Origin of the sequence: Enterococcus gilvus ATCC BAA-350 (assembly GCF_000407545.1) — a bacterium.
GTDB lineage: Bacteria > Bacillota > Bacilli > Lactobacillales > Enterococcaceae > Enterococcus_A > Enterococcus_A gilvus.
The window spans coordinates 1,351,565-1,466,907 of sequence record NZ_ASWH01000001.1 but is presented as its reverse complement, the minus strand read 5'-3'; the positions used below and the strand labels follow the sequence as shown (position 1 = coordinate 1,466,907).

118 protein-coding genes, 2 tRNA genes and 1 other annotated feature (1 of these 121 cut by a window edge) are annotated in these 115,343 nt (G+C 37.8%); of the genes, 24 read left to right on the top strand and 96 right to left on the bottom strand.

The annotated features are described in order from the left end of the window. Together I592_RS07290 and lepB (I592_RS07285) are read right to left on the bottom strand one after the other, a co-directional pair. A protein-coding gene (locus tag I592_RS07290) for a PD-(D/E)XK nuclease family protein (protein ID WP_010780850.1) crosses the window boundary here: on the bottom strand, nucleotides 1–2,520 show its 5' portion. It extends 963 nt beyond the left edge of the window; only the first 2,520 of its 3,483 coding nucleotides appear in the window; the start codon lies at nucleotides 2,518–2,520; its stop codon lies beyond the left edge, outside the window. Between the two features lie 115 nt (nucleotides 2,521–2,635). After that, entirely contained in the window at nucleotides 2,636–3,178 is a 543-nt protein-coding gene (gene lepB, locus I592_RS07285) for a signal peptidase I (RefSeq protein WP_010780851.1), read from the bottom strand. A 179-nt stretch (nucleotides 3,179–3,357) separates the two neighbouring features. On the opposite strand from lepB (I592_RS07285), the gene I592_RS07280 reads away from it, so the two are divergent. Continuing rightward, nucleotides 3,358–3,954 carry a nitroreductase family protein gene (locus I592_RS07280; RefSeq protein WP_010780852.1) on the top strand — a complete coding sequence of 199 codons (597 nt, stop codon included), beginning with the start codon at nucleotides 3,358–3,360 and terminating at the stop codon, nucleotides 3,952–3,954. A gap of 96 nt (nucleotides 3,955–4,050) precedes the next feature. Here I592_RS07280 and I592_RS07275 read toward each other — a convergent pair whose 3' ends face one another. Both I592_RS07275 and I592_RS07270 read right to left on the bottom strand, forming a co-directional pair. Next, the gene (locus tag I592_RS07275; protein WP_010780853.1) at nucleotides 4,051–4,545 is read right to left on the bottom strand and encodes a hypothetical protein; all 495 of its coding nucleotides are present in this window, start codon (nucleotides 4,543–4,545) and stop codon (nucleotides 4,051–4,053) included. Nucleotides 4,546–4,557: 12 nt separating this feature from the next. Continuing rightward, nucleotides 4,558–4,761: a hypothetical protein gene (locus tag I592_RS07270; protein ID WP_010780854.1), complete on the bottom strand. Its 204-nt coding sequence runs from the start codon at nucleotides 4,759–4,761 to the stop codon at nucleotides 4,558–4,560. 161 nt (nucleotides 4,762–4,922) lie between these two features. Here I592_RS07270 and I592_RS07265 point away from each other — a divergent pair, with 161 nt between their 5' ends. The 3 genes from I592_RS07265 (at nucleotide 4,923) to I592_RS07255 (ending at nucleotide 6,040) form a co-directional block, all read left to right on the top strand. After that, on the top strand, nucleotides 4,923–5,450 hold the full coding sequence (locus tag I592_RS07265) for an HdeD family acid-resistance protein (RefSeq protein WP_010780855.1): 528 nt from the start codon (nucleotides 4,923–4,925) through the stop codon (nucleotides 5,448–5,450). A 62-nt stretch (nucleotides 5,451–5,512) separates the two neighbouring features. Next, complete coding sequence (locus I592_RS07260; RefSeq protein ID WP_010780856.1) at nucleotides 5,513–5,908, top strand: hypothetical protein; 396 nt, start codon at nucleotides 5,513–5,515, stop codon at nucleotides 5,906–5,908. A 59-nt stretch (nucleotides 5,909–5,967) separates the two neighbouring features. Then, nucleotides 5,968–6,040, top strand: a tRNA-Gln gene (locus I592_RS07255). Nucleotides 6,041–6,097: 57 nt separating this feature from the next. On the opposite strand, the gene I592_RS07250 is transcribed toward I592_RS07255, so the two are convergent. After that, nucleotides 6,098–6,529: a universal stress protein gene (locus I592_RS07250; RefSeq protein WP_010780857.1), complete on the bottom strand. Its 432-nt coding sequence runs from the start codon at nucleotides 6,527–6,529 to the stop codon at nucleotides 6,098–6,100. 278 nt (nucleotides 6,530–6,807) lie between these two features. Between I592_RS07250 and I592_RS07245 the strand changes: the two genes are divergently transcribed. From I592_RS07245 to I592_RS07230, 4 genes are all read left to right on the top strand, one after another. Further along, on the top strand, nucleotides 6,808–7,518 hold the full coding sequence (locus I592_RS07245; RefSeq protein ID WP_010780858.1) for an AzlC family ABC transporter permease: 711 nt from the start codon (nucleotides 6,808–6,810) through the stop codon (nucleotides 7,516–7,518). Next, on the top strand, nucleotides 7,511–7,831 hold the full coding sequence (locus I592_RS07240; protein ID WP_044926139.1) for an AzlD domain-containing protein: 321 nt from the start codon (nucleotides 7,511–7,513) through the stop codon (nucleotides 7,829–7,831). The genes I592_RS07245 and I592_RS07240 overlap by 8 nt, the downstream gene beginning before the upstream one ends. Nucleotides 7,832–7,917: 86 nt before the next feature. Beyond that, on the top strand, nucleotides 7,918–8,139 hold the full coding sequence (locus I592_RS07235) for a hypothetical protein (RefSeq protein ID WP_010780860.1): 222 nt from the start codon (nucleotides 7,918–7,920) through the stop codon (nucleotides 8,137–8,139). A 284-nt stretch (nucleotides 8,140–8,423) separates the two neighbouring features. Then, nucleotides 8,424–9,500 carry a PQQ-dependent sugar dehydrogenase gene (locus tag I592_RS07230; protein WP_010780861.1) on the top strand — a complete coding sequence of 359 codons (1,077 nt, stop codon included), beginning with the start codon at nucleotides 8,424–8,426 and terminating at the stop codon, nucleotides 9,498–9,500. An 83-nt stretch (nucleotides 9,501–9,583) separates the two neighbouring features. Here I592_RS07230 and I592_RS07225 read toward each other — a convergent pair whose 3' ends face one another. Further along, nucleotides 9,584–10,858 (bottom strand): glycoside hydrolase family 73 protein, encoded by a 1,275-nt coding sequence (locus tag I592_RS07225; protein WP_010780862.1) that lies wholly within the window; start codon nucleotides 10,856–10,858, stop codon nucleotides 9,584–9,586. 332 nt (nucleotides 10,859–11,190) lie between these two features. On the opposite strand from I592_RS07225, the gene I592_RS07220 reads away from it, so the two are divergent. Both I592_RS07220 and I592_RS07215 read left to right on the top strand, forming a co-directional pair. Then, entirely contained in the window at nucleotides 11,191–11,460 is a 270-nt protein-coding gene (locus I592_RS07220; protein ID WP_010780863.1) for a hypothetical protein, read from the top strand. A 97-nt stretch (nucleotides 11,461–11,557) separates the two neighbouring features. Then, nucleotides 11,558–11,875, top strand: coding sequence for a hypothetical protein (locus tag I592_RS07215; RefSeq protein ID WP_010780864.1), 318 nt, complete (start codon nucleotides 11,558–11,560; stop codon nucleotides 11,873–11,875). A gap of 138 nt (nucleotides 11,876–12,013) precedes the next feature. Here the strand turns inward: I592_RS07215 and I592_RS07210 are convergent, their stop codons facing one another. From I592_RS07210 to I592_RS07125, 17 genes are all read right to left on the bottom strand, one after another. Then, complete coding sequence (locus I592_RS07210; protein ID WP_010780865.1) at nucleotides 12,014–12,778, bottom strand: ABC transporter permease; 765 nt, start codon at nucleotides 12,776–12,778, stop codon at nucleotides 12,014–12,016. Next, a complete protein-coding gene (locus I592_RS07205; protein WP_010780866.1) occupies nucleotides 12,775–13,710 on the bottom strand; it encodes an ABC transporter ATP-binding protein in 936 nt (311 codons plus the stop codon). Before I592_RS07205 ends, I592_RS07210 begins: the two co-directional genes overlap by 4 nt. After that, nucleotides 13,707–13,919 (bottom strand): PLD nuclease N-terminal domain-containing protein, encoded by a 213-nt coding sequence (locus I592_RS07200; protein WP_010780867.1) that lies wholly within the window; start codon nucleotides 13,917–13,919, stop codon nucleotides 13,707–13,709. The genes I592_RS07205 and I592_RS07200 overlap by 4 nt, the downstream gene beginning before the upstream one ends. Further along, on the bottom strand, nucleotides 13,912–15,036 hold the full coding sequence (locus I592_RS07195) for a helix-turn-helix domain-containing protein (RefSeq protein WP_044926136.1): 1,125 nt from the start codon (nucleotides 15,034–15,036) through the stop codon (nucleotides 13,912–13,914). Before I592_RS07195 ends, I592_RS07200 begins: the two co-directional genes overlap by 8 nt. A 135-nt stretch (nucleotides 15,037–15,171) precedes the next feature. Then, the gene (locus tag I592_RS07190) at nucleotides 15,172–15,846 is read right to left on the bottom strand and encodes a TVP38/TMEM64 family protein (protein WP_010780869.1); all 675 of its coding nucleotides are present in this window, start codon (nucleotides 15,844–15,846) and stop codon (nucleotides 15,172–15,174) included. A 56-nt stretch (nucleotides 15,847–15,902) separates the two neighbouring features. Beyond that, complete coding sequence (locus I592_RS07185) at nucleotides 15,903–16,757, bottom strand: nucleoside hydrolase (protein WP_010780870.1); 855 nt, start codon at nucleotides 16,755–16,757, stop codon at nucleotides 15,903–15,905. After that, complete coding sequence (locus I592_RS07180) at nucleotides 16,754–17,419, bottom strand: TIGR04282 family arsenosugar biosynthesis glycosyltransferase (RefSeq protein ID WP_010780871.1); 666 nt, start codon at nucleotides 17,417–17,419, stop codon at nucleotides 16,754–16,756. The genes I592_RS07185 and I592_RS07180 overlap by 4 nt, the downstream gene beginning before the upstream one ends. Then, nucleotides 17,412–18,407, bottom strand: coding sequence for an aminoglycoside phosphotransferase family protein (locus I592_RS07175; protein ID WP_010780872.1), 996 nt, complete (start codon nucleotides 18,405–18,407; stop codon nucleotides 17,412–17,414). Before I592_RS07175 ends, I592_RS07180 begins: the two co-directional genes overlap by 8 nt. A 12-nt stretch (nucleotides 18,408–18,419) precedes the next feature. Then, nucleotides 18,420–19,100 carry a TIGR04283 family arsenosugar biosynthesis glycosyltransferase gene (locus I592_RS07170; protein WP_010780873.1) on the bottom strand — a complete coding sequence of 227 codons (681 nt, stop codon included), beginning with the start codon at nucleotides 19,098–19,100 and terminating at the stop codon, nucleotides 18,420–18,422. Continuing rightward, on the bottom strand, nucleotides 19,097–20,092 hold the full coding sequence (locus I592_RS07165; RefSeq protein ID WP_010780874.1) for an ABC transporter ATP-binding protein: 996 nt from the start codon (nucleotides 20,090–20,092) through the stop codon (nucleotides 19,097–19,099). Before I592_RS07165 ends, I592_RS07170 begins: the two co-directional genes overlap by 4 nt. Beyond that, nucleotides 20,076–20,873 carry an ABC transporter permease subunit gene (locus I592_RS07160; protein WP_010780875.1) on the bottom strand — a complete coding sequence of 266 codons (798 nt, stop codon included), beginning with the start codon at nucleotides 20,871–20,873 and terminating at the stop codon, nucleotides 20,076–20,078. The genes I592_RS07165 and I592_RS07160 overlap by 17 nt, the downstream gene beginning before the upstream one ends. Next, nucleotides 20,867–21,721 (bottom strand): ABC transporter permease, encoded by an 855-nt coding sequence (locus I592_RS07155; RefSeq protein WP_010780876.1) that lies wholly within the window; start codon nucleotides 21,719–21,721, stop codon nucleotides 20,867–20,869. Before I592_RS07155 ends, I592_RS07160 begins: the two co-directional genes overlap by 7 nt. Then, the gene (locus I592_RS07150) at nucleotides 21,714–22,952 is read right to left on the bottom strand and encodes an ABC transporter substrate-binding protein (protein ID WP_010780877.1); all 1,239 of its coding nucleotides are present in this window, start codon (nucleotides 22,950–22,952) and stop codon (nucleotides 21,714–21,716) included. The genes I592_RS07155 and I592_RS07150 overlap by 8 nt, the downstream gene beginning before the upstream one ends. Before the next feature lie 9 nt (nucleotides 22,953–22,961). Beyond that, nucleotides 22,962–23,717, bottom strand: coding sequence for a heterodisulfide reductase-related iron-sulfur binding cluster (locus I592_RS07145; protein WP_010780878.1), 756 nt, complete (start codon nucleotides 23,715–23,717; stop codon nucleotides 22,962–22,964). Nucleotides 23,718–23,774: 57 nt separating this feature from the next. After that, nucleotides 23,775–24,146, bottom strand: a complete 372-nt coding sequence (locus tag I592_RS07140; RefSeq protein ID WP_010780879.1) for a 4Fe-4S dicluster domain-containing protein — start codon at nucleotides 24,144–24,146, stop codon at nucleotides 23,775–23,777. 375 nt (nucleotides 24,147–24,521) lie between these two features. Then, complete coding sequence (locus tag I592_RS07130) at nucleotides 24,522–25,553, bottom strand: sulfurtransferase (RefSeq protein ID WP_010780881.1); 1,032 nt, start codon at nucleotides 25,551–25,553, stop codon at nucleotides 24,522–24,524. A gap of 604 nt (nucleotides 25,554–26,157) precedes the next feature. Further along, nucleotides 26,158–26,646 (bottom strand): TIR domain-containing protein, encoded by a 489-nt coding sequence (locus I592_RS07125; protein ID WP_010780882.1) that lies wholly within the window; start codon nucleotides 26,644–26,646, stop codon nucleotides 26,158–26,160. Nucleotides 26,647–26,920: 274 nt separating this feature from the next. On the opposite strand from I592_RS07125, the gene I592_RS07120 reads away from it, so the two are divergent. Then, entirely contained in the window at nucleotides 26,921–27,460 is a 540-nt protein-coding gene (locus I592_RS07120) for a GNAT family N-acetyltransferase (RefSeq protein WP_010780883.1), read from the top strand. Nucleotides 27,461–27,538: 78 nt separating this feature from the next. On the opposite strand, the gene nox is transcribed toward I592_RS07120, so the two are convergent. Continuing rightward, complete coding sequence (nox, locus tag I592_RS07115; RefSeq protein WP_010780884.1) at nucleotides 27,539–28,870, bottom strand: H2O-forming NADH oxidase; 1,332 nt, start codon at nucleotides 28,868–28,870, stop codon at nucleotides 27,539–27,541. A gap of 272 nt (nucleotides 28,871–29,142) precedes the next feature. Between nox and I592_RS07110 the strand changes: the two genes are divergently transcribed. Further along, a complete protein-coding gene (locus I592_RS07110; protein WP_010780885.1) occupies nucleotides 29,143–29,817 on the top strand; it encodes a Crp/Fnr family transcriptional regulator in 675 nt (224 codons plus the stop codon). A 48-nt stretch (nucleotides 29,818–29,865) separates the two neighbouring features. On the opposite strand, the gene I592_RS21390 is transcribed toward I592_RS07110, so the two are convergent. From I592_RS21390 to I592_RS07085, 6 genes are all read right to left on the bottom strand, one after another. Continuing rightward, the gene (locus tag I592_RS21390; protein WP_010780886.1) at nucleotides 29,866–30,030 is read right to left on the bottom strand and encodes a hypothetical protein; all 165 of its coding nucleotides are present in this window, start codon (nucleotides 30,028–30,030) and stop codon (nucleotides 29,866–29,868) included. Nucleotides 30,031–30,195: 165 nt separating this feature from the next. Then, on the bottom strand, nucleotides 30,196–30,702 hold the full coding sequence (gene msrA, locus I592_RS07105) for a peptide-methionine (S)-S-oxide reductase MsrA (protein ID WP_010780887.1): 507 nt from the start codon (nucleotides 30,700–30,702) through the stop codon (nucleotides 30,196–30,198). 21 nt (nucleotides 30,703–30,723) lie between these two features. Next, complete coding sequence (locus I592_RS07100) at nucleotides 30,724–31,539, bottom strand: MetQ/NlpA family ABC transporter substrate-binding protein (RefSeq protein ID WP_010780888.1); 816 nt, start codon at nucleotides 31,537–31,539, stop codon at nucleotides 30,724–30,726. A gap of 72 nt (nucleotides 31,540–31,611) precedes the next feature. Then, nucleotides 31,612–31,843, bottom strand: a binding site (T-box leader). 137 nt (nucleotides 31,844–31,980) lie between these two features. Further along, on the bottom strand, nucleotides 31,981–32,496 hold the full coding sequence (locus I592_RS07095) for a flavodoxin domain-containing protein (RefSeq protein ID WP_010780889.1): 516 nt from the start codon (nucleotides 32,494–32,496) through the stop codon (nucleotides 31,981–31,983). 10 nt (nucleotides 32,497–32,506) lie between these two features. Next, a complete protein-coding gene (locus I592_RS07090) occupies nucleotides 32,507–32,986 on the bottom strand; it encodes a MarR family winged helix-turn-helix transcriptional regulator (RefSeq protein WP_010780890.1) in 480 nt (159 codons plus the stop codon). Nucleotides 32,987–33,317: 331 nt separating this feature from the next. Then, nucleotides 33,318–34,163, bottom strand: coding sequence for an oxamate carbamoyltransferase subunit AllH family protein (locus I592_RS07085; protein WP_010780891.1), 846 nt, complete (start codon nucleotides 34,161–34,163; stop codon nucleotides 33,318–33,320). Nucleotides 34,164–34,424: 261 nt separating this feature from the next. Here I592_RS07085 and I592_RS07080 point away from each other — a divergent pair, with 261 nt between their 5' ends. Continuing rightward, a complete protein-coding gene (locus I592_RS07080; protein ID WP_010780892.1) occupies nucleotides 34,425–34,697 on the top strand; it encodes a hypothetical protein in 273 nt (90 codons plus the stop codon). Nucleotides 34,698–34,846: 149 nt separating this feature from the next. Here the strand turns inward: I592_RS07080 and I592_RS07075 are convergent, their stop codons facing one another. From I592_RS07075 to lepA, 5 genes are all read right to left on the bottom strand, one after another. Beyond that, a complete protein-coding gene (locus I592_RS07075) occupies nucleotides 34,847–35,563 on the bottom strand; it encodes an SDR family oxidoreductase (RefSeq protein ID WP_010780893.1) in 717 nt (238 codons plus the stop codon). 437 nt (nucleotides 35,564–36,000) lie between these two features. Further along, complete coding sequence (locus I592_RS07070; protein ID WP_010780894.1) at nucleotides 36,001–36,885, bottom strand: phytoene/squalene synthase family protein; 885 nt, start codon at nucleotides 36,883–36,885, stop codon at nucleotides 36,001–36,003. Continuing rightward, complete coding sequence (locus I592_RS07065; protein ID WP_010780895.1) at nucleotides 36,875–38,362, bottom strand: phytoene desaturase family protein; 1,488 nt, start codon at nucleotides 38,360–38,362, stop codon at nucleotides 36,875–36,877. The genes I592_RS07070 and I592_RS07065 overlap by 11 nt, the downstream gene beginning before the upstream one ends. 185 nt (nucleotides 38,363–38,547) lie before the next feature. Next, a complete protein-coding gene (gene recQ / locus I592_RS07060) occupies nucleotides 38,548–40,299 on the bottom strand; it encodes a DNA helicase RecQ (RefSeq protein ID WP_010780896.1) in 1,752 nt (583 codons plus the stop codon). 204 nt (nucleotides 40,300–40,503) lie between these two features. Continuing rightward, nucleotides 40,504–42,342, bottom strand: coding sequence for a translation elongation factor 4 (gene lepA, locus I592_RS07055; RefSeq protein ID WP_010780897.1), 1,839 nt, complete (start codon nucleotides 42,340–42,342; stop codon nucleotides 40,504–40,506). A 152-nt stretch (nucleotides 42,343–42,494) separates the two neighbouring features. Here lepA and I592_RS07050 point away from each other — a divergent pair, with 152 nt between their 5' ends. The 3 genes from I592_RS07050 to I592_RS07040 are packed head-to-tail and all read left to right on the top strand — an operon-like array spanning nucleotide 42,495 to nucleotide 44,860. Continuing rightward, a complete protein-coding gene (locus tag I592_RS07050) occupies nucleotides 42,495–43,712 on the top strand; it encodes a GNAT family N-acetyltransferase (RefSeq protein WP_010780898.1) in 1,218 nt (405 codons plus the stop codon). Further along, a complete protein-coding gene (locus tag I592_RS07045) occupies nucleotides 43,699–44,208 on the top strand; it encodes a nucleoside 2-deoxyribosyltransferase (protein WP_010780899.1) in 510 nt (169 codons plus the stop codon). The genes I592_RS07050 and I592_RS07045 overlap by 14 nt, the downstream gene beginning before the upstream one ends. Next, entirely contained in the window at nucleotides 44,198–44,860 is a 663-nt protein-coding gene (locus I592_RS07040) for a DUF2238 domain-containing protein (protein WP_010780900.1), read from the top strand. Before I592_RS07045 ends, I592_RS07040 begins: the two co-directional genes overlap by 11 nt. Before the next feature lie 49 nt (nucleotides 44,861–44,909). On the opposite strand, the gene I592_RS07035 is transcribed toward I592_RS07040, so the two are convergent. After that, nucleotides 44,910–45,401 (bottom strand): pyridoxamine 5'-phosphate oxidase family protein, encoded by a 492-nt coding sequence (locus tag I592_RS07035; RefSeq protein WP_010780901.1) that lies wholly within the window; start codon nucleotides 45,399–45,401, stop codon nucleotides 44,910–44,912. A gap of 211 nt (nucleotides 45,402–45,612) precedes the next feature. Between I592_RS07035 and I592_RS07030 the strand changes: the two genes are divergently transcribed. Then, nucleotides 45,613–46,347, top strand: coding sequence for an HAD family hydrolase (locus I592_RS07030; protein ID WP_010780902.1), 735 nt, complete (start codon nucleotides 45,613–45,615; stop codon nucleotides 46,345–46,347). Nucleotides 46,348–46,422: 75 nt separating this feature from the next. On the opposite strand, the gene I592_RS07025 is transcribed toward I592_RS07030, so the two are convergent. Genes I592_RS07025 through I592_RS07010 form a run of 4 tightly spaced genes read right to left on the bottom strand, consistent with a single transcriptional unit; the run spans nucleotide 46,423 to nucleotide 49,104 of the window. After that, on the bottom strand, nucleotides 46,423–47,109 hold the full coding sequence (locus I592_RS07025; RefSeq protein ID WP_010780903.1) for a beta/alpha barrel domain-containing protein: 687 nt from the start codon (nucleotides 47,107–47,109) through the stop codon (nucleotides 46,423–46,425). A 38-nt stretch (nucleotides 47,110–47,147) separates the two neighbouring features. Further along, entirely contained in the window at nucleotides 47,148–47,762 is a 615-nt protein-coding gene (locus tag I592_RS07020; protein ID WP_010780904.1) for a glycoside hydrolase family 73 protein, read from the bottom strand. A gap of 9 nt (nucleotides 47,763–47,771) precedes the next feature. Then, nucleotides 47,772–48,554, bottom strand: a complete 783-nt coding sequence (locus I592_RS07015) for a M15 family metallopeptidase (RefSeq protein ID WP_010780905.1) — start codon at nucleotides 48,552–48,554, stop codon at nucleotides 47,772–47,774. 16 nt (nucleotides 48,555–48,570) lie between these two features. Then, nucleotides 48,571–49,104 (bottom strand): hypothetical protein, encoded by a 534-nt coding sequence (locus I592_RS07010; RefSeq protein ID WP_010780906.1) that lies wholly within the window; start codon nucleotides 49,102–49,104, stop codon nucleotides 48,571–48,573. A gap of 221 nt (nucleotides 49,105–49,325) precedes the next feature. Between I592_RS07010 and I592_RS07005 the strand changes: the two genes are divergently transcribed. Next, on the top strand, nucleotides 49,326–50,285 hold the full coding sequence (locus I592_RS07005; protein WP_010780907.1) for a Gfo/Idh/MocA family protein: 960 nt from the start codon (nucleotides 49,326–49,328) through the stop codon (nucleotides 50,283–50,285). Between the two features lie 97 nt (nucleotides 50,286–50,382). Continuing rightward, nucleotides 50,383–50,976: an FUSC family protein gene (locus I592_RS07000; protein ID WP_010780908.1), complete on the top strand. Its 594-nt coding sequence runs from the start codon at nucleotides 50,383–50,385 to the stop codon at nucleotides 50,974–50,976. 89 nt (nucleotides 50,977–51,065) lie between these two features. On the opposite strand, the gene I592_RS06995 is transcribed toward I592_RS07000, so the two are convergent. The 13 genes from I592_RS06995 to glgB form a co-directional block, all read right to left on the bottom strand. Next, on the bottom strand, nucleotides 51,066–51,767 hold the full coding sequence (locus tag I592_RS06995; protein WP_010780909.1) for an ABC transporter ATP-binding protein: 702 nt from the start codon (nucleotides 51,765–51,767) through the stop codon (nucleotides 51,066–51,068). A gap of 148 nt (nucleotides 51,768–51,915) precedes the next feature. After that, nucleotides 51,916–52,635 (bottom strand): gamma-glutamyl-gamma-aminobutyrate hydrolase family protein, encoded by a 720-nt coding sequence (locus tag I592_RS06990; protein WP_010780910.1) that lies wholly within the window; start codon nucleotides 52,633–52,635, stop codon nucleotides 51,916–51,918. A 120-nt stretch (nucleotides 52,636–52,755) separates the two neighbouring features. After that, the gene (nagA, locus tag I592_RS06985; RefSeq protein WP_010780911.1) at nucleotides 52,756–53,901 is read right to left on the bottom strand and encodes an N-acetylglucosamine-6-phosphate deacetylase; all 1,146 of its coding nucleotides are present in this window, start codon (nucleotides 53,899–53,901) and stop codon (nucleotides 52,756–52,758) included. A gap of 77 nt (nucleotides 53,902–53,978) precedes the next feature. Beyond that, nucleotides 53,979–54,803: a helix-turn-helix domain-containing protein gene (locus I592_RS06980; RefSeq protein WP_010780912.1), complete on the bottom strand. Its 825-nt coding sequence runs from the start codon at nucleotides 54,801–54,803 to the stop codon at nucleotides 53,979–53,981. A gap of 235 nt (nucleotides 54,804–55,038) precedes the next feature. Then, nucleotides 55,039–55,122, bottom strand: a tRNA-Leu gene (locus I592_RS06975). Between the two features lie 47 nt (nucleotides 55,123–55,169). Continuing rightward, nucleotides 55,170–55,355 (bottom strand): hypothetical protein, encoded by a 186-nt coding sequence (locus I592_RS06970; protein ID WP_010780913.1) that lies wholly within the window; start codon nucleotides 55,353–55,355, stop codon nucleotides 55,170–55,172. Between the two features lie 59 nt (nucleotides 55,356–55,414). Then, complete coding sequence (locus tag I592_RS06965) at nucleotides 55,415–56,020, bottom strand: hypothetical protein (protein ID WP_010780914.1); 606 nt, start codon at nucleotides 56,018–56,020, stop codon at nucleotides 55,415–55,417. Nucleotides 56,021–56,110: 90 nt separating this feature from the next. Beyond that, nucleotides 56,111–57,943, bottom strand: a complete 1,833-nt coding sequence (locus I592_RS06960; RefSeq protein WP_010780915.1) for a glycoside hydrolase family 13 protein — start codon at nucleotides 57,941–57,943, stop codon at nucleotides 56,111–56,113. Further along, nucleotides 57,924–60,362, bottom strand: coding sequence for a glycogen/starch/alpha-glucan phosphorylase (locus I592_RS06955; RefSeq protein ID WP_010780916.1), 2,439 nt, complete (start codon nucleotides 60,360–60,362; stop codon nucleotides 57,924–57,926). The genes I592_RS06960 and I592_RS06955 overlap by 20 nt, the downstream gene beginning before the upstream one ends. Before the next feature lie 134 nt (nucleotides 60,363–60,496). Then, nucleotides 60,497–61,924 (bottom strand): glycogen synthase GlgA, encoded by a 1,428-nt coding sequence (gene glgA / locus I592_RS06950; RefSeq protein ID WP_010780917.1) that lies wholly within the window; start codon nucleotides 61,922–61,924, stop codon nucleotides 60,497–60,499. Between the two features lie 2 nt (nucleotides 61,925–61,926). Beyond that, a complete protein-coding gene (gene glgD, locus I592_RS06945; protein ID WP_010780918.1) occupies nucleotides 61,927–63,075 on the bottom strand; it encodes a glucose-1-phosphate adenylyltransferase subunit GlgD in 1,149 nt (382 codons plus the stop codon). After that, a complete protein-coding gene (locus I592_RS06940; protein ID WP_044926495.1) occupies nucleotides 63,062–64,207 on the bottom strand; it encodes a glucose-1-phosphate adenylyltransferase in 1,146 nt (381 codons plus the stop codon). Before I592_RS06940 ends, glgD begins: the two co-directional genes overlap by 14 nt. A gap of 38 nt (nucleotides 64,208–64,245) precedes the next feature. Continuing rightward, complete coding sequence (gene glgB / locus I592_RS06935; RefSeq protein WP_044926130.1) at nucleotides 64,246–66,147, bottom strand: 1,4-alpha-glucan branching protein GlgB; 1,902 nt, start codon at nucleotides 66,145–66,147, stop codon at nucleotides 64,246–64,248. Between the two features lie 422 nt (nucleotides 66,148–66,569). Between glgB and I592_RS06930 the strand changes: the two genes are divergently transcribed. Continuing rightward, nucleotides 66,570–67,124 carry a DUF2179 domain-containing protein gene (locus tag I592_RS06930; RefSeq protein WP_010780921.1) on the top strand — a complete coding sequence of 185 codons (555 nt, stop codon included), beginning with the start codon at nucleotides 66,570–66,572 and terminating at the stop codon, nucleotides 67,122–67,124. A gap of 2 nt (nucleotides 67,125–67,126) precedes the next feature. On the opposite strand, the gene I592_RS06925 is transcribed toward I592_RS06930, so the two are convergent. The 8 genes from I592_RS06925 to I592_RS06890 form a co-directional block, all read right to left on the bottom strand. Continuing rightward, nucleotides 67,127–67,984, bottom strand: coding sequence for an alpha/beta hydrolase (locus tag I592_RS06925; RefSeq protein ID WP_010780922.1), 858 nt, complete (start codon nucleotides 67,982–67,984; stop codon nucleotides 67,127–67,129). Between the two features lie 3 nt (nucleotides 67,985–67,987). Continuing rightward, nucleotides 67,988–68,788, bottom strand: coding sequence for a DUF1803 domain-containing protein (locus tag I592_RS06920; protein WP_010780923.1), 801 nt, complete (start codon nucleotides 68,786–68,788; stop codon nucleotides 67,988–67,990). A gap of 101 nt (nucleotides 68,789–68,889) precedes the next feature. Next, nucleotides 68,890–69,819 carry a manganese-dependent inorganic pyrophosphatase gene (locus tag I592_RS06915; protein ID WP_010780924.1) on the bottom strand — a complete coding sequence of 310 codons (930 nt, stop codon included), beginning with the start codon at nucleotides 69,817–69,819 and terminating at the stop codon, nucleotides 68,890–68,892. 167 nt (nucleotides 69,820–69,986) lie between these two features. Beyond that, on the bottom strand, nucleotides 69,987–70,772 hold the full coding sequence (gene pflA / locus I592_RS06910) for a pyruvate formate-lyase-activating protein (protein WP_010780925.1): 786 nt from the start codon (nucleotides 70,770–70,772) through the stop codon (nucleotides 69,987–69,989). A 133-nt stretch (nucleotides 70,773–70,905) separates the two neighbouring features. After that, nucleotides 70,906–73,197, bottom strand: coding sequence for a formate C-acetyltransferase (gene pflB / locus I592_RS06905; protein WP_010780926.1), 2,292 nt, complete (start codon nucleotides 73,195–73,197; stop codon nucleotides 70,906–70,908). A gap of 285 nt (nucleotides 73,198–73,482) precedes the next feature. Next, nucleotides 73,483–75,930 carry a DNA topoisomerase IV subunit A gene (parC, locus tag I592_RS06900; RefSeq protein WP_010780927.1) on the bottom strand — a complete coding sequence of 816 codons (2,448 nt, stop codon included), beginning with the start codon at nucleotides 75,928–75,930 and terminating at the stop codon, nucleotides 73,483–73,485. A 14-nt stretch (nucleotides 75,931–75,944) separates the two neighbouring features. Further along, on the bottom strand, nucleotides 75,945–77,972 hold the full coding sequence (parE, locus tag I592_RS06895; protein ID WP_010780928.1) for a DNA topoisomerase IV subunit B: 2,028 nt from the start codon (nucleotides 77,970–77,972) through the stop codon (nucleotides 75,945–75,947). A 242-nt stretch (nucleotides 77,973–78,214) separates the two neighbouring features. Next, on the bottom strand, nucleotides 78,215–78,637 hold the full coding sequence (locus I592_RS06890) for a CoA-binding protein (protein ID WP_010780929.1): 423 nt from the start codon (nucleotides 78,635–78,637) through the stop codon (nucleotides 78,215–78,217). A 126-nt stretch (nucleotides 78,638–78,763) separates the two neighbouring features. Here I592_RS06890 and plsY point away from each other — a divergent pair, with 126 nt between their 5' ends. Beyond that, complete coding sequence (gene plsY, locus I592_RS06885) at nucleotides 78,764–79,393, top strand: glycerol-3-phosphate 1-O-acyltransferase PlsY (RefSeq protein WP_010780930.1); 630 nt, start codon at nucleotides 78,764–78,766, stop codon at nucleotides 79,391–79,393. Further along, nucleotides 79,394–80,008: an NUDIX hydrolase N-terminal domain-containing protein gene (locus I592_RS06880; RefSeq protein WP_010780931.1), complete on the top strand. Its 615-nt coding sequence runs from the start codon at nucleotides 79,394–79,396 to the stop codon at nucleotides 80,006–80,008. A gap of 104 nt (nucleotides 80,009–80,112) precedes the next feature. On the opposite strand, the gene I592_RS06875 is transcribed toward I592_RS06880, so the two are convergent. From I592_RS06875 to I592_RS06765, 23 genes are all read right to left on the bottom strand, one after another. Further along, entirely contained in the window at nucleotides 80,113–80,982 is an 870-nt protein-coding gene (locus I592_RS06875; protein WP_010780932.1) for an aldose 1-epimerase family protein, read from the bottom strand. A gap of 77 nt (nucleotides 80,983–81,059) precedes the next feature. Beyond that, nucleotides 81,060–81,848 carry a GTP-sensing pleiotropic transcriptional regulator CodY gene (gene codY, locus I592_RS06870; RefSeq protein WP_010780933.1) on the bottom strand — a complete coding sequence of 263 codons (789 nt, stop codon included), beginning with the start codon at nucleotides 81,846–81,848 and terminating at the stop codon, nucleotides 81,060–81,062. Nucleotides 81,849–81,863: 15 nt separating this feature from the next. Then, nucleotides 81,864–83,255 (bottom strand): ATP-dependent protease ATPase subunit HslU, encoded by a 1,392-nt coding sequence (gene hslU / locus I592_RS06865; protein ID WP_010780934.1) that lies wholly within the window; start codon nucleotides 83,253–83,255, stop codon nucleotides 81,864–81,866. A gap of 68 nt (nucleotides 83,256–83,323) precedes the next feature. Then, nucleotides 83,324–83,869, bottom strand: coding sequence for an ATP-dependent protease subunit HslV (gene hslV, locus I592_RS06860; protein ID WP_010780935.1), 546 nt, complete (start codon nucleotides 83,867–83,869; stop codon nucleotides 83,324–83,326). Nucleotides 83,870–83,898: 29 nt separating this feature from the next. After that, a complete protein-coding gene (gene xerC / locus I592_RS06855) occupies nucleotides 83,899–84,780 on the bottom strand; it encodes a tyrosine recombinase XerC (protein ID WP_071875846.1) in 882 nt (293 codons plus the stop codon). Between the two features lie 218 nt (nucleotides 84,781–84,998). Continuing rightward, nucleotides 84,999–86,297, bottom strand: a complete 1,299-nt coding sequence (gene trmFO / locus I592_RS06850; RefSeq protein WP_010780937.1) for an FADH(2)-oxidizing methylenetetrahydrofolate--tRNA-(uracil(54)-C(5))-methyltransferase TrmFO — start codon at nucleotides 86,295–86,297, stop codon at nucleotides 84,999–85,001. Nucleotides 86,298–86,316: 19 nt separating this feature from the next. Further along, entirely contained in the window at nucleotides 86,317–88,395 is a 2,079-nt protein-coding gene (topA, locus tag I592_RS06845; RefSeq protein ID WP_010780938.1) for a type I DNA topoisomerase, read from the bottom strand. 101 nt (nucleotides 88,396–88,496) lie between these two features. Then, a complete protein-coding gene (gene dprA / locus I592_RS06840) occupies nucleotides 88,497–89,351 on the bottom strand; it encodes a DNA-processing protein DprA (protein WP_010780939.1) in 855 nt (284 codons plus the stop codon). Between the two features lie 56 nt (nucleotides 89,352–89,407). Next, nucleotides 89,408–90,172 carry a ribonuclease HII gene (locus I592_RS06835; RefSeq protein WP_010780940.1) on the bottom strand — a complete coding sequence of 255 codons (765 nt, stop codon included), beginning with the start codon at nucleotides 90,170–90,172 and terminating at the stop codon, nucleotides 89,408–89,410. Continuing rightward, nucleotides 90,172–91,020: a ribosome biogenesis GTPase YlqF gene (ylqF, locus tag I592_RS06830; protein ID WP_010780941.1), complete on the bottom strand. Its 849-nt coding sequence runs from the start codon at nucleotides 91,018–91,020 to the stop codon at nucleotides 90,172–90,174. The genes I592_RS06835 and ylqF overlap by 1 nt, the downstream gene beginning before the upstream one ends. A 381-nt stretch (nucleotides 91,021–91,401) precedes the next feature. After that, entirely contained in the window at nucleotides 91,402–91,950 is a 549-nt protein-coding gene (gene lepB / locus I592_RS06825; RefSeq protein ID WP_010780942.1) for a signal peptidase I, read from the bottom strand. A 45-nt stretch (nucleotides 91,951–91,995) separates the two neighbouring features. Beyond that, the gene (locus I592_RS06820; protein WP_244265162.1) at nucleotides 91,996–93,444 is read right to left on the bottom strand and encodes a S41 family peptidase; all 1,449 of its coding nucleotides are present in this window, start codon (nucleotides 93,442–93,444) and stop codon (nucleotides 91,996–91,998) included. Between the two features lie 51 nt (nucleotides 93,445–93,495). Next, nucleotides 93,496–93,717 carry a YozE family protein gene (locus tag I592_RS06815; RefSeq protein WP_010780944.1) on the bottom strand — a complete coding sequence of 74 codons (222 nt, stop codon included), beginning with the start codon at nucleotides 93,715–93,717 and terminating at the stop codon, nucleotides 93,496–93,498. Nucleotides 93,718–93,751: 34 nt separating this feature from the next. Continuing rightward, nucleotides 93,752–94,366: a YpmS family protein gene (locus I592_RS06810; protein ID WP_010780945.1), complete on the bottom strand. Its 615-nt coding sequence runs from the start codon at nucleotides 94,364–94,366 to the stop codon at nucleotides 93,752–93,754. Continuing rightward, nucleotides 94,366–95,217 (bottom strand): SGNH/GDSL hydrolase family protein, encoded by an 852-nt coding sequence (locus I592_RS06805; protein WP_010780946.1) that lies wholly within the window; start codon nucleotides 95,215–95,217, stop codon nucleotides 94,366–94,368. The genes I592_RS06810 and I592_RS06805 overlap by 1 nt, the downstream gene beginning before the upstream one ends. Nucleotides 95,218–95,267: 50 nt before the next feature. Beyond that, nucleotides 95,268–96,107 carry a DegV family protein gene (locus I592_RS06800; RefSeq protein ID WP_010780947.1) on the bottom strand — a complete coding sequence of 280 codons (840 nt, stop codon included), beginning with the start codon at nucleotides 96,105–96,107 and terminating at the stop codon, nucleotides 95,268–95,270. Nucleotides 96,108–96,217: 110 nt separating this feature from the next. Next, nucleotides 96,218–96,712: a dihydrofolate reductase gene (locus I592_RS06795; RefSeq protein WP_010780948.1), complete on the bottom strand. Its 495-nt coding sequence runs from the start codon at nucleotides 96,710–96,712 to the stop codon at nucleotides 96,218–96,220. Nucleotides 96,713–96,810: 98 nt separating this feature from the next. Continuing rightward, nucleotides 96,811–98,685 carry an ABC-F family ATP-binding cassette domain-containing protein gene (locus tag I592_RS06790; RefSeq protein ID WP_010780949.1) on the bottom strand — a complete coding sequence of 625 codons (1,875 nt, stop codon included), beginning with the start codon at nucleotides 98,683–98,685 and terminating at the stop codon, nucleotides 96,811–96,813. Between the two features lie 80 nt (nucleotides 98,686–98,765). Continuing rightward, nucleotides 98,766–99,347: a MarR family winged helix-turn-helix transcriptional regulator gene (locus I592_RS06785; protein ID WP_010780950.1), complete on the bottom strand. Its 582-nt coding sequence runs from the start codon at nucleotides 99,345–99,347 to the stop codon at nucleotides 98,766–98,768. Nucleotides 99,348–99,546: 199 nt separating this feature from the next. Next, nucleotides 99,547–99,999, bottom strand: coding sequence for a hypothetical protein (locus I592_RS06780; RefSeq protein WP_010780951.1), 453 nt, complete (start codon nucleotides 99,997–99,999; stop codon nucleotides 99,547–99,549). 72 nt (nucleotides 100,000–100,071) lie between these two features. Beyond that, entirely contained in the window at nucleotides 100,072–100,434 is a 363-nt protein-coding gene (locus I592_RS06775) for a thioesterase family protein (protein WP_010780952.1), read from the bottom strand. Beyond that, on the bottom strand, nucleotides 100,431–101,648 hold the full coding sequence (locus I592_RS06770; RefSeq protein WP_010780953.1) for a CCA tRNA nucleotidyltransferase: 1,218 nt from the start codon (nucleotides 101,646–101,648) through the stop codon (nucleotides 100,431–100,433). Before I592_RS06770 ends, I592_RS06775 begins: the two co-directional genes overlap by 4 nt. Beyond that, complete coding sequence (locus tag I592_RS06765) at nucleotides 101,645–101,995, bottom strand: nucleotide pyrophosphohydrolase (protein WP_010780954.1); 351 nt, start codon at nucleotides 101,993–101,995, stop codon at nucleotides 101,645–101,647. Before I592_RS06765 ends, I592_RS06770 begins: the two co-directional genes overlap by 4 nt. A 163-nt stretch (nucleotides 101,996–102,158) precedes the next feature. On the opposite strand from I592_RS06765, the gene I592_RS06760 reads away from it, so the two are divergent. After that, the gene (locus I592_RS06760) at nucleotides 102,159–103,049 is read left to right on the top strand and encodes a YitT family protein (RefSeq protein ID WP_010780955.1); all 891 of its coding nucleotides are present in this window, start codon (nucleotides 102,159–102,161) and stop codon (nucleotides 103,047–103,049) included. 43 nt (nucleotides 103,050–103,092) lie between these two features. Here the strand turns inward: I592_RS06760 and I592_RS06755 are convergent, their stop codons facing one another. The 11 genes from I592_RS06755 to I592_RS06705 all read right to left on the bottom strand — a co-directional run bounded on the left by I592_RS06755 (nucleotide 103,093) and on the right by I592_RS06705 (nucleotide 114,340). Then, nucleotides 103,093–103,638 carry a YpiB family protein gene (locus I592_RS06755; RefSeq protein WP_010780956.1) on the bottom strand — a complete coding sequence of 182 codons (546 nt, stop codon included), beginning with the start codon at nucleotides 103,636–103,638 and terminating at the stop codon, nucleotides 103,093–103,095. A 13-nt stretch (nucleotides 103,639–103,651) separates the two neighbouring features. Then, entirely contained in the window at nucleotides 103,652–104,899 is a 1,248-nt protein-coding gene (locus I592_RS06750) for a tetratricopeptide repeat protein (RefSeq protein WP_010780957.1), read from the bottom strand. Beyond that, on the bottom strand, nucleotides 104,900–105,952 hold the full coding sequence (locus tag I592_RS06745) for a hypothetical protein (RefSeq protein WP_010780958.1): 1,053 nt from the start codon (nucleotides 105,950–105,952) through the stop codon (nucleotides 104,900–104,902). Nucleotides 105,953–106,109: 157 nt separating this feature from the next. After that, complete coding sequence (locus tag I592_RS06740) at nucleotides 106,110–106,643, bottom strand: hypothetical protein (protein ID WP_244265161.1); 534 nt, start codon at nucleotides 106,641–106,643, stop codon at nucleotides 106,110–106,112. A gap of 409 nt (nucleotides 106,644–107,052) precedes the next feature. Then, nucleotides 107,053–107,328 carry an HU family DNA-binding protein gene (locus I592_RS06735; protein ID WP_010780960.1) on the bottom strand — a complete coding sequence of 92 codons (276 nt, stop codon included), beginning with the start codon at nucleotides 107,326–107,328 and terminating at the stop codon, nucleotides 107,053–107,055. 228 nt (nucleotides 107,329–107,556) lie between these two features. After that, nucleotides 107,557–108,867, bottom strand: coding sequence for a ribosome biogenesis GTPase Der (der, locus tag I592_RS06730; protein ID WP_010780961.1), 1,311 nt, complete (start codon nucleotides 108,865–108,867; stop codon nucleotides 107,557–107,559). A 265-nt stretch (nucleotides 108,868–109,132) separates the two neighbouring features. Continuing rightward, on the bottom strand, nucleotides 109,133–110,356 hold the full coding sequence (rpsA, locus tag I592_RS06725) for a 30S ribosomal protein S1 (RefSeq protein ID WP_010780962.1): 1,224 nt from the start codon (nucleotides 110,354–110,356) through the stop codon (nucleotides 109,133–109,135). A gap of 146 nt (nucleotides 110,357–110,502) precedes the next feature. Continuing rightward, entirely contained in the window at nucleotides 110,503–111,174 is a 672-nt protein-coding gene (cmk, locus tag I592_RS06720) for a (d)CMP kinase (protein ID WP_010780963.1), read from the bottom strand. 60 nt (nucleotides 111,175–111,234) lie between these two features. Continuing rightward, nucleotides 111,235–111,900 carry a LysM peptidoglycan-binding domain-containing protein gene (locus tag I592_RS06715; RefSeq protein WP_010780964.1) on the bottom strand — a complete coding sequence of 222 codons (666 nt, stop codon included), beginning with the start codon at nucleotides 111,898–111,900 and terminating at the stop codon, nucleotides 111,235–111,237. Nucleotides 111,901–111,968: 68 nt separating this feature from the next. Then, the gene (locus I592_RS06710; RefSeq protein ID WP_010780965.1) at nucleotides 111,969–113,363 is read right to left on the bottom strand and encodes a RecQ family ATP-dependent DNA helicase; all 1,395 of its coding nucleotides are present in this window, start codon (nucleotides 113,361–113,363) and stop codon (nucleotides 111,969–111,971) included. Then, nucleotides 113,354–114,340, bottom strand: a complete 987-nt coding sequence (locus I592_RS06705) for a helix-turn-helix domain-containing protein (RefSeq protein WP_010780966.1) — start codon at nucleotides 114,338–114,340, stop codon at nucleotides 113,354–113,356. The genes I592_RS06710 and I592_RS06705 overlap by 10 nt, the downstream gene beginning before the upstream one ends. A 30-nt stretch (nucleotides 114,341–114,370) precedes the next feature. Here I592_RS06705 and I592_RS06700 point away from each other — a divergent pair, with 30 nt between their 5' ends. Continuing rightward, the gene (locus tag I592_RS06700; protein WP_010780967.1) at nucleotides 114,371–114,583 is read left to right on the top strand and encodes a ferredoxin; all 213 of its coding nucleotides are present in this window, start codon (nucleotides 114,371–114,373) and stop codon (nucleotides 114,581–114,583) included. Between the two features lie 57 nt (nucleotides 114,584–114,640). Here the strand turns inward: I592_RS06700 and I592_RS06695 are convergent, their stop codons facing one another. Then, nucleotides 114,641–115,234, bottom strand: a complete 594-nt coding sequence (locus I592_RS06695; RefSeq protein ID WP_010780968.1) for an ECF transporter S component — start codon at nucleotides 115,232–115,234, stop codon at nucleotides 114,641–114,643. Nucleotides 115,235–115,343: the final 109 nt, after the last annotated feature.

The window sequence follows — 115,343 nt, the reverse complement described above, 5'->3', positions numbered from 1 at the left end:
TCGAATTCCTTGTTCTTTTATCAAACGGAAAAAATGATCCAATGCTTCATGGTAGAAATCTCCCGCAGCTGCTGGAGTTAATCCGTATACTGTGCGCTCCTTTAAACCCAATCCAAAGTTCGCAAAATATTTATACTGACAGTTATAAAAGTTTTCAATCCGTGAAACTGAAACATAAAGATTCTTCCCATACAAGCGTTCGGCTGTTTCGGGAAGCAATGCACGCGGGACATTTAAATCTTGTAAGCTTTTAAAAACTCGTTGTGCCATTGGAGCGATGGTGCTATTTTGAATAAATTTTTGCAACTCTCTCCAAGCAGGCAGTAACGGACGATTTTCATCCTGTGCCATTCGATTGAGAGCAATAAGGTCAGAAAGCAGTGTTCGAATCGTTCCTAAATGGTTTTCAGGTAAACTCATCAATTGTAGGGATTCATTTTCTTTAATTGAAAGATGGAGGCCTTGGCTTAATTGCTTCAAAAAGGAAGAAACTTCTAACTTCTTCTCTCCGTCTACAGTAGTCGCTACACTCAAATAAAGCTTATCCGTTGCAGACAAAAAAACTGAATAGGCCAGAAAAGGTTCTCGATTTACTTTTGAGCTATTGCTTTCCGGTAAGAACTTTCCTTCAGGCAGGTTTTGATTAAAAGCAACACGTTCCTCAGCAGTCAAAAGACCCTTGTCATCAAAACGAGCTGGAAAATCATTGTTGTTTAAGCCAATAGCAAAAGTGACTTTCATCTGATCTACTCGCGCTAGTTCTAAATCGTTGACGCGAACTTGATCAATGGCGGTTGGAATCTTCCCATATGTCAGATTCATTAATCCTGCTAAAAAGATTTCCTGGAAAGTTTCCCACTCAAATGAATCGTGGCCGTAGATCAATACATACTCGTCCAAAAGATCTAGAAGCGCTTGCCATGTTTGCTCATGATTTCGAGCTTTATCAAGATTTCCTTTAGAAACTTCTTGGTCTCGCCAATACAACAATTGGCGTTTTACACCGCTGGCTTCCATGAAGTGATAAAAAATCGTGGCAGCTTCTACTCCGTTTTCAGCTTGTTTTATTTTCTTAAAAAAATCTGGGACGGTTTGTTGTACGGAACGGCGAACCTCATTTGTTGTTGACTCTAATTCCTTTGCATCCTTAAAAACCTCTGCTTCGAAATCGTAATCAACAAACTCCCAGTTTGCCTCTTTTGTCCACGCGCTGCCTCTAAAATTATAGGCCAAGCAAACATTTTCTGTTAAATCAATCATTTCCCTGTAGCGTTGTTGTTCAGCCAACCACGCGTCCTTCGCCCAATCGAATGGCGCGAACAGCTCTGTACGGAGCATTCGAAAAACATCGTTAATCCGATAATGGTAATTATCCATTAAAAAAAGAGCCTGTAAAAACTCGATTAACGGATGTGCCGCCATCTCTTGCGTCTCATCTAAATAAAACGGGACGTCCAATTTATTAAATACATCAGGCAAAACACTATTATAAAATTGCGGCTTGCGAAGCAAAATTTGAATATCGTTATAACGATACCCCTCTTCCCTGACTAATCGACGAATTTCTTCGCCAACTTTACGAATTTCATCGGCGATCGTGGCGTATTTAGTAATCTTTAGTTGATTCGTATGGGCTAAGTCGCTCGTTTTCTGATTTGCCCAAAACTCTCCTACTTGATTGAATACTGAAGTTTTTTTAAGACAAAATTGATCTGTACGAACGGGAATTTTTTGAATGTCTGCCTGACTCTTCAACTGATGATATGTTTTTCCAGGGTCCGCGAATAAATTCAAAGGATTCGGTTCTTCGTTAGGATATGGACGGTCAAGCTCTAACGAAACAAATAGCTCTCCACAAGTCATCAATGTAGTTAAAATAGTTAACTCTTGTGCATTAAATCGCGTAAACCCACTTACGATAAACAGGCAGTTTGACAAATTTTGACTCTCTAAATACGTATGCAGCAACTGTAGCGGGTCTTCGTTCGCTACATTGTATTCAAGCAATGCGTCCTCATACGCAGCAAATACTTTTTTCAGATCTTGTAATTTCAATACTTGATCTTGGTCGCTTCCACTTTCGGCTAAGTCCTCTACCGATAAATTTCCAATTTGCATCTCTTGATAAAAACTTGCCAATTGTTGAATAAATCCTGTTTTATTTACTTCTCCGCGAAAAATCGTTAATTCTTCTTGTTGTTCCTTCAGAATTTTTCGCAAAATCATTGCGTTTCCAGCTTCTGATAAAATATTTCCAGGAACCTGTCCATCTCGCTGTAAAAAATACCAAGCAAGTCGCTGGAAACTAAAAACTTGTGTGCGTATCGTACTGAATTCTGTTGTGTGGTTCCCCTTCTTCATAGCTGACAAGAGATGAATCTCTTGCTCAAATTTATTATAATTGGGGACTATGAAAAACACACGATTCTCTATATTTTGTTTTAACCAATCTTCCGCAGTTTGGACCATTCGTTCTACCGAATCGTTTTGACCAGCACCTAACAAAAATTGTAATGGCATCGTTATCGTTCCCCCTCTTTTCTTCAAGTGATGTTACTCGATTATTATAACAGTTCCGTCAAAAAGACGCATAATTGAAGATAAATAGTACGCAAAAAAAGACTAGCAAAAAATGCTAGTCTACAGTTCCAAATCGATTTAATGGCCAAAAAACAAACTTCACATCTGCCATGATGTTCTTCTCCTTGATCATTCCAATGATTCGGCTGTCTTTAGAGATGCGACGATTGTCTCCTAAAACGAATAATTCGCCTTCAGGAATTTTTTCGGAGCCATATAGGTCTTTTAAGTTAAAATCATAAGTCAGCGGTTGACTGTCTGTTAATTCACCTTTGTACTCATCCAAATAAGGTTCATCCGTTTTCTTTCCATTGATATAAAGCTGGTCATCCTTATATTCAATCGTATCGCCAGGCAAACCAATTACACGCTTAATATAATTTTTTCCTTCATCGTCAGGCGCTGGAAAAGTTACGATGTCAAAACGTTTGATCTCAGTGTTCTTTAGAGCAATCACGCGTTCGCCATCTGCTAATGTAGGGTCCATAGAATCCCCTTTAACAACGACAGGTGTAAAAACAAAATGTCGTAGTCCGATTAAAATCGCTGCTAAAATCAAAAAATAAATAATTGTCTTTACTGCCTCTTTTATATTCACTTACGAACCTCCATTCTAACGATCATAATAGTAGTTTATCATATTTGATTCATTTATCAGCAGTTATTCTTTAGCTAAAAAGTTTTTTATTTTTCTCAAGCATATTTCTTTCCTTACTTTTTGTAAGATGATAAAGTAATCATTGTTAACAAAGAAAAAAACAAAAAGGTGGAATTATTATGTCTCAATTTTTAGAATCATTAAAAGAACGTCGTTCACATTATGCATTAGGACGTGACGTTAAATTATCTGAAGAAGAAGTTACAGAAGTAATCAAAGATGCTATTAAAAACAGCCCAACGGCTTTTAACGCACAATCTCCTCGTGCAGTAATTCTTTTCGGTGATGCACATGAAAAATTGTGGAACATCGTTGAAGAAGCTTTGAAACCATTAACTCCTGCTGAAGTTTTCCCTAATACACAAGCAAAAATTGATGGCTTCAGAACAGCTTACGGTACCGTATTATTCTTTAAAGAAACAGATACTGTGAAGAATTTGCAAGAACAATTTGCACTATACGCTGATAACTTCCCAGATTGGGCAGAACAATCAAACGGGATTGCTACTGCAAATACATGGACTGCGTTAACTTCTGCAGGCCTTGGCGCAAACTTACAACATTACAATCCAGTTATCGATGACGCTGTTGCAGAAGAATGGGATATTCCTGCAAACTGGCAATTACGTTCACAATTGGTTTTCGGCTCTAAAGAAGGCGAAGCAAATGAAAAAGAATTTTTAGCTGATGACGAACGTTTCCGCGTTTTTCATTAATCTCTGAAATGAAGGTGTGATCATTTTTGATCATACCTTTTTTTATATTTAAACTGGCGAATAAAATGACAAAAAAAAGATGGCAACCGCCATCTTTTACTTTCCATTTTTATCTTGATCTTCTTTAGTCAATATCTCCAACGTACTGCCTTCACTAAGGTGTGTAGACAAGAAAACAACAAACTCTGTCAAAGAATAATCAAAAGTCAAAATCGGACCACGTCGATCCTTGCGAAAATAGTTAAGTTTTATCAATCCACTATCTTCTTGAAACAAAACGACACGCTCGATCTCATTCAATGGTATCCCACGATTATCTAAACTAAAAAGAAGTAACTGCTCTTCAGTAAACCCTCTTTTATCTAGCAGAAAACTCAGCATCACTAACGCGGCTAAGACAGTCTGAACACGACCATTAAAATCTTGCCAACTAGTAAAGCCAATCCACAAGATCAGCAGCGCTAAAAAAAGATAAAAAGGATATTGTCTACGTCGTTTAAAAACCGGAATAACGATATCTCTGCGAGCTATTAATAGGAATACATACAGAACGATCGTAAATATCCCCAGTAACACTGTAAATATATTCAAAAAAACCGCCTTCTAACTTGGAATGAAATTAGAATATTTTACCACGACCATGTTAGATTTGTCATCTCGCTGCTCTTGATCAATCTCTTCACACTGATTGATACGTACAACAGCACAATTTGTCATTTTAGAAATTACTTCGCCCTCAACACATTCTTCGAACCCAATTGGGTGGCAGCGATAACTTCTTCCTAGCTCAATTTCTTCTTCATTCATAAGTAAGCCCTCCAGTATCGACATTCATTTGTTCGTCTAGCTTTTGGATCAATGTTATTCGCAATTATACCGAACTATGGAATGGTTTACAATCGAAATCTTCGCTTCAGTCGCAAAAAAAACTTAAATCAGGTAAAATCATTTCAAGGGAGTGATCGTTCATGTTAAATTTTATCGATTCAATAAAAAAAGACGGCTATTTGAGAAGTGCTTTCTATCTAATACTTGGAATTGCTATATTGATTTCACCACGTAGTGTTTTCAGAGGGATCGTGTATATCATCTTTTTCTATCTACTAATTTTCGGTATCATGCAAATTATCCGTGGGGTAAAAGCGAAAAAATATACTGGAAATGTTGGGTTTGAAACTACTAGCGGAATTACGCGAATTATTATCGCATTTGTAATCCTTTGGTTTTCAAAAGGAATTATCAGTATTTTGCCGATGTTCTTAGGTTTTATTATTTTGATCTTTGCCATTGGTCAATTTCTTCAAAGCTGGTCTGCGAAAAGAAATGGTTTTCCAGTTATGGCCCAAGTCATATACAGCGCCTTGATGATTGTTGCGGGTTTCTTCTTATTGTTTAACCCTTTCAGCAGCTTGATGTTTCTTTTTCAAATTTTTGGCTTTTTATTGATAACTATGGCTATTTCAGAATTTATTAACACTCGTCGTTTTAGCCGATAAAAATGGTTTCTATAATAAGAAACAAGATTTATACTTAGTTTATCAAGAAAAGCGAGGTTTTTATGAATACAGCAAAAGAACTCTATCAATTTACCAAAAAGTATGGAATCAATTACAACACTACGGAAGAAAAGGGCGTCTTATTATTTACTAACTTCTTAGCAGAATTTCCAAAAACAAATTTTTCATTTTCTTTTATCGGTTTCCATAAGTACGAAAGTATAAAGAAGCAAGAAGGCCTAACTGCATACGGAATCTCAGGAAGTACACTTTATGCCCTGAGCAAGCAAAAGTCTTATAAATACAATCTATACCAGTGCAAAGAAATTAGTGGTAAGAAAAAGCTAAACGGGATTCGCTTAACCCTGCTTTTCAGCACCGAAGTGGTTAAGATCAATTTAGGTTTTGCTGACGGGAATATCATTTTAGCTGCCTTAAAACAAGCGGGTAAAAAATAATCGAGTCTTTTCATTTGAAGAATAGGAAAACTAGCGTTATACTTTTTTCTGTTCTTAATTGGGATATGGCCAAATTGGTAAGGCGCCTGACTCTGAATCAGGTAAGTGTAGGTTCGAGCCCTACTATCCCAATAAAAATAGGGTTTCTATTCATTGATTGAATAGAAACCCTTCTTTTTTTCTTTAAAATTATGGCTTTACAACCATGACATTACAACTTGCGTGATTTACTACATACGCTGTAGTAGATCCCACTATAGCTTGTTCCACTGCACCCTTGCCGGTTGATCCAACAATAATTAAGTCTACTTGCGTTTCAACTGCGTAATCGACAATCTTCCGTTTAGGATTTCCAGAATCAATTTTAGTTTCGTAGTCCAACTTACTGATATCTGAATTAGCAATGAGTTGCTCGAGCTCGATTTCAGCATTGTTAAGATGGAATTTTAATGCATCATTAATAAATGCTGGATCTCCTAAAGAAAATTTATAATCCACAACTGTAAGTATAAAAAGTTTTGCTCCATTACGTTCAGCTATGTTCAATGCTTCATTGAATGCATCAGTAGAAGCGGTAGAACCATCCACTGCTACAAGAATTTTTTTATAACTTTCTTTCATTGAGAACGCCTCCCTTAAAATCATTATACAACACTTATAACTTTCTAGAAAATCAAAATGCCACCAACTTCCAACAGCATTTTTAAATTAATCGTCTAAAAATAGTAATAATATTAGTTTTTAAGCTAATATTTCTGTGGTAAAATAAATTGAGCATTGATTCACCGCCAACTATTGCTAACGCTCGTTGGACTTATTGCTCTTTTTTTATTTTTTATCCTCTTGTTTTTTTATTAGTTTTGTTCTAATATGATTAAAACCAAATGAGAGGAAAAATTATGGATAATCGTATTGTTCAAAACCCCAGTTTTTTTGATGGTGTTAAAGCTTGTATCCCCACAATTATGGGGTATTTAGGAATTGGGATCGCGATGGGTATCGTCGGAAAATCCGCTCATCTTGCTATTTGGCAGATTTTTTTGATGTCTACTGTCGTTTATGCGGGAAGTGCGCAATTTATTTTATGCGGGTTGCTTTTACTAAGTGCGCCTATTTTATCGATCGTCTTTACTATTTTTCTTGTTAATTTACGGCATTTGCTTATGAGTCTTTCTGTTGCCCACTATTTTAAAGATGATTCACTCATAAATGGTATTGCTATTGGAACATTGTTGACTGATGAGTCCTACGGCGTACTGATGTCCACGCTTGCACAAGAAAAAAAGGTCAATAGTTCGTGGATGCACGGATTGAATCTTACAGCTTACCTTATTTGGATTCTTTCTACCGTTATCGGTGCACTGTTAGGAAATTTTATTCCTGATCCTACTATTTTTGGATTTGATTTTGCATTGACTGCGATGTTTCTTGGATTGTTTTTGTTCCAAGTGCAATTACCCTTAAAAAGGCAAAAAAATAAAACATGGACCATTTTGGCAGTAACAATCATCAGCCTCTTTCTTTTGATGCGTTTTGTTTCTGCTGAACTTTCTGTTATTTTGTCGACATTACTGGGCTGCTTATCGGGGGTATTGATACGTGATGAATAATAATTATTACTTACTAACTTTGTTAGGATGTGCGTTGGTCACTTGGGTACCACGTGTACTGCCCTTCGTTTTGACAAAAGCGCTCACATTACCGCCAACTTTCCAAAAATTTTTAAGTTATTTACCAATGACGATTTTGACAGCGCTATTGTTTCAAAGTTTACTGAATTTCCAAACAGGTCATTTCCCTACATTGCGTTTTCCAGAAATTTTTGCGTGTATCCCAGCATTGATCGTTGGTATTCGTACAAATGACCTCATGAAAATCGTATTAACAGGTGTTCTTGGAATCGCGCTTTTGCGGTTGCTTTAAATTACACCCGTTATAGAGCTTATTTCTGGTTTTACTAGAATAGCTGATGTAATATATAACAAATAATAGAAAAAGGAGTAATTCTCATGAAAAAGATCGCTGGATATTTCTTTCAAAAGCCCTTGGTGTTGGATGACAAAAAACCTTTCGAAATTCTGCTCCCAACGGATAGTTTGTATGACGGGAGTGACGTAGTTCTAGAGTCGAATCAGCAGGTGCTATGTGAAATTGGAAAAAAATATGATTATTCTACTGATAAACTTCATAGTTTTTTTGTTATTTCAGAAATTTCAGACGTTGAAAATTAGGGTACAGAAAACGAGTTTATGGTATGTTAAATTTTGGTGTTCACTAAAACAATAATGTTTATCATGAAAACATTGATGTTCTTTTTTATGATTTCATGGTAACTCTTAAGAGACAAAGTTATAGCTGCTTATGCGGGTAGAATACTTTGTCTTTTTTTGTGTGCTCAATCCCTTGCATGCTTTTATTTAAAGCATATTTTTTTACTTCCAGTCCAAAATAATGATAGGTTAAAATTAATAACTACGAGCCACTTAAGATTTTAATATTCTAGGAGGAAGAAGGAATGATAAAGAACCCGTTATTTTTAGGAATGCTATTTGTAGCTCTAAGCGGCTGCGGGAACGAAGACTCAGCGACTGTTTCAGAGTTGTCTGGCACAAAAGAATCTGATGGACAAGAAGCAGAAGTCATTGCAGAAAATTTAGCTATTCCTTGGTCGATTGAACGTCACAATGAAACTTTTTATATTAGTGAACGAGGAGGAACGATTGCAAAAATCTCTGATGGTGAGGTGGAACGTCAATCCGTTTCTTTGGAACGTCCCCTATCCTCTGCTTCTGAAGCGGGACTTTTGGGTTTTGTGCTCTATCCTGATTTCTCAGAATCACAAAAAGGCATTGCCTATTATACGTATGAAGACAACGGGAATCGACTGAACAGAATTGTAGAATTGACCTTAGCAAATGACGAATGGCAAGAAACAGCAGTTTTATTAGACGATATTCCTAGCGGGAGTACGCATCACGGCGGAAGAATTAAAATTGGCCCGGATAAAAAGATATACGCGACAACTGGTGATGCCTCTCAGCCCGACTTAGCGCAAGACAGAGATTCTTTAGCTGGAAAAATTCTACGTCTAAATTTCGATGGGTCTATTCCCGACGATAATCCCTTCTCTAATTCCTATGTTTATAGTTATGGCCATCGAAACGCACAAGGATTAACTTGGTCTTCTGATGAGACGATGTATGCAAGCGAGCATGGGGCAAGCGCGAATGATGAGATCAATAGAATCAGAGAAGGCAGGAATTATGGCTGGCCTGACATTGAAGGCTCAGAAGAGCGTGACGGAATGGAGTCCCCGCTTTTCACCTCTGGAAATAGTCAGACCTGGGCTCCTTCAGGAATGGCTTATAAGGATGAAGCCCTTTACGTAGCAGGGCTACGCGGAACTGCTATTTTACGTTTTGATTTAGACTCGGAGGAAGAAAAGCAAGTTGTCAAGGGATTTGGCCGCATAAGAGATGTCTTCATCGATGGAAATACCCTCTATTTTGTAACAAATAATCGTGATGGTCGCGGGTCTCCAGACAATCAAGACGATCGTCTGGTCAAGGTATCGGTGTCCTCACTTGATTAACATCATTAGATTAAGCAGGCAGTTTTCTCGCAAAAAAGATCTTGATGAAGCCTCTCATCAAGATCTTTTTTAGTATCATTATTTTATTGTCCGTACCAGCCAATTCCTTCATTGCGCCAGCCGTGTTTAATCAAATTATCTCGCTCGCTTTGAAGCAATGTGTAATGATGCGCGCCTGCTTTTGCATTTGGATTATACAGGCGATACAGTGGCTTACTGCCACCTGAATACCAGCTTACTCCTTCATAACGCCAACCGACTTTTACTAAATGATTCTTTTCGGAGACAATCGGTGTGTAATGATGGTCTCCTGCATTCGGGTTATAGAGACGATAAACAGGTGTACCGCTCTTTGGAGCCTGCCAACCGATTCCTTCGTAACGCCATCCTGCTTTTCTAACGTTGTCTCGTTCACCTGTACTGGCCGTATAAAAATGCTCCCCACTGTTTGGATTGTACAAACGATACATTGCATTGGTTTGTACAGGTGCTGGGGTTGAACCGCCACCATTGTTTCCACCAGAGTCATACTGGGTTAACTTATAGGTCTCAATGACACTATTTAGAGTAGAACCATAATTTGGCGCAGTTGCGTAGCGTCCCGTTAACCAGGCAGTCGCATCTTTGTACGATTTAGTATTACTTTTCCAAGCACCAGAATAATAATAATTGCCTGCTGAGAACGATGTAGTTTTTAAAATAGTTACATTATCGCCCAAAGACTCCTTGAATGAAGGGTATTTTCTAAATTTGGCGTTGATCTGATACCAGCCATTTTTTTCACTATATTCCCATGTTGGCATGGTTACTGATTGACCGTTGTACATTCCTTTTATACCGAAGAGATTGTGGTTAGGCGATCTGGAGAGGTCACTTCCTCCCCAGCCACTTTCAACGATTGCTTGCGCGATCATTACAGAAGCGTAGAGATTATTTGAATTTGCTAAAGACTTTGCTGAAGGCGCTACTTGGTTTATAAACGCCTGTTGTGTATTTACAGCTGAACGCGCTGCTCGAAAAGCGGGTGGCGCTAAAGTGAAATCTTCGAATCGAATAGGATGATGAAATTGTAAATTCCCTAATTCATCAAATTCCTGCTCATCCACCGATTCATTTTCTTCACTCGCCTGCGGCTGCTCACTCGAACTGGCTTCGGTTGTTTCTGAATCGATTGTTTCGTTCGTTTTTTCTGTTGAAGGTGTCTCCGTTGTTTCCTCTGAGACCTTCGATGATTCAACCATCGATGAACTTTCTGTTTTATTGGTTGAATCCGTCGTTTCTTCTCCGTAGGCCACACCTGTTGATAGGCCTATACTTCCTAATAACATCACACTACATAGTAGTTTTTTATAATCCATGTCATCCCCCTCTAGCAACTATTAAAAAACGGTTACAATTAATATCTTTCTTATTTCCCCTCTATATAAACTAACAAATATTAATCACAAAGTAAAATTTTTTAGTTGGATTCTAACGATTAAAAAACGTGATATTCCCGGCTTTTTTCAAATGTTTCCATTTTTTTTAAAATAAAGAAAGAATTATTAGGGATTAACAACGTGATTATTCTTATGTTCAGTATTTCTCGATGAGAAAGGATTTCCTCATTAATTAAAATTAGTAATTCTCATTTTTTTGTTATTTGTCGAGGGCGCTGATTTTGATATAATGGCCTTCAGGAGGGAAACTTATGGATATTGGCAATGCCGTTTCAGGGATCATTTATTTAATTTTTATTGTGATGACTATCATTTATTTTTATTTATTTAAAAAAGATCGCGTATTGATCCATTTATCCTTTTCCCTGATCCCGACTTTTTTATCTATCTACTTACTCATGAACTACCACCATTATCAACCTGTTGAGGGCGCATGGGCGCTTGCTCTTTTGATGCTAGTATCGCTTCTCGCTTTTATGCTCTATTGGATGATCTATTCTTTTTTGAATCACAAACACTGACAGGCTGGACGAACATTCACAATAATCCACTATTCTTTTAGTCGTTGTATGCTATAATAAATCTTGTTTATTCCAACCTATTCAAAGGAGCTTTGTTATGGCGCTTTTATTGACATTACTATTCGATCTTCTGATGATCGTCCTATTCTTATTCCGAATGGTTAGAGGAGATCAAATTACGTTTATCGTAAGCATCGTTTTGCAAGGATTGTTATTCATTGATTTGCTTGCAATCGTACTGTTACGTCCCGCGAAACAAGAAATTACAGATACTGTAGGCGTAGAAACAACTCGTCGACAATCTCGCAAGTCTACAAAACCCGCACGTGGTGGTTTTTTAACTAAACTTTCTTGCATTGTTGCTCTGTTGTTATTAGCCTATTATATCTATTCGGTTGTTTACTTATTTATTTAATAATCAGCCCTTCGACTTTTAGTGGTGCAAATCATTTTAAAAAGGTATGCCCTCAGATTGCGGCATACCTTTTTCTTTCTATTTATAAAACTAAACTTTGCAGATGAGACAAGATACTGAAATAAACCTGGGGCTTTCTTATAATTTTTTCTTATTTAAAACGAGCGTACTCAACAATAAAAATATCAGAGAAAGTAAAAATGCTAGTACCATTGCTGGTACATACTTCTCAAAAGCTGGACCCTGCTGTAAAAACAGAAGATTTTGCGTCACCAATGAGATTGGATTGTACTTTTTAAGATTGTCAAAGAGACTCAACAATAGGAGTAAAACGACCCCTCCACCCGTCACTAGCATGCCTTCATAGCTATTACGAGCAATGGTAGAAGAAAAAAGAATCAAACTCATTAGGAAAACTCCAAAAAGCCACACAGGAAAGACAGCCTGAAAAAGATGAGAACTTTTACTATCGTCAAAGTAATAGTTGGTATACCCCCAGGTCACCAGAAAGGCTACAAGAAAGCTAATGCTCCATTGAAATAGCAGATTCACTATTTTTCCACCAATGATCGCCCCTCTTCTGAGCCCCTTCGTAACAAGATTAATCAGCGTTCCTCTACTCACTTCATTACTGACTGTTCCGCTAAATATCAATGCCACTACAATCAAACCAATTTGATTAACATTCTTAAAAAATTGCGTCCAAGAATCAAGTGAAGTAGGTTCAGGAATTGTCTTAGCCATCGCCTCACCCACTGTCAGTTTAACAATCTCAGGAGTTAGTTTAGCCAATAAGGGATTCATTAGCCCAAAAATCAAAAAGATCAGAATTACGATCGCAGAACGATAAGTCCGCCAACTTTCAACAATTTCTTTTTTAGTAAAAAAGTATAAATTTTTCACTTTATCACCTCCAAAAAAATCGTTTCTAACGACGGATCTATTTTCTTGATTATTTTCGGGAAGACTTGCGCGTCTTCGAATTGTTTAAAAAGCAGCGGTGCGATTTTTTCGTAGGGCTGTATATATTCTAAAAGGTATTGGTTTTTTTGTGGGTTAAAAGAGTAGCCTTTCAATTGCTGCTGAATTTTCAATCGTTCGAGTTTTTCCGTAAAGTCTTGCAACTCTATATTTTGTTTGAATTCGATCTCAATTTGTTTTTTTGCGTATTGCTGCTTCAGTTCTGCTAAAGGCCCACTGAGCACCAACTGCCCTTGATCCAAGATTCCTACATGATCGCATATACGTTCGACATCATTCAGGATATGGGTAGAAAATACGATTGTTGTGTGCCCTTTTAATGTTGCTAACATCTCTAAAAAATCATTTCGTCCACCTGGATCCAAGGCTGAAGTAGGCTCGTCGCAAATTAATAGCTCTGGATCATTCAATAAAGCCTGTGCGATTCCTAAACGTTGTTTCATACCACGGGAGTATCCCTTAATTTTCTTTTTATCTTCTTTCAAACCTACCAAGGATAATAACTCGGAAACTTTCGTTAACAACTGTTCTTTTTTCATCCCAGTAAGTTGCCCGCAAAAAGTTAAATACTCTTTACCAGACATATAGTCGTAAAATTCTGGCACGTCAGGTAAGTAACCCGTATAACGATTCGTTTCATTGTCCCCAAAAGTAACCGGAGTTCCTTTAATAAGAATTTCGCCGCTGCTTTTTTCCTCTAAGCCGAGGATCATTCTCATAGTGGTTGTCTTTCCAGCGCCATTTTCTCCTACGAACCCAAAAATTGAACCCTTTGGAACATGGAGATCTAACTTATTTAAGACATATTTTGACCCATACTTTTTTGAGACTTGATGCAGTTCCAAAATATTCATAAATCATCCCCTCTTCCAAATACAAAATAGAAGACTGGACCAATAATCTGAAAAACGATCACGATCAATAACCACACTGCTTTGTTCCCGAATCGATAGTTAGGATGTTTTAGTACATGCCAAACTGCTGTGATCATTAAAAGTAATTCAAGAAGCACGAATGGCAATAGAATCGGTAAATTTTCTCTGAAAAAATCTAAATTATTCATTTTTTGAATGCTCCTTCTTTATGGCACGTAATTCACTATAAATATTCTGCAATTTCTCTTGCTCCTTGAATTGACTAAAGACGGGATTATCGATGATTGCATCACTCAAACTCTCTTGAACTTTCATAGAATCTCTGGGGAGTTGCGTCCCAATTTCTGATTGATCTAGCCATTCATTGATTTGATCAAAATAGGCATCCCCGTGCAAGACAACAGGGAATTCTGTCTCCTTCATGACCTCGAGAAAAGCCCCTAATAGTTGCAAAGCAGCTTCTTCATTTCCCATTTTCGCATAGCCGAAAACAGCAGATAATTGAAAATTCATCAATGAGACTGGATGCAGCGAGCTGAATCGAAAAATCTTTGCAAATTGACTTCCCCGTGAAACTGTTTCAGTAAATTTTTTAGGATCATCAGTCAGTAACTGCAAGTAATTCGTGAAAAAGCTCATGAACACTGCTGCATATTGATAAATTCCACTTTGCAACGTTTCAATTGCTTGACCTGACTCTCCCTTTTGTTGCTGAGCAGCCGCGATCAAGCTTTCCACCGGAAACAACATAGGCGCACGATCTCCAAGCATGGATAAAACTTTGTCGAATTCTTGTAGTACAAGCGCGGTATAGGCTTCATATTTTAAAGCTTGCGTAATTAATTCAGGATCTTTTGATTGTGTTCGAACATGAATGAATAATTTTTGAGCTTCTTTGGTGTATGTCGGAAGTTTTTCTTCACCTGGCAGCAAGTCTGCATGATTCAATAGAAACATGCCCATCTGTAAGACGAATGGATAGCACGAATAGTACCGTCGTATCAATCTATGAATGAGAAGTAACATCTCATCCGGTTCTTTAGTTTTTAATCCATCCTTTAATGTGGCATATATTCGCTGTATTTCATGATTCTCCAGTTGTGGCTGATAGGCTAAAAGCGAATCTATTGTCATGTCGAAATAGGCAGCTAAGAGCGGTAACAGTGAAATATCTGGATATGTTTGCCCCGTTTCCCACTTTGAAACAGAAGCTTTTGATACCCCTACAAAATTTGCCAATTCTTGCTGCGTTATCTTTTTTTCTTTGCGTTTTTCTGAGATGATCTTTCCTATACTCATTTCCATCCTACTCTCCCCTTTCATACCAATTTTAAAATGAGTACTAAAAGAAAACAATGGAGTTGTTGTTAACTTATACGCTAAAAAATCAACCAATGGGAAACAAAAAGACCAGAGCAGCCGCTCTGGTCTTTAGAATGCCTAATCATTTTTATACTCTGAACTCAGTCGATTCAATTTTTTACTGATTTTCTTTGGTAGATATGCGAGAAGCGCTAAAAGAATTCCTGCGATAGATAATTCTACCAGTAAAGTTCCAGATATTCCTTTTGAAGCAATCTCTGATGCCATAAAAGCATAAATAAAACTAGCAGGCATCATTGTCAAAAAAGAAATTATGCTGAATTTACGAATACTCATTGGTGTCATCGCATAGGCATAGCTTTGAATGGCAAAAGGAAAAACTGGGACTAGTCGGGTAAAAATCAAAAAGGCGATGCCATTTTCTTGAACGCCTTTTTCTATTTTTTGAAAAGTAGGATCTGTTCCAAAGCGTTGCAAAATGTATTCTCTTGCAACATATTTTCCTATAATAAATGAAATGCTTGCACCCAATGAAGCACCGATAATGGTCAAGCATCCACCTACAAAGCCACCATATGCTAGGCCCCCTACAATCGCTAAGAATTGTCCTGGCAAAAGAAATACTGCTACAAGAACTGACAGTAAGATAAAGAGCACATATCCCCACCAACCAAGGCTTTCCAGATACGCTCTAAGACTTTCAATATCTGTCAGCAAACTCACTAAACCAAACTGATAACCTAGAAAGGTCACAAAAAGAACCAATAAAATAAATAGGATTATTTTTTTCAACGGTGCTCCTTTCCACTCTAGCATTTTGAGAACGCCATTTATCATAAAATACTTGCTTATTTCAATAAGCCTGCAAGCATTCGTTGAATAACTATATGATTAAATTCCGTTAAGTCGAGAATGCTTTTCGGCATTTTTACTATATAGGAGGATTGTTCAGCTAATGAGATCCTTCCAATTGTAAGATCAGGTTGTGTCGCTGATAAGCAATATTTTTCATGACTAAACAACTCCGGGCATTCTAGATAAACGGCAGTGGTCATGTCCCAGTTACAAAATCCTGAGAAACCAAACATTTGCTCATTCCAATTGATCCATTTTTCTAATGTCTCGCTTATCCATTCTAAGGATTCTTGTTCTATCTGACTTTCTGCAGCTTTTATGAATATACTCAGATCCTTTTTTGAAAAAAAAGCTTGAGCAGTCATGTGCCCATTCATGATAGTGATCTTCGCCCGACTAAGTAGTACCTTCTTCGACGCTGCGGCATCACAAGAAAAATTCAGCTCCGAGACAGGACGTTGATTGACTACTAAAGGCTCCGTCGTCCCGCCCATCAAAACAATTTCTTGTACTTTCATAAAAAATTCAGGGTCGATCATGCTAGCGTCCAATATATTTGTCAATGCACCTGTTGCGAGGATTGTCACCTCGTGAGGGTATTTGTTGACCATCTCTACTAAAAAATCTGCTTGATTTTTTGAATGATAGTTAAAATGAATCCCCACTTTTTTTTGAAGTGCTTTCGTCATCTGGACGACCTCTCCCAGCGTTCCATTCCCATAGGTCAGAGTCACTCCAAGAAGATCCATTTCTGCTGCACCCAGTAAATAAAAGAGTGTCAACCCATCATCGACGTCGTGATTTTCTAAGCCAAAGGTATTGTCACAGTCAAAAATTATTTTTCTCAATCCAATACACCTCTATTATTCTCCAACCATTGACAGAAGTAAAAATTTTCATCGTTTAGGTCGTGTTGAATTTCTTTTAAATCATCTGGAAAGTCGATATCTTTGATAGCAGGCAGTAAAGTCACCTCGTAATCTGCTAAATTCTTCAATGTTTCACCTAGCACGTCCTTTTCCCCCCAAGGGATTTTCTTCTCGAAAATACGAGATAACTCGATATGTTTGTTACAACCAACCAAATAATACCCGCCGTCCGATGACGGACCAAAAGTGATATCTGTCATTTGCTCAAATGCAGATTTGATCGTATTACTATTCAGATTAGGAATGTCGCTACCAGTCAATACAACTTTCTCATACCCTTTAGTAAAAAGAGACGTCATTGCATGGTCCATTCGCTGTCCAATCGTTTTACCTTTTTGCCGGAAAGGATTAAATGACTTGGGTAAATCTACCAATAGTTGCGAAGGATCCCCCTCATCTGAATAAGCAAGGAATAGATCTATCCCTTGTTCTTTTAAATCTTCAAACTTCACAAAGCAATCTAGAAGAATAGCGTGCTGCATCTCACAGGCCTCTTCTCCACTAAGTACACTCTGCAGTCGAGTTTTAACTTTATTTGGAACCGGAACGCGAGTAAACAAAACATACGCATTTTTATTCAAACACTTGCTCCTTTAACGCATGACGTAGGAACTGCTCGTCAAGATAGCTGGATACTTTATCAAAAATTTCCTGATTTTTCAGTTTTTTAGTGTCCTTTTGATAACTATCATAAGCCATTGCTGACCAAGAGAGCGCACGGAGCATTAAGTATGGATGGTAAATTTTAAGCGCCTCCTCGAATTGTGTGCGGTTAAAGTCTGTTTCAACCAAATATCGCGTGAAAAATTCTTTCTTCTCCTCTTGCTTCAGGATTAAGTTGCTTCGCCATAGAGTCGTCGTTGATGCTAAGAATTGTGAAATATCTTGAACTGGATGGCTAATCACCGGCTTTTCCCAGTCAATGAGAAAACCCTTTTCGCCAGTAATAAAATTGTGGGAGTTTACCTCCGTATTATTGATACACCAATGATCCAAGTCGATGAAAAAGTCTTGTTGGTGAGTATTGTTTTCACACCAATTCAATGCTTTCACTAATTGCTTTTTGGCTGTTAATGGAACAACATCGCTTTTGAGGACTGGTTCCAATAATTTCTGACATTCTGTCACACGCGCGGATAGTATCGTTCCCTTTTCCTCTACAAAGATCTTTTCAGCATCCTCATCAATTGGTTGTTTATGAATATTCCCAAAAATACGTGCAGCTTCTTTTAAATCCTCGCGATAATTTAACGGCTTTCCATTTAAAAACTCCATAATCAGCAATCCTTGCGAAAAAAAATGACAGGTATCATCTACATAAAACACGTTTGGCGTTCTTCCAGATCTTTCAAGCCATTTTAATGCACGGTATTCATAACGGATCTGATTATCTAGTTGCAGTTGACTTCCATAATTCAAGCGAAAGACGTAACTACTTGTTCCATCAGAAATAAGAAAATTCTGATTGTATTCACCTTGTGCTAAAAACGCAACGGTGAATGCTGATTTCAGTTGAAGTTGCTCAACAAGACACGTTTCGTTTAAGTAGTCCTTAATTTTTTCTAACATCGCTGCTCCTTGCTATTTGTAGTATCGTTGCGCCAATTTTTCAGGTGACATTCCTAGCAAATAGAGTAATTTTATTTTATGCATTTTTAAATGCGTCCGAATTTTCCCTTTGCGAAATTTCCGACTAGAGGTAGTTAATTTAACAGGCAATGGATAAAAAAGCCCTATTTTTTTTAGGTTTCGACTCAATCGCCAATCCTCCATTAACGCGATTGATTCAAAACCGCCAGCTTTCTCATAGTTCTGTCTCGTGGTAAACAATCCCTGATCTCCAAAAATGAGTCCGAGATAACGAGCCCGTAAATTAGATGAAAAGGACAGATAGTGATAGAACCGCTCCTTTGAATCAAAAGCAAGTTTAAAAAAACCAGCACTGTATTGTTCATTGTTTAATGCTGCCTGTATTTGTTCTAAAATAGAGTAAGTCGTTTCCAACCTACTGTCACCGTGCAGAAACCATAAAATTTCTCCTCCGCTCTTCTCAGCACCCAATTTTAACTGCGCACCACGGTTCGCTTCTTTCAGCTGATAAACGGTTGCATAGCATTTGGCTACCTCACATGTCTGATCTTGACTGCCCCCGTCAACAACAATGATTTCATAAGAAATAGAACTCCTCAATTGTGTTAACTGTCGTAGCAAATGTGAAATATTCTTTTCTTCATTCAATGTCGGAATAATAATTGAAATCATAGCCGCATTACCGTTAACGTTTCAGAAAAAGTTAAATAAACTTCTTCTCCAGCAGTGACTTTTTCTGAAAGATTGGTCAATGTGCATTCTGTGTTTCCAATCTCAAGTAAAACTTGTTGACCGTTAGGAGTCCACTCACACCTTTTAACAAATGCTAGAGCCCCACTGTTTTGAATCGAAGTTTCCATTCCGATCGGAATAAAGAGTAACGATTCCCCTTGTATATTCCTTGGGTTGTGCACTCTTAACTCAACGTTTTCAGCTTGGAAAATATCCTTTTGGGCTACCCCTCGGATAAGATTGGTTTCTCCAATGGCTTCAGCTACAAGACGACCGGCCGGGTGGTAATAAATTTCTTTAGGCTCATCAATTTGATGGATTTCACCCTTCAATAGAATCACCATACGATCTGCCAGTTGAAAGGCCTCGTCACGATCATGAGTGACTAAAATAATACTAAACTGATACGTTTCTTGCAGTCTTCTTAAATATTCCCGCATAGTTATTTTCAACTGTTGATCTAAGTTGGCAAAGGGCTCATCCAATAACAACAGTTTAGGTTCAAGTACAACCGCCCGTGCCAATGCTACTCGCTGTTTTTGCCCACCTGATAGTTGATCAGGATACTGTTTTTCTAATCCTGTCAGGTCAAACACTTCAATGATTTTTTCGACCTTTTCTGCTATTTTATCTTTAGCGAATTTACGTACCTTCAACCCAAAAGAGATATTCTCTACGACTGTCATGTGAGGAAATAGCCAAAAATCTTGAAAAACTAATAACGTTTTATCTTGCGTGAAGTCTTCCGTAAACGCTATTTTTCCTTTTGAAACAGGTTGAATTCCTGCAATCATTTTGAGCAAACTAGTTTTCCCTGACCCTGACGGTCCAAAAAGCGCAACTATTTCCCCAGCCTTCACCTCGAAAGACACGTCACGTATTATTTCCTTTTTTCCGTAATTTAACTGTATATTTTTAACGCTCAGTCCCATACGTGACTCCTCCAATTGCCTTTTTTAAAATAAATACACCTAGCATCGTACATAACAAAAATACTACACTGTACATGGACGCTAATCCAAAACGGCCGTTATTCGCGTAAGGAAGAAGCAATAATGGCAGAGTGATGATTTTTCCTCCGCCAATAAAAAAAGTCGGTAAATATTGGCTAAAAGAAACAATAAATACTAAACTGGCAGCAGTCGTTAATCCAGGTCTCATTAACGGCCAGGTGATAGACCAAAAAATCGTCCAAGGTTTAGCACCTAAACTTTCCGCAGTCAATTGATACCCTTCCCCTAATTGACGATAACTCTCAAGCAAAATCTGCATTGCATAAGGCAAACAAAAATATGTATGAATCAAAATGATCCCAAAAAAAGTTCCTGTCAAATGGACTTGTAAAAATAATGTCTGGGTAGACGTGACAATCGCTATGGCGGGTAAAATCAAAGGCAAATAGATCATTACTTCTATCCAGCGCGGAGCCAGTAATTTTTGAAGTGAAAAGTATTTAGCGGCCGGCATAGCGATCAAAAGACTAATAAGCGTTGTTGCTATAGCGATGAAGAAGCTATTTACCACAGCTGGAAAGAAGCTAGGATCAAGTCTCATTTGATTAAGAGATTTCAATGCCACCTTCTCTGGAAAAAGTGACGGATACATCCATTGGTCGCTAAATGACCATAAAACTAGGAAAAGCATTGGTAATAATAGAACAAATGCGGTTAAGAGCAATAAATAATAACTAGTTTTTGAAGAGAGCTTTACCATATTTTTCTCCCTCCTGGTAGAAATCGGCTAATCGCCAAGCTAAGAAAGCTGACCGTCAAACATATCCCCGACATCACAAGATTCAATGCAAACGCCAACGGTCGAGTGGTTAAATCTGCTTGAGTAAACAACTCATAGGTTGTTATTGCGATCGTTTGATTACGAGGGTTCCCTAACAAATACGGGACCTCAAATGAAGCAAAAGTAAAACAAAATAATATTATAAACAAAGTAAATAGTGTTTTTTGAATCATAGGTAAAATTATTGAGAAAAATATTTTTATCGTTGAGGCGCCTAAATGTTTAGCCACCTCTATATACCCTAACTGTAACTGCTGCAAGATTGCCAAAGTCGTCACCGCAACAAAAGGAATTTCCTTGTATAGAAAAACCGCAAGGATGCCGAAACCTCCTGAATCATGAATTAGTAAAGGAAATTGATCCATTCCATTAATCCATCCTACCTGAAAAAAAATACGTGAAACGATTCCTGATTGACTAATTAATTGCATAATCATCAGCGCTACAATTATGTGAGGCAACGAAATAGGTAAGTTAATTATTTTATGTAACCAACAACTTGGAACTTTCATTAGCAGAAAGGCTAACGCCACACCACCTATCAAAGATAAAAAAGTCGCAGTCAGCGCTAAATAGCAGCTGTATAAAAGCGACTTTTGAAAGAAAGGCTCTGCTAATACTTGTTGGTAATTATTTAACGAAAAATCTTTCAAGCCCACTATGGGATAATACCCTAAGCTAATTTGCAGCCCTTTGAAAAGTGCTGCAAAAATTATAACGCTGTTTAACAGAATGAAAGGCAAAGCAAAGAACGTTTTTCTATTCATGAAGAACGTGCTCTTTCCATAATGTCTCAATTAAAGGGATTTTTTCTGCTTGAACCTCAGGAATTTGTTTTTCTTGCATTTCTTCAAGTGAAAGAAGCCCTTGATTTTTATAAAGATCTGACAATTTCTGATTGGTTTCTTTCGACAGTTTGTTAGAGTCAAAAGGTGGAATGCTATAGCCATACTCTGCTTCAGCTTTCTTCAATTGCGCGCTCTCACTAGTCATTTCGTTAATTAGTACCAATGCTGCAGGTTTGACTTTTGATGTTTCAGCTATGGCCAAGTAACTCTGGTTTGCGATTGTTCCTTTATCAAATAAGAAGGATTCGGTTGTCGGTTTAAACTCATTCTCTTTCCGCTTTTCTGCGACATGCATCTGAGAATAGCTGTAGCTCATATTGACCTGTCCAGCAGCAAACATCTGATCCAATTCAGCGGTCGTCGTTGGATAGGTTTTTCCTTCTTGCCATAGATAGGGTTTAAGCTGATTCAAATAATCCAAACCAGGCTTGATAACTTTATAAAGCGCGTCTTTGTCTGAACTGGCATTTTCCACCTTATCGTAACCGACGATATCACATATAACATTTCTTACAAAGGCGCTGCCTGTAAACTCCGGAGGTGCTGTATAAGTAAGTTTCCCTGGATTTGCCTTGGCATAATCAAGTAATTCTTTTGTACTTTTAGGAAATCCTTCTTTGAAGTTTTCGCTATCACCTGCAAAAACCAATTGTGCACTCCCATATGGAACCTCGTATCCATCAATTTTGACACCAAAATCATACGTTGAGTTGTGTCCGTCGACATCCATCCATTTTTCAAAGCTTTCAACTTTGTCCGTGATTGGTCCATAAAGAAGCTTTGCTTGTTTTGCTGTATAAAAGTTTTCACCATTGATCCACATTACATCGATGTCGCCTTCTTTGGCTCCTGCTTCTTTCTCAGTGGTCAACTTATTCAAAATCTGGTCAATGTCCATCGGAATACGCTTCACTGTAATGTCGTATTTTTCTTTCATTGCAGGAGTTACAACCTCGTCAACCCAAGCGTTTGCTTTTTCATCGCCACCGAAGCCATAAAAAGTGACAGTTTCTCCTTTAGCCTCAGTTACTGCTTGAGAAAAAGTAGTGATGGATTCTGCTTTTTGTTCTTCTTTCGTTTCATTTGTCTTGCAGCCAGTCAAAGAAAGCAACATCCCTGTTGCTAACAATCCTATTAACCATTTTTTCATACGTCTCTCCTATGCTCGTGTAACTATTTTTTTTGATTGGTACCGATTTTTCCAGGCCTTTACTGGATTGGATAGCGGATGCGATGAGGGCGTATCCTCATTATGGATAACCTCGCCAAAAATCAAATCTAGTAAATGCCATGATTTTCCTCCACCTAAAATCATTGCTGACGTACAGGTGGCACAGTAAGTCACGATGTGTTCTGTTTTGAAATCTTGAACACGTTTCTCTGCAAATTTTTTTGCTAAATTCGGATTAGTGACACCACACATTCCACCCATGCCGCAACATAATGTATCTTCACCCGATAGACGATTTTTTTGGACCTTGTATCCTAGCTGCTCCAGCAATGTGCGAACCGCTTTATGTATTTCCGTGACTTCTTTAGTCGGGCAAGAATCCTGTATGGAAAAAACAACATCACTAGTTTTCCCTTTGCCAAGTGCTTCTTTTGGCAGGCCTAGCTCAGCCATTTTCACCCATAAAGAGGTCGTAGGAAACTGTTCTTGAATGGTCATCGTTTTAATACACCCTTGACACGCTACGATCAAATTGTCGATCTTTGCTTGTTTGACTTGTTTAGTTAACTCGGCAAAACGCGTTTGAAATAATTCTTCTTTACCGATCATACGCGTCGGTTTCCCGCAACATCCCTGAATAATAGCCAGATCCGGATAGTAAGTCTTTAAATAATCGATGACTAATGCAACTTGATCTGGATTGCTAGAACTCAATGAGCATCCTGCCATGAAACCATGCTTCATAGTATATCTCCTTTTTATGCTCCTCATTTGGTAAGACACATTTTATTATTGAGTAAATTAATGCTCAGAATCCGAAAAGCTTCCTCGATTCACAGCACTAAAGAATTTACTCGTAGAAAGTCTTTGATGCATCTCTACACTTTTTAGCTGTTTTAGAGGATTTTTTTCTTTGACTAAATCTTGACGGATAGCTAAAAAAGCCTCATCTAGTTTTAACTGTAATGGACAAACTACCGTACATCGACCACATAACATACATGAAAAAGGAAAGATTGGCGCCAAATCTTTTTCTAAAAAGCGTTGAAACAATTCTTTAGGATTCTCACAGTATTGCTGTAAAAAAAGACAGTCTTTCATGCAGCGTTTGCAACTTGTGCAAGTTTCCGCGATTAACTGAGCCATTTCAATTGTTTTACTTGAGTAATCCATTAGACGAGCTCCTCATTAATAACACTACCGCTAGTTGTAATAAAACTCCTAAACATAAAATAGCACTTATTAAATAGTAGATTGGCGATGCTTCTAGCGTAAAAAATAGCTGCCAAACTAAGAAAAGTCCGCTAATCATCACCAGTAAAAATGACTCTATCGTTCTTTTTTTTAAGGTTAGTAAGAGTGCAATTACGACTAAAACTACCGGCAGTAAAAATAACTTACTGCCGACAGCACTATTATTGACCTTATGAGAATAAAATGACACATTCCGCATAAACCCTAAATGATTTTTATAGAGATCATTCATCAGATAGATGACATAAATCAGACCACTTTGTATTATATGCACAAAAATTCTAAAAAGTTTCATTATTTCAAGATTTTCACTTTATCTTTGTCTCTTGGGTCGCCGATTTGAACCGGATATTTACTTGGATCTTTTTGATGTGCTTTATCCCAATCAAACCATCCGCCGTCAAATAATCGTACATCCTTCCAGCCTTCTTGTTTTGTAATAAAGAATGCCGTTGCTGCACGCCAACCAGTCCCACAATAGAAAGCAACTTCTTTATCAGGCGTGATTCCCCATTTTTTCCATGCAGCAAAAATTTTTGTTGGTTCTTTGACAGTTCCATCGTTATTCATTAATTGAGCAACATCAGCACTCGTTTTACTTGATTTTGCGTATACAGCGCCTTCAGGTTCACCCGCATTTTCAATATAGTCATATCCGCTAGTTTTGCCTGTGAACTCTTTCCAACTACGAATACTTGCTAAAACTAACTCAGGATTCTTTTCTTTTGAAGCAACTAAATCAGCAGAAGTAGAAATTAAGTACTCAGGGCGTCCTGGAACGTTCGCACCGAAATCTTTTGCTGCTTTTCCTTCTTCTTCCCCTTTTTCTACTTTATAGTCCGCTTTTTCCCATGCCTTTAATCCGCCATCTAAAATCTTCACTTGGTCTACACCCAACCAATAGGCAACGAAGGCTACACGTGCTGCTGCATTGATATCACTAGAATAGACAATTATTGGCGTTGTTTTTGTCACGCCGCGTTTTAAAAATACTTCTTTACATGTTTCAGCATCGAAAATATTCCAATTGGTTTCTTCACTTTCAATTTCCATTGTGTCGATATGGAGGGCGCCTGGAATATGAGCCTTTTTATAGTCTTTACCTTCACCATAAGAAGCCTCGATAATCACTGTATCTTCGTTATTTTTCATTTGTTTTTTAGCCCATTTTGCATCGACAAAGAAATCATCCTCTTTGATATCTTTGCTTTTGACCAACCGCTGAACTTTGTTCGACTTATCCGCAGCATGAACCACTTCTGTTTTTGAATAGACAACTAATGCTGTTAACAACAAACAGCCAATTACTGTAATCATTTTTTTCATTTTAATTGCTCCTCTAAAAGTTTGTTTTTTCACTTAAACCGTTTTCACAAGTAGGAAATGCTCATTTTGCACACGACAAAAAAACATACTAAATCAAGTATGTTCCCTCCTGCACTGTCTCAATCCACGTGCTTAATCGTCACTTAATTCGATTAAAACTTTGACCCATCGGAGGAAAATCAGTTGTCCTACTTGCTTAGAAACTCTAAGTAATGACTGATTTCATAGTCACCGTTGATAATTTTTAAGCATAAGGACACCTCCTGCCTCCCATTTTAAAATCGGGGTCTTTTCCTTACCGAGTATATCGAAACGTTATCCGTTTAGCAAGAGTATTTAGCCTAAAAAAAACAAAAATTCTTTTTGTGAAAGAATGATTATTATTTTGAATTAATTCTATGTAAAGTCTTTTCGATAAAATAGTTAATTAGTGATTAAATCATGGAGATATTTTTATAAAATTACAATAAATTTGAATTTAAAAAAAGCGAGTGTTGAACGTTTTGTCCAGTCACTCGCCCTTTTTCTTTTTTTAAAGACCATCGCTCTCTTTATCCCCTTTTATTGTCATCGATTATATGGATAGTCCGATGCCGTTTCTTTATTACCCCTCTTTTACTTTATCAACGTTCTCTATCCATTTTTCTAAGTTCGTATACCCATCGTTTTTGATATAATCATATTCCTCATCCAAGATCTCATCAAACCATAATAATTTTCCTTCCTCATTTTTTCCTACTATCTTTACCACTGATTGACTGATTGATGTTTGCTGATTCAAATTTTTAACTTTTCCAATTTTGAGCGCTATGATTGTATTGCCACGCTCATAACTTTTCTTTATTCCATATTGAACATACGTTGAATCCAATGTTTCGCTTCCAATCAAAACCACTGTTACAGAGGTTCCCACCAATTGTTTGTCAATCCATCGTTCAATATTTGCACTGCCATCCCGTTTCATTCGTTCAAACTCTGCTTTGTTAATAAACCCAGACTCGTCATTTTCTTTAAGCGTCCAATTATTCTTAACAACGAATGCTCGAGACCAATCTTCTTCGTAAGAAAAGCTGAAGAACACCCTCTTTGCCATAAAAACACGACCTTCCTAAATTGTTAATAGATACTATCTTGCAGCGAATCGGTATTCACTACTAAAAAAATCTTGACAAACTGGAATATTTCTGTAATCCAATTTCTCTATTCATTATATAATAGCCATTGAAAACAAAGGCTCCAATTTTTTTATATTAGAAGTTTTATGATCAATGATCAGTAACATCGTTTCCTATATAAGTAAAAAACGAACTAGCTTTTGCATGCCCTACATGATACGATTTTATTGAGAAAAAAATGGAGGTCTTCTTATGTTGGATAAATCTGTACCATTCATTCCTTTTACGATGTTCCGTCCCTCAGATGCACCGCCCTTACCTAAAATTACTTTACCTGATGGTTATCGCTTCGCTTTTTATAAACCTGGCGATGAAAGAGATTGGTGTCGTATTGAAACAGCCGTCTTAGAATTTGATTCAGAGAAGGAAGCCGCCGAGTACTTTCAGCATTCTTTTATGCCTTACGAAAAAGAACTACGCCGTCGGATGCTTTTTATAGAGAACCCTGAAGGGAAAAAGGTCGCAACCTTCACGGCTTGGTGGACAGAAGATCGTTCCCCAAGACTGCATTGGTTAGGTGTGATTCCTGAGGAACAAAAAAAGGGCCTGGCCAAGGCTTTAGTCATTCGTGTTACTGAACTTCTTCATGAATACTACCCGAACCAGGATCTTTATTTAAGTACACAAACCTGGAGCCATCATGCGGTAAGGCTTTATGAAAAGATCAACTATCAAATTTTTCAAAATCAAAACTATCAGAAAATTTTAGACATTTTAAAAAGAACCAAATAAATTTTTCTTTATTATAAAACAATTCCCTCAACGTCAGAAAATTATCAAACGTTGAGGGAATTTTTTGTACTTGTTTACTTATTCTGCATCTAGGGCCGCCATAGTAATATAGTTATACGGTTGGTTAAAATGAGGCAGGAAGAAGATATCTAATAGCTTCAATTTATCAATCGTCACTTGTTCTTCAATCGCTAATGAGAACATGTGAATCACACCCGAAATATCTTCTGTTGAAGATAATTGTGCGCCGACTACTCGACGAGAACTTTCTTCATACACAATACGGATTTTAACTTTGGCATTCTTTTTCATAAAACCAGGACGCTGTAAATCTTCAAAATCTGTGTATTTTACGTCAATACCATTTTTAGCTGCTGCTTCAACGGATAATCCTGTCGATACCATATGCAGCCCAAAAATAGAAATACCATTAGATCCTTGTACCCCAGTAGATTCTAAGGAAACGCCACCTATGTTGTAACCTGCTACAATACCTGATCGTACTGCATTGGTTGCTAAAGCAATGTAGGTTGTATCTTGAAGTGCATTTGAATAAATCGTTGCGCAATCTCCGACTGCATATACATTTGGATCGCTCGTTTGTTGATAGCGATCAACTAAATAGGCACCATTTTTATACAAGTCCAGATGGCTTTTTCCCAATTCATTGTTTGGCAAAAATCCGATTGCATTAATGACAAGTTCAATAGGATACTCCCCTTTGTCAGTGACAATGGATTCCACCTTTCCATTGCCTTTATACTCTTTCGCAAGCTCCCCGAAATGCAGTTCAATTCCATGCTCGCTTAAAGTAGCATCCATGTCATCAGTAAACCATTTATCATAATAGCTTGGCAGTGAACGCTCCATTGCATCAAATAATAAAACATTTTTTCCGCGTCGTTTTGCTGCCTCAGCAATTTCTACACCAATATAGCCAGCACCGATTACCGCAACATTCTCGATACTATCTGAATTTAAAATTTCATCAACCGCTTGACCATCTTGAAAACGTTTCAAAAAATGAATATTTTCTAAATCTCGACCAGGAACATTCGGTGATATTGGCACTGACCCTGTCGCTAAAATTAGCTTGTCGTAGCTTTCAATGAATGATTCGCCATTATTAAGCAGACAATGAACTTCTTTTTTCCCATAATCAATGTGATCAACGGTTGTTTCCATGGAGATCTTAGCACCTTTGCTCTCAAAGTCTTCTTTTTTTGTATAAAATAAGCCTTCATAAGAGTCTATTTGACGTCCCACCCATAACGCCGTTCCACAACCCAAATAACTCAAATTATTGTTCCGATCGATCATTACTACTTCCTGATCATCGAATGTGTCTAATAACGTGTTCGCTGCGGCAATCCCTGCATGGTTTGTACCAACTATTACTGTTTTTGTCATTCACTTTACCTCCTAGTTATTGAAAGCGTTTGTATTGCAACTTCAATTGTAACATATTGCACAAATGAATTTTTAAAAAACCCCAAATTATTTATAGTAATTTCTAAAAAAGCACAAATATCATTTGGAGGGTCGAACGAGGGACTTTCTTACTTAGTTTGCATTTACCGAACTTGTTTAGGCGTTTATCGCGACAACTTAAACCCGAAAATAGTAAAATGACTAATAACCAATGCTTCCTATCAGTCATTAGGAGAAACGAGGGAGATCATATGACTTATCCGTTACAAGAACACCATTTTAAATTGTTAAAAAAATATGGATTATCCGATCATCACGCGCTATGTGAAATACGTCACTACGAGTCTGGAGATATCGTTTTTTCTCAGGGATTTGAATATAAATATATCCTGCTGGTTGTCTCTGGAAAGGCGAAAGTTTGTACAACTTCTCCTTCAGGAAAAAGTCTTGTTTTAGCATACTATCTATCAAGCGGTATCATCGGAGATGTCGAATTAATGTCCAAGACAAACTATGCTACAGCCTCTGTCGTTGCACTCTCAGCTTTCGAATGTCTCGTCGTTCCTTTTCAAGATGACGATGATACAATGTTCAAAAATTTAACTTTTATGACCGAGCTGGCGAAGGGGTTATCAAACAATCTAATGAGCTCCTCACATGACTATTCTTCAAATGCACTTTACTCTGGAGAACAAAGACTCTGTACTTATATATTAAAAGGCGCCTACAAAAATTATTTTTATGACAATCTTTCTGATGTTGCGGCAACAATTGGCATCAGCTATCGCCACCTATTACGTTTACTAAAAAAATTGTGTGAGAGCAACATTTTAAAAAAGGAAAAACGAGCATTCTTACTACTTGATAAAGAAAAATTGATCCAGTACTCGTCAGAAGTTTCTTATTTTGAAAATGAAACGCTGTAAAAAATAATCAGCCGGTTTCTTGCTTTTAAAGCAAATCGGCTGACTTTTTTAGAAATTTTGTCTTTCTCGCGCGCGTTGTAAAATCATTTCTTTTCTCTGCTTTTCTAACTCATCGATTTTTTCCCAATAAATAAATTCTGATTTGTTCTTATTTTGCTTTCTTAAATATAAAGCGACAACTATAAAAATCAAAAGTAAGACTAGGATTATCATAATAAGCACCTCCTATATGCTTATTGTAATCACTCAAAAGAAAAACAATTAGGACATATGTCACATTTTTCTGTTTAAGGAGAAAATTAATCAGGGACAACTCAAAAGAAAGGTTTTTCTTTTGAGTTGTCCCTAGTTAGCGTGTTTCATGGAACCTCGTCGCTTCTACCAAAACTCAGAGATAAATTTTTTTCTGCGGGCTGCATTTTTTTGATAGTTTTCAGGATTCCTTTGATAATAGTCTTGATGCTCTTCCTCTGCTGGATAGAATACCGTTGCTTTCTCGATTTTAGTTACAATCGGCTCATCAAATCTTCCGCTATTTTGCAGTGTTTCCTTACTTTTTTCAGCATGTTCTTTTTGCTTCTCGTCAAAGTAAAAAATAACCGGTCTGTAACTGCTCCCTCGATCTTCAAATTGACCAAATGCGTCCGTTGGGTCTGTCTGTTGCCAATAGATTTCTAGAAGCTCATCGTATGAAATAACTAAAGGATCATATATAATTTCCACGGCCTCCGTATGACCTGTCTCGCCACTTTTAACTTCTAAATACGTTGGGTTTTCCTTTGTTCCCCCTGTATAACCTGAGATTACCGATTGAATGCCCGCAAGGCTATCGAAAGGTTGAATCATACACCAGAAACAACCACCTGCAAATACTGCTCTCTCCATCTTATTCACCTCTTCTTTCATTTATTCACTGACGGGTACAATCGATCCACCCCATTTTTTCTCGATCCACTTTTGCACTTGCGGCTCATGTAGGACATCCACCACTTTTTTCAAGTCTTTATTCTCTTTATTGCTCGTTTTTGTCGCTACGATGTTTACATATGGCGAGTTCTTTTGCTCGATCATTAAAGAATCTTTTACTGGATTCAATCCTTTTTCATAAGCAAAATTAGAATTGATCGCGACAAGATCTCCTTCATTGTTTTCAAAAGCCGAGGTTAATAAGGTTGGATCGACACTATGATCAAAGACTAAGTTTTTTGGATTTTCTGTTATGTCTTCAAAAGTAGCTTTATCGATGGCTACTCCTGGCTTGATTTTTAAAAGTTTATTCTCAACAAAAATATTCAGCACACGTCCCCATTCTGAGGGAACGTTTGAGACGATTACTTTCGCACCAGAAGGTATTTCGCTAATTTTCTTTATTTTGTGTGAATAGATCCCCATCGGTTCTAAATGGATTGCTCCTATATTTGAAAAACGATAGTCGTTTTCTTTTTTTTGTAAATTAAAATAAGGGACTGTTGAAAAATAATTTGCATCTATATCCCCATTTTCTAACGCTTTATTCGGTAAAACATAGTCATCAAATTTTACAATTTCTAGTTCAATCCCCTTCTTTTTCAATTCGGGTTTGATATGTTCTAAAATTTCTGCATGAGGCGTAGGGGAGGCCCCAATTTTTATTTTATCCGCTTTCTCTGCGGAACCCGAACTACAAGCTGCTAAAAAAATGAAACAACTAAATACCAATGCAACGAAACCAATTTTTTTCATACTGACACACTCCTATTAAATTTTGACAAATAAAAAAATATCCGTCCCTTTACCTACCAATCTACTGATAAATAAAGGGACGAATATTTTCGCGTTACCACCCTTATTCGTATTATCCTTTCAGATAATACCTCAACGGTACTTACATACCCGGCGAAGTAACGGTCGCTTTCCGTTCAATTTGCGTGAACAAACTGAATGCTCAGAGCTCATCTTCATTAACTTTCCACGATCCCTCTTTTCACCAGCCGAGGGTCTCTTTAATCGTTTCGTGATTAATTACTCTTCTCTTCAATGCATACGTATAGATTGGAATTAGTCTAATACAAATCATTCCAAATTGCAATCAAAATATTATCAAATAAATAAATTATATACGCAAGTCCTTTCATTTGGACTTATGAAAGGCACTATTCGACCATAAACGGGTTATTGATAGTCCTACTCAATAACTTCTAATTCGTTTAAATTGATAAAGTCTACACCGTCTTCCTCTACAACTTGTCCAATTGCTTTTTCAATATCCAATTTATTCTGCGATTCCTTTTTCTTGCTCTCTTTATTGATCATCTTTATCAGTATTTTTTCGGGGAAACTCAATTCTTTATATGACAATCGTCCTCTCATGTAGAAAATCTCTGCCTCCGGAAAAATTTCAATAATTCCTTTACGAATTTCAACCATTTTTTCTTGGTCATTTTTTGAAGATAAACCGACTGGTACTACTGTGATTTCCATTCCTTCTCTGCATTTTTCTTTCAACTTGTTTAACTGAAAAACTCTACCAGCGTATACACTGCCAAAATAGTATAATTTTTTTGAACCCGCGAAGTCTTCTGAAGGCACCCCCCCTTGTTCATAAATCGGATAGCCATGCTTTTGTGCAAATGCCTCCGCATATTTTTTAGAACTTCCTCTTTTCGTGGCATAAATAACAAGCTTTTCCATTTTATTCATCTTCTCCTTCTTATTCATTGATTTCCAATTTCTCGACACCTTGGTACAATTTCATAAAAATATCAAAAAAGTTCGATAGCTCCTTATCAGAATATCCATTGAAAATGGTTGCCAAAGCATGGCTGTGCAATGTTTCAACTGAATGAAAATAGTGTTCCCCTTTCTTTGTTAAGACGAGAACCGTCTTTCGCTTATCCTCTTCACTTCGATTCATTTCGATCAATTCCTTTGCTTCTAATGCTATCGCTAATTTTTTGATATTTTGCCTTGAACAGCCTAGCAATTTTCCGCAACTTGTTAAATCAATAGCCCTTTCAGACGATTGCCTTACCATAACTAAAACCATAAACTGCTTCATTGTCACAGACGGATCAATTTTATCGAAAGAGGTTTGCAGCCGATTTCCTAAAATGTATAGACTAGCGAAAATAGCGCGCTGCTGTTTATCTCTACTTGTTTGAAAGTCTTCTATTAATTGTTCGATATCCACTTTATTTTCTCCAGTCATTCAATATACGTAACTTGTTACCTATATTATAAATTTTTTTCTACTTTTTCGAAATAGGTCCTTAGTCGGATAATCTAATGTTCGAGTTGACATACTAAGCGACTGTTAAACAAAGTGCCGAAATGGATTCTTTTTTTATGTTCTATTTTGCCTTAGCAAGTAAAATGAATCGATGAACTGATTCGTATACATGCAATTAAAGACACTAAAAGACCTGATCGCCATTAAAAAGCGATCAGGTCTTTGAAAAGTAAATAGATAAAAAACTTTCAATTTGTAAAGTAAAAATCGATTTGGCTTTTCATTTGTAAAGTTAAATGAAAAAATCCTTTCTCTCTTTGCTCAAATACACATTTGCTCCAGCAACCATACCAGCTAATATATCGCTAGCAGAGGACTCGCCTAGATTTTTTAATTCTTCAATTTTTACTTTCCAATTGCCATCGTTACCGACCAATCCATCGATTGCCGAATTGACGAAACTGCCAAATGTTCTTTTGCATGCATAATTTAGATAGGTATTCGATAGCGCTGTCGTCCATTTTTTTTGAACAAGAAAACTTCTTAGTAATAGATAGAAGTCGTTTGTAAAAATTGATACTACTTGATCAACCGCCATTAAGCCAATTAAGAAACAATCGCCAGAAGGAAAAATGCCTTCTCCTCTTCCTAAATAATATAAAATCCCTTTTGCACGGTTTGTTGGACTTAAAGAAAGCAATTTTTGAAAAGCCGGAACCGTTCCTTCTCTTTCACCTTTGAATTCAGAGCCAAGGAGTAGCTCCTCTCGCTCTAATTGGAAAATTTTTTGCTTTAATTGTACTGAATTTACAGTCATTGCTTTTGGTGTTCCATGATAAAATATTTTTTCTGAAATCATTACTTCAAAGAATGAATCAATTAAATATAATTGATCCTTCTGCCTTTCAAACTGACAATTTCGTATTTTTTTCTCACAGATTGCCTGGTAATCTGAATGATTCAGATGGATCCCGAAAGGAAGGACCCCTTTTTTATCATTCCCCACATAGAGCAACTGCTCCTTATTAGTCAACGTAAACCCATTTTCAAATTGGCGATCTACACTAAAGCTTTTCGAGGAATTGGTTGAAACAATATTTTCTACTTCTGCACCAGCTGCTATTGCTCGATATATCATTTAATTCCCCCCTTTTAAAATTGGCCCTTCAATGTAAACGCTAACATTTTTGTGTTTATTTTTCAATCAAAAACCTTATTTATCTTTTATCCTTTTTTTTAAGCTCCTACGGCGAATCATCTTAAGCATCACTATTTTTTAAACGATCATTTCTTAATTGAGTATAATTGTGAACGAATTCGTAAGTTATTAATAAAAGACTATTTTTAACAGTTCTTTTATTGCTAAAATAGAGGAAGAAGGTATTTGGAGGAGGAAATTATGAGAGGAACAATTTCTAATGATTATCGAGTTTATCACTATGAATCACCTTTTTTAATGCAAGGCGAAAATGGACTTTCTTTAAGTCAGCTGCGAGCTCTTTTTATTACAACCTTGTTAAATAATTCTCGCGCAAAGTATACTACTGAAAATTATGCGCTTGAAAAGGAACAAAGACATATTCGTATTTGGCGAAAGGATGGAAAGACCCTCACTGAGGGTGAAGTACTAAAAATTGATGCCATCATTCCTCGGATTTTTGAAACAAATTGAGATACTCAATCAATTGTCTCAATCCTCGCTCTACTCGTCTAAATGAGTATAAAAAAAATAGAATAGCCGACCGCAACAATTGAAAAAGTAACTAAAAGGAGAGAAAATAATTTCTCTCCTTTTTATACTCCTTGCGATGCTAACAATAGTTAGACCATCATTTTTGTAGGTCTAAAAATAATCTCATTAATAGCTACTTGCTCTGGTTGCTGCAAGGCATAAAGCAAGGCATCTGTGATGGCTTCAGGTGTTAGAATTTGATACTCATCCGTTGTTTGATCCAATTTTCTTCCCATGTCAGTAGCCACGTTTCCAGGAGAAATTGATGTAAATCGTATTTTGGTATCTGCTTCTTCTTGTCGAGCCCCTTCCATAATTTTTAATACTGCTGTTTTTGATGCTGCGTATGTGCTCATTGCTGGTCCAACTACATGTGCGCCAATTGAAACCATGGTGACAACATGACCTTTATCGACTTTTCTAAATTCAGGCAAAACCGCTGATAAACCATTCAAAACACCTAAAACATTTACTTCGATCACTTGCGTGTATTCTTTGCTAGGCATTTCTCGATTCAACCCTATATTTAGCACACCCGCACTATTAAAGAAAACATCAATTTTTCCATACTTTTCCTTTGTAAAAGCGACTAATTTCTTCATATCTTCACTTTTCGTCACATCGACTTTAAAGTATTCCACAGCACCTCCTTCCGCTCTCAATTCTCCAGCTAAGCTACGTAAGTGCTCCTCATCGATATCAGCCAAGACTACTTTAGCGCCTAAAGAAGAAACTTTTTTTGCGGCATTTATTCCAATACCACCACCTGCTCCAGTAATGACGACCACTTCATTTTCTAAATTCATACTAAAACCTTCCTTTCGTTTAAATACGTCATCACCTTACCAGAGGAAGAATCCTTTTTTGCTAATCTTGCTCATCACTTTTTTACAAACTAAAAATACTTTTCCTTTTAGATTGAAGATAATACATGGTTAAATTATTTTTATTTCCATTCATGTTATTTAAATTCAACTAATTGGATGTAAGAATCCATACTAAAACAACGCATTATTGGCAAATCGTTATTTATTTTTTAATTGATTTTATCCAATACATCCTTACTGCTTTACAATCAATTTTGTTTTAGTGATTCCAAAAAAATACTTCTCAGCCTTATTTCAGTCACGATATAAGCGGTACCCTTTTTTGAAATCTCACAGATTTTTTGATCACAAAAAAAGTACGCAGAGAGTACTTACTCCGCATACTTGACTATCTTTTATTCAGTGTTGTTTGAACATTACCTTTTTTTAAGCGCTATTCTTTTTGAGTCGTGATTGGCTGCTTTAAATAGTACTAGTTTTCTAGTTTTATTGACTACATGTCTCTTTCCAAATACATCATAGTTTCCTTCACGTATCACAGACAAAATCTCTCTATAAAGATAAATTGCTGTCAGTAGAGGAATCCTGCATTCTTCATCAATTTCAGCGATCATTTCCAATCCCTTTTTGTAACTTTCCTCTGCACGATGCGCTTCAAACTCCCATAAGTCAATAAATGCTTGACTCATATGATGTGTTCTAATCGCTTTTTCCGTCACACCATATTGATCCATCAGTTCTTTTGGAAGGTAGATTCTACCTTCATTCAAGTCTTCGCCGATGTCACGCAAGATGTTCGTAATCTGCATTGCCCGACCTAAATCCTTGGCTTCTTCTATAATACTTTGCCAATTTGCAGAGAGAATGGGCAACAACATTAATCCAACAGATCCTGCAACATAATAACTATATTCCTCTAATTCTTTTTGCGTCTGAGGTTGTTCAAAATGAGCATCTCGACGTTGCCCCTCCAACATATCATAGAAGAACTTGATGTCTAAAGGATAATGATCAAAAACCACTGCTAATGCTCGCCACATCGGCTCTTCTGGACAATTTCCCTTTTGAAACTCATCCAATTGGTCACGCATTACCTCTAATTTCTCAGGTTTTTTTTCCACATCAATGATATCATCCGCCCTTCGGCAAAAAGCATAGATCGCATAGACACTCATCGCTTTTTGTTCCGGTAATTGAGAAAAGGCCGCATAGAAGCTTTTTGAATGATGTTTGATGATCTTTTTACAGTAATCAAAATCGTCTTGATAATGAACAAAATCGTTAGAAAGCTTATTGGTCATCGCGAATCAGCTCCTCTACAGCCAACTTAGCACTTTGCATGACAATTGGAACTCCCGCTCCTGGATGCGTGCTGCTCCCGCAGAAATAGAGATTGTCAGCATAATCAAATTTATTATGTGGTCGATAATAATTACTTTGCTTCAACGTCGGTTTTAACCCGAAAGTTGCTCCTCGATAAGCATTGAAGTTTTCACTAAAATCTCTTGGTGTGTAGTGTTCTTCAAAAACGATATGCTCTTCAATATCAGTGAATACTGTTTCTTGCTTGATTTTCTGCAGCACATGGTCGCGGTATTTTTGAATGGTCTCTTCATTCCAATCAGAGAATTTTGATAATTCTGGTACAGGCACTAACGCATATAATGCTTCGTGCCCCTCTTTTGCCATGTCAGGATCTAAGAATGATGGCACGTATAAATAATACGAGGGGTCATCTGGAAGTACACCTTGATCGAAAATATCTGTAATATTCTTTTCAAAATCCTTTGCGAAGTGAATTGAATGCAACGCCTCTACTTCATATTTTTTGTCTAAACCTAGATAGAGCAAAAAACAAGAACATGAATAGTCCATTTTATCAATTTTCTTATCCGTATATTTCCCACGATCTTTTTCGTTTGGCACTAAATGCTTCATAGCATAAGGAAAGTCCGCTCCGCACACCACTGCATCAGCCAAAACATTCTTTCCGTCAACTTTTATTCCTACGGCTTCCTTATTCTCAATCAGTATTTCCTGCACCTCCGTATTACAGAAAACTTCCCCGCCTAATTCGATAAATAATCGCTCTAGACCTTGTGCTAAGGTATACATTCCACCTTTCATAAAATGAATGCCATAAAGCAGCTCGATCATGGGAATGATCGTATACAATGACGGGCCCTGATAAGGAGAAATGCCAATGTAAAGTGTTTGAAACGCCAATGATTTACGAAGGCGATCATCTTTAACAAATTTTGAGATGGAGCTGTACGCATCACCAAAAGTCTTCAACTTTAGTCCATTCAACAATGATTTTGGATTGTAAAAATCCCAAAAAGATCGAAATGAGCGCATAATGAATGCTTCTTTTGCAACTAAGTAACGCTTATAAATATCTGCTAGAAATGCGAAATAGCCTTGAGCATCTTCTTCAGATATTCCTTCTAATGTTTTTGTTAGTTCGACCAAATCGGATGAAAAGATCAAGGGATCATCGTCAGAAAAATACAATTTCAACATCGGATCAATCTTCTCCATCGGAATATAGTCATCGGGATTCTTCCCACAAAACTCAAAGACTTCTTTATAAATATCCGGCATCATGATAATCGTCGGTCCTACATCAAAAGTAAAGCCTTCCTTTTTGATCTGGTTCATTTTGCCGCCTACTTGACTAGCCTTTTCATAGAGTTGAACAGCATAACCTAGTTTTTGTAATCTTACTGCTGCAGTAAGCCCTGCGACTCCTGCACCTATTACTATTACCTTCTTCATAGTCACTCTCCTCATACTATAATTCTATTATTTATCAGTTGATAAGTAAAAAAATAAGTCTGCGAGCCTGCAATCGTTGCTTTTTAGGATAAAAAAATAGTGATCAAGGAATTAATTTTTGATCACTATTTTTCTGCTCTATTTCTCATTATTTCAAATTTAAAAATTAATAATTGGAAATCATTTTAGTTTTCTTTTTTTAATAGAGTTAAGAACTGTTCCCCATAATTATCAAGCTTACTTTTTCCCACACCTTTTATTTGTAAAAATTCTATAGATGTTTGAGGCTGTTTCTCAGCTAATTCTGTCAGCGTCTTATCTGAAAAAATGACGTACGGCGGCAAATTCTTTTCTTGTGCAATCTGAGAGCGTAGACTTCGCATTTTTTCAAATAGTTCATCATCTGCTACTAACTGTTTCACCGGCGCTTGCTTCCGATAAACTTCTTGTTTACCCATTAGAACTAAGATACCTTGCTCAGATACAGACAATAAAGGGTATTGCCCTTCAGAAGGAACTAAATAATGTTCAGCTATCAGGTAGTCGATCAAATTAGCAATTTCCTTCTGAGAGTATTCTTTCATCAATCCATACGTTGGTAATTTTTCAAAATTCCATTGCTTTATCTTTTGATCATTTGATCCGGCTAATACTTTTGCTACTAATGCCTTTCCAAATTTTTCGCCCATACGTTTTACACAAGACAGTACCTTTTGTGTGTCAGTCGTAATATTCACCTGCTCCCGGTCATCTAAACAATTGCTGCATTTCCCGCAATCCGCCTGATCTTCGCCAAAATAATTCAGAATGTAACGCTGCAAACACATTTGTGTATGGGCATATTGGTTCATTTCCCTTAACTTTGTATATTCATTTTGCTGATAGGCTAATTCAGATTGAGACTGCTCCACAAAGAATTTTTGAATTTGAATATCTTTGGGCGAGTAAAACAAAACAGCCTCACTTGGTAATCCATCTCTTCCAGCACGTCCAGCCTCTTGGTAATAAGATTCTAAATTACCAGGAATCTGTGCATGTATCACAAAGCGGACATTGCTTTTGTTGATTCCCATACCGAAGGCGTTCGTAGCAACCATTACTTCAGTCCGATCAAATAGAAAGTCTTCTTGGTTTTGTAGCCGTTCCGTGTCTTTTAATCCGCCATGATACATACCAACTGAGAATTGATGATGCTTCAATAGATGATACAATCGTTCAACTTCCTTACGCGTAGAAGCATAGATGATTCCAGATTGTCCATGGTTTAGTTTCAGATATTCCAACAAATAAAGATCCTTTTGATCCTTTACAACTTGAAAAGCTAAATTTTCGCGAGCAAAACCCGTTTTGACTTCATTTTCCTTTGAAATATGTAATAAGTTAGAAATATCCTCAGCTACTTGAGGGGTCGCAGTGGCTGTTAAAGCTATAACCGTCGGCTGTTGATTAAAATTTTGAATCGTTTCTGCCAGTTTCAAATAGCTAGGGCGAAAATCGTGTCCCCACTGGGAAATACAGTGTGCTTCGTCAACGGCTAAAAGCTCAATCGGTACGTATCTCAATAACTCACGAAAATCTGAGGACTCTAACCGCTCTGGTGCGACATACAATAATTTTATTTCCCCACGCGCAGCTCGTCGTACACGATCATTCATCTCTACATTAGACAACGTACTATTGATAAATGCTGCCGGAATTCCTAATTCATTCAAACTGTCAACTTGATCTTTCATCAAGGAAATTAACGGAGAAATAACTAAGGTTAAACCTTCTAAAACTAGCGCGGGCAATTGATAACAAATAGACTTTCCTCCGCCAGTTGGCATGATCCCTAAGACATTTTTCTTTTGTAGAACTCGTTGGATAATGTCCTCCTGTCCGTTTCGAAATTGCGTAAAACCAAATTTTTCTGCTAATAAGTGTTTCATTTGTTCCATAGTGAGACTCCTTCTTGCAACTGCTGTTAATTATACTAAACTTTTCTATTTTCAATGATAAGTATTGAAAAACTTTAGCTCTTACATATTGAATCTTAAAGAACATGGGTTATCAATGTTCTCTATTGCATTTTAAAAAAATAAGGCGAAGGACTTTCTTATCCAACGCCTTATGAACTATTCGCAATATGAAAGAATTGCTCTTTATTTTTTCTTAGGTTCATCCTCGTCCATTTTCAGAACAGCCATGAACGCTTCTTGAGGTACTTCTACGGAGCCAATTTGTTTCATCCGCTTTTTCCCTTCTTTTTGTTTTTCAAGCAGTTTACGTTTTCGTGAAACATCGCCGCCATAACATTTTGCTAACACATTCTTGCGTAATGCTTTGATATCCGTACGTGCAACGATTTTTGTTCCAATAGTGGCTTGAATAGGTACTTCAAACTGCTGGCGCGGAATCAATGTTTTTAGCTTGTCAACAATTGCCCGTCCACGTTCCTGAGCAAATTCACGGTGAACGATAAAGCTTAACGCATCGACTTTTTCAGCATTTAACAGAATATCCATCTTAACTAAACGACTTTCACGGTAATCAGCCATCTCGTAATCCAAAGAAGCGTACCCTTTGGTGCTTGACTTTAACTTATCGAAAAAGTCAAAAACAATCTCAGATAACGGAATATGGTAAACAACATTTACGCGATAATCATCTAAATAATCCATTGTGATAAATTCACCGCGTTTCCGTTGAGAAAGCTCCATTACAGCACCCACGTATTCATTTGGCACCATAATATTTGCTTTAACAAAAGGCTCTTCGACGTTCTGAATTTTTGATGGATCAGGAAAATCTGATGGATTGTCTACAATTAATTGTGTGTCGTCAGTCAAATTCACATGGTAAATAACTGACGGCGCTGTAGTGATCAATTCTAAATTAAATTCACGCTCTAGGCGTTCTTGTACGACATCCATATGCAGCAACCCTAAAAATCCGCAACGGAAACCAAATCCTAATGCTTGGGAAGTTTCTGGTTCAAATTGAAGTGCCGCATCGTTCAATTGTAATTTTTCCAATGCTTCTCGTAAATCGTTGTATCTTGATGTATCAATTGGGTACAACCCGCAGAACACCATTGGATTCATTTTTCGATAACCTGATAATGCTTCTCCTGCTGGATTGTTAGCAAGTGTTACCGTATCCCCAACACGTGTATCTTGGACAGACTTGATGCTAGCTGTAATATAGCCCACATCTCCCACCATTAAGTAATCACGTTGAACGGCTTTCGGTGAAAATACACCCACTTCAGTAACATCAAAGGTTTTTCCATTGCTCATTAACTGAATTTTATCTCCAGGACGCACAACGCCGTCTGTGATTCGAACATTCAAGACGACACCACGATAGCTGTCGTAAACCGAATCAAAAATCAGTGCCTTTAATGGCGCCTCCAAGTCACCGCTTGGTGCAGGTACATTCGTTACGATTTGTTCCAAAATATCCCCAATACCAATACCGGTCTTAGCACTGGCAAGAACCGCATCCTCTGCATCAATTCCGATTACGTCTTCGATTTCTTTACGAACGCGCTCCGGATCTGCTGCTGGCAAGTCGATCTTATTGATCACTGGTAAAATTTCCAAATCGTTATCAAGTGCCAGATAAACGTTTGCTAAGGTCTGAGCCTCGATCCCCTGGGCCGCATCTACTACTAAGACTGCTCCTTCGCAGGCAGCTAAGCTCCGCGAAACCTCATAGGTGAAATCCACGTGCCCTGGTGTATCAATCAAATGGAAAATATATGTTTGTCCATCGATTGCGGTATAGTGTAATTCAACGGCATTCAATTTAATAGTAATCCCGCGTTCACGTTCAAGATCCATTGAATCTAATAGCTGTTCTTGCATTTCTCGGGAACTTACAGTATTTGTTTGTTCTAAGATTCGGTCCGCCAAAGTGGACTTCCCGTGATCAATATGCGCAATGATTGAAAAGTTTCGAATCATTTCTTGGCGTTTCTTCATTTCTTCTAAATTCATTAAAGTTCCTCATTTCTTTTAGTCAGCACTGTCAATTATACCAACGTTTCCGGTAGAAAAAAAGTCTTTTCCCCTATTTCCAATGTCTGTAAGAGAAAAATAAACCTGCTTTTGCTATACTAAGGTTGTAAACTAAAAATGGAGATGAAAGAATGGAAAATGACTTTAAGCAACAATTAGTCTTGAAGCCAGTCGGTGAAGAATATTTAGCTCAATACGACGAACTACTCAGCTATGTTTTTCAAGTCACCGAAAGTGATATTGAAAATAGCGGGTACGAAAACAAACGTGAAATGGTTCGGGCAAAAAAGCCTGTTTTGGAACAATCAAAAGTTTTTGGCTGGTTTCATGACGAAAATCTCATTTCACAAATCGCGATCTATCCTTGTGAAGTAAATATTCACGGAAAGCTTTTTGACATGGGAGGGATTACTGGAGTTGGGACTTATCCTGAATATGCGAACCACGGGCTTATGAAAGATTTGATCGAAAAAGCGCTGATTCAAATGCGTCAGGACCAACAGTGGATTTCCTATCTATATCCTTACAATATTCCTTATTATCGACGTAAAGGTTGGGAAATTATGTCCGATAAATTAAGCTTCAAAATAAAAGACACGCAATTACCCAAACAAGTTGATCTACCTGGAATTGTTGAACGGAAAGAGGTTGACGATCCAGATGTTTATAAGGTATACGATGAGTTTGCTTTAAATAATCACGGGGCTATGATTCGGAAAGAATTAAATTGGGAAGAATACTGGCGCTTTGAAAATGAAGAAGAACGGATTGCGGCGGTTTACTATGATGAGCATAAGAAACCAACCGGTGTTCTCTTCTACTGGATCTCTGATGAAGTTTTTCATATCAAAGAAATGTTCTACTTAAATCAAGAAGCACGAAACGGATTGTGGAATTTCATCAGTGCACACTTTTCAATGATTTATTGGGTAGAAGGTGATATTTACAAAAATGAACCTTTATCTTTTTTACTCGATGATAGCGAAATAACCGAAACGATTGCCCCTTTTTTTATGGCACGCATTGTTGATGTAAAACAATTTTTATTGGAATACCCGTTTGAAAAATCTGTGGAGCCCTTCTACTTTGAAGTGACTGATCCAGTTGCAAAATGGAATAACAGCATCTTTGCTTTGAGTTGGGACGACAAGGGTGCTTTGGATATCTCAGATCAACCAAAAGGGAAACGTATTCGTTTGACCATTCAAACTTTGACTTGTTTATTAATGAATTACAGACGTGCGACCTATCTTGCCCGGATCGAGCGAATTGAGGCGGATAAAAAAGCCGTTGAATTATTAGAATCAATCATACCGGATATGGAGGCTTATTTCAGTGACTACTTCTAAACATATATATTTTGCTGCTCCTTTATTTGCGCAGAGTGACTTATTCTACAATGATTATTTAGTTAAAAAAATTCGCGAAATTGATAAAGAGTTAACAATCTATTTACCGCAGGAAAATGCGGGAATCAATGACAAATCAGCATATGCCGATAGTAAGATGATCGCCTTGGCTGATACTGAGGAAGTTTTAAAAAGTGATTTGATGGTCGCTTTATTAGATGGCCTGACGATTGATGCTGGTGTTGCCTCAGAAATCGGTGTTGCCTATGCTAAAGGAATTCCAATCATCGCGCTATACACAGATTCGCGTCAACAAGGCGCCGACAACCAGCAGAAAATAGCGGCATTACAAACACCCGCAGAAAATCAATTTCATTATTTGAACCTTTATACAGTCGGGCTTATTAAATTGAATGGTGTCATTGTCAGCAATGAACCTGCCCTGCTGGAGAACATCAAATCGTTTTTAGAAGGTAGTGATTGGCGTGACTTATAAAAAATATAGAACAGCATTAGTAGTTTTTGGTATTCTCTGTCTTGCGTATAATATCTTTGAATTTGTTATTGGCAAATATTCGACAAAGCAAGGAGTGATTTTTGTTATCGAATGTTTGGCAGGTATTGGTCTCATCTTTTTACCTGAACTCATTTCTAAGTTATTCAAACTTTTCATACCAGAAAAAATCATTTATTTTTATTGGTTTTTCTTAGTGATTTCTGTTTTCTTGGGTACTTCATTACACATGATTTCAATTGTATCTTTTTGGGATAAAATTTTGCACACTGTGAGTCCTATGGTATTAACTGCCTTAGGATACGGATTGATTGGATACCTCATGAAGGATGCGAATATCAGCAAAACCTCCCCGTGGCTTTTCCTATTGTTTGGTTTTGCCTTTGCAGGAGTGTGCGGCGTTTTTTGGGAGTTTTGGGAATTTCTATGCGATACAGTGGCGGATATGAACCTACAGCGTTATGCCACCTCAGCAGGAAAATTATTAGTCGGTCGTGCTGCATTAATGGATACCATGGGTGATTTACTAACGAATACAATTGGTGCTGTTCTGATGGGTATTTATGCTAGAGTCCAAAGCCGAGGTAATGCTTCTTACTTTGAAGAATATCGATTAAAAAAACTGCATAAATAGAAAAGGCCCCAAATCTCTCTAAGAGGTTTGAGGCCTTTTTTTATATATATTATTTTTCATCTGGATGGATATTTTCCTTCATCGTATAGGAAGCTAGCGTTATTTTGATAATGCCCGTACGTTTCAACATAGCTTCTGGTATTTCGTCAAAACTGGCCCCTTTTGCTGCATGATCCATTAAAACATGAAGTGCCTTTCTTTTCTCTTCCAAATCCTCTAAAAAGCTTGCATGGCCAAAACCAATAAAACTCTGATATGCATAAGAATAAGTAGCCGCATTACTAGTTCCCTCGATCAGTCTATGATGACCATCCATTTCTATTGCAACATGTGGATCATTTTTAATCATGTTTACCTTTTTTCCTTCGGCAGCACCATGAATAAAAAGCATTAGCTCTTCCTCGTTCCATTCATATCCAAAATTTACTGGTACAACGTAAGGATATTTTTCTCCATTCAATGCAATTCTTACAACTTGTGTTTTTTCTACAAATTTCTTGATTAATTCTAAATCAGTAACCTGTCTTTTTTTTCTACGCATCTCTTTTCCACCTATCCGTTTTTATATCTTAATCATAATAGATTAGAATTTAAAAAGAAATCTTTTTTTGAGTCTCAGTTACTGAAAATTGATAATATGCGGTTTGTCTTTTTTAGTATCAAAAACCTTTTCTAATCAACGATTTACACTTTTTTTGTGTAATTCTTTATACTAAAATAGCTACTGTAATTAACAGAAAATTTGCTGAAAAATGAAAGGCGTGTCGAATTTGATTGAAACTGTCGTATTTGATATCGATGATACAATTTACGATCAACAAGAACCATTTCGAAAAGCAGTCCAAAAATTGTTTCCTTTAGTTACTGAAGAAGATATGCTCCCGCTTTATACCCGTTTTCGTGTGCATAGTGATGCAAACTTTAACAAAGTCATTACTCAAGAATGGACACTGGAGTATATGCGTTCTCATCGTATCAGTCAATCATTAAAAGATTTGGATTATCCGCATATTACTGATGACGAAGCGCTGCATTTCCAAGAGGTTTATGAGGCTGAATTAGATGCTATCACCATGCATCGAGAAGTTGAAAAAACACTGGATTTTTTAAAAAGAAAAAAAGTACCCGTTAGTATTATCACCAACGGTCCAACGGATCATCAATACAAAAAGATTTTACAATTAGGTCTGTTGAATTGGGTCAATGAGGAAAACATCATCATCTCTCAAGCGACCGGCTATGAAAAACCAGACGTTGAAATTTTCGATTTAGGCAAGAAGCAGTTCTCCTTAAATCCTGAAAATTCTTTATATGTCGGAGACAATTTCAACAACGACGTGATTGGTTCAAAACGTGCTGGCTGGCAATCGCTTTGGCTCAACCATAGAAATCGACAATTACCAAAAGGAACAACCCAAATTCAAGACATAGAACTTAAATCATTTGATCAATTATTGCCAACGTTTAAAACTATTTTTGCATCGTAGTTTCCCTCAAAACATTAGCTAATAGATAAAAAAAGGATGCCGAAATCGTTTATGATTTCGACATCCTTTTCCTTTTTATTGATGGTCTTCGTCGTATTCCATCTTACGGTATTTCTCCATCTTCTTGCTAAACAAGACTCCGTTTGATGGTGGCGTGTAGGTGATTGCATTCGCTCCAGCTGTAATCGTTGCTTCGATCGTCTCTTCATCAGGACCTCCAGTAGCAATGATTGGAAGATCTGGGTACATTTGACGAAAATGCCTCACTGCTTCGACTGTTTCTTTCCCAGCACTGATATTGATAATATCAACGCCAGCCGCCAATTTTTCTTCAATCTTAGAGTACTTTGATGTTACCGTAGCAATAACGGGGATATCCACTACATCGTTCACTGCTTCAATTGTTTCTACTGGCGTTGGACCATTTACGACAACCCCTAAGCTTCCTTGAGACTCTGCGAACATCCCCATATATGCAGACCGGGCGCCATGAGTCAATCCTCCTGCTACACCAGAGAAGACAGGAATATCTGCTGCTTCAATAATACTCTTAGTAATAGCCGGATGCGGCGTAAAAGGATAGACGGCAATCACAGCGTCCGCATCTGTATTTCGAATGATTGCAATATCCGTGGTAAAAATAATTGAACGGATTTTCTTACCGAAAATGATTATTCCGGAAGCTTTCTTGATTACTTTGGGTACACGTACGATATCTTGCCGTAATTCTGTCATAATTTCAGGCACATTGTTTTCTGACATTAAACCATCTCCCTAACGTATTTCTTAAATTAATTTTACTATGAATGATCGTATCTATCCAAGTTATACGTTTCAATCACGGATATAATTTTATTTGCATAATCGGGATCTGTCGCATACCCAGCAGTTTGCAATGCTTGAGCCGCCTGTTTATAATCCGTCGCTGTTAAAACACCCGCGTAAAGCTGAGGATTCCAATTTGTCCCATTTACAAAAAGCATGGTATGGTCATCTAAAGATTCTTCCCATGTAGAATAAACTTTAAAATCTCCTTGGATAGTAATCCACTGCTCATTCATATATTCCTTTGTTTCAAGGCTGATTTTTGGTTGATTTCCAGAGGCTTTAATACCAAATAGATTTTTGTATTCACTTGCCAATTGTGATTGTCCCCAATTAGATTCTAGAATAGCTTGACCTAAGATGATACTTGGCAGGACACCATAGCCTTGTTGCAATTCCTTCGCATGTGGTGCCAACTTTTCAACAAATTCTTGCCGAGACAAATTTTCTTCCTTTTGAGTATCCTCTACGCCAAAATCTGATAGTGAATGTAAAGAAAAAACGAAAGCTACCCCAATAATCAAGATTCCCGCAAAAATCAGCGGGATCGATAGATTGGACTTCCGTTTTTTATAATTTTTCTTAGGCATAATGCCTCCTTATTTAGCTGATAACTGTTTCAAAAATTCTTCTAAAGTTAAATGATGTTCCGTGATATATTCCGCATTTTTCTTGCCTACATATCGAATATGCCACGGCTCATACGTGATACCAGTGATGTCTTGGCGATCTTTTGGATAGCGAATGATAAATCCATATTTTGGTGCGTTCTCAGCGATCCATTTTGCTCCAGGTTGATCCCCGTAAGAAGCATCTAATACTTGAGTTGAATAGGAGTTATACCAATTTTGATCGACGATATCTACTGCAAGACCCGTATGGTGCTCACTATAGCCAGGTTCGGTAATGGTTTCCTTGGTTTTCGCAGTTGCTTCTTCTTCGCTCATCCCATTCCCACTCACCAATCCATTGACATTTGTCTCAAAAACCTCTTTTTGAGACTCCACAGAACGAAATGCTGAGACGATGACTAAAGGGAATCCTGCTTTTGTTGCCGCTTCGGAAAAAGCTTCATAATCTTTCGCGATGCGACTGTCGACTTGATGACTGTTATCTGATAATGTAGCCAACTGACTTTCAGGAACTTCATTCTCTATTTTATTTTTTGGGCCTACTAACACAAGATTCCAATCTTTTGCATTAGAATTAGGCAGCGCTTCTTGCACAGCATTCTTCTTCTTAGCAGCCGTTTTCTTTTCGAATGAATAGGTCGTTGCCGTCGCTTTTTGAGCATCTGTCTCAGCAGGTGCACTATAAAAAAGTGAATACGCGGTCATTCCGATCATAATTATGACTGAAAGTAGTCCTACTGTTTTTTTCAATTTAAAAATCCTCTCGTTAATCGTCTAATGACGTGTATGTTTCCGTTAACTTTTCGTTTACCCAGTCAAGCAGTGCGGTTTTCTTGTGTGCACTGGCAATTTGATTTTGAATATGTGCCGGCAAACGAAAACTCAGTATATCACTATAGCCCCAATTGTCATAATCGATCGTTATACGTAAATCGATATAATCATGATTCTCTTCTTCATTTTTGTTTTTGAATGGGATCATTTCGACTTGGGCCAATCCACTGGCAATCCACTGCTGCGCAATAATCGTCTTCATCTCACGATATTCAGCAACTGCCGTCGGGCGCTTTTCGGGGAACAAAAACGTTTGTCGAATGACTTTTTGACTTAACATCCATTCATAATCACTGAATAAGTTTTTGATTTTTTGATTTGCTTCCGGTGATAAATTGTTCTGACCAGCCTTCCACTGTTGCCATTGAACGTCATTGACTCCTAAGTAATCTTGATAAAAATCTTGTTCTGAATGAAATTGTTCAAAAATCGCACTCATTACTAAATCCAAATAAATTTGATTCACGAAAAATCCCTCCTTATCTATTCTACTGATTTTTCAGAAAAAATACACCACTTTGGCAAATGGATTGAACTATTTTAATATTTACTGCTATAATTTGAGAAAAGCTTCAATCTTTTTTCTATTTTTATACACACTTCATCAAAAAATAAGTTGAACACGGCTTTATTTAATTGATAGTTCAACTTGCAAAATTAAAAAGAGACTATCTTAGGAGGACCAATATGACAGAATTACAATGGGGAATCGTTGGACTTGGCGATATCGCACACGATTTTGCTGAGAATTTTAACCAAACTACGAGCAGCTTGACTGCTTGTGCTTCACGGACGCTTGAAAAAGCAGAAAAATTTGCAAAAGAATATGGCATCGCGAAGGCTTATGGTAGTTATCAGGAAATGTTGGCTGATGAAGCTATCTCTATTATATATATAGCTGTGCCAAATCGCCAACATCATCAACATATTATTCAAGCTTTAGAGGCTGGAAAACATGTATTATGCGAAAAGGCGATCACTATGACCCTTGCTGAACTACAAGAAGCGATTGCGTTAGCCGAAAAGAATCAATTGATTTTGGCAGAGGCAATGACAATCTTTAACATGCCTTTGTACCAAGAACTTCATACGTTAATGGACAGTGGAAAATTAGGAAAATTAAAAATGATTCAGGCTCCTTTTGGAAGCTATAAAGATCCTGATCCTACCAACCGCTTTTTCAATCCAGAATTAGCCGGCGGAGCATTACTGGACATTGGGACCTATGCCGTTTCATTTGCACGTTGGTTCATGTCTGAGCAGCCAACCGTGATCGCCTCAACGATGGTTCCTTTTTCCACGGGTGTAGATGAACAATCGGTAACGATTTTACAAAATGAGAAACAAGAGCTTGCCTCGATCAGCTTAACCTTCCAAGCGAAAATGCCTAAAAAAGGAATCGTTGCTTTTGAAAATGGCTACCTTACTGTCGAAGATTATCCACGCGCTGATAAAGCGGAACTAGTTTTTAACGATGGAACAAAAGAATGGATTGAATCTGGCTTTACCAGTAATGCCATGAACTATGAAATTGAGAACATGGTTCAAATGATTCACGGGGAAAGACCAAATAAGTCCCTCTTTTTTACGAAAGATGTGATTGACATTCTAGATCAGATGCACCAAAAATGGCAAATAGAGAAATAATTTCGAACAAAAGGCATTGATTAGTCGATGCCTTTTGTTTTTTTGCCAAATTTCGGCTAAACTATTAGATATAAAGAAAAGAAAGTGGGAGGAAAAATTGCATATTGGTCGTTTTCGTTTAGGAATGCGAACGATGAAAACTGCATTAGCTGTTATGCTGTGCATTCTATTATTCCACGTAACAGATCGTGGATCACCGTTGATCGCCGCGTTAGCTGCTGTTTTTTCTCTGCGTCAAGATTTAACTACAAGTATATCATTTGGCCGTTCACGCGTTTTAGGAAATTCGTTAGGAGGATTATTGGCGTTAATTTTCTACTACGTACAAGCCTTTTTTAACAATGAATTTTTCGTAGAATTATTTGTCTTACCACTATTTGTTATCTTAGTCATCGTAGTTTCTGACGGAATCAATAATAACTCAGGAATCATTTCAGCGATCGCTACCATGCTGTTGATTGCTTTGAGTATTCCTCAAGGGGAATCCTTTCTTTACGCGCTAAATCGCGTTTTGGATACATTTATTGGAACAATCATAGGCATTTCCTTGAATGGTGCGATCACACCCCAATCAAATGAGAGGGAAAAACAAATAAAAGAAGATTTAGTGGAGCTGAGAAAAAAAGAAGCAGACTTGAATAAAATGCTCTACGATGTACGAAAACAAATAAAGGACCATTCTCTTAAATGAGTCTGGTCCTTTATTTTATCCACTTAAGTGGATGGTCCGGATAAAAAGCGAATTTGTTGTTCGAGTACAGAATACATGTTTTTGAAAAATTACCATTGAATATCTTCAATTGATTGAGGGGCATCATTTAATTCTTCACTGCGTACACGTGCATCATTGATCCGAATGACACGATCTGCCATTGGAGCGATCGCTGAATTATGCGTTATGATCACAACTGTTGTCCCATTGTCCCGAGCCGTGTCTTGAAGAATCTTTAAAATTTGTTTTCCTGTTTCAAAATCTAACGCTCCTGTCGGCTCATCACATAATAATAGTTTTGGTCGCTTCGCTAATGCTCGCGCAATGGTTACCCTCTGCTGTTCACCGCCAGATAATTGGGCAGGAAAATTATCCATCCGTTTCCCCAGTCCAACTGAATGCAACACTGACTCAGGCTCTAATGCATCGGTAACGATCTGAGAAGCCAGTTCGACATTTTCTTTAGCCGTCAAATTCGGAACTAAATTGTAGAATTGAAAAACAAATCCCACATCATTTCTCCTATACGTGGTCAATTCCTTATCGCTAAAAGCAGCAATGTCTGTCCCATCGACAATGACTTGCCCTTCATCACAATTATCCATTCCACCTAATATATTAAGCACAGTCGATTTTCCTGCACCACTTGGGCCGAGAATGACTGCTACCTCACCTCGTTCAATTGAAAAATTTATTTTTTCATTGGCCTTGATGACGGTTTCGCCCATTTTGTAATGTTTACTCTCATCAATCACATGAATATATGACACACAGCGTTCCTCCTCATTTTTCCACGCTAATCAAAATAGCGGCTCTTTTCCATTTTAGTTTAACATAACCCGAACAAAAGCCAACGAAGGATGCCATAAGCCAGCAAAAATAATCGCCCAATTTTAATAATTAAAATTGAGTTGTTGTTTAGGAATGCTTTCTTTCACAGGCTTCAAAAAAAGCTTTGATTATCGCCTGATTTACCGATGTTGTTGCTGAAAAGAATTCAGGATGCCATTGGACCCCTAAAGCAAAACTTGCTTTAGGAATGAATACTCCTTCTGCTAGTCCGTCAGGGGATAACGCAGTTACCTTCAATTCCTTCCCCAATTTCTTTATTGCTTGATGATGATAACTATTTACTCCTAAATAATGTCTCTCTAAAATTTTATGAAGCAGACTGTTTTCAATTAATTCCACTTGATGCTGTGTTCGATTATAAGGAGCTTCCATATGGTGATCCAGATTCATCGTTTGAGGATTATCGCTCATTAAATCTTGGTAGAGAGTTCCGCCAAGGAAGACATTCAGCAACTGCGCCCCTCTGCAAATAGCCAAAAAAGGCTTGTCACGCACAATCACTTCTTCCATAAGTTGGAATTCCATTTCATCTCTTAGCTGATTTACTTCGCCACAAGCATCTGTTGTTTTTTCATTATATCTTGCAGGTGCAATGTCTTGTCCGCCAGTAAAAATAAACCCATCGCATAGGGACAAAAAAGGTTGCCATGTTTCTTTGTTCGCGGTAAGTGGCAATATTAACGGAATACCTCCATTTTCTTCAACGAGATTGAGATATCCTGGAAGCATCCACACACTTTCACTTACTTCGTCATATAAGGGCAACACACCGATTATTGGTTTCATAAAATTCCTCCTATGGATGTTTTTCATTCAAGTTACCTTCAAACAGAAAAAGGCTTTGATGAAAATTTTACCATAAAAAAACTCGATCATCAGATGACGATCGAGTAAGGGAATTATTTTTTAAGCATGGTAACGTTCTTTACCATCTAAGTATGTCGCTGTAAGTTCCATATTAGGTTCTAAAACAATAAAGTCTGCTGCACGGCCTTCGGAGATCATGCCGCATTTATCATCAATTTTACAGCTTACTGCTGGAACATAAGAGGCCATCATAATCGCTTGTTCTGGAGTGGCAATATCCCAATCCACAACATTTTTGATTGCTTCTTTCAATTTCAAAATACTACCAGCCAAATTACCAGATTCAAGACGAGCAGTTCCTTCTTTTACAACTACTGGAAATTCACCTAAATTGTAGTTGCCGTCTGGCATGCCGCCTGCCATCATACAATCAGTAATCAACGCCACATGATCATGCCCTGCCTTTTCCATTAACACTTCGGCAGCTTGCGGATGAACATGATGACCGTCACAGATCAACTCTGAAAAGACATGCTCCAAGGTCAATAACGCACCAACCATCCCAGGTTCACGATGATTTAAACCGCGCATACCATTGTATGCATGAACGAAAACACTTGCTCCTGCTTCAACAGCCTCTTGCGCTTCTTCCAATGTCGCATTTGAGTGTCCTAATGAAACAACTACGCCTTCATCAGTCACTGTTTTCACGAATTCTTTGACGCCTTTACGTTCAGGAGCTAAAGCGATTTTTTTGATCAAGCCGCCTGAAGCTTCCTGCCATTCGTGAAAGGTATCCAAATCTGGATCACCAAAATAGCTAGGGTTTTGCGCGCCCTTGTGTTCTTCTGTAAAGAAAGGTCCTTCAAAATAAATACCTTGTATTTTTGCACCTTCGACATCTTGATAAACATTGCCGATTGTTTCAGCAACATCCTTCAACCGCTCTTTTGTAGAAGTTAATGTTGTTGGCAAGAAACTTGTCACACCGCAAGATAGAAGTGCTTCAGACATCACTTTGATTCCTTCAGCATCATTGTCCATCACATCGTGATTTTTATACCCATGAATATGTGTGTCTACAAGTCCAGGAGCGATCCATTTTCCACTTTGGTCAATGATCTCTGCGCCTTCTGGTTTTTCCTTCGTATATGTTCCAAAAATGCCATCAGTGACATCTAAATAGCCTGTGCCCTTCACACCAGAGTTTAAAAAGAATTTGTCAGCATAAATAAATGTTTTCATTGTGAATTCTCCCTTTTTTCATAGTAACTTAAAGTTACTCCTGAATCCTCAATAAGTCAAGAATGGTGTAGACCATTTTACAGATCTTTTATTTTTTCCAAAGCGCGTAGCATTTTTCTATAATTGATTACCGTATGAAGGTCATCTCGTGCCTCCAACATAAGAATTTTTAATTCGACCAATTCTTTTAATTTATAATAGCTGCATTGCTGACGATTCCATTTCAATCCAATATCCACGACTTTCTCAGCCAAGTCAAAACGTTCCTGTTTAACTAAAAACGTTCCATAATTAACAAAAAGATTGCTTAATTCACTTCGCTCCGAATAATCCGCCATCATCGTTTGGAATAGTTCAAAGCTTTGATTGTAATAGCCTTGCGCCTCATTCATTTGACCCAAAACGGAACACATTTTCCCAGCAAAACTCAACAGTAAGATTCGACTATCAAAATAGCCATCATATTTTTTGGATACACAAATTGAAAGGCCAAGATTTATTTTCTCCAAAGCAGTATGTGGGTCACCATCAATAAAATAGGCACAAACCCCTTTAAAAAAGCAAGCCAATTGACGGTCCTTATCAAGATGAGTGATTTGGCGTTCATCTAAATAATCTAATGTTGTTCGAATCTCAAGATATTTCCCAACGCGCAAATACATAAACATCTTGTTAAAATATTTTCGCAAAAATAATTCCTCAGGTAAAAAATCAAGCATCAACTGGTCAATGGTAATTCCAAGACGATGACAAAGCTGCTGGATTACAATAATATTGGGAATTTCTTCATCGTTCTCAATTCGACTCAAAACACTCTGGGAGCAGATTCCTTGAGAAAGATCTTTTTGTGTCATGCCGTGTTCTTTTCTGAACTCTTTTAAGACCTGACCGATCGCTACCATTGCCGCATCCTCCAAAATATGCAAATTCACATTTTTAATAATTTAATTTTATACGATGACTTCTTTACAAGCAACTTCTATGTTCGAAATCCATAAACAGAGTGAATCAAAATGATCTTAAATTAGCTATTCATCCTTTTTTAGATAAATTAATTCATCATGTATATAGCCTATACAAATTTGGAAACAAAAAAAGACAACAAACACTGTAAAAAACAATGTTTGTTGCCTTTTATGCGGCGAATGGGACTCGAACCCACACGAGATTGCTCTCACATGATCCTTAGTCATGCTTGTCTGCCAATTCCAACACCACCGCATAGAACCTTTCTTATGATAGCGAGTCAGCATAAAAAAGTCAATAGTCTAAACAATCGTTGTATCGTATACATATATGATCATTCCTTTAAGTCCGGCAATTCCTCGAAAAAATTTTTTATCTTCTTGTTTAAGCCAAACTTCTCGGAATAGGAAAAAGTCTTCCCGGGAAACTTCAAATCTCTCAATTTCTCCCGCCCGCAATTGACGAATTTTTTCTTCAAATGGATTCATGTTTCTTTCTCTCCCGTCATCGTAAAACAACAGAAGAATGCCTGAAGGCACCTTCTGTCTTAATCATGAAAATATTTGCTGTTTTCAATTTGTGAATTGTCCTCTTGCATAATGCCTCGTAAAGAACGATCTAAACGTTGTCTAGAATTCTTTCTTTCAATCACTGGCTGCTTTTCGTCATTTTCAGATGCAAATAATAGATACGACTGTTTTGCCTTTTCCATTCGCTGCATGAGTTCCCTTGGGTGAACTGCATTTTCCGGTTCATCAGGGATCAATGAAGAAGGGACATATTTAGGAGCAAAGGGTGTTGCGCTGCGTCCGTTTCGAGAATTGAACGTAGCTTTAGGCTTGACTGTTTCTTTGGGCTTCCGTTCTTCAAATAGATTCACTTTTTTAGATTCTCTATGTTCATTCTCATACATCGGCAAATTCGCTTTATGATGATCGAGTTCTCTGCGTGGTTCTTCATCTAAGTTCACACGTCTTACACGTTTTACTTTCGAAATTGGACGTTCAAAGATATCTTTTGCTTCTAATCGATAACTCGTGATTAAGTCATCCTGACCATCAAACAATACCCGCTGATTGGTTTGAACTAATTTGACTCCTGCCTCATCATCAAATGCAGGAAAACGACTCTTTTTTCTGCTATACGTTTGCATAAAATCATCCTTATTGTTCTGATATAGCATAGTTTAGCACAAATACTAAAAAAATGCTTTTAAATTATGACTAACAAGAACTTGTACCTATCAGATTGAACCGGAGACAAATAAACTTCCATTTGGTGCCAATACTTCGTCCTCTAGAATACGATCGAGCACTTCATAATCTCCTTGATACGCAAGAGGACTTGATAATTCTCCTATTTTGATGTGCTGCTCATGCTCGGATAAGTTAAGTGCATAAATTACATACGAATGATCTAAATAGCGAATGATCCCAAAAATTTGCTGCGCTTGAGAATAGAACGGGAAGAAATGACCCTTTTTCAAAACATCATATTTTTTTCTTCTTTCTACCCATTTTTGACAGTTTTTAAATAGATTTGAGTCTATCGATTGCCAAGGGAAAAACTTACGATTGTCTGGGTCTTTTCCTCCTGTCAAACCAGCTTCGTCTCCATAGTAAACACAAGGGATACCTGGCATCATGAACATTAGTCCCCAAGCCTGATCCATTGCTTCAACAGAACCGTTCAGCATGGTTAAAATACGCTCAGTATCATGTGTGCCAATATTGTTTAATTGATTGTAGTAGAAATCAACGGGATAATTTTCTTGGTAACGCACCATTTCTTCGCAAATATCCTTCAATGATCGTGAATGTTTTAGTAAATCTGAAATTTGCTGACGCAACGGGTAGTTCATGACTCCTTGCAAATGATCACCAAAAACATATTTTCTCCGCGTATCATAAGCAACCTTATTCGACGCATCCTCCCAAACTTCACCTATTAGAACTTTTTCTTGATATGCCAAGAGATTTTTACGAATGCCTGCAATGAAATCATCTGTTAATTCATCCGCCACATCTAAACGCCAGCCATCCACGCCCATTGATGTCCATTTAGACAGGACGCTGTCATAATCACCATAGATGAATTCTTGAAAATGAGGATTCTCTTTTTTCACCTCTGGAAGATCAGCCACCCCCCACCATGCTTTGTAATCGTCTGGATAATGATTAAAAGTGAACCAATCAAAGTATTTACTGTCGGGATTTTTAGCAGCTCCTACAGTCTCGCCATAAAAACCAGACTTGTTAAAATACAAACTGTCCTTTCCTACATGGGAAAAAACACCGTCCAACAAAATCGCAATCCCTGCTGTATGCAGAGCAGCTATTAAACTACGAAAATCTTCCTCTGTCCCCAAAACACTGTCTACTTTGAAATAATCATTTGTATCGTAGCGATGATTCGACGTTGCTTCAAATATTGGATTTAAATATACCGCAGTGATTCCCAATTCTTTTAAGTAGGGTATTTTCTTTTCAATTCCTTTAAAATTACCGCCAAAAAAGTCCCATCGCACGATCTCATTTTTTTCATTTCTAATGTAATAGGGCGTATCTTCTTCTGTTCCATAAATGAATGAATTTTTTTTGGGCTGATTGATTTTCCGATCTGCGTTCCCATTTGCAAAACGATCGGGAAAAATTTGATAGAAAACAGCGTCGCGATACCAGTTAGGAGCTGTCTCTGGTTTTTGATAACAAGTCAACTGGTAAGGAATAACCTCATTCTCCGCCCCATAAATTTGCCCTTCACCACCGTTACCATTGAATCCATAATACTGAACAGTTTCGTACCCTTCAGATTCATGAATGATTTTAAAGTAGTAAAAATACAGTCCCCAGCCTTGGTCCATTGTTGTTTGAAAGTGAAATCGATCCTCGGGAACAGCCTCCATAGGGAAAATTTTCTGTCCTACAGAACTTCCTTCTTTACGGACGATCAAAAAAACTTTTGCTTGTTTTTGTTCTGGGACGGATATCCAAATATCGACTTTTGTCCCTTCCTGAACAGCCCCAAAAGGTCGTTTATATCTTTCTAGCCAAGAATTAAAGTAAATATGAGTCATGTTGGATCACTCCTCGATCATCTTCGTGAGCAAAAACGGGTTCAATTTGCCAAATGTCTTCTGCATAACGCTGGACAGTACTGTCTGAAGAAAAACGTCCGGCATGAGCAATGTTATTTAGACTTATTTTTTGCCAGCGGCGTTTATCTTTATACGCCTCATTAATCGATTCTTGTGCCAGACAGTAATCTTCAAAATCGCGTAGTACAAAGAATTCGTCGTTGTATTTAATGAGTGAATCAAATATCTCTTGACCCTCTGCGAAAATATTTGGAATTGTTCCATCGATTAATGCCTTCACTACTTTGTGTACATTGGCATTTTCTTTGTAAATATTCGTCGCTGAATAATTCTTATTTTCATAGTATTGATAAACTTCCGATTCCGTCAATCCAAAAATAGCGATATTTTCATCACCCACTGCATCACGAATCTCGACATTTGCGCCATCTAGCGTAGCAATTGTCACTGCGCCATTGAGCATCAATTTCATATTTGAGGTTCCTGAAGCTTCTTTTGAAGCCAATGAAATCTGCTCACTTACATCCGCTGCCGGAATAATTCGCTCAGCTAAGCTGACGTTATAATTTTCTAAAAAGACTATTTTTAGTTTATCTTTAATCGTAGTATCCTGATTAATCAAACTAGCGGCCTCATTGATGACCTTGATAACAGACTTCGCATAATGGTAGCTAGGTGCTGCCTTTGCTCCGAAAATAAAGACCCGAGGTTCAATCGCTTGCTCAGGATCTTCTTTAAGATCCAAATATAGTTTTATGATGTGGAGTAAATTCAACAATTGTCGCTTATACGCATGCAATCGTTTAATTTGGACATCAAAAATCGCATGAGGATTCACTTCAATATTACAGTGTTCCTTAATATAGCTGGCTAGGCGTTTTTTATTCTCTAATTTTGCTGATGCTAGAGCTTCGAGCACTTGATTATCTTCTTCATAATTCAAAAGTAAGCGTAGATTCTTTGGCTGTTCTCGCCAAGAATCTCCAATTGTATCGTCTAACACTTTGCTCATCGTCGGATTAGCAAGCTGTGTCCAGCGGCGCATAGCGATACCATTTGTTTTGTTATTAAAACGAGCTGGATAAATACGGTAGAAATCTTGCAAAACCACTGACTTCAATAGATCTGAATGCAATTTGGCTACACCATTTGTTGAGTGAGAACCGATGATTGCAAGGTGGGCCATGTGCACCTGATCGCATTGAATGATTCTGGTTCGTTGAATTAAATCAAAGTCATGGACCCCCGTCATCTCTTCCACAAAGCGTCGATCAATTTCTTCGATGATTTGATAAATTCTAGGACAAACACTTTTCATCATACCGATTGACCATTTCTCCAAGGCTTCTGCCATGATTGTATGGTTGGTGTAACTCATTACTTCTTGGGTTAAGTTCCAAGCGCGTTCCCAACCTAGTTTTTCATCATCGATCAAAAGCCGCATAAACTCAGCTACACACATCGCTGGATGGGTATCATTAATATGGATCGCAATATATTGATTGATTTTATCCATTGGTTTTTTCAGTTGCTTGTAATAACGCAAGATACTTTGAACACCGGCTGATACAAAGAAATACTCTTGTGATAAGCGCAGTTTTCTCCCGGCTTCACTAGAATCATCCGGGTATAAAACGGAAGTGAGGTCCTCTACTGCACGCCGATCTTCAATACTACGATAGCGATCCTCTTCTTCTGGCGGAATTTCAACCGACCATAAGCGCATTGTATTCACAATGTCATTCTTATAACCAACCATTCCGGTATCGTAAGGAACGGCTCTTAAAAGCATGCCATCTTGATAAATAGGTGTCAGATTGCCGTATTCATCTGGACTTAAGTAAACATCTCCGCCAATTCGCACATCTACTGCTTTGCTCTCTTTTCGAACTTCCCATAAGTTTCCTTTTTGAAGCCACTCATCTGGCAATTCAACCTGATAATTATCTACAAAACGCTGCTTGAATAGACCATACTCATAGCGAATACCGTTTCCATTTCCAGGTAATCCAGTTGACGCAATGGAATCCATAAAACATGAAGCCAAACGACCTAAACCGCCATTTCCGAGGGCCATGTCAGGCTCTACTTCCGCCAAATCATTTAAATGAATGCCTAATTCTGCTAAACCTTCGCTCACCATCTCTAACCAGCCCATATTTAAAAGGTTGCTTTTTAGCATCTTCCCTGGCAAGAACTCGATCGAAAAGTAGTACGCTTGCTTCTGTTCCGCTTCACGATAATCTTTCCATGTTTGCTGCCAGCTTTGAGAATACTCTGAAGTCATCAATGAGCCTAGGGTCTGATATAATTCATCTGGTGATGCATCTGCGACATCCATGGCGAATTTTTCTGCCAAACGACGACTGAATTTCTTTTTAAATTCTATTTTATTCATTTTCTCATCTCCAACCTATGCTTTCATAAAAATTGAGTAATAATTACTATCTACAATACATCATTTCAACGAAACAATGATAGAAAAAGCCAAAATCCATAGCCTAAGGCTTTAGATTCTGGCTTTTTCGAATCCTACATTTGCTTGTATAGTTCTAAATATTTTTTACTGGATTCATTCCAGCTAAAATCTCGAGTCATCGCTTCTTCCATCAACTCTTTCCAAATATCTTGGTGTTCTTGGTAAAGAGTAATGGCTTGTTTCATCGCATTCATCAGATAGAACGATTCAAAATCATTAAATCCAAAGCCCGTTCCCTCATTTGTTATTGGATTGTACGGCTGGACTGTATCCTTTAATCCGCCGATCTCGTGTACGATTGGCAAAGTTCCATAGCGCATAGAGATCATTTGAGATAATCCGCAAGGTTCAAATGCTGACGGCATTAAGAACATATCCACCCCTGCATACACTTTTTGAGCCAACGTGACATCAAAGGCTATATGAATACTTGTTTTTTGAGGATATCTCTCACCGAAATGAACAAACTGATTTTCAAAATCTGGATCTCCCGTCCCGATCAGCACTAATTGTACATCAAACTGCATAAGGTTTTCCATTTCTTGCAATAACAGATGAAACCCTTTTTGATACGTTAGACGACTCACGATACCTATCACAGGAACCTCTGGTCGAACAGGCAAATCTAACAGCTTTTGCAGTTGTACTTTGTTTTCGATCTTTTTATCCAAATGATTTTTATCATAATTAGCAAAGAGGGCTGGATCAGTTGCTGGGTCAAATGCTTCGTAGTCAATACCGTTCAATATTCCATGCAGCTTCCCGCTTTCCATGCGTAAAATCACATCTAAACCCGCTCCGAATTCAGGTGTTTTAATTTCTTCAGCATAAGAAGGGCTAACTGTCGTTACGCGATCCGCATAAAGAATCCCTGCCTTCATAAAATTCACGCAATTATTAAAACGTATGGTTCCATCGTCGTACCGCTCGCCTCCCATATCAAATAAATCATACAAGACTTCGCGGCCATATTGACCTTGAAACTCAATATTGTGAATTGTTAAGACTGTTCGTATGTCACTGAACTTCTGTATCCAACGATACTTTTCCTTCAATAAAAAAGGAATGAACGAGGTGTGATAATCATTTACGTGCATCACATCAGGAATAAAGTCGATTTTTTCCATTAATTCAATCACCGCTTGCTGATAGAAAGCAAAGCGTTCTCCGTCATCAAAATACCCGTATAATTCTGGACGGTCGAAATAATAAAGGTTGTCTAGAAAATAATAATCGATCTCATTCAAGCGAAGATATTTCACACCACAATATTGTTTGCGCCAACCAACGTGCACATCAAATGAAAACAAGTCTTGCACCTGTTCTTTATACCGTTGGGCCATCTTTGTAAAAAATGGCAGAACAACTTTTATATCTGTTCCTTTTTCTTTCAGCGCCTTTGGCAAAGCCCCTGCAACGTCACCCAATCCCCCTGTTTTGAAAAAAGGAGCACATTCAGCTGCTACAAATAATGTTTTCAAGCTTATTCGCCTCCGTATACATCGCTTAATACGTGTGTATTTTTCTTAATTACTACAGGTTTTTCAGCTGAACCGATGATTTTTACGCCTGACTCTACTACGACATTTTTATCCAAAATTGCGTGTTTGATGAACGCATTTTCACGAATAGTACAACTAGCCATAACTATTGAATCTGAAATATCAGCACCTTTTTCAATTACCACACTTCTAGAAAAAAGAGAGCTGTGGGCTTTTCCATCAACAATACACCCTGTTGCAAATTGGCTGTTCGTCACTTCTGATGAAGGTGAATAATACGTTGCGACCTCATTTTTTAATTTTGTATAGATTTTTTGTTTTGAATAAAGCAATGAAGTGAATTTTTTAGGATCAAGCATTGACATATTCGCATCATAATAAGATTTAATATCAAAAATATTACTTAAATAACCCGTATATTCATAAGCAGAGGTTTTCACTTTACTCATAATCATTGTCAAAAAGTCTAAAATAGCGACTGGCCCACCATTTTTTTGCCCTTCATTCAATGCATCAATCATCCAATCCGTCCGACAGACAAATATCTTCATGCCAAGATTCAGCATTTCGTCCCCAGTCGTGTCTTCCAAGAAATTATGATGTCCTTGGACAATCCCATGATTATCTACTTCGATGATTTCATCTTGTCGATAAATATGATCTTTGGACATTTTTTTATAAACGACAGTCATAACGCTATCGCTTTGTTGATGAATTTTCAGCACTGCTTCTAAGTCGATGTTGCAGAGCATACGATTCCCCATAAAGACGGTATATTCTGATTTTGACTTATTCAAATAGTCGATTACAGATTCAAAGTACGGACGACCTTCTGCTTTCTTTTTTAAGAAATCCTGATAAAAATGGATAAAATAGCGACTATCAACACTATCCAAATGCCATTCACGTCCACCGCCAATATGATCGAAAACAGATTTTGTTGTTCCTTGATTAAAGACCATATAGACAGATTTAATATTGGCATTAATTGCATTCGACAGATTGAAGTCGATCAGACGATACTTGCAATCGAAAGGCAGCGTTGCTAGTGGTCTTTTTTCAGTTAAAGGTAATAATTCTGGGCATTCGTATACATTACCCATAATGGCACACATTTTATTCGCTCTCACTTGTCAACACTCCAATCACTTCTGAATATCCCACAACCGCGATTTCATCTGATCCATCAACGACAGCATCGTCTCCGATAATTGCATTTTCTCCGATGATCGCTTTCGTAATTTGTACATTCTTGCCAATTGTTGCACCAGGCATGATGACACTATCAATGACTTTTGCACCTTCTTTGACTTGAACATCGTTCGACAAAATACTATGCTCCACTTTACCAGCGACATAACAGCCATCCACAACTAATGAGTTCTTTACATCTGCGTTTTCCGTCAAGAAATGTGGTGGAGAAATTGTATTTTTTGCTAAAATACGCCAGTTTTTATCGCGAATATTTAGGCTATGACCCGGATCGATAAATTCCATACTTGCTTCCCAAAGCGAATCAATGGTACCGACATCTTTCCAGTAACCGTCAAAACGATAGGCAAAAACATTTTCGCCGCTTTCAAGATACGCCGGAATAACATGTTTACCGAAATCCAACATTTGATCATCTTTTTTGTAGCTGTTTAACAGGACACTCCGTAGACGACTCCAGTTAAAGATATAAATACCCATCGAAGCTAAATCACTCTTAGGCTCCTCCGGTTTTTCTTCAAACTCAATAATCCGATCGTTATCATCCGTATTCATGATACCGAAACGCGAAGCCTCATCAATAGGGACTTCGATCACAGCAACTGTCAATGAAGCGTTGTTTGCTTTATGATCCTCCAACATAGACTCATAATCCATTTTGTAAATATGATCCCCTGATAATACCAGAACGTATTGCGGGTCCATTTGATCGATATAATCCATATTTTGATAGATAGCGTGCGCTGTTCCTTCAAACCATTTACTTCCATCATTGCTTGAATACGGCTGTAGGATAGTGACGCCAGAATTAAGTCCATCAAACCCCCAGCTGGAACCATTGCCAATATGATTGTTTAGTGCGAGTGGTTGATACTGTGTTACTACACCGACATTGTTGATCCCTGAATTGATACAATTACTTAATGTAAAATCGATAATCCGATAGCGACCGCCAAAAGGGACAGCAGGTTTTGCAATTTTTTGTGTAAGTTTGCCTAAGCGAGAACCTTTCCCACCGGCTAAAATCATTGCTAATATCTCTGTTTTCATTTTATTTGATGAAGGACTTTCCTTCATCGACCTCCCCTCTATTTCTTACGTATATTGATTGACTCTGGTTTTAAAATAATTGCTCCTAAGGCAGGGACTGTCGTTTTAATCGACTGTCCGTACTCTTTAAATTCAATTGATTCACTTTGACAATCTGCGTTGTGTTTTGTCCATGTTCCGCCAAATTCTTCCATTTCTGTATTCCAAACTTCAGTATAAGCTCCTGGGTATGGAACACCGATACGAAAATCTCTACGTTCAATTGGGGTCATATTCAAAATGACAATCAAGAAATCTTTCTTTCGTTTTCCTTTGCGAATGAATGACAAAACGGACTCCTCGGTATTATCTGCATCAATAATTTCAATTGTTTCATAGGAATCTTCCATTTCCCATAAAGCCGTTTGTTTTTTGTAAAAATGATTTAGTTCTGAAGTGAACTGCAACATTGAATGATTCTTCGCATCCTTCAAATCTTCCCACTCTAAACCTTCGTCAAACTTCCACTCTAGAAACTGGCCCCATTCACCACCCATAAACATTAATTTTTTCCCTGGGTGGGTCATGAAGTACGTGTACATATTTCTTAACTGCGCAAATTGCTTGTACCGATCTCCCCACATTTTATGCATCAGGCTCTTTTTACCATGAACCACTTCGTCATGTGACAGCGGCAATATAAAATTCTCCTGCATCATGTACATGAATGAAAAAGTAATCAAGTTAAAATTGTCTTTTCGGTATACTGGGTCCATCTCGTAAAAACGCAAAATATCGTTCATCCATCCCATATTCCATTTGAAATCAAAGCCTAAAGAACCGCTTTCGATCATACCAGTCACTGGAGTTTCAGAAGAGCTTTCTTCCGCGATCATCACTACGTTGGGATGTGCTAATTTAATTACAGCATTCAATTTTTGTAGAAAATAATAGCCTTCAAAATTACGATTTCCGCCCTCATGATTCGGCGTCCATGGACCGTCATCATAGTCCCGATAGATCATACTGGAGACCGCATCCACACGAAAGCCGTCAATATGAAACATCTCGATCCAAAACATTGCACTGGAAATCAGAAAGCTTTGAACTTGTGGTTTCCCGAGATCAAAGTTAATCGAACCCCAACGATTGTTTTTTGCCCGATCAGAATCCGTATATTCAAATTGAGGGGTGCCATCGTAATAAGGCAACGTGTCATCGTTGATACAATAGTGACCAGGTACCCAGTCAACGAATACACCAATGTTATTTAGATGACAAGCTTCGACAAAATCTTGAAATTCTGCTGGTGAACCATAATATGAACTAAACGCAAAATACCCGATCAATTGATATCCCCAAGATCTGCCTAACGGATGCTCCATTAGCGGCATAAATTCAATGTGAGTATAATTCATGCTAACTAAATATGGGATGAGCTCCTCTTTTAACTCCGTGAAACTATAAGGGGTGCCGTCTTCGTGATGCTTCCAAGAACTCGCATGAACCTCATAAATACTCATAGGTCGTTTAAAAGCATTGGAACGCTTACTGCGCCCTCGCCAAAGACCATCTTTCCATTTTTTTTCAGGGAAAGTATATAGTTCTGCGGCATCTCCAGGCCTTTTCTCAAATCGAACAGCAAAAGGATCAATCTTTAAAATTTCTCGACCATTTGCCTGTTGCACTTTGAATTTGTACAATTCTCCTTCTTTCGCACTGTTCGTGAACACTTCCCAAATCCCACTATCTTCGTCTTTCTTCATCGGGAGATCTTGCCAATCGTTAAAATCACCTACTAGAGATACTGCTAATGCATTGGGTGCCCATACTCGAAAAACGTAGCCGTCCTGCACTTGATGCGCTCCTAATAAATGTTGCGCATAAAAATTCTCGCCAGACAAAAATGTTCTCTTAGCATCTTCCACATGTTGCGTTCCAACTTGATTATAATTTTCCATGAGAACCACCTTTTCAAATGAACGGCGAAGCGTCCTTAGATTACATTTCGATGTGCAAAGTCTAATAATAAAAACATTCTTTGTTCTATTATAATAACACAAAGACTTAACAAACAACTCGTTAAGCGTTCTATTATTCTGACTCCACATTATTAAATGTCCTTACCTAATATTATATTATAATAAGAATTAAAATAGAAGACAAAAATTTCAATTCCTTAAAATAATTCAATTTTTCTCCAAAAAATAACAATCATTATATATATTTTTCGCTTTTTTGACCACTAACAAAAAAAGATTTTAATCTTTTTTTCCTTCTATTTGCGTTTTAGAAAAATAATCGTTAGGCTAGTACCCATAGAAAAAAGAATTGGATAAATGATTGACTATAGAATAAATCACATGAATTTGGAGGTTTTATAATGATTGACATAAAAATGCTGCTGATGATCTTTGTTATCAACTTTTCCTACGTCACCTTAAACACCCTTCGATTTATGCTCACGATGAAGGGCTACCGAGTATTGGCCCCATTGATGAGTATGGTTGAGATCACGATTTACATTCTTGGACTGTCGATGGTATTGAACCGTTTAGACAATCCTCTTAATTTACTTACTTACGCTTTAGGCTATGCTATTGGCATAAGCGTCGGGATCAAGATTGAAGACAAGTTAGCACTTGGCTATATTATGGTTACTGTCATTTTGCCGACAAATACAGACCAAGAAGCGAGCTTACCACGTATTCTTCGTAACAACGGCTATGGGGTCACACAATCCTACGGTGAGGGACTAGAGGGTGGACGAATGGTTCTTGAAATCTTATCGCCTCGTAAAACAGAACGAACCCTCTATGCGTTGATAAAAGAAGTCGAAGACCGCGCCTTTATCATTTCCTACGAACCCAAATATATTTCTGGTGGATTTTGGACAAAAAAAGTGCGCAAACGTCAAAAAAGCAGCATGAAGCCTTAACTTCATGCTGCTTTTTTCCAAATAAAACGGATCAATTCATTTTTCAACTCCGCGCTTTTCGTAATTGATGAGTGTCCTGCGCCTTTCACAATTAATTCTTGATAACTTTTAGCATGCTTTTTAAATAGTAACCGTAACGCAAATGCACTATGTGTCGAAACGGAGCCATCGCTAGCGGATCCGTCGCCTAAATCTCCAGCGACGCTTAACACGTTTAAATTTGACGGCAGTTTATTCATCGCCTTATCAAAGTATTGATAAATCGGGGTTTCGCCAGTGGGCCCCCCATCAGTCATTTCATAAGCAAATACATCCTCTGTGTCTTCAGCAATTTCTAGATCATTAAACGGTGCCGAAATTGCGACAAACCTTTCTACTGAAGGCGTTCTATCTCCTGCATATTCCAACAAGTATCGAAGAGAAGAGACACCTCCCATTGAATGGCTCACTAAGTTTACTCTCGTAATTTTTTGTTCGTATAAATAGCGCATCACTGTATCAATCCATTGACTTTGAGTGATTTCATCTGGAACATCTTTTGAAAAAAGAACCATAATTGTCGGATTATCATTCATATTCTTTAACTTGCCTTCTACAGACAACTTGCCGTCCGCCTGAACAACAATCGTCATTTCACGTTTTGCAATGTTGTCTCTTTCAAGTTGACGAAGTAATGGACCAAACGAAAAAGAGTTTCCTTCGTAACCATGTATAAAGACTGTTGGTACATTGGAATAATGAACGTCTTTCTGCTTAGGCAAGGTTCCAGGTCCAAAATATCGGAACTTCGCATAATAAATGCCTCCGAAAACCAATAAGAAGCTAATAACTAAAATGATGCCTTTTATGATTCGCTGCATGGATCAGGACCTCTTTTTTATCAAATATGTAAAACTTTTTTGCTCCTTCAATAAAGAATCCGCTAGTTGACGCGCAAAGAAAAATTGCAGGTCCTTAGTCATTTCTGCTGGAAAAGGAACTGAAGGAACGTTCTCAAACACCGGCACAATCACTTGCCAGTCAGGATCAGAAGTTATCGTTTGACTTGTTAATAGACTTTGAAGAAAAATTGAATCGCGACGCGGTTTTTTTCCTGAAATTACTCGTTCAAGAATCAACTCCAATTGATTTGTAAAAAATTCAGCATGAACGTCTCCGATTAATTTAGCTAAATTTGGAAATAGTGCAGGTTGGTCGATATGCTCAAAATAGTTTGGTAATGTTTCTGGCAACTCTCCACCACGATTAATAGTCACTAATCGAACGTTTTTACTGTCTAACCTTTCACGCGTTGGCATCGGAAAATCCACTGCAAGAACCTTATCTACTTCATCACTCCAAAAATTTTCTCCCAGCCAAACCAAAAGTTCTTCTCTTGAGAACTTGGTTGCATATTCCTGAATAAAGTCATTGATTTCTTTATTTAACGGATATTCCTTTGTTATCTCTAAACGAAAATAATATCGCCGATCTTTCCTTGAAATAAAACCATTATCAATTAAAAAATCCAAATGCTTATCCAAATGTTTCATATCAGGGAATTTTTTCCGGATTTCTCTTAAAATCACGGGTTCATGTAATTGCTCAAAATAATTGAGTAATTTCTTTACTTCTAATTGCCCAACTAGTTGTTCCGTCTTTCTATTATTTGTATAGATTTGCATAGCTTCCTACTTTCTTGAATGGATATCTCCATGATTATATTCCTATTTGAAAATTTCCACAAAAAAGTGGACTTACAAAAGTCCACTTTACATACGTTAATTTATTTTTCAAATGCTTCCGTCAATTGAGGAACGATTTGTTTCTTCCGTGATACTACTCCTGGTAAGAAAGCACGGTCATTTTCAAGCTTCACCTGAAATGCTTCTGTGACCATTTCTCTCGGCTCTCCTGCTACCAAAAGTTCCGAATCAGAATCCAATACATTCGTAACAAGCAATAAGAATAGATCATATCCGTTTTTGACGTTTTCTTCTAACATAGCATCCCGTAGCGCTTCCTGACGTATAAACACTTCTGCAAGATCAACAGTATTTACTTGAGCAATACGAACTGTTTTGTCAGCCATCGGGAATGATTTAGCATCTAAGTCTAACAATTCTGCTTCTGTTTTAGTGCCTAAGTTCGTTCCTGCTTTTAATAAGTCAAGTCCATAACTATTTAAATCGACTCCTGAAACTTCAGCTAATTCGTTAGCTGCATCAATATCTTCTTGCGTGCATGTTGGTGATTTGAATAGCAACGTGTCAGATACAATTGCTGATAACATCATACCTGCAATTTTCGCTGGAACAGCAATATTGTTTTCTTTATAAAGCTTTAAAACAATCGTAGAAGTACAGCCCACAGGCTCAGCACGGTAGTAAAGAGGATTTGCTGTTTGGAAATTTGCGATCCGGTGATGATCCACTACTGCCAATATATTTAATTCTTCAATATCAGCGGCACTTTGCTGGAATTCATTATGGTCGACTAGCATAACGTCACTTGCTTCAACCGCCATTTTTTCTACCACACGAGGAGCCGTCAAACCGAAGTGGTCCAAAGCGAATTGCGTCTCTTCATTTGGTGTTCCTAGCGCCACTGCTTCTGCATCGACACCCAATTCTTTTTGCAAGTTGGCGTAAGCAATCGCTGCTCCGATTGCATCTGTATCCGGATTTTGATGTCCAAAAATTAAAACTTTTCCCATAGTTGATTCGCTCCTTTAAATAGGTTCTTCTTTATCATATCAAAAAAAAGCAAAAGAGCAACCAGATGCTGCCTTTTTCAAAAATAATACCTGTAATTTTCAATCTATTAACTATTTACATAAATAAAAAGGACAACAATTTCTCTTGTCCTTTCCCTTCAAGTTATCTAATTTTTACGTTTTAAATAGCCTTTGTAATCCTCTGTATGCAATAATTTTTTTGCATTTTCTACACGATCATCTGTTGGTGATTCGATTCCTTCTAGAGGATATTTTAGTCCCATCTCTTCCCACTTATACTTACCCATCGTGTGATAGGGCAAAATTTCTACTTTATCAACATTATTCAAGCTCTTAATAAATTTATCTAATCGAATTAAAAATTCGTCGTAGTCGCTTCTAAAAGGTACTAATACATGTCGAATCCAAACAGGCTTATTAATATCTGAAAGATATTTCGCCATCTCTAAAATATTGTCATTGGTGTGACCAGTTAATTCTTTGTGTTTTTGGTTATCAATTTGTTTAATATCGAATAAAATCAAATCAGTGTATTCCATTAATTCTTCAAACTTGGAAAAGAACGGCTCTTCAAAAGTAAACGGCTTGCCACAACTGTCTAAAGTCGTGTTGATTCCCATTTCTTTCGCTTTTTTGAATAAATCAATTAAAAAATCAATTTGCAGCAAAGGTTCTCCACCACTTACAGTTATTCCACCCTTTTTACCCCAGTAGCTTTGATAATTCAACGCTTCCTTTAAAATATCGTCAGCGGTTCTCTTTTTTGACTTCGGATCATTGATCTTCCAAGTATCTGGATTATGACAAAATTGACAGCGCATGCGGCAACCTTGCATAAACACAATAAAGCGCACCCCTGGACCATCTACAGATCCGAAACTCTCGATTGAATGGACATTTCCGACAATAGGTTGTTCAGCCACAGTAGACATAAACAGTCCTCCCTTATATATAAAACTTCTTCCGAAATTTTTAATCGTTCCTTATAAAACCATGATAGTAAGTAAGGCGAATAGACCTCCGTCCATCCGCCCTTACGAACCACTTCATTTATTGAATCAGTAATTACATTTTTGCGTGGAATGTACGACTGATTACATCTTCTTGTTGTTCACGTGTTAAATCAATAAATTTAACAGCGTAGCCAGAAACCCGAATTGTAAAGTTAGCATATTCTTCTTTTTCTGGATGTTCCATTGCATCGACTAATTTTTCTTTTCCGAAAACGTTCACGTTTAAATGATGAGCCCCTTGATCAAAGTAGCCGTCTAAAACGTTCGTCAAGTTTTCAATACGTTCATCTTCATCGTGACCTAAAGCATCTGGATTAATACTTTGTGTATTTGAAATACCATCTAACGCGTATTCATAAGGTAATTTTGTTAACGAGTTAAGAGATGCTAATAGTCCGTTTTGCTCAGCACCGTAAGAAGGATTTGCTCCAGGAGCTAGCGGTTCGCCTGCTTTACGTCCATCAGGCATTGCTCCAGTTGCTTTTCCGTAAACAACATTTGAAGTAATCGTTAAAATTGATGTTGTTGGTTCTGAATTACGGTAAGTATGATAGTGTTCTAATTTCTCCATGAATGTCTTCAATAGCCAAACGGCTAAATCATCTGCACGCATGTCGTCATTTCCGTATTTAGGGAAATCGCCATCTATCTTAAAGTCAGTAACGATACCATCTTCATCACGAACTGGGAATACTTTCGCATACTTGATTGCAGCCAATGAGTCAACAACATGAGAGAATCCAGCAATTCCTGTTGCAAAAGTACGTTTCAAGTTCGTATCCATTAAGGCTAGTTCAGCCGCTTCATAATAATATTTATCATGCATATAGTGAATCGCATTTAAAGTATTCACATACATTCCAGCTAACCATTCTAACATATCATCATATTTAGCCATCACGTCGTCGAAGTCCAATGCTTCATCTGATTCAATTGGACGCAGATCAGGACCGACTTGCGCTTTAGATTTTTCATCGACCCCACCGTTGATCGCATACAACAAAGCTTTAGCTAAGTTGGCACGAGCACCAAAGAATTGCATTTCTTTCCCTGTCTGTGTAGCAGACACACAGCAGCAGATCGCATAGTCGTCTAACCACACTGGGCGCATAACATCATCATTTTCGTATTGGATCGAAGAAGTATCGATCGAGATTTTCGCTGCGTAGTCCTTAAATCCTTCAGGTAAACGAGAAGAATATAATACAGTCAAGTTCGGTTCTGGGGATGGTCCCATGTTTTCCAACGTGTGTAGGAAACGGAAATCATTCTTAGTAACTAAAGTACGTCCGTCCATACCCATACCTGCGATTGAAAGTGTTGCCCAAACTGGGTCGCCAGAGAACAATTCATTATATGAAGGAATCCGAGCAAATTTAACCATACGTAATTTCATTACTAAATGATCAATTAATTCTTGCGCTTGTTCTTCAGTCATTGTTCCATTTTCAATATCGCGTTGGATATAAATATCCAAGAAAGTAGATACACGTCCGATTGACATTGCAGCACCATTTTGTTCTTTAATGGCAGCTAAGTAGCCAAAATATGTCCATTGTACAGCTTCAGTCGCATTTTCAGCTGGACGAGAAATATCAAACCCATAGGCTTCTGCCATCTCTTTGATACGTTTCAATGCTTTGTATTGATCGCTGATTTCTTCACGCAAACGAATGTCTTCTTCTGTAAACTGACCGTGTCCAGAATTTGCATGATCTTTTAATTTTTGTTCCATTAAATAATCAATTCCGTATAGAGCTACACGACGGTAATCTCCAACAATTCGACCACGTCCGTAAGTATCAGGAAGTCCCGTAATAATTTTCGCACGACGAGCCGCACGAATCTCAGGCGTATATACATCGAAAACTGCTTGATTGTGCGTTTTGTGATAATCATTAAAGATTTCAGTGTATTTAGGATTTGGAGTGTAACCGTATCTTTCAAGCGATTCTTCTGCCATACGAATACCACCATAAGGCATGAATGCACGTTTTAATGGTTTGTCTGTTTGAATACCGACGATTGTTTCTTTCTCTTTCATACTTTCATCAATATATCCAGCACCATAAGCATTGGCTGCAGAGACAATATCTGCTTCCATATCCAATACGCCGCCGTTTTCACGTTCTTGTTTTTGAAGTTCTTGTAGCTTGCCCCATAATTCGTTTGTTGATTCTGTTGGATCTGCTAAGAAATCGGCAGCGCCTTCATAAGGTGTGTAGTTTGCTTGAATAAAATCACGAGTATTGATTTCACTCTTCCACAGATGCCCCTTAAAGCCTTCCCATGCAGACTTCTCAGTGTTCTTCATCTTTTCTAGTTCATTTGTTGCAGTTCCCATTCAAAAGGACCTCCTTAGAATATAAAAACTTCATTGCTACAGCTTTACGAACAAAGTATAACACATAAATTCTTTTATGCAAGCCTTTCCTTGTGAAAGATTAATTAGAAAATAATTTCTATTCTGAAAAAGCCTACAACCGTTGGTACAAAAGCATCTAACTATATTTATTCTTTATTAAATATTAAATTTAAAGACCAGAAACTCGTAAATTTGTGATTAAAAAAACGGGTATCTGTTTTAAAACAGATACCCGTCTGTAACATAATCATATAGTACAGAACATTATTCTTCAATCAATTCTTGCGGATGATACGCATAGAAAAGCGCGCCATCTTGTTTTTCGTCAATTGTGAATGTTCCGTTAGAGATTCGATCACTAATGGCTACTTTAGAAATTTCCAACTCTTTCTCAATTCCTTTATTGGTAGTCAAAATGAGTGTTCCCTCTGTATACGTAGTCATGTACACCAAACGATGCGGATTCTTTTTCAACTCACGGAAAATCATCAGACCACGTTTTGCTCTGCCTAACTGCGGCAACTCTTGGGCAAGCATCCGTTTTGCGGCTCCCCGTTGACTAAGTAAAAGAATTGGCGAGTCGCCTTCCGATGGTACCAACGCACCAGATACGACATAATCCCCTTCTTTTAGGTTAATTGCCTTGACTCCAGCAGCCTTCGCCCCAACAACTGGAACTTCTTCTAAAGGATACCGTAATCCAAACGCACGATGTGACGCAATGAAAACATCTACGTTGCGAACATCGCTTGTCAAGAAGACAGAAACAATTTGGTCGGAATCATTTTTCATTTTCATTGCTGCGGTTGGTCGACTACGATACGTCCTCCAAGGAGAAAATTCAGACATACGAGTCTGTTTGATCATCCCCTCTTTACTCATAAAGATGAAGAGCTTATTGGCATCGATTTCTTTGTAAGGAAATGCGGCAATGATTTCTTCGCTCATTGATAAATTAGTAATTGTTTGCGAAATATGTTCGCCAACGTCTTTCCACTTCAATTCGGTGATTTCGTGAATTGGTCGATAAATCATATTTCCATGATTTGTGAGAATCAGTAAATGGTCCAGAGTGCTTAATTTATCAATAAATATAATCGAGTCGCCATCTTTCATTCCATGCTCATCTGGACGCGAAGCATTATACGAACGCACACTGCTTCGTTTTAAGTAGCCTTCTTTTGTGAGTGTCACAATGACATCTTCTTGAGCTATCAGTACTTCTGTCTCAATTTTAATTTCACTAATTTCATCTTCGATTTTTGTTAAACGAGGATTGCCATAATTCTTTTTAATTTGACGCAACTCTTGTTTCATTACCTTGTGTAATTCTTTCTCGCTATTCAGAATCAAGTGTAATTCTTTAATCTCAGAAGCTAATTCATCTGCTTCTTTTTCTAATTGAGTAATATCTGTATTTGTTAATCGATAAAGTTGCAACGTCACAATTGCCTCAGCTTGTTCTTCACTGAAATCAAAACGTTCAACCAAGTTGCTTTTCGCATCTTTTTTATCCTTACTTCCGCGAATGGTTGCAATCACTTCATCAAGAATCGATAAAGCTTTTATCAAGCCTTCAACAATATGTTGTCGTTTTAAAGCCTTTGTAAGTTCATATTGACTGCGCTTCGTGATCACAGATTTACGATGCTCAACATAGCTCTCTAAAATATGTTTTAAGCCGACTTGTTGCGGCGTCATATTATCAATCGCTACCATATTGAAATTATAATTAATTTGTAAGTCCGTGTTCTTGAATAAATAATTTAAAATACCTTCTGCATTGGCATCTTTCTTTAACTCTACAACTACCTGCAATCCGGTACGATCAGACTCATCACGTACTTCAGCTATGCCGTCGATCTTTTTATTCAATCGAATTTCGTCCATTTTTTTAACCAAAACTGCTTTGTTAACTTCATAAGGAATTTCATGAATAACAATTTGCTGTTTACCGCCCTTTAGTGGCTCGATAGACGTTTTAGAGCGTAAAATAACTTTTCCTTTACCTGTTTCATAGGCTTTTTTTATTTCAGCCTTCCCTTGTAAAATTCCACCTGTAGGGAAATCTGGTCCAGGAATATAGTCCATAATCTTATCTAAAGATGCATTCGGATGATCGATCAAGTAAATCGCACCATCAATTACTTCAGACAGATTATGTGTAGGTATCTCAGTTGCATAACCAGCAGAAATACCGGTTGAGCCATTCACTAATAAGTTAGGATAAGCTGCAGGTAAAACGGTGGGTTCTTTTTCTGTATCATCAAAGTTCCAAACAAAATCAACGGTTTCTTTCTCGATGTCATTAAGCATCTCGCCGCTTAATTGTGATAATCTCGCTTCTGTATAACGCATAGCCGCCGGCGGATCTCCGTCCATTGAACCATTATTTCCGTGCATTTCAATTAAAACTTGACGCAGCTTCCAATCTTGGCTCATCCGAACCATTGCATCGTATATGGAACTATCCCCATGCGGATGGTAATTCCCCATAATATTACCGACAGATTTAGCTGATTTTCGGAACCCTTTATCATAAGTGTTCCCATCTTTATTCATAGCAAACAAAATTCGTCGCTGTACAGGCTTCAAACCATCACGAATATCAGGTAGTGCTCTTTCTTGAATAATATATTTTGAATAGCGGCCAAAACGGTCCCCCATTACTTCTTCCAATGTTAATTCTTGAATTGAACTTTTCGTATCCATTCTTTGACCACCTCCTACTCATCAAACAAGCTGATTACTTTTACATCGTCCGCTTCTTTTTCTGATTCTTGTTGTTCAGATACTCCGCCAATAGACGCTTCTTCTTTATTGTCCAATAAACTTCCATCTTCTTCTAAAGTAAACTGAACATGATTTTCGATCCATTTACGACGCGGTTCAACTTTGTCTCCCATTAAGGTCGTTACACGACGTTCCGCTTGGGCAGCATCGTCAATTCGTACACGAACGAGCGTACGGTGTTCAGGATCCATAGTGGTTTCCCATAATTGCTCTGCATTCATCTCCCCAAGACCTTTGTAGCGTTGCAACATGTACCCTTTTCCAACTTGTTTTGTCACATCTTTTAATTCGTCATCTGTCCATGCATATTCAATGATTTGCTTTCGTCCAGTCCCTCTCGAAACTTTATATAAAGGCGGCAAAGCAATATAAATCTTTCCTGCCTCAATCAACGGCTTCATGTAGCGATAAAAGAATGTTAATAGTAATACTTGAATATGAGCACCATCGGTATCCGCATCGGTCATAATAATAATTTTGTCGTAATTGCAGTCTTCAATTGAAAACTCAGGACCGACACCCGCACCAATCGTATAAATCATTGTATTGATTTCTTCATTTTTTAGAATATCTTGCATTTTTGCTTTTTCAGTATTAATAACTTTTCCTCGCAACGGTAAAATTGCCTGGAATTTCCGATCTCGTCCTTGTTTGGCAGATCCTCCCGCAGAGTCTCCTTCGACTAAGAAGAGTTCATTTTTTGCAGCATTTCGTGATTGCGCTGGCGTTAATTTACCAGAAAGTAGCGATTCGCCTTTTTTTCGTTTTTTCCCATTTCGACTTTCCTCACGTGCCTTGCGAGCAGCTTCACGGGCCTCACGGGCTTTGATCGCCTTACGAACCAACATTTGACTATTTTCACTGTTCTCTTGAAGATAAAAACCCATTTGCTCACCAATCACGCTATCAACTGCTCCGCGGGCTGCTGGTGTTCCCAGTTTTTCCTTCGTTTGACCTTCAAACTGCAATAAGTTTTCTAGAATACGAACAGACAAAACAGCAGAAAGGCCCTCACGAAAATCTGTTCCTTCCAAGTTTTTATCCTTTTCCTTCAATAACCCAGATTTTCTAGCGTATTCGTTATACGCCTTAGTCATAGAAGTTTTCATACCTGATTCATGAGTACCGCCATCTTTTGTTCGTACGTTATTTACAAAGGAAAGAAGATTTTCTGAATAGCCATCATTGTATTGATAAGAAAACTCAACTTCGATGCCCTCACGTTCTCCTGAAAAATAGACGACAGGTGTCAACGTATCTTTATCTTCATTTAAATACTCAACAAATTCCTTAATACCTTCTTCAAAATGAAAGACTTCCGATACTTTTTCTTCACCACGTAAGTCCGTTAATGTAATTTTCACTCCACGTAATAAGAAGGCGGACTCTCTTAGACGTTCGGATAACGTTTCATAAGAAAAATTTAATGTCGAAAAAATTTGAGCATCTGGCAAAAATTGTACAGTTGTTCCGTTTGGTTTACGAGTCTTTCCGATTTTTTTTAAGGTTCCTTGAGGCTTACCCCCGTCTTTAAATTCTTCGCGGTACTCAACACCATCCCGAACAATCGTGACGTTTAACCATTCAGATAACGCATTTACTACACTGGCACCTACACCATGTAGTCCTCCTGAAGTTTTATAGCCGCCTTGACCAAATTTACCACCAGCATGAAGAATCGTAAAGATTACCTCAACAGTTGGAATTCCTGAAGCATGCATCCCAACAGGCATTCCTCGTCCTTTGTCGCTAACTTCAATACTATTATCAGAATGAAGTGTCACATCAATTTCATTTCCATACCCTGATAATGCTTCATCAACTGCATTGTCTACGATCTCATAAACTAAATGATGCAAGCCACGACTATCAGTCGATCCAATATACATTCCTGGACGTTTTCTAACCGCTTCTAATCCCTCTAGCACTTGGATCGAAGCGTCATTGTATTCATTGTTCATCTTAGCCAATCCTACAGCTCCTAACTTCTAAACGTAATGATCTATTTACATAGAAATAAATTTGTTCGTACCATACTATAGGCCATTTAACTACGCGACTCACTCTCGCGTAAAAAGTTAAACTAGCTTTCTTATCCAAAGTACATCATTTGTATGATACGCTAAAAAAGCGTAAAAAAAAAGCCTCTCCTGCTTCCGAAAAGGCATTTTAAGCTTTTTTTTTAAGAAAATCAACTCATTGATCACGCTTTTTTGTTCAATTCAATCTTGATACAACGATCCATGACAATATCCGTAAATCCTTTTTCTTGCAGGATTCTTGCCGCCTCATCGCTACTCAAACCCAACTGTGCCCAGAAAACTTTTGCATCCGCTGTTAAAAAATCTTTTGCGACGTCTGGTAAAAATTCACTTCTTCTAAAAACATCCACAATATCAATTGTTTCTGGAACCGCCGATAAATTCTCTACAACTGGAATCTCATTAATTATTTTTCCAGCCAGTTTAGGATTAATGCCGTATAATTTATACCCATGCGATTTTAAAACATCTGCGATTTGATAACTGGTTTTTTCAGGTTTATCACTCAAACCAACTACTGCGATCACTTTCGCTTCATCTAGATACTGAAAGATTTTTTCTTGACTAGGATTCTGAAACGTCATTAGTTTTCCCTCACTCAGATTATTTTTTTGTCATTCTATGATAAATAGTATATCACGTGATTAGAATTTGTTCACTCTTTTGAAATCTGCTAAAATAGCCTTACAAACAGAGAAATGAGGATTCATATGAAAACCGCGATACTTTTAGTCTTAGCCTATCTTTTAGGTTCTATCCCCTCTGGTATTTGGATCGGAAAATTTTTCTTTAAGAAGGACATACGTGATTTTGGCAGCGGCAATTCGGGGACTACCAACACATTTCGTGTATTGGGCAGAACAGCAGGACTTGTTGTTTTCGCAATGGACTTATTGAAGGGAACCTTAGCAACATGTTTGCCAGTCATTTTTCATTTAGATGTGAATCCGCTGTGGTTTGGTTTAGTAGCGGTCATTGGGCACACGTTGCCTATTTTTGCAGGATTCAAGGGAGGAAAGGCCGTTGCCACCAGTGCGGGTATGCTGCTAGGTTTTGCTCCACTGTTTTTCTTTTATTCGCTAGTATTTTTTTTAATCATTCTTTTTATCACCAGCATGGTCAGTGCAGCTAGTATTACTTCGGCAATCTTCGTAACTATTTCGTCTATTATCGTGCCTTTTATTTGGCCTACGATTTTACCATCCTTTAATTGGCTTCTGACGCTCGTGTGTTTTGCCTTAACTTGTTACATTATTTATCGCCACAAAGAAAATATTCAGCGAATCAAGGCCGGGACTGAAAACCGTGTTTCTTTTGGATTAAATAAAAAGGAGAAATAAATGGACGAACAATTATTAGATTGGGCCATTGAGATTCAAGCACTTGCACAAGCTGGTCTGACTTATACAAAAGATCCATTTGATCAAGAGCGCTTTGAACGACTTCGTACCATTGCCACTGAGATGCTGTCCGTTCAATCACCTATTCCCATTCCACATTTAAGGCAATTATTTGCGGAAGAAGTTGGGTATCCTACTCCTAAGTTAGACACCCGAGCCGCCATATTTTCCGACAACAAGATTTTACTTGTTCAAGAAAAAAATAGATTATGGTCTTTGCCAGGCGGATGGGTAGATATTGATCAATCCATCAAAGAAAACACTGTGAAGGAAACATTCGAGGAAACTGGATTGACAGTTGAACCTTTAAGAATCACCGCTGTTCAGGATAGGAATAAACATAATCTTCCTCGCTATGCCTACAGTGTATGTAAAATATTTGTAGAGTGCCGCTTAATCGGCGGACACTTTGTCAAAAATATCGAAACAACACAAATTGATTGGTTCTCTTTGTCTTCGCTCCCTTCATTAGCAGAAGAGAAGAACACAAAGAAACAAATTGAAATGTGCTTTGAAGCGCATAATCATGCTGCTTGGGATGTTTTATTTGATTAATAATACGAGGTGCAATCCAAAAAAAACGCCTACGAAAACTAGATTTTTTGTCTAATTTTCGTAGGCGTTTTTTATACTTTTCTACTATTTTATAGTCAAAATTTTTAACTAACTGTAATTGAGAATTCTGTATTGAATTCCCCATTTGGAACCAGGCGATTCATTCCTTCTTTATCTTCTAAACGACCTGTACTATCAACGGTATCAGCAAATCCCCACCAAGGTTCAATACAGACAAAAGGTGCGTCAGACGGATACGGTGACCATAACCCGACATAAGGAATATTATTGTACGCTACTGTCACGCTATGTGAAGATTCTTCACTGCCCAAAGTATACGCGTTCAATCCTCGAGTTTCATAGATCAGCGCATCTTCCTTAAAAAGTTCACGACTCAATTGAATATTTGTATTCGTTTGTCCAATTGTTTTTTGATCCAAATTGGTAAAGGGTCCTTCAAGAGGGATTTTTACCCGTGATTTTTGAGGAGAAAAAGCAATAAAGTAATCATCAAAACTTAAATCCTCCGTCAAAGGAATATTGAACGCTGGATGTCCGCCTAATGCAAAAATCATTTCTTCTGTCCCAGTATTTTCGACATTAAATCGGATGCGAATCCCTTCACCCCAAACCTCATAGCTAATCCTCAAAGAAAAATCAAATGGGTATATTTTTCTCGTGTCTTCATCACTTTCAAGCAAGAAGATTGCTTTGTCCTGTGCATGTTCAACAACTTTAAAATCTTTGTCACGAGCAAAACCGTGTTGTCCCATTGGATATGTTTTTTCTTTATACGTATACTCATCATTCTTCAATCGACCGACAAAAGGAAATAGAAACGGCGCATGCCGTCCCCAATATTTAGGATCTGCTTGCCAAATATATTCAATATCGTTAGCGCGCAAACTTGTTAATTCGGCACCTCTCTCGTCTATTGTTGCTTCCAAGAAATCATTACTGATCGTCACTGACATGGTATCCACTCCTACTCTTACAATCAAATTTTCATTTATTTAGTCTTAGAACAAGCTCGGATTCTCCTTATTCTTCCTTATTTATGTTTTACCAACTCGTCTTTAAATAATGGATTTAAGACTTTTAAATAGGTCCCTTTCATTCCTAAAGACCGTGATTCAATGATTCCTGCTGATTCTAATTTTCTTAGAGCATTCACAATCACTGAACGAGTAATTCCGATCTTATCAGCTATATTTGATGCAGTTAAACGACCTTCATCGCCTTCTAATGCATCAAAAATTGCTTTTACAGCCTTTAATTCACTATATGAGAGAGTGCTTATAGCCATTTGAACAGCCGTTTGGCTGCGGATTTTTTCTTCAACATTCAAAAACTGTTGATATAAAACTTCCATTCCGATTACTGTAGCACCGTATTCTGCTAAAACGAGATCATCGTCGTCAAAGGCTCCTTCTTTACGAGCCAATACAATTGTCCCGAGACGTTCACCAGACCCAAAAATCGGAATGACCGTCGTCAAACCATTTGGATACAGTTCTGCTCGTTCCGTTGGGAAAGCAGTTAGTTCATCCGCAACGGGAATGTTTGCTTCAGTTTTTATAACTTCCTTCATTTCAGCCACATAACTGTCAGGAAATTGGCGATCTACGAGAAAAGAACGAACACGATCCGTATTTATATCGATCTTCTCATTTAATCCCAACAACTCTCCTTCCGCCCCAATAACATACGTCAAAGAGCCTAAAATATCCCCTAAAATGCGCGCCATATTATTATAAGGCAATTCCGCAGCTGGCTCAAAAGCATTTTTCTGCTGCATCAGCTTATTAATTTGACGTGTTTTTTCTAATAAAGTTTCCATTTTTCCCCTCCATTTTTAAAGAATGAAACGACTTAAATCTTTATTTTGCGCAATCGAAGCTAATTTTTCATCTACATAAGCTTCGGTAATCTTAATTTCTCCCATTTGCATATCTGGAGCTTCAAATAAAAGATCTTCTAATAATTTTTCCAAAATTGTGTGTAATCGTCGCGCACCAATGTTGTCCGTCTCACGATTAACATCAAAAGCGATTTGTGCGATGCGTTCAATTGCTTCCTGTGTGAAAACAATCTCAACATTCTCAGTGCCAACTAAAGCAATATATTGTTTGATCAATGCGTTATTCGGCTCAGTCAAAATTTGAACAAAATCTTCTGCCGATAAATCACTTAATTCAACGCGAATTGGGAACCGACCTTGCAATTCGGGAATCAAATCACTCGGTTTCGATAGACTAAATGCACCGCTTGCAATGAATAGAATATGGTCTGTTTGAATCGCACCATATTTCGTATTTACTTGAGAGCCTTCAACGATAGGCAGAATATCTCTCTGCACACCCTCACGAGAAACCTCACCCGAATTTTGCTGTGACTTAGAAGTGATTTTATCGATTTCGTCAATAAAAATTATACCTGAACTCTCGGCTAATTTAATAGCTGCCGTGTAAATATCCCCCTCATTCACTAATTGTGCTTGTTCCTCTTTTATTAATAGTTCTTGCGCTTCTTTCACCGTTACAGTGCGTTGAACTTTTTTCTCAGGGGTCAAAGCACCAAGAGTATCCGATAAATCAATTCCCATTTGTTCTAATCCGTTGTTCATTGGCATTGATTTTTTGGGTTCTGTTACTTCGATCGTTACTTCACGTTGATCTAGTAAGCCTTTCTCTAATTGATCTTGTACCGTTTGACGATTAACTTTAATATCTTCCGTGACCTCTTCTTTGGGTTCGGTCTGTGCTTGATTAAAGATATTCATCATCTGTTCGTAAGGATTGCTGCTTTGCTTTTGTTCCTTTTTGATTCCTGGAACCAAGATTTTCACTAAGCGCTTATTTGCTCGCTTCAAAGCTTGCGAATAGACTTTTGAATATTGATCTTTTTCAACAATCGTAATTGCATTTTCGACTAAATCACGAACCATTGATTCTACATCTCGACCTACATAACCAACTTCTGTAAATTTCGTAGCCTCAACTTTTACGAATGGTGCTTTGACAATCCGAGCTAAACGTCGAGCAATTTCTGTCTTACCAACACCAGTGGGCCCAATCATTAAAATATTTTTTGGCGTCACTTCTTGTTGCATGGATTCTTCCAATTGCATGCGACGGTAACGATTCCGTAAAGCGATCGCTACAGAGCGCTTTGCTTCATTTTGTCCGATTATATATTGATCTAAATCACTCACAATTTCTTTTGGTGTTTTATTTACTTCAGTCATCTTGGATTCTCCTTATTCAGATTATTAGAGGATAAATGATTAAAAATTTAATGGACCATCTTAATACATTACATTTCCTCTACGATAATATTGTGATTTGTAAACACACAAATATCAGCTGCAATATTCAATGCACTTTCAGCGATTTCCTTAGCACTCATTTCAGAGTTGTGCTTCTTCATGGCACGAGAAGCTGCCAATGCATAGTTTCCACCTGATCCAATAGCCAAAATACCATCATCTGGTGCAATGACCTCTCCGTTTCCTGATACTAAGAGCATTTCTTCATCGTTCATAACGATCAATAATGCTTCTAAATTTTTCATAGCTTGTTGTGTACGCCATTCTTGCGCTAATTCAACTGCTGCACGTTGCAGATTTCCATTGTACTCGTTTAATTTCCCCTCAAACTTTTCTTCCAAAGTAAATGCATCGGCTACACTTCCAGCAAATCCTACGACCACTTTGCCGTTGTATATACGACGAACTTTTCGAGCTGTTCCTTTCATGATTACTTGTTCTCCCATAGTGACTTGACCGTCACCTGCCATTGCTAATTTCCCATCTTTTTCGATCGCGCAGATCGTTGTTGAATGAAATTGTGATTCAGACATCTTGTTCTCTCCTTCGTTTTGCATTGAATTTAAGCTCTTGGGTGAAAAGAGCGATAACTTTTTTGTAAACTTTCTTTTGTTACGTGTGTATAAATTTGTGTTGTCGATAAATTGGCATGCCCTAAAAGCTCCTGAACCGTTCGTAAATCTGCTCCATTATTAAGTAAATGTGTGGCAAATGTGTGCCGGAGCATATGCGGATGAATGTCGCTAGTTAAGCTGCTTTTCTTAATAAGCTGATTAAGAACATATTCGATTCCGGTGGAGGTAATTTGCTCTCCTCGATGATTAATAAAAAGGTAATCATGCTCCTTGCCAAAATGATCCATTAACTTTTTCCGTCCGTCTTGAATAAATTCTTGGATCGCATCCGCAGCATAGGAACCTATCGGCACATAGCGATCCTTGTTTCCCTTACCATGAATGAGCATCACACTATTATCTAAATCAATAACTGACAGTGTCAGGTTTGCACATTCACTTACTCGAAGCCCAGATCCGTAAAGCACTTCTAATAGTGCGCGGTTTCGTTGATCCAATGGTTTTGTCCCGTTAACACTATCGAACAAAAGCTCAATTTCCTTCTCGTAAAAAAAACGTGGAAGTCGTGCTTGCTTTTTTTTAAGGTGTACATAAGAAAAAGGATTCTCTTTGATTTTTTCGTGTTTCAACAAATAGTGATAAAAAGATCGCAAACTGGCAATTTTTCGACTAATCGTATTACGACTATATTTTTGATCATTTAAGAAGGCTAGATAAACACGTACATCCAAATGGTCTACTGCTATTAAAGAGGCTTCTCCAGAGTTTTCTAGAAAATGAGAAAAATCATCTAGATCTCGTTGATACGCTTCTTTCGTCTTTTCTGAATATCCTCGCTCCGTTATTAAATAGGTCATAAATTCTTGCATTGCGGCTTCATTTTCCAAACTTTTTCCACCTCACAAACATATCACAAATGTAGCATAAGAGCTTTTTAATTACAATTGAATTGTCAGAATTTATTGATTTTTCACGAATATACTAACAATTATTTGCAGATACTTCACAATTACTTTCAATATAGACATGGATACGCCATATTTTTTTAAAATAAAAAATCCCATTGCAAGAAGCAATGAGATTTCTATTAGATAGTCATAGCTGATAAAGCATTTAATGCCCGTTCTGCTAATGTTTCATAACGCAATTTTTTGTCACGAATGCGTTCTGGTAAAGCGGGAAACAAACCAAAATTAGCATTCATCGGCTGAAAATGCTTGCCCTCAGCGTGGGTAATATAATAAGCCATTGAACCTATTGCAGTTTCCCGTGGGAACTCAAGCAACTCTTCTCCCTTAGCTAATCTTCCGGCATTAAGACCTGCAACAAGACCACTTCCTGCGCTTTCAACATACCCTTCTACTCCTGTCATCTGACCGGCAAAAAATAAATCGTTACGCTTCTTGCTTTGATAAGTGGGCTTTAATAGTTCTGGAGAATTCATAAAACTATTTCGATGCATTACACCATAACGTAGGAACTCAGCATTTTCTAAACCGGGAATCATTCGAAATACACGTTTTTGCTCGCCCCATTTTAAATGCGTTTGAAAACCGACGATATTGTACATGGAGGCCGCTGCGTTATCCTGTCGCAATTGAATTACCGCATAAGGGCGTTTGCCCGTTTTTGGGTCCTCTAAGCCTACAGGTTTCATTGGTCCGAACAGCATCGTCTTTATTCCACGCTTAGCAAGAACTTCTATAGGCATACACCCTTCGAAAAATTTCTCTTTCTCAAATTCTTTTTGTGGAGCAACTTCCGCTTCGATCAACGCGTGATAAAAACGCGTAAATTCTTCTTCTGTCATTGGGCAGTTAAGGTACGCTGCCTCTCCCTTGTCATAGCGAGACTTCAAATAAACTTTTTCACGGTCTATTGTAGAACTGTCTATAATCGGGGCCGCTGCATCATAAAAATAAAAGCCATGTGAACCATTATAGTCAGCGATTTCTTCTGCTAAACTTTCTGATGTTAATGGTCCTGAAGCAATAACTGTGATTCCTTCAGGAATTTTTTTTATTTCCTCAAGTACAACAGTCACCAATGGATGCTCTTTGACCTTCCTTGTGATAAGAGCAGAAAAGTTATTTCGATCCACCGCAAGCGCACCACCAGCGGGTACTGCCGTTTCGTCAGCAGAGGTGACAACAATAGAGTTTAGACGTCGCATTTCTTCCTTCAAAACACCCACTGCATTCGTTAATCCATTGCCACGCAATGAATTGCTGCAGACAAGTTCTGCAAAATCCGCAGTGTGATGTGCCGGTGTAGATTTCACCGGTCGCATCTCATATAAATTTACAGGAACACCCGCTTCTGCTAATTGCCATGCAGCTTCGCTTCCAGCAAGGCCTGCTCCTATTACATTCACTGTTTTTACCATTTATTCCTCACTTGTAAGGTTATTTTTGTACGGTTTCTTCATAATCGCCATTGATACAAACGACTTGTTTACCGCCTTTAACTTTTTTCTCTACTAAATAGCCATCACATTTTGGACAATTACGGCCGATTGGTTTATCCCATGAAGTAAAATCACAATCAGGATACCGTGAGCATCCGTAAAACAAACGATTTTTCTTTGACTTACGTTCGACAACTTGTCCTTTATGACAAACTGGACATTCTACACCGATTTCTTTAATTATCGGCTTCGTGTTTCGACAATCCGGGAAATTGCTACATGCATAAAATTTTCCATAACGACCAAGCTTAATTACCATAGGATGTCCACAAACGTCGCAATCAAACCCAGCAGGTTCGTCTTTGATCTGGATTTTTTCAATCCCTTCCTCGGCTTTTTCTAATTCGACCGCAAAAGGTTTATAAAAACGATCAACGACCTTCGTCCATTCTTCTTTGCCTTCTTCAATTTTATCTAAATCATTTTCCATTTCTGCCGTAAAATTGACATCGATGATTTGCGGGAAGAAGTCGACAATCAATGTATTGACGATTTCACCAAGTTCTGTTGGCTCAAAACGACGTTGCGTCAATTTTACATAATAGCGGCGTTGAATCGTGTCTAATGTTGGCGCATAAGTTGAAGGGCGACCAACACCGTTTTCTTCTAACGTCTTAATCAGTGTTGCTTCACTAAAGCGTGCGGGTGGTTGAGTAAAGTGTTGTTTCGGTTCAATATTGACAGATTGAACGATGTCGCCTTTTTCAAGTTCAGGTAAGATGTTCTCCTTGTCTTCTTTTCCATCATCGCGACCTTCAATATAAACTTGCATAAACCCTTTAAACTTAATTTTTGAACCATTCGCTATAAAAATTACACCATTTTGTTCTAACGTTACTTTCATTGTATCTAAAATCGCTGCTGTCATTTGACTGGCAACAAAACGTGACCAAATTAACGTATATAATTTTAATTGATCCTTATCCAAATACTGTTTCATCTCATCGGGTGTACGATGCACACTCGTAGGGCGGATTGCCTCGTGAGCGTCTTGCGCTCCTTGAGGATTTTTTACCTTACGTGCATGATGCTGAGAATATTCTTTACCATATTTTTTTTCGATGAATTCAGCCGCTTCAGTTTTAGCTGTGTCCGAAATACGAGTCGAATCGGTACGCATATAAGTAATCAAACCTACCGTTCCTTGCTTTCCTAATGCTATTCCTTCATACAACTGCTGTGCAACCATCATAGTTTTTCGCGTTCGGAAATTAAGCTTACGAGCAGACTCCTGTTGCATATTACTTGTTGTAAATGGCAACGCTGGATTACGTTTGCGTTCCTTTTTCTCAACCTTGGTAACTTCATAATCTTTACCATTGATTTTCGAGGTAATCTCTTTTACAGCTTCTGCATCAGATAATTTTTTCTTTTTCCCATCAATTCCCCAAAAATTGGCTTTGAATTTCTTCGTTTTCTTTTTGAAGTTTCCATCAATACTCCAATACTCTTCAGGAATGAATTTTCGAATTTCTTGTTCACGGTCAATGATGATTTTTAATGCAATGGACTGAACACGACCAGCGCTCAATCCTTTTTTTATTTTCTTCCAAAGGATCGGCGAAATAGAGTAGCCAACGAGGCGATCCAGAGCACGACGCGCTTGTTGAGCATCCACCAAAGAAACATCGATTGATCGAGGCTCTTTAAACGCGGCTTTAACAGCATCTTTTGTAATTTCATTAAAAACTACCCGATTTTTGTCTTTTAGGTCTAACCCCAATAAATAGGCAAGATGCCAAGCGATAGCTTCTCCTTCTCTATCCGGGTCACTCGCTAGATAAACTTTTTCTGCTTTTTTTGCCGCTTGCTTCAATCCTTTAATGACATCACCTTTGCCGCGGATGGAAATGTAATGGGGTTCATAATTGTTCTCAACATCAATCCCCATTTTGCTTTTTGGTAAGTCGCGAACATGACCGACGCTTGCCACCACTTTGTAGTTTCTTCCTAAATATTTCTCAATGGTCTTGGCTTTCGCCGGTGATTCAACGATAACTAGGTATTTATAGGCCAAATGCTTTTGCCTCCTCAATTTTTTCTACTATTATATATCGGTAAGTACTGACAAATCGTAGCCTATAATACGCTATTCATTTTTTGTTTGTCAAGTCAGGTCTAACGAATTTTCTTCCACAAATCATAGGAATCAAAAATATCTTGGGCCTTTTCAACGCAGATTGCACCATCTTGAATCAATTGATGACACCCACTAGAACGACCGTCCAAAATGGATCCTGGAACAACAAAAACATCTTTGCCATAGTCCAGAGCCTGTTGCGCTGTAATCAGTGAACCGCTCCGTTTCTTTGCTTCAACCACCAATACACCACTACTTAATCCGGCAATGATTCGATTACGCATGGGGAAATGAAATTTAGCTGGCGAGGTGCCATTGGGGTATTCACTTAATACTAAATGCTGTTGACTCATTTCGATTTGCAAATTCCCACTACTTTTAGGATAACAAATATCTAAGCCGGTTCCAACTACACCAATCGTTTTTCCTTGATTGCTTATAGCAAATTGATGAGCAAAACTATCAATCCCCTTCGCTAAGCCACTAACGATAACGAATCCTCTTTTAGTCAGCTCGGGCATCAACTCTTCTAATACTTGATACCCATACTTCGTTGCTTCTCGAGCACCGACGACAGCAAGCATATCTCTCTTTAATAATTTTATGTTCCCTTTGTAAAAAATGACTAAAGGAGGTGTTGGGACATGCCGCAACGTCTCTGGATACTCTTCATCTTCAATTGTAATATAGTGATGGGTAGAGTTGATCTCGTGCAAAAAATCATCTGTTAATTCGTTCCAATTATTGGATTTTGTTGTTTGGGCTAATAGTCGAATCTCTAGTCCATCAAAATGCCAACGTTGATGACGCTTTGCGAATTGGTACACACGATGCTTGCCAAAAGCGCCGATACCTTTTGTTAAACTCAAACGTAATAGAAAATTATTTTTCAAAAAAATCCCTCATTTCATATCTTTACTAAAAAGATACGAAAAAAAAGGGATATTCTTTATTTATTTTTAATTGGTGCAAAAGTTTTTCTGTGGATGGGTAAAATTCCTTGTTCATCAATTGCCTTCAAATGTTCTTTGGTCCCGTAACCTGCATTTTTTGCAAATCCATATTCAGGATACCGCTCTCCGTAATTTGCCATCCACTCGTCTCGATAAACTTTGGCAATAATACTTGCAGCAGCTATTGATACTGAACGGGCATCACCTTTGATAATTTTTTCCTGTGGAAGGCCGTTATCTAAAGCCATTGCGTCAATCAGTAAACAATCCGGAGCAATTTCCAAATGATCAATTGCTCGTTGCATAGCAACTTTAGTCGCCTGATAAATGTTTAGCTGATCAATTTCCTCAGCAGTTGCTTCACCAATTCCGATGGCACGAGCATTTTTTTTAATCTCTTTCACCAGCTCCTCTCTTTTATTAGAAGAAAGCTGCTTAGAATCATTTAAACCAAGTATAGCATGTCCATCATTCAAAATTACCGCTGCAGCGACTACCGGACCGGCCAAGGGACCACGTCCCACTTCATCAATACCACAAATCGCTCGAAAACCGGCGGCTTTTTTCTCTTCTTCAAAGAGAGACATTTCTTTATATTTTTTTTCCAGCGCCAGGTACTTATCTTTCTTTCTTTGCCATTGTGATACGGCAAGCTGTACGCCTTTTCGTGTATCCTTCTGAAACTCGATTAAACGTGGATCATCAGGAGTGGTGATTTCTTTCAGTATTTCCTTAATTTTACTTACTGCTATTTTTTCCATTAGTCATTATGCTCCTCAAAACGATCCAAAGTAAAGCGCCCTAATCTGCCTTGTCTCAATTCAAGAATCAACATCTCACTTGCTCGCTCATAATCTTCTTTGAAGCCACGCTTCTCAGAAATTAACATTAATAATTCAGGCAATTCCATAAATAAATCATCCTGTGTTAATTTATAACGTTCTTTTAATTGCTCTGGGTAAAAACGGCAAAATATTTCTAGTTCATAAAGTGCTAAGTCATCTAAATGAAGAAGATCATCTTTAATTGCTCCAGTCAGAGCCAGCTTTTTCCCAACAGAAGGATCTTCAAACTTAGGCCATAAAATCCCTGGTGTATCCAATAATTCTAATTGTGATCCAAAACGAAGCCATTGTTGCCCTTTCGTGACACCTGGGCGATTTCCCGTACTCGCAACTTTTTTACCAGCCAGATGATTCAGTAACGTTGATTTGCCTACATTGGGGATTCCTAAAACCATTGCGCGAATCGCCCGCGGTTTTAGTCCTCTTTCCTTGTCACGCGTAATTTTATCTGCTAGAACCTTCTTACTAGCAGGAACTATTTGCTTTACACTTTTATCATCTTTTGCAGTTAAAGCAAGAACGTGCTGTCCTTGCTCACGAAAATAATTCACCCATAAGTTGGTTTGGCTTAAATCAGCCAAATCTGATTTGTTTAGCAAGATCAATCGTGGTTTATTTTGTACAATTTGATCTAACATGGGATTGCGAGATGATAAAGGGAGTCTAGCATCAATTAATTCAAAAACGATATCGACAAATTTTAATTTTTCAGAGACCTCACGTCTCGCCTTGGCCATGTGACCAGGAAACCATTGAATGGTCATAAACAGTTCCTCCTTAGCACACTCTCACTGAGCGTATTGAATCTAAAACTTAAAAAGCAGGTATTATTTAATACTAAAAATAAGAGCATGCATTAATTGCACACAACAATCTTTTGTTTTTTTATTTCAACTATTATTCCACACGCTATTGTAACACAACTCTTCTTTTAATGTTTTTCTATAAAAACTTTTTGAATAATCATTGATCAAAAATTATTATCCAAATTCCAGTATTTTTGACAAACGGCTTCATTTTCTTTTGTTAACTTAAAGGGTATGATGCTCCCTTTTTTCACTGAATCTGTGATTTACTATTGTTTGAGAAGACGCGAACACTTTCTCAAATATATTCAAAATAAAAAGACGGTTCGAACCATCTTTTTACGAAATAATTTTAATATGTTTTATCGGATAGTAGACTGCTTGCGCTTTCCCTAAAATATCCTTACTTTGAACAGTTCCAAAAGAGCGGCTGTCTTTTGAAATTCTCCGATTGTCCCCTAAAACAAAATACTCATTGGGGGGCAACTTCTTTTCACCGATCAATTCTTCTAATTGAAAATCTGTCGTATACGGAGAAACTTGGTGGTCATGATTTCGATTGTTGGTAAGAAAAGACTCAGATATTTTGTTTCCATTGATGTAAAGTTGATCTTTTTCATATCGAATTTCATCACCAGGGAGTCCTATCACTCGTTTTATATAAATCGTCCCATCGGACTGTTGAAAAACAATAACATCAAATCGTCTTACCTTACTAAACTTTTCCATCAAGACCATGTCCCCTTGACTCAAGGTTTGATCCATTGAATTGCCTGTCACCGGAACAGGAATTAATAAGAATCCACGAATCACCACACCAATAAAGAGGGAAATTAATAAATATTTCACGGCCAACCATAAATGACCTTTGGTTAATAAAGATTTCAATTGTTTCCCTCCCTGTTCTCTAGAACACCAGAGTCCACTTTAAAGCTATTTTTTTAATGTTTCTAAAGCTTTTGCATAAGCAACATCATTGGTTTTAACAAGCTTGAAGACTTTTTCTTGCAAAACATCAACTGTTTTGTCATCCAACGCACCCGTAGCAGACAAATTGTTTTCTGTCTGAATTTTTAGGACAGCATCTCGTGTCGCTTCATTAAACACATTACCCTCTGTTGGATACCCCAACGCGTTTAATATCGTATTGATATTCTTCACTACATCCCCAGTGTCCCCGATACGCCAATTGGATTGCTTAGAAATGGGTGGAAGTTTTGCATACTCAGGGTAATCTGCTTCTATCGTTGGAGCTACTCCTTTGCCTTCGACGGATGAACCATCTGGAGCAAACCACTTCATGATAGTTAACTGGACGTAATTATCCTTTCCAATGGGGCTAATGCTTTGAACACTGCCTTTGCCAAAAGTATTTACCCCGATGATAGGATAGTTCTTATTTTTGACTGCTGCTGCTAAAAGCTCAGCACCATAGGAGCTCTCTTGATCAACCAGGAAAACGGTAGGTTCCTTTACTTTAAATCCTTGATCAATCTTTTTTCCTGCTTTATCAATGGAAATAATTTTTTTATTATTTGAAAACTGAGCGATCGTATCGCCATTTTCTAAAAAGTAACTTGCTACTCGTTCGGCTTCAGCGATCAATCCACCAGAATTTTGGCGCAAGTCTATAATAAATGACTTCGCACCTTCTTTTCTTAGCTGTTCGATTATTGTTCGAAATTCAAGTGCAGTGGTTTCCCTAAAGTTATCAATTTGAATGGAACCAATTGATTTATCCTCTGGATCTAAATTGCCTTTGACTGTATCTTCTGGAACAATATCACGCTCTAACGTTACCTCAAAATCTTCATCACCGCGCTTAATAAGTAACTTGACCTGAGTCCCTTTGTTTCCGCGAATCATACTTGAAATTTGATCTAACGATTTATCTTTTGTTTTTTGGCCGTTGACTTCTAAAATAACATCCTCTGCCTTCAATTTGGCTTTTTCAGCAGGAGAATTTTTTACAGGAACACGGTCAATAACTGGCAAACGATTTTCTAATTGCAAATTGGCTCCGATTCCTTCAAAGCTTCCAGCAACTTTTGCATTCAGTTCCTTTGTTTCTGTCGCCGTCAGAAACTCTGATTCAGGATCTTTTAAAGATTCTGTCATTCCATTTAAAGCACCTTGAATCAATTGTTCTTTATTCACTTTATCTACATAATTGGTACTAATCAAATCATATAAATCTTGGACATCGTCCAAATCATTTCTCGTGATTTTAACGACAGAGTCATTATCCATTGCCTGTTTCTGCTCAATAAAATGAGTAACAACAGCAGTGATCACGACAGTACATACGATCGATATTAAAAAAATCGATACTGGTAACGTTTTTTTCTGCAAGGCGCATTTTCCTTTCACCCTTTTTTTCATGATAGCATGCTAGAAAAAAAAGGAAAAGCCTTCTACAACTTTTCCTTTTTTTTATTTATTGTTTTCTAAATATTTATCCCAAAGTTGATCAAAAAGATCCATTGAGTCCAAATAATCCACACTTAGTTCCAAGTAATCCGTAATCTCATGATAGTCATCTGAATGTTTAGGAAACATGATGTCTTTTGCAACAGACTCTGCAAAAGCCTCAACAGGATCATTCGGACGATGACCACGCTGAGTCAAAATATAATGGTAAAAGCTTCTTCTCAATTTAATGCCACCTCAACGATCACTAGTAATTCTTTTAGTCATTTGCCTTTTTTTCTTTTGGTAAATACAAACTAAATTGAATGTCATCACCTACAAGATCAATATGATTTGCTTTGATAAACATTCCATTACTCATTTTAAATTCATTCAATTTCAGAACGATAGTTTGCTCTTCCGGATCAATTGCTACCCATTTGGGGAATTTGTAGCCACGCTTTACGGTAGCCATAACTTGACTCACGGGTAAGTTTAAAGATCCTATAGACAAATCTCGGGCTTTCAATTGGACATTGCCATTATCCATAACATACGGATCAAAGTAAAGATAAAAATCCACTTTCGCTCCTAATATTTTGAATTCACCTTTTAGCATGGCTTGATTTTCTAAATAAAACTCATATTTAATATCGGAACCCTTTTGAAGATCATTTAGAAAATATTCCATGACCGTATTCAATTTCTTTTTATTGGTGTTCATTGTTAAAACAGGAGAACCTTTCGGTACCGTCGTTTCAGCGCTTGAAGGCAGATTCGTTTCTCGAGCTGTAAATATACGGACAGTAGAAAAAATGACGCCTCCTAAAATAACACCGATCAACACGAGGAAAGCCACTTTCCAGCCGTTGATTTTTTTCATTTTTTCCTTCATTAATTGCTCTCCTTTATTAACCACAAATCTTTTGTCTCTACTATTTTTTCTTGAATTGCTGTAGCCATTAATTGATATCCTAAATTGTTAGGATGAAAATTGTCTTCATCGTATAAGGCATTGTTTTTAACCTCAGAATTTGAGCTTTCATTTGTTTGACCACTGTCCTTTGTTGCAATCCCTTTGTAAAGAAGATCGTTAACGGGAACAAAAAAGCAGTTTTTCGTCTCTTTTGTTAAACTCTGAGTTTCGTCATTCCAATTATCAACGACAGTCTGCATGGCTTTTATATCTGGGAAATTCAAGAAATAGGGATTGTAAATTCCTATAATGTAAATAGGGGCGTTGGGATTTAATTCCCGCATTTCTTCTAAAATATTTTTGACATGCTCCCCGTATTTTTTAATAGGCCGGTCAAATTGCTTCGCATTTTTCGCAGTAAGGTTTTTCTGAAACGCTTGAAAGAGATCGTTTCCCCCAACCGTCATCGTAATAAAATCTGCACTTGCTAAACTACTTCGCAAATCTGTATCTTTTTTTACACGCTTTAATATTTGATCACTGCGCTCGCCAGAAACACCATAATTATTTTTTTCGATTGAAGTTAATCCATATTTTTGTTGTAAGGCATCCGCTACTAAGGGGACATAGCCACCGCGTTTTGTCTGGTCGCCGACTCCTTCTGTAAGTGAGTCTCCCACAGCTACAAAGTGAACAGATTTCTTATAATTTTGACTTTCATCCCGAACGACGCGGATTCTAGATTCGGCTTTCGGAATTGTTAAGAAGAGAATAAGCAAAGTAACCACTGCTGTAACTAAAGGAACCACTATTATTGAAAATCGTTTCATTCATCTACTCCTTTGTAAAAAAACGCCTCTATTTCTAGAGGCAAGTTCGACTACTCTGTATAATACATGATCGCAAATGCGCCCGGCCCCGTATGCGTGGCAACGATTGGATTCGTATGCAGCACAGGTATATGCATATCTGGGAACATTTCTTGAAGTGCTAGCTTGGCTTCATCGATAAACTCAAGTTTGCCAGCATAAGAAATACCAATTTGTTTTACATTGACTTTTGTTAGCTCATCTTTAAATGCCGTGAACCATTTACTAAATGTTTTCTTCCCGCGGCCTTTCGTAATGGGTAATAATTCACCCTCTTCAAGCTCCATGACCACTCGCATATTCAATACACTTGAAATAACCCCTGCGACTCGACTAATGCGCCCGCCTTTCACTAAGTTATCAAGTGAAGAAATACCGATAAATAGTTTGCTGTGATTTTTTACTTGTTCGACACCTGCCAAGACCTCATCTAGACTTGCCCCTGACTGTGCCAATTTTGCAGCTTCGATCACTTGAAAAGCTTGGGATTGGTCAATAAATCCGCAATCAATAACTGTTACATTACTGCTACTTAAGAAAGTTGCTTGTCTAGCAGCTTCAGCGGTTCCGCTTAAAGTATGAGACATGTGGATCGAGACGATCGAGCTGCCATCTTTACCTAATTCATCATAAAGTTCGGCAAAATATCCAATTGGAGGTTGGCTAGTCTTCGGTAAATTTTTAGCTTGTGCCATCATGGCCATAAACTTTTCACCGGTTAACTCATCATCGTCAGGATAGACCACGTCATCAATCATGACAGATAGTGGAATTACAGTAATATTTAATTCATCTCGCACCGATTTTTCAATCGTACAAGAAGAGTCGGTTACAATTTTAACATTTGGCATTCTGATCCTTCTTTCCATACCTAGTTTCAAATTAATTTTAGTATATCAAACCTTATGAAATAAATCATTCTTGAAACTATTTCTTTATAAATCTTGAAAAAACCGTGCCATTAAGACCCGGTTCTTTCATACGTTTCAAAATAATAGCGATAAGGATTTTTGTCATCTCTTTGTCCTTGTCTTCGCTCAGTCAGCTGCCACTCGTCCCAATTCGTATTAGGAAAATAGGCATCGCCTTCAAAACTAGCTTCGATGAACGTTCGATAGATTTTCTTACAATGGGGCATGAATTCGGTATAGATTGCAGACCCTCCTGCAATAAAAATGTTCCCATTATTTTTTTTATCGAAATCGAGCACTTCCTCTAGTGAGTGCATGATTAAAACATTTTCAGCATGATAGTCTTTATCATGAGTCAATACAATTGTCTTCCTACGTGGCAAGGGGCGTCCACCCATTCCCTCAAATGTTTTACGTCCCATCACTAAGGTGTGCTCTAATGTCATTTCCTTGAAGAAACGCAAATCATTTGGCAAATGCCAAGGCAAATGGTTATCCTTGCCAATCAAGCCATTTTTATCCTGTGCCCAAATCGCAATCAGCATTGTTTCCCTCCAAACTTAATAGCATCGTCTTTTTATAAATACAACGAGATACTCGTAAAAAATCTCTCTTGATAAAAATAAATATTAGAATCACAGAATTATTGATCTTCTAAGATCTCACTGAGATATTCCCAGCGATTCATCATCTCCTCAAGTAATTGTTCGTTTTTTTCAATTTCTTTTTGTAAATCTTGCAGCTTCGTGAAGTCGTCCCCTTGATGGTTCATTTCTTCTGTTAAGTCTTCTATTCTGCTTTCTAGAATTGAAATGTCCTCTTCGATTGTATCCCACTCTTTTTGTTCATTATAGGAAAGCTTTTTCTTTCGTTCCTTTGTTTGACTTTTTTGTTTGACTTGCTTTTCTTCTTTTATTGGAGACTGCTGTTCCAAGAAATCCATAATGGAACCGAAGTAAGGAATGATCCTGCCGTTCCCTTCAAAAATAAGTAACTTTTCCGCAACCTTATCTAGGAAATAGCGATCATGCGAAACCGTAATAACCGCTCCTGAAAATTCTGCTAAATAATCCTCTAATACAGTCAACGTAGCAATGTCTAAGTCATTCGTCGGTTCATCTAAGAGCAATACATTCGGCTGTTGAATCAATAATTTTAGCAAATACAGCCGTCGTTTTTCCCCACCAGACAATTTTCCAATCAATGTCCCGTGCATAAAACGTGGGAATAAAAAACGCTCCAATAGTTCTGCTACGCCAATTTGAGAGCCGTTTCGCTGTTTCACTTCTTCCGCAGCTTCTTGTAAATACGCGATCATACGCTTGTTTGGGTCTAATGTTTCATTTTGTTGTGTGTAATAAGCCAAACGAACCGTTTCCCCAACTTCAAATAAACCATCGTCTAATTGTAGACGTCCAGCTAGAATATTCAGCAGTGTTGATTTACCTGCACCGTTTTTCCCAGTGATACCTAACCGTTCTCTAGTTTGAATGAGCAAATCAAAATGGTTCAAAATTACGTTTTCACCAATGCTGTACTCTGCTTCTTTCAACTCTAAAACTTTTTTTCCAAGACGAGTAGTTGCTATATTCATTTCAAGCTGTCCGTCAGTCTTTACTTGATGAAGATTTTCTTTCAAATCTTCAAAACGGTTTATACGCGCCTGTTGCTTTGTCGTTCGCGCTTTTGCCCCAGCTCTCATCCAAGCGAGTTCTTGTTTATATAATTGCTTTCTTTTTCCCTCTTGCTCCATGTCCACGCGATCGCGTTCCGCTTTTTCCACTAAATAAGACTCATAATTTCCTTGATATTCAAATAGTTTCCCAAAAGAAAGCTCAAAAATGCGATTCGTCACATGATCCAAGAAATACCGATCATGGGTAACCATTAAAAGAGAACCTGTATACGCTTTTAAGTAACCCTCTAACCACTGAATGGCATCATAATCAAGATGATTTGTTGGTTCATCCAATAATAATAGATCGGGTGCATCGATTAGAACTTGAGCTAAAGCCACTCGCTTAATTTGACCACCAGAAAGTTCGCCAATCTTTTTCTCTAATTCATGAATTCCAAGTTTATTTAAAATCGCTTTTGCTTCGCTATCTGCAGTCCATGTATCCTGCTTATTCATTGCTTCTTCTGCCAAGGTAAATTGACGCTGTGATTCTCTATTATTCTCATACTCTAAACGTAACAACGCTTTCTCATAATCCCGAACAGTCTGCATTAACGGATTATCTCCCTGGAAAACAGCATCGAGAACTACTAACTCTTGAGAAAAATTTTGCTCTTGCGGCAAATAGCCAATTCGATAATCGCTCGCCTTGTCGATTGCTGAAACATCCCCATCGCCGCTGTCTCTCCCAGAGAGTATTGTCAGTAAACTTGATTTCCCTGTTCCATTTACACCGATCAGACCGATTCTATCCTTTTCATGGATTAGAAAGGAAATACGATCAAATAAAGTTTTATCGCCAAATGTTTTATAAAGATCCGTAACTTTTAATTCTTTCATTCTGAACCATCCTCAAATTTCTCTCAGTTATTGTAACAAAAAAAAGCCATAAAGGAAATTTTTCCTTTACAGCTTTCTCATTACCAGTTAAATCCACTAAATTCATCAAAGTGGTGAGGATGTCCAGGCCCTCTACCATGAGGACCTCTGAAGCCATGGGGGCCATGTTCATGGGGGGAATGAGGACCGGCAAAATCGCCACCGCCGCCAAAGGACTCTTCTGAATCTTCTTCACCTAATTGATTCTTCAACGTTTCACTTAGTTTCTCAACTAAACGTGACCATTCTTCTTTTTCTCCATCTGTAAAATCTGCAAACAACTCTTCGCCAAAATCAGGTCTTTCTGAAATTTTTTCGGCTTCTTCTTTTCCGAGATCTGTTAATCGAATAATCATGATTCGACGATCTTGGTCGGACGCTTTTCGAGTGATTAATTCTTTGTCCTCAAGTTTTTGTAGCAGCTCTCCGACAGATTGTGGTCTCATTCCTAAAACAAACGTAAGGTCTTTTTGACTGATCTCTGGATTCATCTTCAACAAAGTTAAGACGCGACCTTGACCTCGATGAGGACCAAATCCCTCCTTTTTCGCCATTTTACGATGATAATAACGCCGCAAATCATGTTGTAATCTCATAAATTGTTCATTCGTTTGATTTTCCATCATTCATCTCTCCTTTTGTTAAGGTACCTTATAAATACATAATACAGGTACCTTAGTAAAAAAGCAAGCAACTTTCTCAAATTATTCTGGTACCTTAATAATTGCTTTACAATTTTCCTTACAATCAAGAACAACGATTTAATTCGCACAACTGTTCAATAAAAAAAGCATCCTAATTAGGATGCTCCGTAACAGATCTTTAAAATTGGTCCCCGTAAACATCATCAACATTTTTTGTTGGATCAATCACGATGTATAAACTTTTCGTTTTTTCAGAGACCTTTGTTGATTGGTAAATATTGTCTAATCCTTCGTGGTCTTTATCCTTATAAGGGAAATAAACAGAATCAGGATGTCCCGCGCGATAGATGATTTCCATACGTTCAATGTCCTCGAATTTGCGAGCACGCTCAAACATTCCTAACTCTAAACCGCCCAGATTGATATCTGTTGTTTGGACATGGTCCCCTTCTTGATAAATTTCAATTTTGAAGCCAGCACATGGATGTATTTCCACGAACTCACTTCCATGAATTCTTCCGAAACTAGTCGTAATTTGTTTTATCCATAAATCGCCAATGTAACGGCGATCGATGGTCCAAGTTTCGCCATTTCGAAAATAGAATTTTAACGCTGTCATTTCTCTTGCCATTCTGCATTCTCCTCACTGCTAATCTAAAAATAAGTTTAGCACACCTTGAGTAAACGGTCACATGTTGTGCTTCTACTTCAATTTTTCAAGAAAATTTGCGATTTCAACGACGACTCGTTGATGCGTTGCTTCACCAATCAACTGCTTATTATCGTAGGCTTTGATTGAAAAACTGTGTTTTTTATTATCAACTTCCATTAGCGTTGCTTCAATTCTAATTTCTTCACCAACAGATGTAGGATACAGATGCTTCACATTCATTTTAAAACCAACGCTGGTTTGCTCTGACGAAAGCTGTGATGACAGAAGGACCTTACAGCAATTTTCCATCATTGCTACCAATGCAGGGGTAGCTAAAACTTCTAAATCTCCTGATCCCATTTTAAGAGCGCTTTGTTCTTGTTTAACTAAATATTTTTTTGTTATCTCTTTCATAGCCTCTCCTTTTCTAAAAAATCCTGCGCAAAATCTAATAGTGCTTCCTTACTATTCTCGAGTCGGCCTTCAACAACTTCCTTTTCTAAAGTGCTTAATGTTTTGCTAATCCACGGACCGCGTGGGTAGTCAAAATGTTCCATTACTTCATTTCCTTTTAACTCTAAATCTTTTAAAGAATTTATTGGTAAATATTGATAGAGCAATCGAACTTTGGGTAAATTAGGCTCCCGATCAAAGTAATAGAGTAAGTATTCAACAGAAAGAGCTAACTCTCTTCCTAATTGATACAACGTCCAGTTATCCCATTCGTGTTCCAAGCGAAAGTTTAAAGCCGGAACCATCTCCGTTACTTCTCGGATCAGTTGATTCGAACATTTCCATTCCTTCATAAAATGACGAATGTCCTTAGCTTCCATATTTAGCATAGTCATTAATAGCGTCCAAGCTTGACGTTCTGTTGGAATTGCCGGACCTCGAAGCTCGGCAAAATTCAACAATGCCTCTCCATAATCACGTAACCCTGGACAATAGATATAACACTCCGATTCTACGAAAGAACGCAAGCCCGCTTCACGAAACGATCCCATCATCAACTTGACAAATTCAACGTTGATACGCTCGACAGATATTTTCGCTAATAGAGAATGGTATTCTTGAATCGCCTCAAAGGTATCCGGCTCTAATGTAAATCCTAAGTGACTGACGAATCGTAGTGCCCGCATCATGCGCAGCGCATCTTCATGAAATCGTTCATAAGGATTACCTACAGCACGTAATACTTTGTTTCTTAAATCCTCTAATCCATCAAAAAGATCAATAACGGTCCCATCAATCCCGACCGCTAACGCATTGATTGTAAAATCACGCCGTTTAAGATCTTCTTTTAATGAACGAACAAATTCTACATGATCTGGACGCCGGTAATCTTGATACGTTGATTCTGTACGGAACGTTGTAACCTCATACGTTGCCTCTTTTGTAAGTACCATCACGGTTCCGTGATCTATTCCAACATCGATCGTACGATGGAACAATTCTTTTACTTCTGCAGGAAACGCACTGGTTGCGATATCCACATCATGAATAGGCTTATTCAACAAAATATCACGAACACTCCCACCGACATAATACGCCTCGTATCCAGCATTCTGCAATTTTCTTAAAATTGGCATTGCACCTTGAAACTCTAATGGAAAAGCCTCTAGTTTCATTGATGTCCCCCCTCTATCTCACCATCAATTCGCTCAAAACGAAAATGATCCCGTTGATTGAATTTGTCCATGTTTTGATTGAAGGCTTCAGTTAAATCTATTCCTAAAGAATTTGCCATAATAATTGTTACAAATAACACGTCTCCTAGTTCCTCTTCTACAGTCTTCGGCTTTTCAGAATTTTTTTTCTTTTTTTCACCATAGTAATGATTGACCTCGCGTGCTAGTTCTCCAACTTCTTCGGTTAAACGAGCTAATTGTCCCAGCGGTGAAAAATAACCTGTTTTAAATTGTTTTATATAATCATCAACTTCTTGTTGCATGATTTTCATTGTCTTTTCATCCATCAAACCACCTCAAACCTATCTTATCAAAAAACAGATTTGTTTCCTATCATGTTGTTGTAACTAACTGAAATTCATGCTATGTTGATTGAGGATTGAATTTTAACTCAAATAAGTTATATCATTATTAAATTCGTTTCATTCATTAATAATCAGGAGGTGTCGTATGGAAACGACTTTGTCTACACGGATCAAGGAAATTACGTTCATTGTGGTGGGAACAGCCATTTACGCATTTGGTCTAGTTTATTTGAATATTGCGAATCACTTGGCAGAAGGCGGTGTCACGGGTATTACGTTGATTATTCGAGCCCTATTCGGTATTGACCCTGCTTATACTACACTAATCATTAATATTCCTTTGATTTTAATCGGTGGAAAAATATTGGGTAAACGTTCCTTCTACTATACAATTTTAGGGACCGTCTGCTTGTCTGTCTTTCTATGGATATGGCAAAGAATTCCGTTACAAATCAATTTAGATCATGATTTATTCATCGTCTCTATCTTAGCCGGACTATTTGCCGGATTTGGTAGCGGATTGGTCTATCGAAATGGTGGTACAACTGGCGGTGCAGACGTTATTGCTCGTATTTTAGAACAAAAAATCGGCTTTACTATGGGAAAATCGTTACTAGTTTTTGATATCATCGTTCTGATTTGTTCATTAACTTATCTTGATTTGAAGCGGATGATGTACACGCTGATTGTTTCATTCGTTTTCAGTAAAGTCGTAGATATGCTGTCATCTGGCGGGTACGCTGCTAAAGGTGTGATGATCATTTCCAACGAAAGCAATGTCATCGCTGAACTGTTGATGGCGCATTTAGAGCGGGGCGTCACGTATCTTCATGGCGAAGGCGGTTTTTCTTCGGAGTTAAAGCGAATCGTTTATATCGTCGTTTCGCAGCAAGAAATCAACGAAGTGAAGAAACTTGTTCATTCTGTCGACGAAAAAGCATTTATTTTAATAAGTAATGTACACGATGTCGAGGGCGAAGGTTTTACTTATTTGAAGCCGCAACGGCGAAGATTTACTTTAAAAAGGACCAATTAAAAAAACACAGACACGCATGAAACCGTCATGCTGTCTGTGTTTTTTATTCATGTAATGTTAACTTCAACCGATTCAGTTCATCGGATAACATGAGAAAAGCTTCTCTGTCCCCGTCTTCAAGAGCCATGTCAATTTGTTTTTTTAATAGATTGGCCTGTGCTTCTTGTTCTTCATATTTTAAATAATTCTCTACTTCCAAAACAATTTCCTCACTGACCGTATCGTTCCAAGAAAGTGCCGGATTGTCTTCAAGAACAGATAAGTATTGTGAATTTTGCCATGAATTTGGGAAAATACATTCCAAATATAGAGGCTGCTGCCAATGCAAACGAATTTCATGAAAAATTTGATCGCTGTTAGAAAACTGATGTCCTTCAATTGTAAACACCATTGGTTCATCCCGTTGAGTGATATCCCTAAATACTAAGCCCCGCTTTGTTTCAAGCGCTTGCTCTACTATATGGACATTTCTAAGGATTGCCTCATGATTAATTAAATAGTTCAAAATCCAAATCACTTCGCGCCGCTGAAAACTAACATTGTTTATCAGCCACACAAGAAACTCACGTTTTTCACTTACATCGATCATTTTCTTCACCTCTCTACTCTTCTAATAATGATTGCACCTCTAAATCACCAGGTTCCATTTGTAAATAGTCGACCAAGACCGTACGCGCTAAATCAAGTTGACCATCTTCACGTAGGAAAATACCATAGGCTTTCAAGAAATCAGGTTCATGAGCCAAATCCTCATATGCCTGCTTGTAATAGGTCCGAGCTGCGCCAAAGTCTTCCAGCTCATTATATGCCTGTGCCAAATTCCACGCTGCATAAGGATTACCTTCTTCATCCATTTGGCTGATCATCTCAATCACTTTGTCTGGTTGGTCCTCATTTAGATAAAGATTACTCAACGTAAGTAATGTTTCGTCTGTTTTTTCACCCGTTTCGAGCGCCTGTTTTAGCAGTTCTTCAGACTTTTTACTGTCTCGTAAGCGGTACGCAATTTCAGAAGCCAGGTGTAGTAATTCAACCTGATAAGGGTTCTCTTTTATTCCTTCTTCAGCAGCGGATAAAGCTTCTTCAAGTAATTCTTCTTCTTTTAGACTATCTGCAAGATAATAGTAGCCGCTCTGATATTCTGGATCGAGAGTAATCAGTTCCTGTAAATAATTGATTGCCTTTTGATGATCATGTAATTGATAAAAAGTGAAGCCTAGTTGGAACAATCGATCCGACGTATGCTCTTTTTCTAATGCTTTTTCTAAAAAAGGAATTGCTTCTTCAAATCCCCCCATCATGCTATAAGCAGAACCAATTCGTTCATCAATAGAAATGTTTGCTACCTCATCGATTCCCTGTTTCTGAAGCTGGCCATAATCGTCAATGGCTTCTCCTAATTGATTGGCAGAAAAATGAAGCTCTGCTAAAGCAAAAGTTATCAAAGGCTCTTCTGGCGCTAGTGTTTTAGCTTGTAGTAATTTGGCTTCACTAACTTCTGGAATACCTAAAACTTGATAAAGATCAGCTGTCACTAATAAACTCTCTAAATAATTCTCACTGTCAGGTTGAATTTTTTCTAAATATTCAAAGGCACCATCAATATCGTCATCTTCAATCGCGATCTCTGCTAATGATAGATAGAAAACATCTTCCTCAGGGAAATCTGCTACCAGCTTTTCTAAAATACGTTTCGCTTCTTCTAGAAATCCTAATGTTTGCAGCTCCTCCGACAAACTTGCCAAAACTTCTGGTTCATCCTTTTTTAAAGCCTCTTCAAACATTAAATTTGCTTCTGTTAATTCTTCATTTTTTAATGCTGTTAGCATCTTTTCACTATAACTAGACATTTATTCTCCCCTGATCTCTGTAACATTTTTTTGATATACTTCAAACATTTGAAGCAGCTCTTTTTGTGTTGGTATTTTTTCTTGTCCAACTTCGCCAATTTGGGTCAATCCTGTTAATGGTTTTTCCTCCGCCAAAAGAATTACTTGCTGACCATAATCGGAAAACGAGATCCCCTCCGGCATTACAATTGGAAATCCTAATCGCACCAACCATATCATAAAATTTTTGAAATTGAAATGAAGATCGCTTGCTATGACATTCCACGCCAATTCAAATAGTAAACCAAACATGGTCTTCATACTATTAGATAATAAGGACCCATTCTCTGTTTGGAAAAAAGCTTTCTCAAAAGTTTTGCCAAACCCCAGCAGCTGTTCACTATTCTCTTGATAATAATTAATGAGTGTCTCGCTAAAAGCTGAAAATGAATCTTGTAATAATGCTTCACGCGTTGAAAAATTTAAATATAAACTTTGTAAAAATGAATAGTCACAAACGATCCCACATCGAATCAACGTTAGCAAATCAACCATTTTCCCGGTTGTTTGCTGGTCGGTCAACGTATGATCATACAAAATACTTTGCGGAACCTCCTCAATCTTCATAATTGTCATCATCGTCTTATTTGAAACAACTTGATCGATAAAGGACAAGCTTTGGGCAAAGGACCGTAAAGAGACCGGCAAAAAGAATAACTCCCCTTTGAAATTTGTGACATGGTGCGTAAATCCTAAAAGTTCAACGACACCTTCATTTCCTATGCCAATAAACAACGTTTCTTTTTGTCGACTAAAACGATTTAAAAAAGAAATTAACTCCTGAAAGTTTTCCATTGTATTACAGTAACGATTATTGGGCGTGATAAACCAATCATGCGTACTCGTCTCAGGGATAAACTGTCGCAATTTTTCCGCAAATAAATCATAATAACGCTGGTTCCCACAGAAAAGAATTTGTTTGTTCTCCAAATCTTTCTTACGCATCATTGAAGCGACTGTCTCTCCATAAACGATCTGCGTCTTACTTTCCTGATTTTGATACGTTATTTCCATTCTGTTCACCCCGTTTCTTATATTTTATACTACAAAAAAACCTCTCGCAACAAATCTGCGAAAGGCAAATGAACAATTTGATTCTTTATTCAAAAAATTTTTATAATTTAATCATGCAACATTATAAACATGTCTTAATTATTCATAAACGATCGCCTTATGGTTGTTGTGGCGAGTGGTTATTTGTTTGCGGGGTTCCTTGCTCAGAAGGAGCCGGCTGCCCATTTGGTTGATTTGTCTGATCCCTGTGTTGTTCCTCAGCGGGTGTTTGCTGTTGGTTATTCTGTTCTTGCTGAGGTACTACCTGCTGTTGCTGTTGCTGTTGCTGTTGCTGTTGCTGTTGCTGTTGCTGTTGCTGTTGCTGATTATTTTGAGCCCCTTGTGGCTGAAATTGCTGCTGATTTGCTTCTTCTTCCACTCGCGACAACTCTTCAAAGGTCAGCACTCCATCATTATTTAAATCAGAAGGAGAGGGTGATTCTTTGATGACGCGTTCCCCGTTAGGCAGCACACGTAAAACAGTCACTTGTTCCCCCCACGGTGTAGTTAAGACTTGACCAACGCTAGAAGTATCCACCGTCTGCGAAGCTTCGGTGGCTATTGTTGAAGCCGAAGTAGAATCATTTAAACTGAGCTGCCTTTTCGGAACAACAGCTTCATCTGTTGAACCATAGAAATATAAACCTACCATACCAACTATTAAAACTAAAGGAACAGATATTACTAATATTATAAAATTGCGTCGTTTTCTTTTTTTATCTTCTTGCTCAAGTAATACATATGCCTCTATAAAAGCCTGTCGCCATTTGGGATCGTTTTGTCTTTGCTCCAGAAATTCGTAAGAATGCCACGAATCATTCTTTTTTACATGAAATAAACGTTCCTTAGACATCAGGTCACCTTCTTTCTTCATTTTATTGCAAACTCCTTCCTCCATTTTATCCTATGTAAAACATTTCGTAAAATAAAAAATTATGTTACAAATCAACTGAAGAAACGGCTTATTTATAAAATACAATTATCATCTAATTAAATATATCTTCCGAAAACAAAAAAACCGTTGCAACATTAACGTTGCAACGGTTTAAGCAGTCTAAATATTATTTAACTGCATCTTTTAGCGCTTTACCTGGTTTAAATGCAGGTACTTTGCTTGCTGGAATTTCGATTTCTTCACCAGTTTGTGGGTTACGTCCTTTGCGGGCCGCACGTTCACGTACTTCAAAGTTACCGAAGCCGATCAACTGAACTTTTTCACCTTCAGCTAATGCGTCTTGGATAGATGAAAATACAGCATCGACAGCAGCGGTAGCGTCTTTCTTAGTTAAGTCAGTAGCTGCTGCAACCTTTTCGATCAATTCTGCTTTGTTTGCCATGAATGAATTCACCTCCTGAGAAATGAGTAGTGATGAGTAAACATCAACTGATAACTGAGTGGTCCAGCTATCAGCAAAGAAATATTGATTCGGTCAATATTCTGTTACAACGATAGCATAAGAACCTTATGTTAGCAAGGTTTTTAGCGATTAATGGCATAAAATTCATGGTTGTTTTATCATTCAGTGAAATCTGTTGTCACCAAAATAAAAGTATGATAAAATACCTTATTTTCGTCTCCGAGCAATTATTTTTATCGGTGTTCCTTCAAATTCAAATGCTTTTCGAATTTGATTTTCTAGGAATCGCGCATAAGAGAAATGCATCAATTCTTCCTCATTTACGAAGACTACAAATGTTGGAGGTTTAACTGCCACTTGCGTTGCATAAAAAATCTTCAACCGTTTTCCTTTATCCGTTGGTGTTGGATTAATAGCTACTGCATCCATAATAATATCATTTAAGACAGATGAAGGAATCCGAAGATTTTGGTTCATGCTGACTTCTTCAATAATCGTTGGAATCTTGTTTAACCGTTGTTTGGTTGCTGCAGAAACAAACACAATTGGTGCGTAATCCAAATAGGCAAACTCTTCACGGATCTCCTGTTGAAATTCCTTCATTGTATTCGTATCTTTCTTAACTAGGTCCCATTTATTTACGACTATGATGACACCACGACCTGCTTCATGAGCATACCCGGCAATTCGTTTGTCTTGCTCCCGTATCCCCTCTTCGCCGTTTAAAACGACTAGAACGACGTCTGAGCGATCAATCGCTCGCATCGCCCGCATAACAGAATATTTTTCTGTGTTTTCGTAGACTTTCCCACGTTTTCGCATTCCAGCCGTATCGATCATTGTAAATTCTTGCCCATTTTCACCGACAAACTTCGTATCAATGGCATCCCGCGTTGTTCCTTCAATATCAGAAACAATAACTCGGTCTTCTCCTAAAATAGCATTGATCAACGAAGATTTCCCTACATTAGGGCGGCCAATCAAACTGAACTTAATTGATTGATCTTCTTCTTCTCCATTATCAGCAGGAAAATGCTTAACCGCTTCGTCCAATACATCACCTAAGCCAAGTCCATGACTTCCTGATACAGGGTATGGTTCACCCAATCCTAATGAGTAAAATTCATAAATATCATTTCGCATCTCAGGGTTGTCAACTTTATTTACCATCAGGATCACTGGCTTGTTGCTACGGTAAAGGATCTTGGCAACTGCTTCATCCGCATCTGTGACCCCTTCTTTACCACTTGCCACAAGCAAAATCACATCTGCCTCTTCAATGGCAATCTGCGCTTGCTGTTTGATTTGTTCCATGAAAGGCTCATCGCCAATATCGATTCCGCCAGTATCAATGATTGAGAACTCATGATCCAACCATTCACCCTTTGCGTAAATTCGATCACGGGTAACACCCGGAGTATCTTCGACGATCGAAATTCGCTCACCGGCAATCCGATTAAACAATGTTGATTTACCAACATTAGGGCGACCAACTATTGCAATTGTAGGATTTGACATAACTTAAACTCCTCGTTCCTATTAATATATTTACTTTTCTAAACAGAAAGAATAAATTTGACTTTCTTGACCTTTCCATCACTGGATAATAAGGTCCTCTAAGATTTCAGCTATCTTATGTGAATCAGAGACAATCAGGATAACGGATTCTTTTCAAATTCTCTTTAGTTTAACTAAGAAAACTCCTTCTTGCAAGAGAAGGAGTCGTTTTCATACATGAAATTAATAAAAAAAGCAGACCATAAAGCGGGTCTGCTCGTAAATTCTACTCTTGTTCTTCTGATTCTTCCTCTCTCAATGCATCACCAAGAATATCACCCATGGTAAAGCCAGTATTTTCTTCTGGCAACTCGTAAGATTCTTCCTCTACGGGTTCCGCTTTAGCTTCTTCAGGTTTTTCTTCTAGTGCTTTGATTGATAAAGCAACACGATGGTCTTCAGGATGTACTTCTAAAACCTTCACTTGTACTTGGTCACCTTCATGTAATACTTCATGAGGTGTTGCAATGTGCTTATGAGAAATTTGAGAAATGTGAACCAAACCTTCTACACCTGGGAATATTTCAACGAATGCACCAAAACTAGTGAGACGCTTCACTGTTCCTTGAAGAACAGAACCGGGTGCTGCCTTTTCTTCAATATCTGTCCAAGGTCCAGGTAAGTTCGCTTTAATAGACAATGAAATACGTTCTTTTTCTGGATCAACAGAAAGTACTTGAACTTCCACTTCGTCGCCAACACTTAAAACGTCCGATGGTTTTGCTACGTGACTGTGAGAAATTTCAGAGACATGGACTAAGCCGTCAATGCCACCTAGGTCAATAAACGCACCAAAATCTGTCAAACGTGCCACTTGCCCTTTGATTACTTGACCTTCATACAGGTCAGCCAAGATTTCTTTTTTCTTCTCAGCTTTTTCAGCTTCAACCACTGCTTTATGAGATAGAATCAAACGATTCTCAGAAGGTTCGATTTCAATAATTTTGAATTTCAATGTTTTCCCAGTATAAGCTGAAAAATCATCAACAAAATGATCATCAATCATTGATGCTGGTACAAAACCACGTACACCTACATCAACTACTAGTCCACCTTTAACGCTGCTAGTTACTGGTGCTTCGATGATTTTTCCATCTTGGAATTCCTTCTCAATATCTTCCCAAACCTTTTTCGCATCTAAGCGGCGTTTAGAAAGTAAGTAACTACCATTTTCTTTGTCTTTTCCGATAGAAGAGATAACGACTAAATCAAGAATATCGCCAACCTTGACTTCTTCATTGATATCTTCAACAGGTAATGTTGAAAGTTCTTTTGCAGGAACTACACCTTCTACTCCTGCACCTTCAATACCAACGATAACTTGTTTATCTTCTAAGGCGAGCACCTCACCTTTAACAATATCGCCAACTTGAACTTCATGCACACTTTCCATTGCTGCTTCCATGGAAACATTTTCGTTTTCCATCGAATTTTGTTCTAAATCTGTCATGCCGTTTGTCCTCCTAACCAACAATTCTGCGTAAAATACACTACATGTTCTATTTTAGAATAATCCACATGAAAAATAAAGCGATTTCTTCTTTTTTTCAAAAAAATTGAAAGAAATTCGCTTTATTTATCGAAATTTGCTAAATTTTAGAAACCTTTCGAGGATACAATGTCCTTAATCTTCGCAACTACCTGTTCAATAGACATCCCCGTTGTGTCGACCAATTCTGCGTCCATCGCTTGGACAAGCGGTGATACCTCTCGATGTGAATCTAAATAATCACGTTTCGCGATTGCTTCTCTGATTGACTCAAAATCTATTTTTATACCCTTTTCTTGATTTTCCTTGTACCGTCGTTTTGCGCGCTCATCGACACTTGCTACTAGAAAAATTTTGACTTCTGCTTTCGGCAACACGACGGTTCCAATGTCGCGACCATCCATGACAATCCCGCCAGATTTAGCTAGTTGACGTTGTGCTTCAACCAATTCTTCACGCACTTTGCTGTGGGCGGAGACTTCCGAGACAGCAGCCGTCACATCAGGCTGACGAATCGTCTGTGTAATCTCTTCATTGTCCGCAAACACTAACTGTCCATGAGAAGATTGTTTGAAAGTGATTGGATAGTGTGTTGTCAAGTCTGCTAGAGATTCTTCATCCGAAAACGAGACTCCGTGTTTAATCGCTAAAAAAGTTATGGCACGATACATTGCACCAGTATCTACATAAATAAAGCCAAATTCACTCGCTAAAATTTTGGCAACAGTACTTTTACCAGATGACGCGGGACCATCAATTGCAATTGAAATCTTTTCCATGTTCTGCCTCTTTTCAATAAATAAGCCGCAATCGAAATCGATTACGGCAAGGTATTCAAATTATTTGATGCGTACTTCTTGTCCAGGATTAAAATAGAAATTATCCATGTTCATACCATTTAAACGTAAAAACTCATCCACACTTAGCCCGTAACGACCAGCGATTTGGCGTGGACCTTCACCTGCTTGTACAGTACCGTATTGCGCATTGGCATCGCTTTGAGCATTGTCTTGATTTTGCTGTTGCTGATTATTTTGTTGTTGTTGGTCTTGCTGTTGTTGCTGCTGTGCAGCTTGCTGTTCTTGTTGACGTTGTGCTGCCGCTTGTTGATCAGCTTGTTGTTGTGCTTGTTGATCTGCAGCTTGTTGGTTTTGTTGATTACTTTCTGATGCCGTTGAAGATGTACTTTCTTCTGTGCTGCTCTCTTCTGTGCTTGATTTTTCTGTTGAAGATACTTTGGAAACCTGCGTAGTACTCTCAGGAGAGGCTGCTGGTTTGTCGTTTCCACGAGTGATCCAGAAAAAGGCACCAGCCGGAATCAAAATAAGGGCTAACAATAACGCGACTAGAATCGTTAAGAATTTCGTATTTCCGCCACCTTTATTACTTCCACCACCACGACGTGATTGGCTGCGTGAATAATTTTCTTCTTCACTATCAGATTCGTAAATATGTTGATCCCACGGTTCATTGTTCTTGTCGTTATAGCGATCTTTTCTACTCAATTTCTCTAACCTCCTAAATGCTATCGCCATGTATTATACCATAGCTCTTGAAAATGTGGTGCCAATTTTCAATCTTTCTCTGTATTTTTAAAAATTTTTTGAATAATTTTTTGCCAAGATATTTGGCCCATACTTGCTGTTTCTTGTACGCTGTATTTTTGCAATACAGCGCCATCGTTGTCGCAACAAATTGGATTTTTTTCTGTTAAGCTTTCGTCAAAATAAGAAACTAAAAATTCCCGCCGGCATTTTGTAGTTGCAATATAATCAAGCATTTTTTGCAGTTGCTTCTTTTTTGTAACTCCACGTTGGTTTAATAAATCCATTAAATGAGAACTATCATTAGGAAAAAACTGTTCCCACTTTTTAATGAGCGGGTCTTCAAACACCAGATCACTCATTTTTTGTTTAATTTCAAACAATTTTTTTGATTGATTTGTTTGCTCTTGTAGAAAGTGATGAATAAATTCATCTCCTTCTTCATACAATAAAATTGCTTGGCTCAACTGTCCGTCTCTGCCAGCTCGGCCCACTTCTTGCAAATAATTCTCTGGTGAATCTGGCAAATCATAATGAATGACAAATCGAATATTCTCTTTATTGATTCCCATACCAAAAGCATTCGTGGCAACTAATATTCTTAACTCCCCGGATAAAAATTGTTGTTGAAGCATTCTTCGTTCTTGCCCACTGAGACCACCATGATAATAAGCAATTTTTTGCCGATCTTTAAAAGAATGGTAGAGTTCTTCTACTTTTTTTCGAGTCGCACAATAAATGATTCCTGATCCCTCTAAAGAAATCATAAGTTCTCTCAGTTTTTCAACTTTATTTTCTTGATAAACAAAAAAGCTGATATTAGGACGATCCACAGAAAAAACAACTTCTCTCGCCTTTTCTTTTTCGAACAATAAACGTTGAATATCTTTTCTTACCTTATTTGTAGCGGTTGCTGTCAATGCTAGAATTAATGGACTTCCAACGAACTGAATCCCGTCTGCCAATTTTAAATACTCAGGCCGAAAATCAATTCCCCACTGAGAAATGCAGTGTGCCTCATCCACTACGATCATTGCCAACTTGATCCTCTTTAATACATTTTGTACATTCGGACTTAAAAACATTTCCGGACTCATAAAAATAAACTTGTAATGATGTGCTTCATTAAGTATCCATTGTTTTTCCCACGATGAAAGTAGACTGTTTAGTGCCACAGCACGCTTTTCTCCTAGTCCTTGCAGTTGTATTACTTGGTCCTCCATCAAAGAAATTAGCGGGGAAATGACAACGACTGTTCCTTCTAATAAATAACCTGGTAATTGATAGCACAATGACTTTCCAGTTCCAGTGGGAAGCATTCCAAGAACAGAATGGCCTTTTAAGATAGTTTCAATTATTTCTTGTTGACCAGGTCGAAACTGGTCATAGTTAAATTTTTCCCTTAATACTTTTTTCAGTTCCATCCATGTTCCCTCAGATAATAGATTTGTGATAATCGAAAATTCAGGTATGATACCTCATACTCTTGGTAATGACTATTGATGACTTGCCCCTCATGTAAGCCATCAAAATCGAGTTGCTCGAATTTTTCAAAAGGAAATGCTTTATCTAATAATGCCCACTCAATGAAATGATCGTTGATAGTTCCTTGTTTTAAATGGCGCAAAGACAAAATCTCTGATACTGTTTTTCCAGCCAAGAAATAGTCTTTCGTTTTTAACATACTCTGATTCATATTTTGTTGATCTAGCACATATAACAGCCTCGAAAGTTCCCCCTCTTCTATCTGTTCAAGAAAAAGATCTATTGCACGCTGTTGGTAAAGATCAACCCAGGGATACTCCTGAAAGGTGTCAGGTAAAAGTTGAAAAACAGTTTTCCCTTGAAATCCATGTCCCGAAAATTGATTTGCTAAAAAATCAGCCTCTTTTGAGGGTATTTTACTTAAGATCATGGTCAACTCATCTTTAAACGCACTTAATAAATAAGGATTAGACTGTGCCAACCATTTCTTTACTTGCTGTAAATAGTATGGACGATTTTCAATCGGCAGATACTCCTTCTCATTAAAGGAAAGATAACTAGTCACCTGAATCGCAAATAAGATCAACTGCCAGCAATCTTCTCGCATGCGGCCAAAGCGCATATTGTTCAGACCCGTCATTTCCAAAGGTGTCTCTAATAAACGCGCTTTCCCAAGTGGCGTTAATTCGCCGAATTCATCATCTATAGTGATCAAATGATTCAATTTTAATTGATTTAGTGCTTCTTGAAAACTCTTTTCCTTCAAAGTAGGCAATGCACCTAAATAAGCTAAATTTTGATAGAAGAAACCATGGATCAAAACAGAGCTTGTCCTTTTTCCCACCAATAAATGATACAAGGTGGATGTTCTTAACTTGTAGCCTGTATGAAATAACGTTAAAATAAACAAAGTCATAATAAATACTCTCCTGTGGAAGGTGAAAAAATGAAATGCGAGATCATCCCTGACCGTTGTATCGCTTGCGGCCTGTGTCAAACCATCGCACCAGAAATTTTTGATTATACAGATGATGGATTGGTCCTCTTTGTTGGTGAGCCTGAGGCAACCCATGAATTTATTCCTGAGAGTCAACAGGACGCAGTTATACAATCTGCTAAGCGTTGTCCATCTCATGCTATCTTATATCAAAATTCATAATAACATATATCCTAAAAAAAAATCTCAGACTTTTTTGTCTGAGATTTTTTGAATTAATTAAATTGAATGATGTTGCGATGTCATTGTTTTTTTGGATAACCATGGCAGTAATTTAGCATGTAGTACTAAGAAAACTGCACTGACGATCATTCCTTTAAGCAAATTGAAAGGAACGATTCCAACTAAAATATATCTTCCCAAGCCCATGCCTAACATTTGTCCAGCAGAAAGCCCGAACGCTTTTAAATAAAGAGGCGTAATTACAAAATAGTTTGCGATACTCATAAAGACCGTCATCGCTAGAATACCTAAACCTAGCCCCAACACACGTTTTGTCGTTGTTTTTTGTTTGAATAGTAAAAATATTGGCAAAGTATACAATGTTGACGCGAAAAAGCTTGCGAAGTCCCCAATCATATTATCAATAGAGAAGCCCGTCATCGTCAAATGAAGCAAGGATCGAATAAACGCAGTCGCCACACCTGTTAACGGTCCAAATATAAACATATTGATCAATACTGGAATATCACTAAAGTCCAACTTTAAAAACGGAAACATTGGAACAATTGGAAAAGCGATAAATTGTAGAATCAATCCCATTGCTGCTGCTACTGCCACTGCTGTCATTTTTTGTAATCTTAAGTTCTTCATATGAAATCCTCCGTTTCGGAATCATCTTCATCGAACTATTTGAGTGAAACTTTGCCACAAAAAAACTCTATGCTTCAAAAAAAGCATAGAGTTACTTGAATACTGTCTT

Bases quoted from the DNA above. Each gene is read 5' to 3' on its own strand.
- cmk (WP_010780963.1), bottom strand. From the start codon at position 111,174: ATGGAAAAGATTTCAATTGCAATTGATGGTCCCGCGTCATCTGGTAAA.
- xerC (WP_071875846.1), bottom strand. From the start codon at position 84,780: ATGCAAGAATTTATGACCTATTTAATAACGGAGCGAGGATATTCAGAA.
- I592_RS06940 (WP_044926495.1), bottom strand. From the start codon at position 64,207: ATGAAAACAGAGATATTAGCAATGATTTTAGCCGGTGGGAAAGGTTCT.
- I592_RS07175 (WP_010780872.1), bottom strand. From the start codon at position 18,407: ATGTTAGAAAAAATTAAGGACTACTTAAACGAAACGTGTCTTGTTGAG.
- I592_RS06970 (WP_010780913.1), bottom strand. From the start codon at position 55,355: ATGAATCCATTTGAAGAAAAAATTCGTCAATTGCGGGCGGGAGAAATT.
- I592_RS06765 (WP_010780954.1), bottom strand. From the start codon at position 101,995: ATGGATGAAAAGACAATGAAAATCATGCAACAAGAAGTTGATGATTAT.
- I592_RS06965 (WP_010780914.1), bottom strand. From the start codon at position 56,020: ATGCAAACGTATAGCAGAAAAAAGAGTCGTTTTCCTGCATTTGATGAT.
- glgB (WP_044926130.1), bottom strand. From the start codon at position 66,147: ATGGAAAATTATAATCAAGTTGGAACGCAACATGTGGAAGATGCTAAG.
- I592_RS06795 (WP_010780948.1), bottom strand. From the start codon at position 96,712: ATGCTGATTGCGATTTGGGCACAGGATAAAAATGGCTTGATTGGCAAG.
- I592_RS06785 (WP_010780950.1), bottom strand. From the start codon at position 99,347: ATGGAAAATCAAACGAATGAACAATTTATGAGATTACAACATGATTTG.
- I592_RS21390 (WP_010780886.1), bottom strand. From the start codon at position 30,030: ATGATAATCCTAGTCTTACTTTTGATTTTTATAGTTGTCGCTTTATAT.
- I592_RS06890 (WP_010780929.1), bottom strand. From the start codon at position 78,637: ATGACGTTTCAGAATCCTAGTCAAGAAAAAATCTTTCAGTATCTAGAT.
- I592_RS07280 (WP_010780852.1), top strand. From the start codon at position 3,358: ATGTCTCAATTTTTAGAATCATTAAAAGAACGTCGTTCACATTATGCA.
- nox (WP_010780884.1), bottom strand. From the start codon at position 28,870: ATGACAAAAACAGTAATAGTTGGTACAAACCATGCAGGGATTGCCGCA.
- parC (WP_010780927.1), bottom strand. From the start codon at position 75,930: ATGGATACGAAAAGTTCAATTCAAGAATTAACATTGGAAGAAGTAATG.
- I592_RS07225 (WP_010780862.1), bottom strand. From the start codon at position 10,858: ATGGATTATAAAAAACTACTATGTAGTGTGATGTTATTAGGAAGTATA.
- I592_RS06835 (WP_010780940.1), bottom strand. From the start codon at position 90,172: ATGGAAAAAATAGCAGTAAGTAAAATTAAGGAAATACTGAAAGAAATC.
- nagA (WP_010780911.1), bottom strand. From the start codon at position 53,901: ATGAAAACATTTATTTATGCTGACAAATTCTTTTTAAACTCTGGTGTG.
- I592_RS07125 (WP_010780882.1), bottom strand. From the start codon at position 26,646: ATGGCAAAGAGGGTGTTCTTCAGCTTTTCTTACGAAGAAGATTGGTCT.
- I592_RS07150 (WP_010780877.1), bottom strand. From the start codon at position 22,952: ATGAAAAAATGGTTAATAGGATTGTTAGCAACAGGGATGTTGCTTTCT.
- I592_RS06740 (WP_244265161.1), bottom strand. From the start codon at position 106,643: ATGGTAGGTTTATATTTCTATGGTTCAACAGATGAAGCTGTTGTTCCG.
- I592_RS07245 (WP_010780858.1), top strand. From the start codon at position 6,808: ATGGATAATCGTATTGTTCAAAACCCCAGTTTTTTTGATGGTGTTAAA.
- I592_RS06930 (WP_010780921.1), top strand. From the start codon at position 66,570: ATGATTGACATAAAAATGCTGCTGATGATCTTTGTTATCAACTTTTCC.
- I592_RS06960 (WP_010780915.1), bottom strand. From the start codon at position 57,943: ATGACTCATATTTACTTTAATTCTTGGCTAGAAAGATATAAACGACCT.
- hslV (WP_010780935.1), bottom strand. From the start codon at position 83,869: ATGTCTGAATCACAATTTCATTCAACAACGATCTGCGCGATCGAAAAA.
- I592_RS06745 (WP_010780958.1), bottom strand. From the start codon at position 105,952: ATGGAAATAACGTATCAAAATCAGGAAAGTAAGACGCAGATCGTTTAT.
- I592_RS07235 (WP_010780860.1), top strand. From the start codon at position 7,918: ATGAAAAAGATCGCTGGATATTTCTTTCAAAAGCCCTTGGTGTTGGAT.
- I592_RS07220 (WP_010780863.1), top strand. From the start codon at position 11,191: ATGGATATTGGCAATGCCGTTTCAGGGATCATTTATTTAATTTTTATT.
- I592_RS06875 (WP_010780932.1), bottom strand. From the start codon at position 80,982: ATGTCAGTGACGATCAGTAATGATTTCTTGGAAGCAACAATAGACGAG.
- I592_RS07205 (WP_010780866.1), bottom strand. From the start codon at position 13,710: ATGAATATTTTGGAACTGCATCAAGTCTCAAAAAAGTATGGGTCAAAA.
- recQ (WP_010780896.1), bottom strand. From the start codon at position 40,299: ATGGAACAAATGAAACACTTATTAGCAGAAAAATTTGGTTTTACGCAA.
- I592_RS07165 (WP_010780874.1), bottom strand. From the start codon at position 20,092: ATGGGACTGAGCGTTAAAAATATACAGTTAAATTACGGAAAAAAGGAA.
- hslU (WP_010780934.1), bottom strand. From the start codon at position 83,255: ATGACTGAAGTAAATAAAACACCAAAAGAAATTGTGAGTGATTTAGAT.
- codY (WP_010780933.1), bottom strand. From the start codon at position 81,848: ATGGAAACTTTATTAGAAAAAACACGTCAAATTAATAAGCTGATGCAG.
- I592_RS06980 (WP_010780912.1), bottom strand. From the start codon at position 54,803: ATGGTAGCGATCGGTCAGGTCTTAAAAGAGTTCAGAAAAGAACACGGC.
- der (WP_010780961.1), bottom strand. From the start codon at position 108,867: ATGTCAAATCCTACAATTGCAATAGTTGGTCGCCCTAATGTTGGTAAA.
- I592_RS06925 (WP_010780922.1), bottom strand. From the start codon at position 67,984: ATGCAGCGAATCATAAAAGGCATCATTTTAGTTATTAGCTTCTTATTG.
- I592_RS07120 (WP_010780883.1), top strand. From the start codon at position 26,921: ATGTTGGATAAATCTGTACCATTCATTCCTTTTACGATGTTCCGTCCC.
- I592_RS07260 (WP_010780856.1), top strand. From the start codon at position 5,513: ATGAATACAGCAAAAGAACTCTATCAATTTACCAAAAAGTATGGAATC.
- I592_RS07200 (WP_010780867.1), bottom strand. From the start codon at position 13,919: ATGAATAATTTAGATTTTTTCAGAGAAAATTTACCGATTCTATTGCCA.
- msrA (WP_010780887.1), bottom strand. From the start codon at position 30,702: ATGGAGAGAGCAGTATTTGCAGGTGGTTGTTTCTGGTGTATGATTCAA.
- lepA (WP_010780897.1), bottom strand. From the start codon at position 42,342: ATGAATTTAGAAGAAATGAAGAAACGCCAAGAAATGATTCGAAACTTT.
- I592_RS06810 (WP_010780945.1), bottom strand. From the start codon at position 94,366: ATGAAGGAAAAAATGAAAAAAATCAACGGCTGGAAAGTGGCTTTCCTC.
- I592_RS07095 (WP_010780889.1), bottom strand. From the start codon at position 32,496: ATGAATAAAATGGAAAAGCTTGTTATTTATGCCACGAAAAGAGGAAGT.
- I592_RS07230 (WP_010780861.1), top strand. From the start codon at position 8,424: ATGATAAAGAACCCGTTATTTTTAGGAATGCTATTTGTAGCTCTAAGC.
- plsY (WP_010780930.1), top strand. From the start codon at position 78,764: ATGAAAACCGCGATACTTTTAGTCTTAGCCTATCTTTTAGGTTCTATC.
- I592_RS06695 (WP_010780968.1), bottom strand. From the start codon at position 115,234: ATGAAGAACTTAAGATTACAAAAAATGACAGCAGTGGCAGTAGCAGCA.
- I592_RS07215 (WP_010780864.1), top strand. From the start codon at position 11,558: ATGGCGCTTTTATTGACATTACTATTCGATCTTCTGATGATCGTCCTA.
- I592_RS06750 (WP_010780957.1), bottom strand. From the start codon at position 104,899: ATGTCTAGTTATAGTGAAAAGATGCTAACAGCATTAAAAAATGAAGAA.
- pflB (WP_010780926.1), bottom strand. From the start codon at position 73,197: ATGGGAACTGCAACAAATGAACTAGAAAAGATGAAGAACACTGAGAAG.
- parE (WP_010780928.1), bottom strand. From the start codon at position 77,972: ATGAACAATGAATACAATGACGCTTCGATCCAAGTGCTAGAGGGATTA.
- I592_RS06880 (WP_010780931.1), top strand. From the start codon at position 79,394: ATGGACGAACAATTATTAGATTGGGCCATTGAGATTCAAGCACTTGCA.
- I592_RS07270 (WP_010780854.1), bottom strand. From the start codon at position 4,761: ATGAATGAAGAAGAAATTGAGCTAGGAAGAAGTTATCGCTGCCACCCA.
- ylqF (WP_010780941.1), bottom strand. From the start codon at position 91,020: ATGACCATTCAATGGTTTCCTGGTCACATGGCCAAGGCGAGACGTGAG.
- I592_RS07130 (WP_010780881.1), bottom strand. From the start codon at position 25,553: ATGAAAAAAATGATTACAGTAATTGGCTGTTTGTTGTTAACAGCATTA.
- I592_RS06955 (WP_010780916.1), bottom strand. From the start codon at position 60,362: ATGAATAAAATAGAATTTAAAAAGAAATTCAGTCGTCGTTTGGCAGAA.
- I592_RS06735 (WP_010780960.1), bottom strand. From the start codon at position 107,328: ATGGCAAACAAAGCAGAATTGATCGAAAAGGTTGCAGCAGCTACTGAC.
- I592_RS06780 (WP_010780951.1), bottom strand. From the start codon at position 99,999: ATGGCAAGAGAAATGACAGCGTTAAAATTCTATTTTCGAAATGGCGAA.
- I592_RS06770 (WP_010780953.1), bottom strand. From the start codon at position 101,648: ATGAAACTAGAGGCTTTTCCATTAGAGTTTCAAGGTGCAATGCCAATT.
- I592_RS07240 (WP_044926139.1), top strand. From the start codon at position 7,511: ATGAATAATAATTATTACTTACTAACTTTGTTAGGATGTGCGTTGGTC.
- I592_RS06800 (WP_010780947.1), bottom strand. From the start codon at position 96,107: ATGCCAAATGTTAAAATTGTAACCGACTCTTCTTGTACGATTGAAAAA.
- I592_RS07140 (WP_010780879.1), bottom strand. From the start codon at position 24,146: ATGGATTACTCAAGTAAAACAATTGAAATGGCTCAGTTAATCGCGGAA.
- I592_RS06805 (WP_010780946.1), bottom strand. From the start codon at position 95,217: ATGAAACGATTTTCAATAATAGTGGTTCCTTTAGTTACAGCAGTGGTT.
- I592_RS07065 (WP_010780895.1), bottom strand. From the start codon at position 38,362: ATGAAGAAGGTAATAGTAATAGGTGCAGGAGTCGCAGGGCTTACTGCA.
- I592_RS07100 (WP_010780888.1), bottom strand. From the start codon at position 31,539: ATGAAAAAAATTGGTTTCGTTGCATTGGTATTTAGTTGTTTCATTTTT.
- I592_RS06760 (WP_010780955.1), top strand. From the start codon at position 102,159: ATGGAAACGACTTTGTCTACACGGATCAAGGAAATTACGTTCATTGTG.
- I592_RS07050 (WP_010780898.1), top strand. From the start codon at position 42,495: ATGGAAAATGACTTTAAGCAACAATTAGTCTTGAAGCCAGTCGGTGAA.
- I592_RS07005 (WP_010780907.1), top strand. From the start codon at position 49,326: ATGACAGAATTACAATGGGGAATCGTTGGACTTGGCGATATCGCACAC.
- I592_RS07035 (WP_010780901.1), bottom strand. From the start codon at position 45,401: ATGCGTAGAAAAAAAAGACAGGTTACTGATTTAGAATTAATCAAGAAA.
- I592_RS07075 (WP_010780893.1), bottom strand. From the start codon at position 35,563: ATGAATTTAGAAAATGAAGTGGTCGTCATTACTGGAGCAGGTGGTGGT.
- I592_RS06990 (WP_010780910.1), bottom strand. From the start codon at position 52,635: ATGAAACCAATAATCGGTGTGTTGCCCTTATATGACGAAGTAAGTGAA.
- I592_RS06710 (WP_010780965.1), bottom strand. From the start codon at position 113,363: ATGGAACTGAAAAAAGTATTAAGGGAAAAATTTAACTATGACCAGTTT.
- I592_RS07070 (WP_010780894.1), bottom strand. From the start codon at position 36,885: ATGACCAATAAGCTTTCTAACGATTTTGTTCATTATCAAGACGATTTT.
- I592_RS06790 (WP_010780949.1), bottom strand. From the start codon at position 98,685: ATGAAAGAATTAAAAGTTACGGATCTTTATAAAACATTTGGCGATAAA.
- I592_RS06705 (WP_010780966.1), bottom strand. From the start codon at position 114,340: ATGACTTTGTTTATTTTAACGTTATTTCATACAGGCTACAAGTTAAGA.
- I592_RS07030 (WP_010780902.1), top strand. From the start codon at position 45,613: ATGAAAGGCGTGTCGAATTTGATTGAAACTGTCGTATTTGATATCGAT.
- rpsA (WP_010780962.1), bottom strand. From the start codon at position 110,356: ATGACAGATTTAGAACAAAATTCGATGGAAAACGAAAATGTTTCCATG.
- I592_RS07250 (WP_010780857.1), bottom strand. From the start codon at position 6,529: ATGAAAGAAAGTTATAAAAAAATTCTTGTAGCAGTGGATGGTTCTACC.
- pflA (WP_010780925.1), bottom strand. From the start codon at position 70,772: ATGTCTACTGTGGCTGAACAACCTATTGTCGGAAATGTCCATTCAATC.
- I592_RS07195 (WP_044926136.1), bottom strand. From the start codon at position 15,036: ATGGAAATGAGTATAGGAAAGATCATCTCAGAAAAACGCAAAGAAAAA.
- I592_RS07145 (WP_010780878.1), bottom strand. From the start codon at position 23,717: ATGAAGCATGGTTTCATGGCAGGATGCTCATTGAGTTCTAGCAATCCA.
- I592_RS07020 (WP_010780904.1), bottom strand. From the start codon at position 47,762: ATGCCTAAGAAAAATTATAAAAAACGGAAGTCCAATCTATCGATCCCG.
- trmFO (WP_010780937.1), bottom strand. From the start codon at position 86,297: ATGGTAAAAACAGTGAATGTAATAGGAGCAGGCCTTGCTGGAAGCGAA.
- I592_RS06700 (WP_010780967.1), top strand. From the start codon at position 114,371: ATGAAATGCGAGATCATCCCTGACCGTTGTATCGCTTGCGGCCTGTGT.
- I592_RS06915 (WP_010780924.1), bottom strand. From the start codon at position 69,819: ATGGGAAAAGTTTTAATTTTTGGACATCAAAATCCGGATACAGATGCA.
- I592_RS06820 (WP_244265162.1), bottom strand. From the start codon at position 93,444: ATGAAAAAAAGGGTGAAAGGAAAATGCGCCTTGCAGAAAAAAACGTTA.
- I592_RS07160 (WP_010780875.1), bottom strand. From the start codon at position 20,873: ATGGTAAAGCTCTCTTCAAAAACTAGTTATTATTTATTGCTCTTAACC.
- I592_RS07265 (WP_010780855.1), top strand. From the start codon at position 4,923: ATGTTAAATTTTATCGATTCAATAAAAAAAGACGGCTATTTGAGAAGT.
- I592_RS07155 (WP_010780876.1), bottom strand. From the start codon at position 21,721: ATGAATAGAAAAACGTTCTTTGCTTTGCCTTTCATTCTGTTAAACAGC.
- I592_RS06920 (WP_010780923.1), bottom strand. From the start codon at position 68,788: ATGCAAATCTATACAAATAATAGAAAGACGGAACAACTAGTTGGGCAA.
- I592_RS07170 (WP_010780873.1), bottom strand. From the start codon at position 19,100: ATGATTTCAATTATTATTCCGACATTGAATGAAGAAAAGAATATTTCA.
- I592_RS07085 (WP_010780891.1), bottom strand. From the start codon at position 34,163: ATGATATATCGAGCAATAGCAGCTGGTGCAGAAGTAGAAAATATTGTT.
- I592_RS07080 (WP_010780892.1), top strand. From the start codon at position 34,425: ATGAGAGGAACAATTTCTAATGATTATCGAGTTTATCACTATGAATCA.
- I592_RS07110 (WP_010780885.1), top strand. From the start codon at position 29,143: ATGACTTATCCGTTACAAGAACACCATTTTAAATTGTTAAAAAAATAT.
- I592_RS06755 (WP_010780956.1), bottom strand. From the start codon at position 103,638: ATGATCGATGTAAGTGAAAAACGTGAGTTTCTTGTGTGGCTGATAAAC.
- I592_RS07025 (WP_010780903.1), bottom strand. From the start codon at position 47,109: ATGTCAGAAAACAATGTGCCTGAAATTATGACAGAATTACGGCAAGAT.
- I592_RS06775 (WP_010780952.1), bottom strand. From the start codon at position 100,434: ATGAAAGAGATAACAAAAAAATATTTAGTTAAACAAGAACAAAGCGCT.